This window comes from Halomarinibacterium sedimenti (assembly GCF_019312585.1).
Lineage (GTDB): Bacteria > Bacteroidota > Bacteroidia > Flavobacteriales > Flavobacteriaceae > Halomarinibacterium > Halomarinibacterium sedimenti.
In genome coordinates this window covers 288357-403699 of record NZ_JAHWDP010000003.1, presented here as the reverse complement: position 1 = coordinate 403699, position 115343 = coordinate 288357, and the positions used below count along the sequence as shown (strand labels likewise).

The following is a 115343-nucleotide window of genomic DNA, read 5'->3' as shown; positions in this document are numbered from 1 at the left end:
GGGTTCGCCAGTCATTTTCAGCTTATCTGAAGTACTTTCCGCAGCAGGCACTAATATCCAGAAAAGGATATAAACAAATATGAAGGTTCCACTAGAGAAAAGGGTTAATAAAATCCAAATAAGGCGTACCCAGACGGCATCTATTCCTAAATAATGGCTTAATCCAGAAGACACACCAGAGATAAATTTGTTGTCGATATCTCTAAACAGTTGTTTGTGCGACGACCTAGATTTTTTAGAAGCTCTTGGAGGAGCATCTTCAAAAATATCCTCGTCCACCGCATAGTCTTCGGGTTGTCCCATTACAGCAATGACTTCGTCTAGCTCTTTAAGGGTAACCACTTGAGTGCTTGTTTTCAGTTTTTCTGAAAATAGTTCGGCTATTCGCGCTTCGATATCTTTTATGATCTCGTCACTGCCTTGCGGATCGCTCAACGATTTTTTAATGGCGACCAAATAGCGTTGTAATTTTCCGTAGGCATCTTCATCGATGTGGAAAAAAGTACCTGCTAAATTTATGTTTACTGTCTTGTTCATTTCGTAGTTTTTTCGCTGGTTACTCTATTAACCGCCTCTTGCAATTCGCTCCAGGTGGTGTTTAATTCTTTTAAAAATAATTTTCCTGTCTCCGTAAGTCCGTAATACTTACGTGGTGGTCCGCTGGTAGATTCTTCCCAGCGATAGCTTAATAACCCTGCATTTTTTAAGCGGGTTAAAAGGGGATATACAGTTCCCTCAACCACCAGCAATTTGCCTTCTTTGAGAGACTCAAGGATGTCACTTGTATACGCCTCGCCATCTTTTAGGATGGAAAGGATACAAAACTCCAAGACCCCTTTTCGCATTTGTGCTTTTGTGTTTTCGATTTTCATACTTTCTTTTCATTTAATTGAGACAACAATTCGTCTCTCGTAATAAGGTAATGAGGGTTGAGTTGTTGCAAGTTTGCATCGCAAACTTTTTGCTCAAATTGGGAGGAATCTTCTGCCACTTGCGGAAGCTCTCCGGCGTGTAGTATGTTTAGTACCAACGCTGATAAAATACTAACTAACGTGCTCATTTTTTGATTGATTAACTCGCAAAGCGAGGGTTAAACTTTTCAGTTTTTGATGAATTTTGATGTTGTTTTTCATAAAACGTCTCCTGTTTTATTTTCAAGATTGGTTTCATTTTCCATTTCCGAAGTTGTTTCTGAAATAGAATCTGCTTTTTTGATGAATGATATGCTTAAAGGATATTGATATAAGAGTCCTCTGTTGGCATGAACAGTAGCTGTAATAACGGCGTACAATTCGAAAACAAAAAGGCCTAAGAGAAATATAACAGCTACAAAAAAGAGAATTAAATATCCCGAAAGATTTTTAATCTCACTAAAGGTAACCTCGTGTGCGTGATGATCAATAACGTCCACTAAGGAAACAAAGTCTGATGCAAATGCTACAAAAAAGGGCAGACAAATAAGACCAATTACAATACTATAGAGTAAAATACTTAACTGAAAGTTAATGGCTTGTCTCCCGTGTTCGTTTACAAATTCCTTTTCTTTATTGGTACTCCATAATATTAGTGGAAGTATAAAATTTCCAAATGGAAAAAAGAACTTTGCAAAGGTCGATAGGTGTATCGCTGCTGCAATATTTTTGTGATTTTCTGTAGGGTTAGTTTCCATTACTTATTATTTTCTTATGCAAATATATGTCTTATGGATGGTATTATGTTACGCATAGTACTAATATTTAACATAAAATTAACAAATTAATATATTAAAAGAAATGAATATCTTCGCAGGAAAATAGTTGAATATGCAACTCACCCCTAGAAAAATCAACCTCTTTACCTTATTTAAATTACCTTCTTGTTACTTCACTGGAGTTCGAGTAAAATCGATTTCAGAAAATACTTGTACCACCACCGTGAAGCATCGTTGGATCAATCAAAATCCTTTTAAGTCTATGTTTTGGGCAGTTCAGGGGATGGCGGCCGAGTTAAGCACTGGTGCTTTGGTGATGGGCTATATAAAGGAATCCAATAAACCCATTTCTATGTTAGTGGCTAATAACAAGGCTACATTTTCTAAAAAAGCAACCGGGAGAATTACATTTACGTGTAACGATGGCCTGGCCATTAAAGAGGCTATTGATAAAACTATAGCAACGGGTGAGGGACAAACGTGTTGGATGATGAGTGAAGGAAAAAATAAAGAGGGAGATGTAGTATCTCAGTTTCAGTTCGAATGGACTGTAAAACTGCGTGCTTAACATTTTTTTAGGAAAACTTTAATTACTAATTTTTGCTAGTCGTGAAATTTATATTTGTTTTTTCGTTATATTTATATCACAAATCTTATAAATCTTTGCTTATTGACAAACACTACGTAACCTAACTCTAATTACCTATGGCTAGAGCAATGTTCGATTACACAAAAGCTGTGCTTAAAAAAGTAAGTTTTGACGCTAATCTATTTTGCAAAGAGTTGAAAAAAGCACTACAAAGGCTTCTTCCCCACGAAATTGAAGAACTTAAAATTTGGGTTAATTCCCTTATAGTGCAGAATCCTCAATTAAATCAATGTCTAATCATTTTAAATGAATAAAAAAAGCCTTCAGAAATGGGGGCTTTTTTAGTTTTTATATAAATATTGATTTAGACAGGGCTTATTATTTTTACATCCTGAAACTTGATTGCTCCTCTCACCACTCCAGAAATTATTTGATACATCGCATCAATTATCTGTAGTTTTAATTCACTTTTTGGATAAATAATGCTCACTTCTCTTGCTGGTGGCGGCTCTTTAAAGTATCGCAAATGTTTATGTTGTTTCTCACTTAAATCAAGTGTATGTAAATAGGGAAGTAGTGTCATTCCTAAGCCCTCATGCGTTAATTTTATAAGGGTTTCAAAACTTCCACTTTCCAATTGAAAAGTTTCATTATGAGACATTTTTGAAGACCTACACAAGTTAATCACACCGTCCCTAAAGCAATGACCGTCTTCTAGCAGTAATATATCATCAATGTCAAGATCGGAAACTTCAATAATTTTTTTCTGTGATAGTCTATGACTCTCAGGAATATATCCTACAAAGGGCTCATAATACAAGGCTCGCTCCTTAATTTTTTCTTGCTGAAGTGGCGTAGCGGCAATGGCTGCGTCCAGATGCCCATCAAGCATTTTGTGAATGATTTCCTCAGTGGAGAGTTCTTCTATTTTTAAATGAACTTTTGGATATTTTGAAGTAAAATTTTTAAGAAACATTGGTAACAACGTAGGCATGACCGTAGGGATGATGCCTAATCGAAAATCACCACCAATAAACCCCTTTTCTTGATCTACCACATCTTGCATACGCTCAGACTCGTTTACAATATTTTTTGCCTGACTTACAATTTTCTTCCCAACGGTAGTAAGCTCGATAGGTTTTTTGCTTCGATCGAAGATGAGAATATCCAGTTCTTCTTCCAGCTTTTGAATTTGCATACTAAGCGTAGGCTGGGTGACAAACGTTTTCTCGGCCGCTTTGGTAAAGTTTTGATGCTCTGCCACTGCCAACACATATTTTAATTGGGTAATGGTCATACAAAGATTGTTTTCTCAAAATTACAAATTATATAGATAAAATTTATACAAATGGAATATAATTCAGTTTTTATCTATAAAAAAAGTCAGTATAGTGACACTGACTTTCAAAAATATAATTGAAAAAAATTATAATCTAATCTGCATGACAATGGGTTCGGTACCCACTTCAAATTTCGCTTCGTTCCATTGTGGAGGGCCATAGCTCATAGGGTTGTTTGATACACCATACATTTCTTTAGGCATTCCGTTAGGCTCAAAATCCATGATTTTGTTTCCGTTTTTATCATGATATAAAGAAATGGCATAGGTACCAGGTGCTACGTTGGTAAAGGTGACAGATGCATATCCCTCATTTACATCACTTTCTTGCCCTTGTAATGGTGCGGCTTTCATAAATGTTTCTTCATTATACAATCCAGCAATTAGGCTTCCTCCGTGTCCAGGTACTGGTATGGTGACTGTAATTGTAGTTCCTTTAGTATCATTCGATTTTTTTTGTGCAGTAACTAAAAAGGAAGAAAAGAGAAGGGTAAAGGCTATTAATACATTTTTCATAATGGAATGGTTTTAAAAGTGTTTCTAATTATTTTACACTTCAAAGGTGAAAATAACAAAATTCTTTACAGAAAAAGAGTTTCTCAACTGTAAATTTTAATGCCTCAATTGTTATAAAAGACCTCTGGCTTTAATTTCGAGGTATTTATTTATGGTATCTACAGTGAGTTGTTCTGGTGTAGTTAGGATAGAATGGATCCCGTATTTCTTTAGTTCATTTACAATTAATCTTTTTTCGAAGGCAAACTTTTCGGCTATCACTTTATCATACACTTGCTGAATGGTAGCCGCTTCGGTTTCTATTATTTTTTTGATTTCAGTATTCCTGAAGAAAATAACCACCAATAAATGATTTTTTGAAATTGCTTTTAAATAAGGAAGTTGGCGGTTAAGTCCGTCCATGGTTTCAAAATTGGTGTATAAAAACAACAAACTACGGTGTGTGATGTTTTGCTTGATGCTTCCATATAATTTACTGAAATCACTTTCAAAAAAATTTGTTTTCACATTGTAAAGTGCTTCTAGAATTAGCTGCATTTGAGAGCTTCTCCGTTCTGCAACTACCTTGTTTTCCACCTTTTTGGAAAACGAAAGCATGCCCGCTTTGTCGTGTTTTCGCAAAACCACACTGCTTATCACCAATGCCGAATTAATTGCATAATCGAGCAAACTCAACCCTTCAAAAGGCATTTGCATAGATCTCCCTTTGTCAATTAGGTTATACACAGGTTGTGATTTCTCATCCTGAAAAAGATTCACCATTAAGCTATTGGTTTTTGCTGTGGCTTTCCAATTAATGGTTCGTAAATCGTCTCCCAAAACGTATTCTTTAATCTGTTCAAATTCCATACTATGCCCAATACGTCGCATTTTACGTAATCCAAATTCCAACGAATTTTTATTGATATTAAGCATTTCGAATCGTTTTAACTGCTTAAAGCTTGGATAGGTTTTTACCATGGTATCACTATCGAATGTAAATCGTTTAGCAACTAACCCAAGTTTTGAAGAGGCATAAATATTCAAGTCGCCAAAGTGATATTCACCACGTTCCAGAGGTTTTAACGTGTACTCTAAAGTCACTTTCTTATTGGGAGGGATACTAGTGTTTAATTTGAAATCACGAAGCTGAAACTGAAAAGGTGTTTCGTCTATTACCTCGCAATACACTTTAAAGAAATAGTTATTTTCAATGGCAATTTGAACGGTATTTTCATCTCCATTCGAAAATTTTTCAGGAACAATTCGCTCTCCAACAATTCTTTTACTTCCGAGAAAAACAAAAAGAAAATCTAACAACAAACATACTAGAAGAATTAATAATAGTAGTTGTGCCACTCCAAATAAAAACGGGACAAAATAACTTACCCCAAACAATACAACAATCCCACTGCAAGCGTAGAAGAATGTTGGTTGTATGTAAAAAGGCCTAAAGAATTTAATCATTATTCGTCAACAGGTTTTCCGATATCATTAATTTCTATGTCGTTTCCAATTCCTTTTGGATTGGGTCCATATTTATTGGGCCCTTCATCACTTTCACCAAAAAGCATAATAAGTCCGTAAAAAGGAATAAGTTGAAACCAACCACTATTTCCTCTGTCATGACACCTTTTAGCGCCCTGGGCAATTAAAAACCAAAGCATGGGTATCCAGATAACAAAGAATATCAATATTCCAAAATCACCTAACTCTGTAACAATAAAGGAGGAAAGAAAATAAACGGCGATATAGATGAGATAGCTTAATCCGTATTCGGTTCTTCGAATTCTTCCAGTAAACTCAAAAGGATTTTTAAACATTTTTTGCATGAGTCCTGTTTTTATCTTGGTATTTCGGTCATTTCAATAATTTGCTTAATAATATCATCACTCGTAAGCCCTTCCATTTCGCGTTCGGGCGTCACAATTACTCTATGATGCAATACTGGTATTGCCGCACGTTTAATATCTTCCGGAGTTACAAAATCGCGTCCATTCATCGCTGCAAATGCCTTACTGGCTTTTAAAATGGCAATGGATGCTCTAGGCGATGCTCCTAAATACAGATATTGGTTATTTCGAGTTGCTACAATAATTTGTGCGATATAACGCAACAAGTGTGCTTCAATAAACACTTGAGAAACCAAATGTTGATACTTAGCAATTTGTTCGCTAGTTAAAAAGGAAGCTACTGTATCTGTTTTGGAAGTATCTTTTAAATCGTGTTCTCGCTTTAAGATTTCAATCTCATCATCCAGATTAGGGTAATCCACTGTAATTTTGAATAAAAATCGATCCAGCTGTGCTTCAGGCAAACGATAGGTTCCTTCTTGCTCCACGGGGTTTTGTGTAGCCAATACCATAAAGGGAGGGGCTAAATCATATTGAATACCATCCATTGTAATTTGATGCTCTTCCATCACCTCAAACAAAGCTGCTTGCGTCTTTGCTGGCGCACGGTTGATTTCATCAATAAGAATCATATTCGAGAAAATAGGTCCTTTTTTGAATTCAAATTCGGTAGTTTTTAGATTAAAAACCGATGTCCCTAGAATATCACTAGGCATTAAATCGGGTGTAAACTGAATTCGACTAAATCCAACCGACAGTGTTTTAGAAAGTAACTTAGCTGTTACGGTTTTGGCAATTCCTGGCACACCCTCAATAAGGGAATGCCCGCCCGCCAGAAGTGATGCGATGAGCATGTCAATCATATCCTTTTGCCCCACAATGACTTTACCTACTTCGGATCGAATCTTTTGTACATTTTGACTTAACTCTCCCAAATCGAGCCTGCTTTTAAAGTCAAGGGATTCCTCCTCGGTGCCTAACACTTCCTCAACGGGGTCGATATGTTTTGGAGCTTGAGCATCTTCAGGTGTAAACTTTTCGTCTTTTTGTTCTTCCATAGTTATTCTGAATAAAATTCTTCGATATATGTATTAAGCTGTATCAGGTTACTTTCAAAATATTGTCTTTTGTTGCGTAACCAATCAATGTAATTTATGAGAGTTTTTACCTTTTCTTTTTTCACTCCCGATTTTAAACTCAATCGTTCTATAAATTCCTCATCCAACTTTGAAGTGTCTAAGTTATACTGTGTGCGTATCCTTTCTAAGAAATAGGTCGATTTTTTTTCAATAATGTTTTTATGGTCTTGGGTTTCAAAGTATAAGTTTGAAATGGTTTTTACAAAAGCAACGGTAGTATTTTCTAAAGGTTTTACCACCTTAATTATGCGTTGTCTTCGCTTGGCAATAAAAATAACGAAAAGAAATATCAGTATTAATGCCAAATACCAAGCCCACCGAAAGGCACGTTGTTCTAGGAACCATCCCAAATCTGAAGATTCCTCGGCTTCATTACTATAGGCTGTTTGATATTTATAAAATGAATCGAAGTAAATATCCTCATCTGGGAAAAAGGATAAAACTTCCTCTACATAGCTGTAGTTATCGTCTTTTAAAACATTGTAATTGGTAAATATTTTAGGCTGTAGGTGTAAATAAATAGTACCATCTTCAAAAGGGACTTTTATAAAGTTGGGCTTTGTTTTTTCTTCATCTGCATAGCCTAATACTTGATGTGAAGAAGGCGGCATCACCCCAAAATAATAATCACCAATGCTGCGGTCAATTTTTGTATTCTTTTCAGAAAGATTTTTAGATTCAAATACTAATTTGGAAATACTATCTTTTTCGTTTGGGACATAGTCAATATCAATACCTAGTGTATCTACTAGTATTTGTGGAAAATAATAATCTGATATAAATAAAGTATTTCCATGTTCTGCAAAATAGAGTAACTCATCCACAGAGTCATAGGTGAGGGCATTGGAGTTTCCTATTTTTATATAAGTGCCCTTTGCTATGTGGTCACCGTAACCGTCTTCAGAATTGGCATAAAAGTAACTCGCTGGCTGGTGATACAGCGTTCGGATTTTCTTATCCTTAAAAATGAGAGCCAATTCTTTGTAAAAAACACGCAATCCGTAGGGCTTGTTGCTTTTTTCGTTAAAAGACTCCTCCCAATCAATAGTTTTGGAGTAGGAAAAATCACAACTTCGAGCCAAAATAATGACAAGAATAATAATGAGGCCTCCTATGAGATATACCTTTTTCATGAGGCGACCTTTTTAATAAGTTGAACAAAATTCTCCTTAGCGATTTGGTATTGCTTTAAGTTAATGGGAAACTCACCGTACCAGATATAATCGTATAAATAGGAGGTAAACTTAAAATCGTTGCTAAAACCCTGCTGTTTTACTTCATAAAAGTATTCTTCGTTGGTTTTGTCTTCTTCAAGTTTTATAAAATTCTTAAGGCTTAAGCGTTTTAAAACTAAAATATGATAGAAACGAATGGCGAGTCTATAATCGCCACTTTTTTCTGCGGAGGCTATTAAACCTTCAATATCGGTTTGTTCAATATTTTCAACCGAAAAATCTTCGTGAGTTGTAATTTCTGTATTCTTTTTTGAACTGAAAAGACTCGTCCCGCCTTCATTTATAAGAATGTAAGCGAGGTAGATTACCGCCAGAATGAGAGCAATGACAAAAATCCAATTAAGAAATTGGAATCTGGGAACATCGCCAGTAAATTCTTCCTCATTATTTTCCTCGTCGATTTCGGTTTTCTTATTTTCAAACTCTTCAAATTCACCACTTCCCCTTCGCGTGTAACGCACAACCTCTTTCCCTTCATAGTTAAACTTTTCATTGTTGTAACGCTCTTTAAAATCTTCATCAAATACCCGTTTCGGCTCATTTTGAGCATCCGAAACCTGAAGCCAAAAGCAACACAGGGCAAACGTTACTATGCGAGTTACTGTAAAAAAGAGTTGTGAACTATACCTCATTAAGTCTCCCCGAAGTTAAAATTGATTGTTGCATTTTTTTCTGAACCACAAACGGATACATAAGATAGTAGTACCCAATGAGGGATAGTGTTAACAGAATGATTCCTACCGAAAGAAAATTTGGCATAACATTGGAATACCGAGTAACAAACCCTTCTAAAAACCCAGCCGAAAAGGTAAACGGAAAGGTACTAATCAAAATTTTCACACCCACTTTCACCCCTCGTTTAAACGATTCCATCCTTGAATATGTACCTGGAAACAGAATACTAGCTCCTAAAATAAGACCCGCAGCTGCTTCAATAACAATAGCAAAAATCTCCATGGCTCCGTGAATCCAAATCCCTCGAACACTTTCCCAAAACACCTCTTTTTCATAAAAGAAATACTGAAAACTCCCTAGCATAATACAATTCTTAAAGAGGACCCATAGGGTTCCAAATCCGCCAAAAACTCCTAAAATAAAGGCAATAAGCCCAACTTTTAAATTATTTACTGTGATGCCAATAAAACTACCCCAATTGCTTCCACTTTTATACACAGCAACGGGATCGCCAGCTTCAATATTTTCTAGTGTCATATTTACATAGGCGTCGCCTAAAATAGAACGTACAAACTCTCCATCATTGGCTGCCGATATAACGCCAATAGCTGTAAATAGTGAAAAAACAGCAAAAGCAATGTAGATAAATTTTCGGTATTGGTAGGTGAGGAGGGGAACTTCCGTTTTCCAAAAACCCACGATCCTATTGGTGTCTTCTCTTTTAGTTTTATAAATTTTCTGAAAAGCCTTCGCCGCTAACTGATTTAAATACCCTATAATCTTACTTTTGGGATAGAAGGTTTGTGCGTACGATAAATCGTTGATAATTTGAATGTATTCCGAAGCCAATGCATCGGGGTCTTTAAGGTCATCGTTGAAGATTGCTTTTTCAAACTTCAGCCATTTTTCCTTATTTTGTTTGATAAAAGCAACTTCCCTCATAACTTTACCAAATTAAAAAAGAATATGCCAGAGTTACAAATTAACACAACCCAAAATGTAAAAATAAATTACACGGCAGCAGGGGCAGGAGAACGACTTGTGGCATACTTTATAGACTCGTGTATTAAATGGGGATACCTCATTATTTTAAGCTGGGGATTTGGTGCTTTTGAAAACATGGACGAGTGGTCACAAATAGGTATTAGCACCGTATTAAGTTTACCAGTCGTTTTTTACACATTATTGCAAGAATTATTTTTAGACGGACAAACCCTAGGAAAAAAAGCAATGAAAATTAGGGTGGTTAAAATTGATGGATATCAGGCTTCACTGGCCGATTATCTCATTCGTTGGTTCTTCAGAATCGTAGATATTTATATTTTTGGAATGGGGTTGTTTTTTATTGCCTTCAGTAAAAAATCACAGCGCATTGGAGATATGGCGGCTGGGACTTCAGTCATTTCCCTAAAAGATAAAGTATTAATGAGTCATACCATTTTAGAAAATTTAAAGGAAGGATACAAGCCAACCTATCCCACAGTAATTAGATTGTCCGATAACGATGCTCGTATTATTAAAGAAACCTATACCTCGGCCAAGGCTTCCAAAGATTTTAAAACGCTTATAAAACTTCGTACTAAGATTATGGAAGTTGCCGAAATTAAAGATCGAAAACACAAAGACGACATCGAGTTTATTGATATAATTTTAAAAGACTATAACTACTATACCCAGAACATGTGAGCTTATTTTTAATTATTGACATTTTAGGAACCATTGCCTTTGCTGTGTCTGGAGCCTTAACAGCTATGAATAAGAAACTCGATATTTTCGGGATTTTTATCATTGCTATTGTAACTGCTTTAGGTGGAGGAACCCTACGTGATGTTTTAATAGACGCCCCCGTAGCATGGATGCGTGATCTTACGTTTGTGTACGTAATAATTGGAGCTACTATTGTTGCGGTAGTATTTAAGAAGAAGCTTAACTATATTCGAAAGTCCTTATTCTTATTCGATACCATTGGGATAGCCTTGTATACCATTGTTGGGGTTGAAAAGGGAATCGCAGCCGATTTCCCACCGCTTATCTGTATTGCTTTAGGAACGATGTCTGCATGTTTTGGCGGGGTGATTCGAGATATTTTATGTAGTGAGATCCCCATTATTTTCAGAAAGGAAATTTATGCTACTGCTTGTATTATGGGCGGATTAAGCTACTTTTTATTACTAAAAACGCCATTGTCATCAGATGTAATAGTGATTCTTTCAGGCTCGGTAGTGATTACCATTCGCCTTTTTGCGGTGGTTTTTAAATGGTCGCTACCTAGTATTTATAAGGAATAATTTTATTCTACAATTTCAGCCGTGATAAACACATTCTGTAAAGGCCATTCACCATCGTCCTGAGGCAATTTAGAAATGGTATCTACAACATCCATTCCTTGGGTGACTCTTCCAAAAATAGTATAGTTGCCGTTGAGGTGTGAAGTATATTTATCGGGTCCTAGAAAAATAAAAAATTCATAAGGTGCCGTTTGTTTGTCTGGATTCTCTCGATATTCTTTTGCTCCCGATACCGTACCTCTTGTATGTTTTCTTCCGTTTTCCAATTCGGCAGGAAGCAAATAGCTAAAGCCTAATTTCTTACGTTTCATAGGTGTGGCTTTGGTATCACTATTTCCCGCCTGAATTATAAAATCTGGTACAACCCGATGGAAGAAGGTATTATCAAAATACTTTTGTTTTACGAGATAGATAAAGTTAGCGCGGTGTAAGGGGGTATCTTTGTATAATTCTATAAAGATATCACCAAAGCGAGTGCTTATTTTCACCTTAGTTTCGGGGTTTTCTTTCCCATATTCGGTTAAAAATGAAACCACATTTTCATTCGTAATTTCTGGATAGTGAGCTGTTTGTGGTTTTTCTTCCTTTACAACTTCTTCTTTTGCAACGGTATCTTTTACAGTTTCTTTAAGGACTTCGACTTTTTCTTCGGAAGTCTTTTGTTTATCTTCACAGCTTATAAAAAATAGAAAAAGGAGTAATACGCTTAAGAGAGCTTTCATTGATGCAATTTTCAGAATTCGAAAAACAGATAGTAAAGGTAAAAAATTTGGAACTTCCAGGGGAGGATTTTCATTTTAAGATGGCCCCTTTAGAACGATTAAAAGAAATGAAGGAGCGTGCTTTCCAAATGCAATCGGCAAAGAAAGCAGCAGTCCTTTGTCTTTTTTATCCCTCTATTGAAAATGAAACACGGTTTGCCTTAATCCTCAGGAAAACCTATAAAGGGGTGCATTCTGCTCAAATTGGTTTTCCAGGCGGAAAAGTGGAAGATGTAGATACCTCCCTAGAAGATACCGCTTTACGCGAAACGGAAGAAGAGGTTGGGGTGCCTCAAAATCATGTTCAGGTTTTAAAACAACTTACCGAAGTGTACATTCCCCCTAGTAACTTTTTTGTGCATCCTTTTATGGGGATTACACAACAAACCCCCAACTTTGTACCACAAATTGAGGAAGTGGAAGCCTTGGTGGAAGTGCCTTTGTTAGAATTTTTGGATGACCGTGTAAAAATTACTCAGATACTTTCTACCAGCTATGCAAAAAATATTGAAGTCCCCGCATTTAAATTGCAAGGGCAAGTGGTTTGGGGTGCTACCGCAATGATGCTGAACGAAGTACGAGAAATACTACAAAAAATAGTCTAAGCATGCTTTTTTAGTATCTTTGCATTTCAAAAATTAGGTTGAAAACTTTATGGGGCTTTTCAAGAAAAATCCTTTTGGACATATACTTTTCCTTAAAAAATGGCTCATCCGTATTTTGGGTGCGCTTACACACAGACGCTTTAAAGGGTTTAATCAATTACAAATTGAAGGAAGTGAAATTCTAAAAAAACTCCCAGATACCAACGTCCTTTTTGTGTCCAATCACCAAACCTATTTTGCCGATGTAGTGGCCATGTTCCACGTATTTAATGCCAGCTTAAGTGGTAGGGACGATAGTATTAAAAATATTGGGTATTTGTGGAACCCTAAACTCAACATCTATTTTGTGGCAGCTCGTGAAACGATGCAATCGGGTTTGTTGCCTAAAATTCTTGCCTATGCGGGATCTGTAAGTATCGATAGAACATGGCGTGCACAGGGGAAGGATGTGAATAGGCAAGTGAAGATGAGCGATGTAAGTAATATTGAAAAGGCGCTAGATGATGGTTGGGTGATTACATTTCCACAAGGGACAACTACACCTTGGAAACCTATTAGACGCGGTACTGCTTTTATCATTAAACAGAACAAACCTATAGTAGTGCCAATTGTTATCGACGGATTTAGACGCTCGTTCGATAAAAAAGGCATTCGAATTAAGAAACGTGGTATCCTTCAGTCTATGGAAATTAAAGAACCCTTAGACATAGATTACGAAAATGATTCTATGGAGGCCATCATAGAAAAACTTGAGTACGCTATTGAGCAACATCCGTCCTTTTTAAAAGTAATTCCAACCGATGAACTTCAGAAAGAAGAAGAACTCAACAAAACCCGTCAATGGAAATACAAAAAGGAAAAAGAGAAAACAGATACCTAATTCTCTAATCTTCCGAATCTATACTTCAATCTTTTTTAATTCCTTATAGTTTCGTTTGAGTCTACGTAATAGTAGTCCATAAATAATCCAATAGAAGAGGATTAGAAAACCAATAATAATAATACCTCCTATAATATTGAGACTAATAAATGTTTCGGCGGGTACTGCGGCAAATAGCTCGTCGCTTTCTAAAAGTTGATGTAGTTTTTCTTTATTGAAATAATAATACAAATTAGTAGCAAACATTAGTATGGCTGCCATCCCAATATTGTAATACACAAAGTAACGTACGGTTTTACGTGTATTCAGGATATTCTTCATTAATTTTTTAACCGAATTGGTCACCTGAATTTTCCGATGGTTTTTATAAAACAAATAGATAAACACAAAGACAACAGCATAGTTAATAATATTTAAGGCCAAGAAAATTTCATTGAGTCCCATTCCTTCCTGGAACTTTTTACTCGATTCTGGAACAAAGAAATACAAGGTGGTCCACAAGACCATTTCAGCAATGCTTATGTAAAAAATCCATTTTACCATTGAAGAGGATTTCTTCAATAGCATAGGATAAATATCCTTAGAGGTAAACTTAGGGAACTCCTGCTCTCTAGTCTGCCATTCTCTTTTTAAAATATCTAATTCGTCCATACTTTTAGGGGTTAAGAATGGTTCTCAACTTTTCTTTAATTCTATTCATTTTTACTCGGGCATTCACTTCAGAAATACCCAAAGTTTCTGCAATTTCTCTGTAATTTTTATTTTCGAGATATAGGAACACAAGGGCTTTATCTATATCGCTCAACGTTTTTACAGCACTGTACATTAATTTTAATTGTTCTTCAACCAAAGGATCGTACTCTTCGGCAGTAATTTTAAAACTTACGCCTTCAAAATCCTGCGTTTTCACGCTGCGTTTGCTCTTTCTATAAAGTGTTATTGCTGTATTTAAAGCCACTCGATACATCCAGGTACTAAACTTAGCCTCTCCGCGAAACTTAGGAAAAGCCTTCCATAATTGGATAGTTATTTCCTGGAACAAATCATTATGCGAATCTTTATCGTTGGTGTACAAACGACAGATTTTATGCACAATGTTTTGGTTCTCTTCAAGCTGAGCAACAAAACTATGTTCGAGTTCTTCGGTCAATGGTCTTTTGGTTAACTGTAGAGTTAGTAGTTTAACAAGATTAATTGTTACACCTTACAAAGATATTTATTGTTTAATGGTAACAGGGATGGGGCTTCCAGAGCTTACCCAACTGCCACCAATTTCATCGATATTTACATCCAACTCGTCACTGGTGTCGATGCTTTTAATATTGACTTTCATCTCATCGTAGGTGTCAATACTTTTTACATTCACATTCAATTCGTCATAAGTATTAATGTCAACAATTCGCACATCGATGGTTTCTATATCACTAATAGGAACCAAGCGGTATTCATTGGTGGTAAGTCCTTCCGTAGGCGTATCGGTAGCATGAGCCTTCGGAATAATCTCAAACTCCTTTACCACATTAATAGTTAAACATACCGCAATAACGGTTAATACAATTTTGGTATACATATCGGTTTTCATAATTGAAAGATTTAATGATTATTGAAAAAGTGGAATCAATTTTCATTCCGAAAAGTGACCAGCTTTACATCGTTTATTTTTCCTTTAAGGGTGTGTTCTCCCAGCAAGTGATGGGTAATCTTTTTAGGTAGGGGCTGAACAATTATCAAAAAGTCTTCTGAAGCCAAAATAGGAAGCCCCAATTCGTTACACTTTGCCTGAATACGTGCCGCGGTATTGACCACATCGCCAGAAAAAACAATTTCTCGTTTTACATAGCCCACTTCACCCACCATAGTAGGTCCATAATGAAAGCCAGTTTTAAATGTGGGAACCGTGCCGTAGGCTGCTTCAAAATAAGGGGCCTTCTTTTCAATAAGTTGTAACATACGGTAATAACATCGCAAAGGCCGTTTGTTAAACGGTATTCTCTTCACTTTCCACGTCACCACAATTTCATCTCCTACATACTGATAGATTTCTCCTTTGGTTTCGGTAATGGCAGGGGAAATGTAATTAAAAAAGTCCTTCAGAAAATGAAAATAGCGTTCTTCGCCAAGCCTTTCAGCAATGGTGGTGGCATCATTAATATCGGTAAACATAAAGACCCTATTTTCCTTTTTGGGATGAAAATAGCGCCCAATTAAATAATCGGGAAACACCCCTGGACCAAATTTTTCTCCCACCAACAGAAAAATAAGCGTCATCACCACAATGGCTAACCAGATAAGATAATTTTTTATAAAAATAGCTTCCGTAAAGAAATAAGGAAGGTCGTTAAAAACCTTTTCGTCCCACATAGGCATGGCGTGTTCCAAACTCGCCAAATACAAGCCTCCAAAGGCCCCAATAAAGACCGCTACAACCGAATAGGCAATTATGATAAAACTAAGTGCCACCCAAAATTTATACTTCCGCAACCAATATTCCATCAGGTTGACGGTAAATACACCCCCTATAAATCCCGCAATAAGGGCGACCAACAAATAGGCTATAAAAGCCCCTTGAAAGTCATAATCTACAGGTAGGGCGTGGTTGGTAAGTAGGGTGAAATAATCGTATAAAAAAATAGCAACCGCAAGGCATACCCAAACCACCAAAATGGTAAAGGCTCTACGGAAGTAGAAATAGAAGCGGGCTAAATTCATAGCGAGTTAACAATTTTTGTACTTGTCATTGAGTCCAACACCCTGCTGAATCATAGGCATAATTTTATCCAAACGCTTTGCTTTGGTAGCTTCTTGTTTGGCAGTAGCAATGTAGTCTGCATATTCACGTTGTTTCCCAGGGGTCAATTTTTTAAACGCTTCATGAAAGCCAGCATCCTTTTTAAAGGCGTCCTTTAAATAAGGAGGAATACTAACACCCACTCTTCGCTCTATTTTCACTTCTTTTCCAGCAAGGCAATTTTCAATAGCCTCCTGGATATAATCCAAGACCAATTCCTCTGGAATCTCCTCACCACGCTCAAATCGCCATTGCCGCATCGCTTTGGTTTTTCCTTCTTGGGCATTTAATAGTCTTTTTTGTAAATCCTTTAAAAACACCCCTTGATGAAACCAAATAGCATAATGATTTTTAAAGCCTACAAAGCCAGCGACTAACTTTCCGTTTAAGGTATAGGTAGGGCTTCCCCATTTAATTTCCTCCAGTAATTCTGTTTTCTGAAAAATTGAGCGAAGGGTTTCAAGCTCTCTTTTCCATTGTGCTTGCTTAGCTATAAATGCATCGACCGTTTTAGTGGAAGCCATGGTATTATTTTTTTATAAATTTTAAACTGGTAGTGCCTTCGGCTGCGCGAAGTTTGATAAAATAAATTCCTCCTTGCAAAGCGGAAACATCTATACTTTCTGAAAATGGCGTGGTAGACATCACAAGCTTTCCGTTCACATCCATAATTTGATAACTAGTAATAGTCACCCTAGGATCTTTTCTTATATGAAGCGTAGCCAAAACTGGGTTAGGAAATACCGAAACCTGATCTTGTAATTCTTCTCCTGCTACCGAAAGAAAATCATCATATAACCCTTGCAATATATCAATGGGTTCTATCCCCGAGGCCTGCTGCCCCACATTTAACCGAATATAAGGATCTGCAGGATCGTCTTCTGGCCGATACACCAATAAATAAGCAGTGGTGGAGGAGGTACCCGCAGACAAACAACGAGAATCGGCACCAGCAAAATTAGCGCCTTGCATTGCCGCCATCAATTTGTCGGCAAGGGTACCTGTGGTGTTGTTAAAATTGGCTTCCATATTGTCAATGACACTTACATCCAGTAAAATATTCCCTTGAATACTAAAGGTGGCACCTTGGCGGTCTTCCTTATAATCATCGGTGGAGGTACCAGAAAACCCTGCAGTACGGGGATCGCCATTTTCATCGAAATCGGCAATACCGTATTGGCGGTATTCAGGATTGAAATTTTGTGAGTTACACGCATCGTTGTTGTAGAGCCAATCGATTATTTCTTGCGGACTTGAGCCGCCTTCCATTTGGGTAATGGCGTTATTCAAATTCACATTAGGGATACATACATAGGCTTGCGAGTTAACACCGCCACGCCCAGGAATGATTTTGGTAATGATGTCGATAATACCACCGCTCCCAACACCGGTCACACAGGAAGCTCCTGCAGAGCCTATTTCTCCCGTGGTTGGGTCTACTGCAATAATGGAAAAGGTGTCTTGGGCTTGAAGCTGAAAACTTAAAGCAACAAGGACAATAAAGGAGTATAGTTTTTTCATTTGAATTATTGTTTCGTTAAAGATACCATTTTTTGTTTTTCACAATTCAGAATGAAAAAATAACAATTCGGTACTTTTACTTTTTCTAACGAACCTAATGATTGCACTTTTGAACCATCAAACACAATCAATCAAAAAATGAACATTCTTAGAGCATCTTTACTTTTCCTTTTTACTTTCTTTTCCTTTGTAGGTTTTGCCCAAACCCTAATTTCAGGAACCATCACCCAAAAAAACGGAACCCCCATTGTAGGAGCCAATATCTATTTGGAAGGCACGTACGATGGTGCCTCTAGCGACGACCAAGGAAGGTTTTCCTTTACCACAGATGAAACAGGCATCCAAACCCTAGTAGCCTCCTTTGTGTCCTTCGAGCCCATGTATATGGCCGCCGATGTCTCCCAAATGAAAGACCTCAAGTTGGTCCTAAAAGAAGATGTCAATTCCTTAGACACCGTAGTCATCTCGGCTGGGAGCTTTCAAGCTGGGGACAACAGTAAAGTAAGTGTGTTAAAACCCTTAGATGTGGTTACTACTGCTAGTGCCTTGGGCGATTTTGTAGGTGCCTTACAAACGCTACCTGGAACCACCACCGTAGCCGAGGACGGCCGACTCTTTGTCCGTGGAGGCGATGCAGGGGAAACACAAATCTTTATCGATGGGATTCGGGTGTTTACACCGTACACACCTACCACCAATAATATTCCCACACGAGGTCGGTACAGTCCGTTTTTGTTCGACGGAATCACCTTCTCCACGGGAGGATATTCTGCCGAGTACGGACAAGCCCTCTCTTCGGTACTCCTTTTAAATACCATCGACGAACCCGATCAAGAAAAGACAGACATCGGTATCATGACTGTAGGTGGTACGCTAGGGAACACCCAAAAATGGGAAAACAGCTCCCTTAGTTTTAATGCTTCGTATATCAATTTAGCACCCTACTTGGCGGTATTTAAAGATCGTAACGATTGGGAGAAACCTTTTGAAGCGTTTGGAGGGGAAAGTGTGTTCCGTCAAAAACTGGGCAACGGATTGCTAAAATGGTACACCGCCTTCGATGCGACTAATTTTGAACTCACCCAAGAAGACATCAACCTCCCAGACGGACTTCATTTTAAACTAAAAAACAACAACCTCTATACCAACGCCAGTTACAGCACCGATTTAGGCAACCGTTGGGACATCGGAACCGGCGGAAGCTTGACCCGTGCCAATAACCAAATAGGGATTGAAGACAACGATATTGACAATGTGGAGCTCTCGGCCCACCTAAAACTAAAACTGAGAAAAAAGTTTAGCAACCAATTTAAATTGTATATGGGTGCTGAACAGTTTTTTACCGACTTTACCGAAGACTTCCAAAACCCAGACGTACCACAAATTACCTATGGCTATACCAACAACATCACGGCAGCCTATGCCGAAGCCGATTATATCTTCTCCAAAAAACTAGCGGCAAAAGTAGGGGTGCGAGGGGAGTACAGCGGACTCTTTAACCAGTTTACGGTATCACCACGAGCCTCCATTGCTTATAAAACTTCTAAGCACGGGCAGTTTTCCTTGGCGTATGGCGACTTTTACCAAAACCCGTTAAGCGATGTCTTAAAGTTCAACACCAACTTACAAGCCCAAAAAACACAACACTACATCCTTAACTACCAATACTCCCATAAGGACCGTATTTTTAGAGCCGAAGCCTACCACAAGGCCTATACCAACCTAGTGACCTACGATACCAACTTTGCCGACTTTAGCAGCACCTACACCAACAATGGCGATGGTTATGCTCAAGGGATCGATATCTTTTGGCGCGATAACCAAAGCATTAAAAATATAGATTATTGGGTAAGCTATTCCTATCTGGATAGTGAACGCAAGTACCAAAACTATCCTACCAAAGCCACCCCGCCCTTTGCCAACGACCACAACCTCTCGGTGGTTGGGAAATACTGGATTGGCGACTGGAAAAGCCAAGTAGGCTTTAGTTACCAGTTTGCGAGTGGTCGTAGCTATACCAACCCTAACGAAGCTGGGTTTTTACAAGAACAAACCAAAGCTTATAACAGTGTAAGTCTTAACTGGGCGTATTTACTCTCCCCACAAAAGATTTTATACTTCTCGGTAAACAATGTGCTGGGCACTAAAAACATTAATGGCTACCAATACGCCGATGTCCCCAATGCCAATGGCACCTTTGACCGTAGAACCTTACGCCCCGCCGCAGACCAGTTCTTTTTTGTAGGCTTCTTTTGGACCATTAGCGAGGATGGACGTGATAACCAGTTGGATAATTTGTAATAGGCACTATGATTCTTTAAGCTTGCGTTCCTCACGGATGTCCCCAATATGATAGTAAGCGACAATTTTTTGGATGAGGTTATCCTTACTATAATACCATTCGCTTACATCTAAGCTAAAAGAATCTCCTTGTTTCGCAGTATAACGCACACACCCGTGATGCTTGCCATAGATGGCATCGTGAAGGGTAAACGTATAGCCTAAAAACTTGTCTTTATTATTTTGAACCAAATCTAAATACGCCTTTTTACCCGTGATGGTGCCAAAGGGGCTGGTATGGACAAAATCATCTGAAATGGGAAGCGATAAAAAATCACCACGTTCCCAAAGGGCAAACCATTGTTGAATAAGTTGTTGCATACAAAAGCTTTACAGGTTTAAAGTAATCATTTTTAATGAGATGGAAAACTCTAATGGGTGGGTGTAAAGACAACCAGTTGGATAATTTGTAACGCATCCTTTTTTGTGAAACCTAATTTAGTCTATTTTACATAATACTTGAATACGAACTAACACGAAGTAAATACGAAGTAAATACGGAGTAAATACGGAGTTGATACGGAGTAAACACTAATTTATATACATTTTAAATAACAGGTGATGTCAGGTTTATGTAACTCTATAGTTTTCTTACATTTTCTATTCAATTTGTTCTTTTTTCATTGCCAAAAAAGAACCAAAAAGTCTAGCCTGTCAATTCTTTTTCACCCATTACGCCTTCTATTCGGAACACGTACAACTCGACTGCTTACATCAGTCTCAAACAGTACTTAGTTCTTGTCGAATATTCAGGCTATGGGTCCCGAAGTCGAATTGGATGGCGATGTGCTTAATTTTGGAGTTTTTTTACGACCTATTCTGCTGAAAAGGATGTTTTAACTTACGTTATAAATGTTAAAATTTTGACCCTCTATTACTACGTAATAGCCTAAGTAGCTGAAATCTAATTTGTAAGAAAAAACTTGCAAGTTTAAAATTTTTGTTTTTAGTTTGGATTTCCGTTTGCTATTTCTGAACGGTTAACTCCCCACGAATTTTATTGTTTTGATATCACCATGGAAGGGTGCACACTTCCTGCCTGATATATTTAACTATTGTGTAATCGGGTGTATTGGTTACTTGCCATAGTAGCCATTGCCCTTAAATTTTAGAAAATATGGCAAAGAACAATTCATTTATTAAATTGGAAGGAACTCTGGATGGGTTGACCTTCTATGAAAAAGACGGAGAGAACTTCGTTAAGACCAAGAGTACGATTAATAAAAATCGTATCCAAAACGATCCGGCATTTGCACGGACTCGTGAGAACATGCAAGAATTTGGCGGTGCCGCCAAAGTAGGTAAGGCTTTTAGAGAAGCCTTTGGAAGTATTGTGAAGCTTATGGGTGACACCTACATAGCTTCTCGTCTTGCGGGAGCAATGAAGCGTATTAACCGAAATGGTGCAGGATTGCGTGGACAGCGTGATTTTGATATTGTGGGTAACGCGGATTTGCTCGTGGGGTTTGATTTTGATGAGAAAACTCCATTGGGTGCTCAATTTTTTGCACCCTACGATAAGCCGACGCTTAACGCCAACAGAGATGTGGCTACTTGGACTGTTCCCGATTTTAATACCGATAACTTTATCACGAAGCCTGAAGGAGCCACTCATTGCCGTTTGGTTTTGGCTAGTGGGTTGTTGAGTAATTATCAATGGGAAAGTGCCTTAGCGAGTTATGAACCTGTAAATGAGGATGAAAACTCGAAAGGCGATGTTGCCTATAGTGCGGATATACCCTTACAAGGGGAAGTAGGAGCTGTTACTACCCTTACCGTTGATTTGGGTATTGGTGCTGCTGTACCTGCTACGGTTGCTAATCTTGTGAGTATTGGTATTATCTTTTACCAAGAAATCAATGGGCAATTGTATGAACTGGCTTCTGGTAATGCTATGAAGTTGGTTGTGGTAGGGTAAGTAATAGTAGGTAATATTTCTACTACTATTTTGATAAACCCCTTCTGGTTACTGGGGAGTACTGGAAGGGGTTGTTTGTTTAAAACCTTGGGTGAGAGTACAAGAGATGCGATACATCATTTTTATAAGATTGGATTGTGTTTAAATTTTTTTTAATTTTTGCTTAAATAGTATGTCGAAAAGTAAATTTTGATTATTTATTATAATAAAGAAATGAAGAGACTAAGTATAAAAACTTGTAATGTGATGCATTTGCAAGTTTCTGGCAAACTCGAACATATTAAACAATATAAAGCTTAATTTTATAAATTTATATAAACCATTAAATTGAATTAATTTATGTCTGTATATTTTCACGCCAACTTTTATTTAGATAGAGGAAGGCTTTCAGGTATATTAAAAAGTTTAATTGAAAGTCCTGATTTAACGGATGAACAAGTAGCTAAACCATTTGGATATAAGGCACCATTTACTAAGCGCTATAAATCATGGTTAAAAAAATGTGGTTTACTTGAAAATACCAGAAAGTTTAAATTAACGGAAAAAGGAAAAGAAATTTATTCTAAAGACCCAGACCTAAACAAAACTAGCACTATTGATTATATGTATGAATTTCTAGTGTCTAGTGAAGAAAACGCCGAAGTATGGCACTTCTTTCATTATACATTTTTACCTAATCACATAGAGTTTACGAATATAGAATTGTCTGAGGCTATCTCAATGAAGTTAATGCCTCATAACCCAAGTCATTTTGCTAAAAATGCACCTATGATTAAGGTTATAACAAGAGTTTTATTGGATACTTATCTTTCTGAAAGAGCGTTTAAAACCTTAAATATTATAGGGTTAAAGAATAAAAAATATATTAACCTTAAATAGATTCAAATCAGGGTATCTGGCAAATATAATTCTGTAGATTGATTCATTAAATTAGGAAAGTAATCTAACAATGTCTGATTGCTCGTTTTCTTTTACATCATCAATACTCATAAAATCATTGGCAACGAATAATACTCTTTTAATTCTCGATTTACCAACACCTGATGCTTGAAAATAATTATCTGCAAAATTTACTCCGGAAACAGGATTTAAATAATCATCAAAATCTATATTACTATAATTAGTATTTAATTGTAAAATTTTCTTCAAAAATTCAAAAAGTGCTTGGATGCCAACAGTTTTAATTATATATGAATTACCCTGAATATTATTCCATAAATTGATCTCTACTGAACCAAAGAAACTTTTTATTATTTCATATATTTTTTCATCTTCATTATTCAAATATAAATTTCTCAAAGGCGAAGAATCTCTAAAATCCTTGATTAGATATCGTCCTCTGCCTTTAAATATAGAATGTTGTCCCATTTCTACTCTATCCCTTTTAGGTCTCGATGAAATAAGCATTAGGATACCGTCAACAATTGTTGCGGTTGAAATTATAAAATCATCAGAATTGATATCAAATAAGTCATTAGTGAATTTTGGTGCTAATTTAATTTTTCCCTTAAAAGGAGACTCTTTAAAATTAAGTTTCCGACAATAGTATACTGCAAATTTTTCAGGAGTCCAGGACTTTGAAGGTTCGTCATCAATATTAAATCCAAATTGTTCTAATGCTAGACTTTTGTCCACTTTTTTCTGGTTTCCATTTATTGTTGCAAATAAAAAAGCCTGATAGGAACTAGATAAATCAAAAAATATTGTACACACCAAATCTAATTCTTTACGCTCTTGATTTGTAACGTAATCAAATGCATTTAATCGATGTTGCCCGTCAATAATTGAGGCTAACTTTTCGTTAGTAGGAATGTCAATTTCGTAAAAATCATCATTTGATTTTGTCAATTTCCACCGTCTATCTTTATTATCAATAATTTGCCCTCTATTTTTATCATAATTCGCTGCTATAATGATTGAATTTGGAAATGACATTTCAATTGAATCTATGTAACGGCCAATACTTTTGAGCCTTTTTTCATCTTTTTTCCTTTGATTACCTTTTAATTTACCACTTTCATCTATATATTGTAATTCTTCTGAAAAAGATATTTCTAACAAATCTTTAGCTTTAATTTTAGTAATGTAAAATGATGCTAAAGGTTGATCTATTTTTATTGCTTTTAGTTTTAAGAAACTCATAACTCAATCTATTTTAAACAGAACCACCTAGTGCGTCCATAGGATTCATATCATTTCTTTTCCAATTTGAAATCCACCATAAAACCCAAGATACTGGTACTCCAATATAAACTATCCATTTTGAAATTTCATAACTTTCATAATGAATTGAAAAGCTTATGCCAACAATTGTAGCAATAGAAATTATTATAAGAAGTATTATTAGAAAAGTAAATCCTAACTTATTTTTTAATTCAGCGTTATTTTGAAAATGAATAACAAGTTCTAAACATCCAGCAACTATAATTGTGATAAAATATGTAGCACAATTTTGTAATAAACCAAATTTATCAACTTCAGATTCATTTACGTTATCTAAAATTGCTGGAAGCCAAATTCCTATGGTTCCAATTATGAGAATCGCTATTAAAAAATAAAGAAATGTATTCCAAAATTTCATAAATATTAAATTTTAACCTCAGATAATTACTTGTAAAATGTTATTTGGTATTAAAAATTTCACCAAAATCAAACTCATTAATATTAGAAATAGCTTGTCTTGGCTTAATAGATTCCATAGAGCGATTAATCTTGTTTCTTTGTTTTTCACCTGCTCCTAAGAACTTGCTTATCGCTTTCCAATTATTTCCATCTTTTATTTGCATTAAAAATGCAGATTGACACATTTCTGAAAAATCAAACGTTGGTTGGTTAAACTCTTCAATACCTTGAGAAACCAACATTACAGAGACACCTTGTGACCTTACTTCTCTCAAAAGTTTTTCCAAAATTTCTTGTGATTTTTTTTCTTTAAATACGTTATGCGCTTCATCTATTAAAAGTACATAACGCAGTCCACTATAGTTCTCTTCTATAGGAACTTTATCCATATTCATAAACGTATTGTACAAATAGTAGATAACTAAAAATGTCGCCGTGAATCGTACTTCTTTACTCAGGTCGCCAGAAAGACTCAAATAGTAATTTTGGTTTATAAAATCCCCATATTTAGAATTATCAAATAATTCAATTTCAGTCAAACCTATAAGAATCTGTGTTAATGAAGATGGTTTGTCTCCTGCTATTTCATACAAATTCTCTAATATATCATGAAGTGTTGGGTATGTTCCATCTAGTATATTATCAAAGGCAAGTTTAGTCGCGTCTTTTAGATGTTGCTTTTGAACATTTCCTAAGTTGGCATATTTAGCAATAATATCTACAAAACGACCAATACCAACAATTTTATCTCTATCATTAATATTATTGATAAAAGATAAAGGATTGACTGGAAAGGAATCCTTTGGGGTATCAATTAGTGTTGCATTTGTTGTCTTAAAAAAGGCTTTATAATCACTGTTTGTTTTATCGCTTTCAGTCATTCCTTTAAAATCTAAATACAAGAAATTTACTTGGCCTTTGGATTCAGCAATAATTCTTTCTAAGACTTTTCTTGCAAAATAAGATTTTCCTGCGCCTGACTGACCTGCAATAGCCATATGACAATTTCCATATATTGAGGTATTATTCGGAGTAAAATAAATGTCTTTTCCTTCTTGCTCACCTATTAAAATCTTAACTGGTTCAACAAAACTTTCTTTTTCTTTTATCGAAACATTTTTGTTCTTAACAAAATCAAAACTAGCTTCGTTTTCATTTATGTTATCTATGCCTACTTCAATATGGTCCAGCAAGAACTCTATCCCAGACACGTTTTTGTTCTCTTCAAAAAACATGTCAATCATTTCTAAACCCTTATCAACATGCCACTTTAAATACTTTTTAACATTGGTGTCGTCTTTATGAATTTGGTATTTCTGACAGATTAAAGAGATATAATAATCTTTATAATTACCAAAAAAAGTATTGTCTTTATACTCTTTTTGTTTTGAATCTGTAGGTATATCTGAATCATAAGTAGCACCCTTTGCCAATGAATAAGCTAAAGAAATACGAGCAATATGATTTTCCTCACCTAACTGAATTTTATTTGTTAGTTTTTTAACAAGTTCTGATGATGTTTTTAAATTAAACTGCATCTTGATATTCTTTTTCAAATGTGACAAATAACTCTTTCTTGTTTTCTACCTCTTCAAATTTGGATTGATCATTATCTACATTTTTAATAAGATAAGTCTTACTAATGTTTGGAAGTAAAATATCAAATTCTTCTTGACTCATTTCTTTTTTAAGTAGTGGGAAAATTATTACCTGATCAGAAACATTAGGGTAAAAATGTTTGACAATACTATTTGAATGATCAACGTCAAATTTTTGCATTGGTGAATCTATAAATACAGGAAAATTGATATTTGATTCATCCACCAATCCTTTTAACAAAGCTGTAGCATACATCTGCTGTTCACCCTTAGATAAAGAGTCTTTACTTATTTCGTGACCTCTAGAATCCATCAAATGAATATCTATATCTTCACCAATAATTTCTACCTCTACATCCCTAATAAATGATTTCTTATGCAAGAGAATGTCTAATCCATTTTTGATTCTTTCAGAAAGTGATTTCGATTTTTCATTTTTAAAATCTATTATAAACCTTTTTAAATTTTGAATGGTGTTTTCAACCTCTTCGCCAATCTCTAAATTAGCTTCTCCTAATTTTAGGCGCTCAGTAATTCTATTAATTTCCTTCTTATGTTTAATAATAATATTCTCACTATCAATAATATCTTGTTTTAAAGCACCTATTTTTTCTAAAGTTTCTTCATGTTGCTTTTCTAGTTCTGCTTTTTTCTTTCTGTCTTCTTTAACTAATGCGTCTTCAGACTTTTCTTCTGCGAGCTTAATTTTTTTATTGATGTTATTTAGTTCATTTTTAGAACGAATAAAATCTGTATTAATTCGACTAAATTTTTCTTTAAATGACAACTTTATATTACTAATAAATTGCTCTAATTCAGCTTTTTCTGGCTCAGAATAATTATGTAAAACATCAACCTTATCTATTGAATCAGATGATATTCCACCCATATGTTTGTCAAGAAGTGCTTTAAAACTATTTATGTAGAATTCTTGAACGTTGTGATTAATAACTATGTCTTTTGGCTTTGGCAAGTTGATTAATTCATCAATTATTTTTGTAGATACATCCTCAACCTTATTAATATCAAAGTTCCTGTTAATAAATCTTCTTTCTTCAAGGATTTGCTCAAAAACTTGGACTAACAATTTTCCTGATATAGCAAAAGGTATGATTTCAAAATGAGATTTAAGTTCCGTCTGTAAAACATCAACATGTTTGTCCAAGTCTTCTTTTCTTGAACGAAGTTCATTTAATTCATCTACAGTTATAACACTGCCATTTTTAATAAGTCTTTCTTGAAGTTTATCGATATCATACTTTAAAGCAGATGCATCATCTCTCAACGTAGTTATTTCTTTATTAGTCTCATTAACTTCTTCTTGCTTGGCAATTGATTCAGCTTCGAGGTTTTTTAAATTAAGTCTTTCTTTCGAACTTGCGGATTCTGATTTTAATTTACTTAAATAACTCTCTAAATCATCCTTTAAATCTTGATATTGTTTAATACCAAGTACTTCAACATATGCTTTGCTTAGCTTTTTTCTTTGTTCAGCAGTATGAATTTCAGCTAGAGAAACGATTTTTTCAGCATCAAAAAAGAAAAACTTTGCTATTTCTTTTGGCATCACAAAATCTCTAATAAAAATCTCTTTACCAACTTCTTCGGCTAATTCGCTAGAAAGTCCATCAATTAGAATTTCTAATTCTTCATCCTTGTTTCCTTCTGTATGATAGGTTCTTGTGATTTTTAATTCATTACAAGTAACTTCTGGTATCGTGGTGACATTCAAAAAGGTAATCGAAACGGAAAAGGTTGTATTACCTTCGTGTTCAGCCTGTCTATTTAAACTATTTTTTATATACTTTTTATAGTTCCCGTTGCTTTCAATTTCTTTACTGTAGATTTCATCTACATCACTCATTTGTCTTCCATAAAGACACCATACCAATGACATCAAAAAGGTTGTTTTACCATAACCATTCTTACCACTTATAATGACAATGTTCTCATCATCATTAGTAGATAAATTAATCTTATTAACACCTTTATAAATTCTAAAGTTATTTAACTCTAATTCTTTTATAGTCATTAATCAGTAATGTATTGTTTATATCGTTTTTCTATGTCCTCCAATAACCCTCTTCGCCTCATCATGATGGTTTTAGATTTTTCTAATTTTAAAAGGTCTTGAATTAATGAAAACTGTTTTTCATTTTGCCCGCAAGCTGAAAGTAACAATTCTTCTTCCTTTTGGATAAGTTCATTATGCTGTCTCATACTTAGATGTTTATTGAATACTTTATTGTATATATCAGAAACTTTATAATCAAAGTATAGGTCTCTGTACCAAATAACCTGAATAGCGATTAATTCTTGGTTATTTATCAATTCAATTTCAATGCCCATTTCATTAATTTTTCTTTGGGCATCAAAAACCTTTTCTAATATTTCAGTTCTGTGCTTCAATTTTACAACTCCCATACCATTGATAGCAGGTTGTCCATTGCGCCTGTAATTTTCCCTGTTTTCCGGTTTATTTCTTTCTTCTAAAATCCAATCTCTAACCTCTTGTAATGGTACCAACCATTCTTGTCCATTTTCAATTTGTGCGGAAATTGATTTATCTTTTTTAACCACGGTACAAGTCCAACATCCAAATCTACTTTGACCACAAGATTTATGTTCATCATTTGAAACCATTGTTGGACATTCGTAATCATCGGCACTAGCGTTTGCATATATATTAAATAATTGATCTTTCTCTGCTCCCCAAGGTGATTTATAACTGTTAATTATATACCATATTTCTTCTAAATAAAGCTCAGTGATTGGCGAATAAACCATCACATTTTTTTGAAGCGGATGCTTGGTGAGTCTTTTACCTCTTATCTCACGTTTCGTTATAGATTTATTTCTTGATGCACTTTCACTTTTCCTAGTACCAATTAAAACCAGCACTTCCTTATGTTCATTATCTTCGCTATTAATTAAATCATCTACAAATCTTGATGTTGGTTTTATCTTTAATCTTTCTGTACACCACCGAAATGAATTATTAGGTGCAGGGTATCCTTTCCCTATTAAATTAACCCAAAATGAATCTTCTAATCTTGGAGTTGTTTTTTTTACTTTTATAGGTAAATTATGCTTAACAGCGCTATTACTTATTTTCTCTAAAACACCATTTAAATAATTAGTTATTACAGGGTTTTCGACTAAAGTATCATTACTAACAACCCAAATCTCTCGTTTTAGATATTTTTTATCAAGCTGATTTTTTACTCGAAGCAAACTTTGCCAAACTAATGTGAGAAGGACAGTCGAATCCTTTCCTCCACTAAAGCCTATTATCCAAGGCCTATTATTATCTTTAATTGTGTATTGATCTATAATTTCATCAATAATGTAATCGATTCTTTTACTCATAAACCAAAAATGCAAAGAATAAAATCATTTACAATGATATTAAACAGAAATCTACAAAAAAAAAGAATTAATTCTAAACCCATCATCTATAGTTTAAATCACACCTCCAATAATCCCCCATAATTTATCTACAAGGGCATTATAGAGTTTTTCTAAAGTCACCGAGAGAAAATCCATTTTGGTCAAACAATATATTATACTAGTAATTAACTTTTTGTGGGGAGATACTCAAATTTAGTAAAAAGCATTATAAGTTTTACTCCTTTTTTTCTGGGTTATTAACAATTTTTGTGCTTACGGCTTATACACCGCCACTGCAATTTTAGAATCTGCGGTGCCGTAATACAATAACCACTGGTTGTTAAAGTAGACTAGTCCTTCAACAAAGCATACTTCATTTACTTCGCCCACCTTTTCATAAGGCTTATCGGGGTAAATAAAATAGGAGTCGGTTCTGTCTAGCAGTTTGTAAGGCTGTTGTGCATCGAACAAGGCTTGCCCTGCCGCATAGGTAAACTTGGGTAGGGCAGGGTCGTTAAAGTTGGCAGCATTACTGGCATTGTAGATAAGCACAATCCCATCTTGACGCCACAAGGCATAGGGTCCAGGTTCTACCAAACGGCTATCAAAATAACCCATACGAGGGTGTAATACGCTTATGCGTTGTTTGGATTCGTCATTGATGGCAATCTCCCAATCTTGTAAGTTGGTGGAGGTGGCGAGAAACAAACTGGTATCTCCAAAATACATCCAGTACTTGCCGTCAATCTTTTTAGCGACCATACGGTGTCCTTGTTGCTCGGCGACAATAGCCCCAGCCTTAGACCACGTATCCCGATAGATAGAGTCGCGTAATACGAGTCCGTGTTTGGTCCAGTGGGTTAAATCTTTGGAGGAGGCACTACTTAAACGGGCGGTTTTTCCGTCGTAGGAGGTATAGGTCATAATGTAGGTGCCGTCTTCACTTTCCACGATGCGGGGATCTTCGGCACCATCAAAATAGTCGCCTTCGGGATGTGGTAGGGGGAGTGCTTTTTTATAGTTCCATTCGTAATCCTTCATGGCGTCTTCATCGGGAAAGAACACAGGGGTAGGGGCTTTCTCAAAATGCAGTCCGTCGGTACTCGTAGCCATTCCAATTCGGGAGGTTCCTAAACTATCTTGCGCACGGTAAAAGAGGTATACTTTTCCATCCTTTACAATGGCTGTAGGGTTGAGCACGTTGCGTGCCTCCCATCTTACTTCGGATTGTGTAATGGGATCGGTAAACACCAAATCGGGAGAAGGCTTCAAAATAGGGTTGAGGCTATCTACTTTTTCAAAATACGGAAATGCCCAGGATGGGGTTTCTGGAATGGGGTCTATAGGGGTTTGTTTTTCGTTGCAAGCAAGGATAGCTAGCACAGTGATAAGAACAAAAAGAGAGCGCATGGCATGTACAGTTTAAAATCGTTGCTGAAAGATACTCAATTTAAACAGCAATCCAGTAAGAATACAAACTTAGACCACACTCCCTACAATGCTCCAAAGTTTATCCACAAGGGCATTATAGAGTTTTTCTAAGGTCACCGAGAGGATGCCTTTTAGGGTATTCACAAAATTTTCTGTCATAGCTTTAAGCCCATCAAAAAAGAACTTTTTGAGTTCTTCGTCGATATCGCCACTGGCAACACCTTCGGTAATAATCACTGTTTGCTTGGCAATGGCTTCTACTTGGCGTTCACTAAATCCTTTTACAATGGTAATATCCTTTTTTAGAATGGTGGTGGAGATATCTTTAATATCTTTTATTATGCTGGCTACATCACTCATAAGTTATCGTTTTAAAAAGCTTTCGTAGGTAATGGCTTGATCGAGAAAAATTAGGACTTGCCCTTTAAAGGCAAGCAGTGCAAAGGGTTTTATCCCGCCCGTTTGGTCTACTTCCCGCATTTTTTTGAGGGTTTCGGAGATTTTGGTAAATGCAAAAGCACTAGGATAGTCACTGGACAAAGGGTCACTGCCTTTGGATTGTAAGAGTTCGTTTATTTTTTTGGTGGCCACATTATCGGGTACGGGCCGGGCTTTGGCCTGTAAGCTAAGCGCATCATAGGCACCAATAAGTTGGTTGTAGGAAAGGGCACGATCTGTGTACGTTTCGGCAGTAGTGCCTTCCTCCATGGTGGCAAAAAAGTACATGGTTTTTTGGGTGGCATCGGTAAGACCAGCAACAATGGCTTTGTCGTATTCGGGTGCCAATTGGGTTTTACAACTGCTTAGTGAAAGCACTGCAGCGCATAGGACCCAAGGGAGGAATCTTTTTTTGAGAGTTAGTTTCATTAGTATGTGTATTTACAACATCCTGCTATACGGTATCGCATAGCTACTTCTTATGTAACATCGTACTAATTTTTTGTGGGGAGATAGGTAAAGATAGTAAAAAAAAGGTGAGCCTAAAACACCCAGTACCTAATACCCTACACCCTTCACCCCATTTTGGTGGCTGAGTGTTTGCGCAGCAAATGTATCGAAGCCACAATTCACTCCCCAATTTCAACAATTCGGTAAAACCCTTTTTAATAAGTAAGGCAGAGCATAGATATTTGTCCTATCAATTAAAAACAAACAGTTATGCAAACCGTATTACACTTTCTAACCTTACTTCTAACAGGAATGTTGCTTCAGGCACAAAATACCGTAGAAGTTACCATGACCCATTTTGGTACTAACGATGGTAAAGCCCGCGTTGGACTTTACAATCAAGCCGAAGACTTTTTAAACAAAGAATTTAAAACCCTCGAAACGGTTATTGTTAACCAAAAAGCTACCGTAGCCTTTACTGATGTCCCTGATGGTATGTATGCCATATCTTGTTACCACGATGAAGACAACAACGGGCAGTTAAACATGCGCTTTGGGATGATTCCTATTGAAGATTATGGCTGTTCTAATGGTGCCAAAGGATTCTTTGGCCCTCCTAAATGGGAAGATGCCCAATTTGAAGTAAAAGGGGGCGAAGTAAAGTCCATTGCTATTAAACTGTAACAACGTTAGGAATTCGATTTCAACTTTTATAATTTCACAAAATAGATAACCATTATGAAAAAACTACTCTTTATTGCCATTGCTTTTGTAGCCTTTACAGGCTTTTCACAAAGCAAATACGAACAAGGAATGGAAAAGGCCTTCGACCTTTGGAAAAACAACCAACCTTGGGAAGCTGCCAATCTATTCGAACGTATTGCACAAGCCGAACCAGACAACTGGCTGCCTCCTTTTTATGTGGCACAGATTAATGTAATTTATAGCTTTACTGAAAAAGATGAGGATAAACTAACCGCGCAATTAAAGAAAGCGCAAGACTTCTTAAATGATGCCAAAGCTATTTCCAAGGACAACGCCGAAATATTAGTTGTCCAAGCGCAACTATATACGGCTTGGGTGGTGTTCGATGGTGCCAAATACGGAATGACCATGTCTCCTAAGATTAACCAACTTTACCAAGAGGCCTATAAATTGGAACCAGAAAATCCAAGAGCTGCCTTTGGGAAAGTAGAATGGGAATTAGGAACTGCTCGTTGGTTTGGTCAAGACACAAAACCTTTTTGCGAAGACTTAAAGAAAGCCGTTGCATTATTTGATACCTACGAACCTAAAGGGCAATATTACCCTCAAGGGGGTGGCGAATATGCACAGCAAAGCTTGGCACAAAACTGTAAAGAAGAATAATGAAGATACGTAAGGAAATAGGCAAAGCATTTTTTGTAGGGGTACTCATCTTTATCGTGGTGGGTGTTATCGAATACCTTAACGGCTGGGAGATTTCTTCAGGGAAAGAACTTGTCATTCGTTTTGTCATTAATCAGGTGTATTCGATATCTCTCTATATGGCCAATGCCTTTTTCTTTTACTTTATTATTACACGTTACAAAAATGAATGGTTTAAAATCCAGCACCTTGCAAAGGGAATTTTGGGTTCTATCGCTATTTCATTAGTAACCATTTTCTTATTACGGATTGGGGGTGCGATCCTTTTTGAAGGAATTTCTATTTCAGAATTTATTGACAACGAACGCCCTGTTTTTTACTATGTCACATTGCTTATTTCAGTAGTCGTTACAGGTATTTTTTACGCCGTCTATTACTACCGCTATACCCAGGAACGAAAGGTAAAAGAGCAGAAAATAATTGCGGGGACGGCTTCGGCACAATTTGATGCCTTAAAGAATCAATTAGATCCGCATTTTCTATTTAATAGTTTAAATGTGCTTACCAGTCTTATTGAGGAAAACCCAGATGCCGCTACCCGATTTACCACGTCGCTTTCCAAAGTGTACCGCTATGTGTTGGAACAAAAAAACAAGGAACTAGTTACGGTGGAAGAGGAATTAAAGTTTGCGCAATTGTATATGTCCTTACTTAAAATGCGGTTTGAGGACAGTATTATTTTCGATATCCCTGAAACCCTTTCCAACCCCGAAGCTAAGGTAGTACCGTTATCGCTTCAGTTGTTGTTAGAGAATGCGGTAAAGCACAACCAAGTGACGCCAGCCAATAAATTACATATTACCATTTATGAGGAAGACGGAAACCTGATAATTAAAAATAACATTCAGCTAAAAAAAGTAATGAAAGAAAGTACAGGAGTAGGACTTCGGAATATCCACCAACGATATCATCTGTTGACCAACCGTCCTGTTTCAGTAAAACAAAACGAAAAAGAATTTTGGGTAACCATACCATTACTCACACAAAAAACAAATACCATGACAACACAAAACGAATATATTTCAGCAAAACGATATGAGCGTGCTAAGAAGCACGTAGAAGAATTAAAAGGATTTTACATCCACTTTACCATTTACCTTATTATGGTGCCTGTATTTATCTTTTTAAACATAAAATCCACAGGGTTTCCGTGGGCCATTTTCCCGATTGTTGGATGGGGAATGGGGGTTACAGGACATGCTATGGAGGTATTTAATTGGAATCCTTTTTTAGGAAAAAACTGGGAGGAGCGCAAGATTCGAGAGTTAATGAAGGACGATGAGTAGAAGGTCACTTCGATACAATTTTCTAACGAAAATCACTCAGTGACCCAAAATCGGTGGCTGAGTATTCCGAAGGAATGTATCGAAGCCACATTCAAAGTAGTAAAATGAGTAAAGGATATCTGTATATATTAATTTGTAATGATGACACCTATTACACTGGTAGTACTAAGGATTTAGATAAAAGAGTTTTAGAACACAAGAGTGGAGCAGGAGCAAATTATACCGCTAAACGATTACCAGTTAGATTGATTTATTTTGAAGAGTATGATAGGATTGATGAAGCTTTTTATAGAGAAAAACAGGTGCAAGGGTGGAGTAGGAAAAAGAAACAAGCCTTGATTGAAAGTAGGATTAGTGAATTACCTAGTTTATCAAAAAAAGAGTTTGATAAAAAATAATAGTTAGTCACTTGTATACAATTTGCTTGATTTCGATACAATTTGCAAAAGCAAATCACTCAATCACCAGCAAATTGCTTAGTGACCCCAAATCGGTGGCTGAGTATTCCGAAGGAATGTACCTGTGCTGAGCAAAGTCGAAGTATCGAAGCCACAATTCAGAACACAAAAATGACAGTTCAGGAAAAGGGATTTTATACAAAGGATAGCAAATAGTAGTTTTACATTGAATTTAAATACGAACACCATGCAATTCGATACCAAAGAAAATAGAGAAAATCGATACCTCCGCGCAAAAGAACGCGTAGCAGAGATGAAGAAGTTTTATACCAGCTTGGTTTTCTACATTGTATTTATCACTTTTTTAGGATGGCTTAACTATTACACAAACGAGTGGCGTTACGCCTGGTTTTTATGGGCCGCCTTTGGGTGGGGAATAGGACTCGTTTTTCAAGCACTTAAAGCCTTTAACTGGGCGCCTTTTATGAATAAAAGCTGGGAGGAAAGAAAGATAAAAGAACTCATGGATAAAGAAGATCAATTCCCTAACGAACGTTGGAAATAATCCCAAAACTATGGAACCAAAAAGTTATAAAAAATACGAAGAGGCCCAAAAGCGTATAAAGCAAATAAAAGGAGTTTATGGACACATTATTATATTTCTAGTTGTTGTCCCTCTTGTTTTTATAGTAAGATTTTTTGTACTTCCTGCTTATGGGATTGTAAGTGAGGAGAAAGGATTTAACAATTGGCTTAATTGGAATACTTATATTTTTCCAGTAATGTGGTTAATGGCCATAGGAATTCACGCACTTACTGTATTTAAACCAAAATCTATTAAAAACTGGGAAGACAAAAAGATTGAAGAGCTAATTCAAAAGGAAGAAGAGGAAATTCAAACATGGAAATAATTCAAAATAAAATGAAACCATTTAACGAAGACAAATACGAACGAGCACAAAAGAAGGTAAAAGAAATAAAGGGATTTTATACGCATCTCACTGTATACATTTTAATTAATACCTTTTTAATTTTAGCCCATATGGGAGCCTTTAGCGGTAACTTTATGACTGGGCTTCCTGCTTGGGGCTATTTTACCACACCCTTCTTTTGGGGCATAGGCTTGGCATTTCACGCATTATATGTGTTTAAAGATAAGTTTGGAATGCTGAAAGATTGGGAAGAACGAAAGATTAAGGAATTTATGGAAAAGGAAGAAAAGGAATTTAAAAATAACTTCGATAAAGATTTTTAGTAGCTATGAATGTGATCATCATTGAAGACGAAAAACCCTCAGCCAGACGCCTAGAGCGAATGCTAGAAAGACAACAAGTAACTGTTAATACGATGCTTCACAGTGTTGCTGAAGCAGTAGAGTGGTTTCAAAATAATCCGCACCCCGATTTAATATTTTTAGACATTCAATTAAGCGACGGATTGTCCTTCGAGATTTTTGATGCTGTGGAAGTAAAAAGTGCCATTATTTTTACCACTGCCTTTGATGAGTATGCATTGCAAGCCTTCAAATTAAATAGTATTGATTATTTATTAAAACCTATTGATGAAGATGAACTCACTACCGCCGTTGCAAAATACAGTGAGCGAGTTCCTAAAGCACAAAACGTTCAACTTAATTTTGATGACATTAAAAAGTTACTTACCAACCCAGTGGAACGGGAGTATAAAAAGCGTTTTACCACCAAAATTGGGCAGCATATAAAAATGATTGCTGTAGACGAAATTGAATGTTTTTACAGTGAAAATAAAGGTACCTATGCCCACACCTATGAAGGTCGTGGTTATTTACTGGACACCACCTTAGAGCAGCTGGAAGATGAACTCTCACCCGAAGTATTCTTTAGAATCAATCGGAAGTTTTACGTAAACATCAACGGTATAAAAGATATTATTAGCTATACCAATAGTAGACTCCAACTAAAGCTGCAAAGCTATAAGGAAGATGAGGTAATTGTAGCAAGAGAACGCGTTCGAGATTTTAAATTGTGGTTGGAATAAATATTATCCTCGAGGTTCCATTTTCATATTAATTTTTATTTCCTCGTCAACAATCATTCTTACGTAGTAAGCCTTGTTTTGATACACAGAGACATCAAACTTAAAATCTAACTCATGGTATCCAGCCTTGACATTAGGATTATTATATAATTCTCTCACCACCATATTATTTTCATCAAACATAGCAATGGATACAGCGCTGTCTTCACTAAATGTAAATTTGAATTTACTTTCAGCAGCACGTTTTATAAGATTATCATTATGATAATTGGTTGTATAGTCATTAGGATCATGTAAGGGAACAGGTACCCCCAGAAGATTAGCAACAAATGTTTTTAGGTGTAAAGCTTCAGATTCATCAAAACCACTTATAGACGTTAAATCCTCATCATCTGTTAAGGTCCAAACTGCATATTGCCCTAGGGTATTAAAGTCTTTTCTTTTTTCAATTTCTTGGGTAAGTTTAAGTAGCTTTTCTTCAGCTTTACCATCCAAATAAAACTTGGTTTCCAAATTATTTCCAGAATTACTTAATTCAATACACATTCCATAAAGAGGAAGTTCTTTAGTTTCACCTACTTTTAATGCAATGAGTTCTTCTTTTACCATTACAATATCTTGTACTGTGCTATCTTCTGCTCGAAAGATTTGTCCATTGGGTATAGAAAAACGAAGCGGTTTTTTTAAAGTATTAGTAAACTTCGCCTGTAATGGTTTGGTGTAATGAGTGCTATTTTCATAACCCATAACCTCAAGGTGTAGCCAATTATTCTCAACGGCGTAACCAAGATCAAAAACAATGGTTGTGTCAGGATTTTGAGAGTATCCAAGAGTAAATACAAAAAGAAAAAGAAGGGTGATTTTCATAAAATGACTTTATGAAAAAACGGTAGTTATAACCAATTAGTATTTAAGCTTTAAAATATTGATTACTCAAACAAATTCAAAAATTTGAGGCCAAAAATAAAAGCTCCTTTGGTTTCACCTTGAAAATAAGACTGCACATAATCTAGGCGAAGTAATCGGTATTTACCCCAACCCAATTGGTCAATACCTATAGAGAGTTCCCCATAAGGTTTGTTGTCATGTGTGCTTAGATAATGACCTCCCACAACCATATTAAACCCTAACTGATTAATGCCGGGAACTTTATTCAGCACCCAACCTTTAAAGTTATGCTCGGCATGGGCTTCAAAATAATGGTTGTTAGTACTTAATGTATAATAGGGCAGTAGGTTAAAAACGTTGGTATAGCGCCCACTAGTACCAACTCGGGTTTGGTTGCCCTGAAAATGTTGGTAATCCACAAAAGAGATGTTGTCCGCATTAAAAAAAGTACCGCCTTTTAGATTGTAGCTAAATTCCCCTATAGTACCAAGCTTCACTTCTTGATTAATTCTGGCACGTAGTTGTGTAAAATTATAATCAGCATCACTAGCTCCTATCGCATTTTCTACTTCCAAAGTAAGCACAGGATATTTTGAATCTCCATAGTTAAATTTTCCATCAGGATAGGTCATATATTTTTGAGCAAAAGAGATTCGGGTAGAAAAGTTCGTTTTTATAACATCGTGTTCATCAAAAGCGGCAGTAGTATCATCATTAGGATGTAACGGATTATTACTGGTATACTGAATGTCATCCTGTGGGAAAATCACCTGATTACTTTTATTAAATAACGGTTTTCGGTTTTGATAACTCACCGATAGTGAAGAACGTACCCCATTAAACAGTTCTTGATACCAAGAAACACCTCCATACGTAAGCTCATACACCTTCATATAATTTCTTTCAAAGAACAAAGTAGCGATACTATTAATAAATGGCGAAATAGGATTACTGCTATTAAACTGTCGTACCTCACTACCCCCAAAAGCAGAAAGCTGTAATCTGTTAAAGCGATTAAATCGCTTTGTAAGGGTTCCTTGCCAACGCAAACGATCTTCGGCTACACTGTAGTTGGCATTTGCTTGGACATATAGCCATTGGGCACGATTTTCGTCATACCATGTAAAAAAGGTAAGACCCGCGTTTCCATTCCAACCTTGCACGGTATTAAAGTTTATTCCTGGAAGGGGTGCTTTATAGCCCAATTCCCACTTTTCAAAGGTGTTATTATAGGTATAGCCTGTTAATGGACTTAACAATGTAAATCTGTTATTTTTAGCATCCACCGAGTCTAAATACGTTTTAGACTTCCTCAATTCCTGAATACTATCTTTTTTAATATAGTCGTTAGTTTCTTCTTCTGTAAGCTGAACAGGACGCTTTCCTTCCCAAAAGAGATTATCTTTTTTATTGGCTTCCGGTTCAAAATACAACACTTCATTACTGAAGGTTTTCCCTTCAAAAACGGGGGTAAAATCATAATTGCTATAAACAGCAATAAATCGGCCATCCCCATTAAAACCTAAAAATCCGAAGCTAAAATCAATGGTTTGGGAGATTTTTACCCAAGTATTTTCGGTAATATCAAACTTAAAATTCTGCTTAAAAATTAAATCCTTTACAAACGGAACTTGAATCGCCACACCTGTTGTTTTTAAATCCAAACCATACAATTGCCAATCGTCTTCCACAATGTAAATAGTGCCTTCCCAAATACGGTCGTTGGGTCGTTTAGGGGTCACTTTAATTTTGTTGATGAGTTTGCTACCTTCATAAAAAACACCATCCAATTTATAACGATAATAACTTAACGCATTACTTGCAATAGGCGAAACAATTTGTGCGTTGAGGTCCACAGTGTTTTCATAAAAACTGAAGTTGGCATCCTGCGCACTATTAAAACTGAAGCCATTATCATTACCACTTACTTTACTAGCAATAATGGTTTCCTTAAAGCTATTGGGTTTTTTATAAGCAATATGGCTTATGGTTTCAGATAGGTAAATAATCCCTGTTCGGGTAGAATCTAGAGCACCATCAAAATCACCAACCTCTTGCCCTAATATTTTCTTCGGAACACTATCTACCCGCCAAATCCCACGGGAGTAGAAGTCGGCTTTATAAGCTGATATTTTATCTAGATTTTCTTTTCGTTTAGCAATGGTTTCGCGAATAATTCGGTAGGCGGGATCTTCGGCGGTAGAAATAACCACTTCGTCCAAGCTTATGGTAGATTCGGTTAAAACAACATCCAATTTATACGGAAAAGATGACACTGCAACTTCCTTTTTAATCGTACTATATCCCAAAAATTGAAACACGATCGTATAATTCCCCCTTTCTGAAATCTCTAAGGAATAATTACCCTCATCATTACTGGTAGTTCCTGTGTAAGAGTCCTCTAAATAGATATTTACGTAGGGTAATGGCTGGTTGTGGGTGTCTTTGACTTTTCCTTCAATTTGAGCACATAGGGATAAGCTGCTAATAAAGAGAAGTGTGGCTAGCGTAAACTTCATAAAATGGATTCTATTCAAAAGACGTTTAAAATAAGTAAAAGGTTGTCTCGAGCGTGAAATTAGAAAAAAAGGAATAAGAAATTCTTAAGGAAATGTTAGTTGTTAAACGCTTTTTTAATCCTACTTAAATCCCGTTTGGTGTCGCGTTCTTTAATCACTTCCCGCTTATCGTATAGCTTCTTTCCTTTACATAAAGCAATTTCTAACTTTGCCAAGCCTTTTTCGTTGGTAAAAAGTAACAACGGAATAATGGTTAACCCAGAGTTTTTTACTTCCTTTTCTAGTTTTTTTAGCTCACGCCTGTTAAGGAGTAACTTTCTTTCAGATTTTGGCGCATGATTAAAATGCGTGGCGTGTGAGTATTCTTGAATGGTCATGTTAATCACAAACAATTCACCGTTGGCAAATTCGCAAAAACTTTCGGCAATAGAGGCTTTACCCTCACGAATGGCTTTAATCTCGGTCCCCCGAAGCACAATTCCTGCGGTAAATTTTTCAAGGATTTCGTATTCAAAACGAGCCTTGCGGTTCTTTATTTGGACATTTTTCTGAAGTGCCATAAGGGGCAAAAATAAGAAGATTTGAAGAGTAATTGGTTATAGTTCTACCTTTCTTATTTCGCATTTTTTGTTGTCACCCTCAATCGTTACCACATACAGTCGTGAATTGTCATCATCTGGAATATCTTCATACGTATTTGTTCCTAATATTTTATTGACAAGCATTGGAGTGGTGTTACTATGTCCAACTATTAAAATATGATTGCCTTTTGTGGCTTCTTTAAAGTCATCAGCTATTAGGCTTTTTGGTTCATAAGGCTCAATAGGGAGGCTCTTTTTTTCAGAAACATCTTTTGCCGTTTGCTGCGTTCTTACATAGTTAGTAGAATAGATTCTATTCAGTGGAATACTATCAAAATAGCTAGCCCATAGTTTTGCACGCTCCAAACCTTTTGCTGTTAATGCTGGATTGGTATTGGTAGAATCACTTCGGTCTTTTTCAGCATGGCGAATTAGATAATAGGTGGTTACAATTTCAACATCCTCAATCACCTCATTCTTCTTTTCATCTTTACAGGAGAGGGTAGAAATAAAAACAAAACAAATTAGTAATAGGGTACGCATAATATGGGTTTTATAGAAAAATATACTTCAATAAAACCAAAGATAACTTTATTACGTAAATGTAATTGAGGTTTTAGAGTTAAAGTTGTTTGTTTGATTGTTGTGAAAAGGAGGAAAACCCTTCAAGGCATTTGCTGAGAAGGGTTTTCTGTTTTACATACACGCTACTATGGTAAGTGTTGAATAAACCGCCATAAATACAGTAATTCCAGTAATATATAGCGCTAGGGCTTCATTTTTTCTATGCTTCTTTCTCGAAGGTAATGCATTGGTTTTCATAAGGTTCATTTAATTGATTGATGTACTTTATAGACGAACCAAAGAATAAATTGTTACATTTTCACCTTTTTAAAAACCGAAACGCGCTCTTCAAATGTGTTTTCTACTACTGGTGAAATAACCGAAGCAAATAATTCCATAAAATCTCCTGAATGGGTTTCACGACGTTGTTTTAGCAAGTTAAAATGTACGTAGTTACTCCACATAATGGCCTTTAATTCTGTTTTAGAATCATTAAACATGCGTAACTCTACATGTAAACTGGTCTCGTTATACGATAGTAATTGCGATTGTATGGTTACTTCTTCCATTAACCAAGCAGGGCGGAGGTAGGCAATTTGATTACTTCCCACGACCCAACTCTTTCCTTGCTCACGACCCATTTTATAGATATCTATACCGTAATGTTTTATCAATTGATCTTCTCGGGCATTCACCATATAATTGAGATACTCCGAATTATTTAAATGATTAAAGGGATCGCAATGCTGAAAACGAATAAGGGTTTTGCTTTCTAAAATTTTTGGAGATTTTTCCATGTTCAATATATTTTATACCTATCGGTATGTTTAAATTTTTAGTTCTTTGGTTATTGTTTGCTCAAGATTGTTGGCGGCTTCTAGTAAATAGCTATGGTCATTCATAGTATGACTCATAAAAACAGCCCCTTGAATATGGGTATAGGTTTGCTTAGCAAATTGAATGGCATCTACCTTAGGGTTAATCTCACCAGCCTCAATACCCCAGTTTACCAGTTTTACAATATTATTTTGAGTTTTATTTATAATATACTGCACCCGCTCAATCAATTTTGAATTTTGCTGAACACTATTCACTCCAATATTTAAAATAGGGCACCCCCCAGTATGCTTACTATAATCGTAATAGGTTTTATAAAAATCGGCAATGAGATATAATTTTTGAAGCGGTGACGGACTTTGTTCTTGGTGTTTTCCTATACGCTTTAAAAGGTCATTCACACTTTTATCAAAGGCGGCAATGGCAATGGCTTCTTTGTTTTCAAAGTTCCCGTAAATAGCGCCTTTTGTTAGTCCCGTTACTCGGGTAATATCCGACATCGACGTAGCAGCATATCCCTTTTGATTGAAAAGAGGTGCTACTTTTTCAATGATAAATTGAGTGGTTTGTTCGGCTTTTGTTAACATCTTATACAAATATAGTAAATAATATACCGATTGGTATATTTTGTTAAAAAATTAACCCTCAAGTTAAGAACTCAAGGGTTAATTCTACTAACTAACCAAATTATGAAACGGTTTTTTAGGAGGGAAACCTAACCCTAAGACTTATGTTGAGATAAGGTCTTCCTGATTTCTGAAAACCAAATTATCATCAAAACTATCTAGTAAAATGATACTATCGGTACGTATCTTTCCTGAAAGTATTTCTTTAGAAAGATTGTTCAACACTTCTTTCTGAATCACTCTCTTTACAGGACGTGCTCCATATTGTGGATCGAATCCTCTTTTTGAAAGATATTCAATAGCTTCCTCAGTAGCATCTAACGTAATGTGCTGTTTTGCCAACATTTTTGTTACACCTTTTAACTGGAGACCAACAATTTTCTTGATGTCTTTTTGCGTTAATGGCGTAAACATAATAATGTCGTCTATTCGGTTTAAAAACTCAGGTCGCACCGATTGTTTTAACAATCCAAGAACTTCCACTTTGGCGGCTTCCATAGCGGTGTCGATATCTTTTACACTATCAAATTTCTCCTGAATAATATGACTTCCCATATTACTTGTCATAATAATAATCGTGTTTTTGAAATCGGCTATGCGACCTTTATTATCTGTCAATCGTCCTTCATCCAACACTTGTAACAAAATATTAAAAGTATCTGGGTGTGCCTTTTCAATTTCATCCAACAGCACCACCGAATAGGGTTTTCTTCGCACCGCTTCGGTTAACTGCCCACCTTCGTCATAGCCCACATATCCTGGAGGCGCTCCCACCAATCGGCTTACACTGTGTCGCTCTTGGTATTCACTCATATCAATACGTGTCATCGCATTTTCATCATCAAAGAGATATTCCGCTAACGCTTTTGCTAATTCGGTCTTTCCTACCCCGGTGGTACCTAGAAATAAGAAGGAACCAATAGGTTTTTTAGCATCTTGTAATCCGGCTCTGCTACGTCTAATGGCATCACTCACCGCCACAATTGCCTCTTCTTGACCAACGACACGTTTGTGTAATTCGTCTTCCAATTTCAATAGCTTATCCCGCTCACTTTGAATCATTTTTGTAACTGGAATCCCAGTCCATTTGGCAACTACCTCGGCAATATCCTCATTGGTAACTTCCTCTTTTATTAAGGAACTTTCACTTTGATTGGCCAATTCTGATTCCAATTTATTCAGCCTTTCTTGGGCTTCTTTTATTTTTCCGTAACGGATTTCGGCTACTTTTCCAAAATCGCCTTCACGCTCAGCGCGTTCGGCTTCCAGTTTGTATTCTTCAATTTCTGTTTTGGTATTCTGAACGTTTTCTACCACTTCTTTTTCAGCTTTCCACTTCGCATTTAGCTCGTTGCGTTCTTCCTTTAGGTTTGCTAAATCAGACCGAAGCGTTTTTAGCTTTGCTTCATCTTTTTCGCGTTTAATAGCTTCAATTTCAATTTCCAATTGCATCACCTTTCTATCCAAAACATCTAATTCTTCTGGTTTGGAGTTGATTTCCATTCGTAGTTTTGACGCCGCTTCATCCATTAAGTCAATGGCTTTGTCGGGTAAAAAACGATTGGTGATATAACGTTGCGACAGTTCTACCGCAGCAATAATTGCTTCATCTTTAATTCGCACTTTATGGTGTGTTTCATACTTTTCCTTAATTCCGCGTAGGATCGAAATTGCACTTTCGGTATCGGGCTCGTCCACCATCACCTTCTGAAAACGACGCTCCAAGGCCTTGTCTTGTTCAAAATATTTTTGGTATTCATCTAGTGTGGTGGCACCTATCGCACGAAGTTCTCCACGTGCTAAAGCAGGTTTTAAAATATTGGCGGCATCCATTGCTCCTTGTCCGCCACCGGCACCTACCAAGGTGTGAATCTCATCGATAAATAATACGATGTCACCATCGCTGGAAGTAACTTCCTTTATGACGGCTTTTAATCGCTCCTCAAACTCTCCTTTAAATTTTGCACCTGCAATTAAAGCGCCCATATCGAGGGAATAAATCTCTTTACTTTTTAAGTTTTCGGGTACATCGCCATCTACAATACGGTGTGCTAGACCTTCGGCAATAGCCGTTTTACCCGTACCAGGTTCCCCTACTAACATGGGGTTGTTTTTGGTACGACGGGTAAGAATTTGAAGAATTCTTCGTATTTCTTCATCACGTCCAATCACGGGATCTAACTTTCCGTCTCGCGCTAACTGATTTAAATTACGCGCATATTTATTTAAAGAATTATAGGTGTCTTCGGCACTTTGCGAAGTCACTCGGTCGCCTTTACGCAATTCTTCAATAGCTGCTTTTAAGGCTTTTTCGGTAACGCCTTGATCTTTGAGACTTTGAGCAATGCTACTTTTTGATGCAAATATTGCCAATAGTATATGCTCCACACTTACATATTCATCGTTCATTTTTTTGGCAATAATACTGGCTTCGTTTACGGTCTTTCCAGCTTCACGTGATAGCATAATATCGCCTCCAGACACCTTTGGAAAAGATTCCAGTTGTTTGTCAAGCATTTGCTGAAGAAGTGTAATATTTACGTTTAGTTTTTTGAGGATAAATGGCAATACATTTTCATCTACCTCAAAAAGGGCTTTGAGCAAATGTTCATTTTCAATTTGCTGATGTCCTAAGCTTTGGGCAAGTTGTTGTGCTTGCTGAATCGCTTCTTGGCTTTTTATGGTATAATTATTAAAGTTCATAGTCTTGATTTTTGATTAGACTATGTCAAAAGATATGCCCCAGTTAATTTACGACAAAATGGCGTGTAAACGTACTGAGTGAGAGGACAATTTGGCGGTTACAACCATCGTTTCCTTCTAAAATAGTACAGCATCCCCAAAAAGACAAGGACCATCACCGCCCATAAAATATAGTAGCTGTATTTGTAATGGAGCTCTGGCATGTGCTCAAAATTCATTCCGTAGATACCTGCAATAAAAGTTAATGGAATAAAGATGGTGGCAATAATGGTTAACACCTTCATGATGTTGTTCATCTTGTTACTTACCGTGGTCATATACATATCCATAAGACCCCATACCATATCGCGGTAGATTTCAATGTTTTCGTTTATTTGAATTACGTGGTCGTAGGTATCCCGATAATAATCTCGGTTCCGTTCTTCAATAATAGGGTTTTCAGATTTTTCTATTCTCGAAATAACTTCCCGTAACGGAAACACGCTTCGGCGAATTTTAAGGACTTCTCGTTTTAAAAACTGAATGCTTTTTGGGGTTTCATCGTCTGGGTTTTCATTAAAAACTTGGTCCTCCAAGGCTTCTATTTTTTCTCCAAAATCCTCAATCACGGCAAAATAATTATCGACTATGGTATCAATTAAAGCAAAGGCAAGATAGTCAGCACCAAACATTCTAATTCGAGATTCAGGATTGGCAATACGAGATCGTACTGAATCGAAAATATCTTCTTCCGATTCCTGAAACGTTAATACGTAGTTTTTACCTAATACTAATGAAATATGTTCTACCGTAAATTGTTCATCTTTATTGAAGTAGAGCATTTTTAGAACCACAAAAAAGTAATCTTCATACTCATCTACTTTGGGACGATGGTCTGTATTTAAGATATCTTCCATCACCAAAGGATGCAAACCATAGTAATGGCCTAATTTCGAAATTTCTTCGGTATGATTAAGCCCATTTACGTTAATCCACGTGATTTGGTCGGTAGTTTTAAACTTAAAAGCGTCCTCAACATTATTGGTTTTAATTACATGGACACCTTCTTTTGAATAATCTTGAATTTCAATATCGGTAGTTTCACGAAATTTTTGACCCACGTAACCATCGGCTCCAGGAGCCTTACCAATGGTTTTGGCAATACGTTTTTTTTTCGATTTGTGTGGTTTTCTCATATCTCGAAATAAATATACCCATTTTACCGAAAATGTTTTTGTAAAGTCTGTTATTTTTGTGCGACTACCGCAAAAAATTTGAAATGGGATTATTTAATGTATTCGGAAAGAAAGAAGAAAGGGATAGACCAATGGAAGAAAAGCAGATTCCGTGGTTACGATTAACACGTGTGGAGCAATTGGATGAAATAGCCGAAAAATCTAAAACAACTCCAGTAACCATTTTTAAACACTCTACTACTTGTGGGATAAGCCGAATGGTCATTCGAAATTTTGAAGATGATTACGCTATTCCGGAGGATAAAATGAAACTATATTATCTTGATTTGTTGGCGTTTCGTGACGTTTCTAACGAGGTGGGGTATACTTTTCAAGTGATACATCAAAGTCCGCAGGTATTGGTTATTAAAAATGGGGAAGCGGTGTATCATGCATCGCATCATAGCATTCACGCAACAGATTTAGAAAGATTTATGCAATAAAAAAGCTCCCTTGGGAGCTTTTTGTTTATCTAAATTTATTGGTTTGAAGAATTTCCTTGAGTCGTACTTTTATTTCTTGCCCAGCATCCAAGACCATTTGCTGGTTAGAAGGGAAAGGAAAGAAATCATACTTAATAAATTGTAAATCTTCTTCCGTTAAGGCTCTTTCATCACCGCGATAGCGAGCAAAGATGTTTTCGAAAATAAATTCGGTGCCCAAAGGATGTCTATTTATAATTCGGTTTCTATCCAATTCAAGATATACTACATCACCACCCACTTGAACGGCTTTGGTTTGCTCGGTATAAGTTACTGCCGCTGTTACGGTAATAAATTTATCTACTTTAATATCATTTCCTAAACTATCTTTCATCACATTTCCATAGCGGTCTAACATATATTCCCAACCATCTTTTATGGTTTTCTTTCTAAGAAATTCTCTTTCAGATATGCGTTCTGGCGAAATATTAATTTCTTTAAAATTTAAATCTATTCCATAATTATATTGTATTCCGTTTTCACTCCTTGTATGATATTCTGTCCAGAAATCGTCTAGTCCGTAGGTGTTGAAATCTAGTAATTCTTGCTCCAATCTAAATGGAATAATTTGCCCAGAATGGTTGTTCAATTCAACAAAAACAAAGTCGGTGCCTTTAAAATGAGCATCATCCAATTTTTGATCCAGTCCTAAGTAATCGGGTTGTAGGCTCTTTAAGTCACTAAAATACGCATACGCTTCTCGAGCGTCAAGAATGGTATTTCGATTTAAATATTGGGTTCCTTCAGCAAAAAGATAATCGGCAAAATTCTTTTTAGAAGCAATAATTTGCTTGCTGTAATCTTCAAATTGCAGGCTTAAGTTAACCATTGAAGTTAAAGGGCGAATCAGTTCTTGTCGTTTGCCTAAATCGCAATATAAATAGTAAATTTCGCGAGTATTTGAAGGACGATTTTCTTGTTTCAGAAAATTGAGACGTCTTTTGTCTTCTTCCACAACTCGAGCAAAGGCTTTTTCTAAAAAAGACGCATGAGCACCACTATTTTTTCCGTGAGGATCTTTCTGAAGTTTTCGTACCGCCAATTCAATAACTTGGTCGTAATCTCCTTGCGCTAAAAATTTCTGGTTTCGTTTTACACTATTGCAACTCCCAAGCAGTAGTGCCATAAATAAAAGGGTAATTGTTGCTCTCATAACAGAAATAGTTTGGTTATTACTTTGTAGAATTACAAGGGGCGTGCCAAACTAAATTTGCCTTGCAGGGAGTACCTTTCCTTTGCACTCTCCAAAACCAATACGAACTTGATCATTTTTACAGTAACCACGCAGGATAACCGTATCTCCATCATTAATAAATTTTCGCTCCGTTCCGTCGTTTAATTTAATTGGTTTTTCACCTTTCCAAGTGAGTTCTAGCATGGAACCGTAGCTATCTGGTGTGGGTCCCGAAATGGTTCCGCTACCCATCATATCTCCACTACGTACGTTACAACCATTTACCGTATGATGCGTTAATTGTTGCACCATGGACCAATACATATATTTAAAATTGGATTGGGCGATTACATTTTCAGTACCGCCAGAAGGCTTGATACTTGCTTCTAAATGTATATCGTAATTTTTATTTCCAGTTTGTTGCAGATAGGGAAGCGGTTTAGGATCCTGCTCTGGACCTTTGACTCTAAAAGCATCTAGTGCATCCAAGGTTACAATCCAAGGTGAAATAGTAGAAGCAAAGTTTTTCCCTAAAAATGGTCCTAATGGGACATATTCCCACGCCTGAATATCGCGTGCACTCCAATCATTAAATAATACTAGTCCAAAAATGTTTTCTTCGGCTTCATGAATGGGAATGGGCTTTCCTAAATCATTAGAAGCTGTAGTAATAAATGCCATTTCCAATTCAAAATCTAATAGTTTTGTAGGGCCAAATCCAGGGACACCATCGTCTCCAGGTTTTGTTTGACCAACAGGTCTTCTAATGGGCATCCCCGAAGGAACAATTGAAGAACTTCTTCCGTGGTAACCAATTGGGACATGTAGCCAATTGGGTAACAATGCATTTTTTGGATCTCTAAATAACGACCCCACATTAGTCGCATGTTCTTTACTTGCGTAAAAATCGGTGTAATCCCCTACATCCACGGGTAGTTGCATTTCAATTTCGTCTAGATCAAACAACACTTTTTGTCTGTGTTCTGGATTATCTCGAAGCTTTGGGTTATCGTGTAAAAATATTCTTGAAATTCTATTTCGTACCAAACGCCACGTTTTTCTTCCGTCGGCAATAAAATCGTTTAACGTATCCTGTAGAAAAATATCATCGGTGAGTTCAATTCCTTCAAAATACCCTAATTGATGCAGCGCTCCTAAATCAATGGCAGTGTTTCCTATACGTGTTCCTATGGTAATAATATCGTCACGAGTTAAAAAAACACCGAAGGGTATATTCTGAATGGGAAAATCACTATTTTCTGGAACATCCAGCCAGGTTTTTCTAGATGGGTCGTTGGCAGTGAGAGGCATAATTTGGTTTTTTTATTGTTGGTAAAATGTTAATCAAATATATAATTTCTTAGCTAGTAACCATAAGCTTTTAGTATTTTTGATTTTTATTAACTTTTCTTCAACAATGATAGCTAGAGACGAACAAATCTTCGAATTAATTGAAGCCGAAAAAGAACGCCAATTACACGGATTGGAACTTATTGCTTCCGAAAACTTTGTAAGCCCCCAAGTAATGGAAGCTGCAGGGAGTGTTTTAACCAATAAATATGCCGAAGGATACCCTGGAAAGCGTTATTATGGCGGTTGCGAAGTCGTTGACGAGGTGGAGCAAATTGCTATCGACCGCGCCAAAGTACTTTTTGGTGCAGAATATGCCAATGTGCAACCTCATAGTGGATCGCAAGCCAATACAGCTGTTTTTGCAGCGTGTTTAAATCCAGGTGACACCTTTTTAGGATTCGATTTGTCTCACGGCGGACATTTAACTCACGGGAGTCCCGTGAATTTTTCAGGAAGGTTATACAATCCAGTATTTTATGGAGTGGATGAAGCAACTGGGCGAATAGATTATGATAAAGTGGAAGCTATTGCTATAAAAGAAAAACCTAAAATGATTATCGCTGGGGCTTCGGCCTATTCGCGTGAAATTGATTATAAACGTTTTAGAGAAATAGCCGATAAAGCAGGAGCCATCCTTTTTGCGGACATTGCACACCCAGCAGGATTAATTGCCAAAGGAATTATTAGCGACCCTATTCCCCATTGTCACGTAGTTACTACCACAACCCATAAAACCTTGCGTGGACCTAGGGGAGGAATGATCTTAATGGGTAAAGATTTCGATAATCCTTTTGGTATTACCCTTAAAAATGGAAGTCTTCGTAAAATGTCTTCTTTATTAGATAGTGGTATTTTCCCTGGAAACCAAGGAGGGCCACTAGAGCATATCATTGCAGCAAAAGCTATTGCTTTTGGGGAGGCCTTAACCGATGATTTTCTTCATTATATGATTCAGGTAAAGAAAAATGCCGAAGTCATGGCAAAAGCATTTGTGGATAAGGGATATCATATTATTTCTGGGGGTACGGATAACCATATGATGCTAATTGACCTTAGAAATAAAAATATTTCTGGGAAAGAAGCCGAAGAAGCATTAGGGAAAGCCGAAATTACTGTGAATAAAAATATGGTCCCTTTTGATGATAAATCTCCTTTTGTGACTAGCGGAATTCGAATTGGAACAGCTGCAGTCACAACGCGCGGACTGGTTGAAAGTGATATGCTTCAAATAGTGGCATTGATTGATGAAGTAATTATGAATCATGCTGATGAAGCAAAATTAGAAGCGATTGGAGAAAAAGTAAATGAAATGATGGCAGGACGGCCGTTGTTTAAAAATTAACTTTTTGTGTTTCAAACGGAAAGACTTCACCTTCGCAAAATTAATCCTGAGGATGCTCCTTTTGTGTTTGAACTACTCAATAGTCCTGGGTGGTTACAATATATTGGTGATAGAGGGGTAAGTGATCTAAAAAAAGCGGAAGCTTATATCGAAGAACGTTATTTGCCAAGCTACAAGAATGGTTTGGGTAATTTTATTGTGGTTCATAAAGACTCTGGAAAGCCTATAGGTTCCTGTGGTCTTTATAAAAGGGATAATCTCGAATATCCGGATATTGGTTTTGCCTTTCTTCCAGAGTTTTTAGGAAAAGGCTACGGTTATGAAGCAGCTGCAACATTGTTGGAATATGCTTTAACCGATTTAAAGCTTGAAAAGGTTTTAGGTTTTACGGTTGATTATAATGTGGCTTCTATCAAACTTTTAGAGAAATTAGGATTAAAAAATGTGGGGACTTTTCAGTTAGAAGATGATGATGAAGAATTGTTGCTTTTTCAAATAACTAAAGAAAAAACCTGATTTACTGAAAATTAGCTTTACCTTTGCAACTTAATTAATTTAATATTTTAAAATGAGTAAAGGAACAGTAAAGTTCTTTAATGATTCCAAAGGTTATGGTTTCATTACAGAAGAAGGCGTAAACAAAGATCACTTTGTACACATTAGTGGATTAATCGACGAAGTTCGAGAAGGTGATGAAGTAGAATTCGAACTACGCGAAGGTAACAAAGGATTAAACGCAGTGAACGTAAAAGTAATCTAAGTAGATATTCTTTAAGACAAAAAGCCCCGCCATTGGCGGGGCTTTTTATTTATATTAGGTTTATTTAATCTTCTACTGGAAAAATTGTCGCCTCGTAGGCACCAGCATCTGGAGAATTGCCATCTCTAGCCGTTCCGTTTAAGTCGAAAGGAGGCATTATACCACCCAAGCCAATACCTTGTGCACCCGAAGTTCCTTCTTCGATATTCAAATTATTCACTGTTACATCTTGAAAAATAGGGTCTAGGTTAAAAATACAATCTGTAAATAAAGCTGGATTTTCAAAATCATAGTTTGGGATTCCGTCAAAATCGCCTTGAGAGTCCTCAAAACGAATTAGGCAATTCGTGAAATTAAAGTTGAATGCTGCGCTGGGATCTTCAACAAAGGCAACTTCTTTTTGTTCACTTCCGTAGATAATACAATTGTTGAAATTAGCTTCGATTAAGTCTGCTACTAATATTTCGGTATCACTAATGGGTAACGAGTTATCTAAGGTAACCGTTGGAAAGGTTCTAAAGCTATTGGTCCAATAATTTCCAAAGGTACAGTGATTAAAAGTGTATTTACCTCCTAATTGAATGGCCAGAGAAGACTGACCACTATTGGCAATTACCATATTTTCACCATATACATCACCTGTTCTCACCAATAACCCCACATTTGAACTGTTATAAATTTGAACATTATTTAAGGTAAGCGTTCTATCACCATCGTTACTTTCCATTAACAATCCTACCACATTGTTTTTTATGGTGGTATAACTAAATTCATTATTCGTACTTCCTGCCGTAAGCCAGATGGTTCCCCATTGACCAGGAATATCGGCATAATCAGGCTCTAGTCTATCACCTTCAAAAATTATTTCATTTTCTAAAAGGACTGGATCGTTACTAGGAGCACCATTGGATTTAATGGAGCCTGTATTGGCAACTAATATTCCGCTAGTGGAATGAAAATGTACACGCGCTCCCGGTTGAACATTTAATGTTTTTCCAGGGGGAACAGCGGCATAACCATAAATGACATAAGGTTTTTCGTTTGTAAAGGTGAGTTCATTATCATCTAAGAAAAAGCCTTCAATTAAAATATCATTTCCTTCATCGTCCATACCAAGATTTAAAGTTTCATAGATACCATTACCTAAATCGGCTGGGAAAAGAAAAACTGCATCTTGAATGAGCGTGACGAGTTCTACTTTTTGTTCGTTACTGCCACTATCGAACACAATTTGATCTGTATATAAAAATTGGGTATTGTTCCCTTGATTGGCAATATCTACTGTAGTTTCAATAAAAATGAAAATACTATCGTTGGCTAAAACCTGTACATCTTGAAAGGTTTTCCCAGGAACCCCATCTACATTTAATCGGTAATTGGAAGTTTCCCCTTGTGCTAAACGAACGGTGGGAATATTGATATCCTTATCGCTTTTGTTGTATACTTTAAGGTTGTACGTACTCGAACCTATATTGGAAAATACTGTGTCGAGGTATACGGTGTCTTTAGAGAATTCTAAGTTTCCTGTGTTGGGGCTTGTTTCAAAATCGTTTCTACAAGAGCTCCACAATAAAACGGAGGCAATCAATGCCAATCCATATAAATACTTCATTCAGGTAATTTTTTGTAAAAATATAACTTTTTATGAAGCATCTTATTGTGAAGGTGAAGAATTAAGTAAGGGAGGCAGTGAAAATTTCCCTCAAAACTTTGTATTCACTGCCTCTAATTCCTACTTGTCTTTCTTTTGAGACCTTTTTAGAAGTCGAGCCGCTTTTTTTCTATCGGCTTTTACTTTTTTAAAAGCGTTTTCTTTTTCGGCATAAGCACGACGCTTTTCTCGATTCTCCCTTTGTTCTTCGTCGTAGTAGCTATTGGATTGGTAGGGATCAACTACTACTTGTTCTGAAACCTCACTTACTATTACGTAACCAACAAGACCACCTAAATAGTAAGCATCCATTTTCACATCGATTGTATTAGAAATATTTGAAACTGTAATTTCCTTAGTATCATACCCTAAATAAGAAAACGAAATTGTTTGATTTGCTTCAAGCTCAATTTCATAATTCCCATCAAAATCGGTTTGTGTACCATTGGCAGTTCCTTTTACAATAACATTTGCACCAGGTAAAGGCATATTCATTTCATCGGTCACGGTTCCTTTTATGACAACTTTAGAGGAATTTTGTTTTTCCTCTAAAATTTCTTCTTCTACCTCTTCAATCTCACTAATCACAATTTCTTCAATTTCTCCTTGTGTTATTTCAACACTTGCAATTTTTCCTACCGTTACTATGGTAGTTTTTACTTCAGGAATGAGAGAAAAATCCACTCTTTCATTTTTGGTGCCTAAGGTATAATCTTGGGAACGCAAGTCTCCTTTTTTAACAAATAGGGTAGATCCGCTTACGCATTTTAATGAGTAAAATCCTTGTGCATCGGTACGCACCCAATCACCCTTTTCTAGCATAACTACTTCGGCATTTCTAACTGGATTTCCATCTGCGTCTGTTACATAACCTGAAACATAAATAATAGATTTTATAGGGTGGCTACCAATCCCTAATGAAATAAATGGTTTTTCTATCTCGGAATTGTTTTTTACTTCGGAAGCCATCATCGAAAGTGGCATGAGTAATGAAGCAGCGTAGGGCAGAATACTATTACTAGATTTACGCTCAAGCTTTACTTCTCTATCTAGTTGTGATTTTTTGAATCGGCCGCAGAGGTTCTTTCCTTGTGTCACTCGCTTGACCAATTCTTCGTCGCTGGTTTCTGTAAAATCGAATACTTCTTTGGTACATACATTACAGAATTTCCCTTTTTCGGTAGGAGTCATTTTTGCCCAATCTTCGTGGCAAGGCTCTGGAATGGATATTTTAATGGCTTTTTTCATAATGAAGAGGTTTTTACGTTGATACCTCAAAGCACTAAAAAATGATGCATAAAAAAAACATCCATTGAGGGAATGGACGTTTTGAGTGCGGGAAATGTATTTCTGAAATTATTTTTCTATAATTTCAATTTTAAAGAGTTTGTCCCAGTTTTTTCCAGTTACATATAAGATATTAGGTTCTCCTTTGTAGGCAATTCCGTTTAATACGTCGAGTGTTGTGTGTTGGGTTACTTCGCCCTGAAGCCCTTTTAAGTTAATAACGCCTTCCACAGCACCACTTTTTGGATTTACAATAGCGATGGCATCTTTTTGATACACATTGGCATAGATTTTACCTTCTACCCATTCCAATTCGTTTACGTTGTCAATAACACTTTTATGAGTGTAGATTTCTATGTAATCTTCTTCTGCTAGGGTATTGGAGTTTAAAGTCCATATTTTTTCGGTGCCATCACTTTTAAAGATTGTGGTTCCGTTATTACATAAACCCCAGCCTTCTTTACTTCTATCATAAACAAAAGTACCCGTTTTTTCTAGGGTATTGAGATTATAGATAAAACCTGTGTTTTCTTGCCACGTAAGTTGATAAATTTTATTATTCAGAATCGTGATTCCCTCCCCAAAATATTGATTTTCTAACTCTATTTTCTGAAGGACATTTCCCGTTTTATAATCTGTTTTTCGCAAAGACGATCGTCCTCGTTGCCCTGTGCTTTCATACAGGGTATCATTTTCAAATTCAAGTCCCTGCGTATAGGCCTTCATATCGTGTGGGTAGGATTCAAGAATTTTATAAGTATAAAGCTTGGGTGTTTCTGAAGCAACCAATTTTATCGTCTTACTTATTTCATAGTTCTTGCCATCCGCTGTAATATATGCCTTTAAAGTTCTTAGGCCCATTTTAGCATTGGATAACGATAAGGTGTTTTCAGAAGATTTTTCAGCATTGTCAAGTGAATATTCCACTTTTTCAACCGTTTTTCCTTTTTTACTTGAAATACTTAACGAAAGCACATCTTTTTGGGTAAATGTTGTTTTTTCATCTTTAATTTCGATAGAAAAAAGGTCATTAGCATTTTCGGTTGAATTATCACATGCCATGAATAAAACAACCAAAAAGGTAAAAGTCAGAAACTTAAGTGTAGGCTTCATTGGCTCCAAATTTTTTCGCAATATAACTAATAATAATTGATGCTTAAAATGTTTGCGGAAGCCTAAAAAGCACCGTATATTTGCACCGGCAAGTCCTACACAACCAGCTCCTGTTGAATCCCCCAGGGCGGGAACGCAGCAAGGGTAGATGGTCGTAGCGGTGTGATGTAGGTAGCTTGCCATTTTTTATTTGGAATACTTCGTCCTTCTCCTCATCTTTGCTATCTATTTTTTTGTTATGTCAAAAGTTGTACTCATTACAGGAGGTTCGTCCGGAATTGGAAAAGCCATTGGCGAATACCTCAATCATTTTAGCTACAAAGTGTATGGTACTAGTAGAACACCCTCAAAATATTCAGATACCGTTAAAATGCCATTGTTGGCATTGGATGTAACAAAACCCGAAACTATTACTCAAGCCATTGCTGAAATCATAGAGAAAGAAGGAAAGATTGATGTCTTGATTAACAATGCCGGGGTAGGTATTACAGGACCTATTGAAGAAACACCGAGTGATGAAATTAAAAAAGCTTTCGATACCAATTTTTTTGGTCCTCTTGAAGTTATAAAAGCTGTGGTACCTCAAATGCGAAAGCAAAAAAGCGGACTCATTATCAATATTACTTCCATTGCGGGTTATATGGGACTTCCGTACCGCGGAATTTATTCAGCGACAAAATCTGCTCTCGAAATTACTGCAGAAGCCTATAGAATGGAATTGAAACCTTTCGGAATAAAAATGACCAATGTAGCCCCTGGTGATTTTGCTACCAATATTGCTTCGGGTCGTTATCATGCTCCCATTTTAGAAAACTCTCCCTATAAAAAGGAGTATTCCGATACCTTAGTGATGATGGATGAACATGTGGATAAAGGGGAAGATCCATTAGAAATGGCAAAAGCCATTCAAAAAATAATTGAAGTAAAGAACCCTAAAGTACATTATAGAGTAGGCTCGGGGCTTCAAAAGCTTTCCATCTTTTTAAAGAAAGTGCTTTCAGACAAGCGTTATGAAAAAATGCTGATGAAACATTATAGGTTGAATGGTAAAGGGCGATAGGTTTTTGTAAGTGAATTGCTTTTACCCATTACCCCAGAATGTTAAAAACCTCTAGAAACTTTTTTCAGAAAGATTTTAAAGCTTCCGTATTTTTGTACCCTAAAACATTAACTTAAAATTCTTTTCATGAAATTTTTCATCGATACTGCAAATCTTAATCAAATTCGTGAGGCTCAAAACTTGGGTGTTCTTGATGGTGTAACCACCAATCCATCGCTTATGGCGAAGGAAGGAATCACAGGGCGCGATAATATTTTAAAGCACTATGTAAACATTTGTAATATTGTAGAAGGCGATGTTTCTGCCGAAGTCATTGCCACCGATTTTGAAGGAATGATTAAAGAAGGGGAGCAGTTAGCCGAATTACACCCGCAAATTGTGGTAAAAGTTCCTATGATAAAAGAAGGGGTAAAGGCAATTAAATATTTTTCGGACCACGGAATAAGAACCAATTGCACCTTGGTTTTTTCAGCAGGACAGGCGTTATTAGCTGCTAAAGCAGGAGCAACCTATGTGTCTCCATTTATTGGAAGACTTGATGATATTTCTACCGACGGTTTAAACCTTATTGCCGAAATTCGACTTATTTATGATAACTACGGATTTGAAACTCAAATCTTAGCAGCTTCAGTACGTCATACCATGCACGTGCTTGAATGTGCTAAAATTGGAGCCGATGTTATGACTGGACCTCTTTCTTCTATTGAAGGACTGTTAAAACATCCATTAACCGATATTGGTTTGGCACAATTTCTAGCAGATTATAAAAAAGGAAATTAAAAAAGAAAAGCTCCAAAAGGAGCTTTTTTTATTTGTTGAGGTACCCCAAAAGTTGTTCTTCGATGGAGGTGCTAAAAATGTTAGAATTTCCATCTAAAATTTTATGGTCTTTATCTACAATAATCGACTTATTCACGTAGTTAACCAGTAGTCTCATTTCGGCATCGGCAAAGCTTTCAAATTGAAATTCAAATTGGTCGTTATACCCAGCATTGCCTACAATTCTACGCCACTTTTTAAAATGCTTGTCTATGTTTATTCCCACAAATTGATATTCGGGATATTTTTCCCGTAATTCTGCAGCACGCGTATGGATATTTCTGTAGTGTTTTATGGATTCTCCAGACCAGAAAAAGAGAACTGTTGGCTTTTTAATGATGGTGTGAAGATCTTTCATGGTATTATCTGTTGTCACCAAAGCCACATTGGGGATTATGTTACCAGGAGCGAGTTTAATGGTAGCACTCGCAAGTTTTTCAACTTCGGCAATATCACTAGAGTCGGTATTTAATTTTTTAAACGCCTCAAGCATTTGCATTTCTTCTTCCACATTTTTTCCATTAAGCAAATATCTTACAACAGAATTTCGAGACAGTGTATTTCTTAAGGATGTATTAGTGATAAGGCTATCTATAATTCTAATTTTGTGTTTGTTGTGGATAAATGAAAATCGATCAAAGGGAGCTTCTTTTTTGTATTGATCGTAGGCTAGATTATCTAAGTGATTTCCTAAAAATCTAAAATAGGGGTAATAATTTCGAAGCGCTTCATTTCCAAAATCGATACTATCTCTAAAGGAGTAAAAGCTTTCTGGGATTTCGATACTTTCGTCATATACTTTCTTTTTCGAATTTGCCGAAATGTATAATTCCTTTTTTGAATAAATTCCATACATAATGGATGCTTTGGCAATTTCTTTAAACGCTTTTGATGCTTTTGTTTTATTGCTGAAATCATCAAAAAGGCGATGCCGCGCACTACTCACCGAATCCATTTTTGCTTGAAACTCTTCTGGACCGTCATTGTAATATGCAAGCATATTATCATCTACATCTTCATTTAAAAGATATAGCTCCATTAAAAAGTTATTTTTTTCGGCACCACGTCCAGAAAAAGAAAGCGACTCGTCAAATTCAATAGTGTTTACATAAATCATGACACTATCTCCTGGCTCAAGGAAAAGGGCTTGATATTCGTAATGACTAAAGAAATAAATACCAGGATCGGTATTTTCTATTTTGTAGATAAAACTATCGGTAGAATCCAGCGCCACCGTATCAATTACATTGCGGTTATGAGAAATAACGACGTAGTCTAGTTTTGGATTGACAATCTTTCCTCCAATCCAAGAAACCCCACATTCACTTTTTTTAGAAGCATCATTGCAGGATATGAAGATAGTAACCGTAAGGAAGAGGAATAGTATTTTTTTTATCAATCGCACTTTGTTTTGTCTCGAGTAACAAAAGTAACGGACATTTGCCCCCAATTTTGTTAATTAGTCGTTAAAAGATTTTAAAAAGCGCTTCTCCTTTAATTATCGCACTTATTTGGTTATTTTTGCACCCAATTTGAAATTTTAATTTTTCACTTATGTTATCAGTTTCCAATTTATCGGTTCAATTTGGCAAACGTATTCTGTTTGATGAGGTTAACACGCAATTTGTGCAAGGCAATTGCTACGGAATTATAGGCGCTAATGGTGCTGGAAAATCTACTTTTCTGAAAATAATTGCAGGAAAACAAGATCCAACCTCTGGACATGTTCACCTAGAACCAGGAAAACGGATGTCGGTTTTAGAACAAGATCACAATGCTTTTGATGATTTTCAAGTGTTGGACACCGTCGTACGTGGAAACAAAGAACTGTACAACATAAAATCTCAAATCGATAAACTATACGAGGACTACAGCGACGAAAATGCAGATAAAATAGGCGAGCTTCAAGTAGCTTTTGAAGAAATGAACGGTTGGAACGCAGACAGCGATGCAGCTGCCATGCTTTCGAATCTTGGGATCAAAGAAGAGTTGCATTACACCTTAATGAAGGACCTTGACGGTAAGCAAAAAGTACGTGTCCTGTTGGCACAAGCGCTTTTTGGAAATCCAGATGTGTTAATTATGGATGAGCCTACCAACGATTTGGATTACGAAACCATTTCGTGGTTAGAAAACTTTTTGGCAAACTACGATAACTGTGTGATTGTGGTATCGCACGACCGTCACTTTTTAGACGCCGTATGTACGCATATTAGCGATATCGACTTCGGAAAAATAAATCATTATAGCGGAAACTACACCTTTTGGTATGAGAGTAGCCAGTTAGCAGCCCGTCAACGTGCGCAGCAAAACAAAAAAGCCGAGGAAAAGAAGAAAGAATTGGAAGAGTTTATTAGAAGATTCTCTGCCAACGTTGCCAAATCGAAGCAAGCCACTAGTAGAAAGAAGATGATTGATAAGCTGAATGTTTCCGACATTAAACCTTCCAGCCGACGTTATCCTGCCATTATTTTTGAAAGAGAGCGCGAAGCAGGAGACCAGATTTTTAATGTGGAAAATCTTTCAGCAAGTATTGATGGGGAAGTGGTATTTCAGAATATTGATGTTAACTTGGCAAAAGGGGATAAGGTGGTCATCTATTCGAAAGATTCGCGTGCTACCACGGCTTTTTATGAAATCATCAACGGAAATCAAAAACCGGATTCTGGAAGTTTTCAATGGGGGGTTACTACCAACCAAAGCTATTTACCGTTAGACAACAGTGATTTCTTTACCAGCGAAATGAACCTCGTGGATTGGTTACGCCAATGGGCAAAAACCGAAGAAGAAAAAGAGGAAGTATACATCCGCGGATTTCTAGGTAAAATGCTCTTTAGTGGGGAAGAAGCCTTAAAAAAATGTAGTGTGCTTTCTGGAGGTGAAAAAGTACGTTGTATGCTAAGCCGTATGATGATGATGCGTGCTAACGTTGTGATGCTCGATGAGCCCACCAACCACTTAGATCTAGAGTCGATTACCGCATTTAACAACTCCCTTAAAAACTTTAAGGGTACGGTATTGCTAACGACCCATGACCACGAGTTTGCGCAAACTGTTGGAACTCGTGTGATTGAATTAACACCTAACGGAGTAATCGATCGCTATATGACCTTTGACGATTATATGAGCGATAAAAAGATTAAAGAATTACGCGAGAAAATGTACTCGGTAGGGGTGTAGTGTTTTTTCTTAGCCTTTTAAAAAGCCAGAATATTTACCCACTTTAATAGGTACATGGTGATTACGGTACCTCCAACGCTATATAAGATGGCCGCTTGCCAATAGTATAATCTAGTAGTCCACTGATTCCACATTTTGGAACCATATTCCTTTTTGGCATCACTTGCTGTGATCTTCCAAAAAAGAAAAAGGAAAACTAAAAAGAGTAGTATTGCTATACCGAGGACCCAACTATTTTCCATGTGTTGTTTTTAGATTACTGAGTCAATATAATGAAATTCTGCTACAATGACTTATAGGGTTGTTGTAAACCGTTTTTCTTTAGCAACTCTTTTTCAATACTGGTTCTAAATCCAATATAAGTTATTTCGTTAATTTTTATTTTCTCATTTTCAACCCATTCCGCATCTTCACTCATTAATTTTAGTTCCACTTCGTTTTCCGTTAGATTTTTAATTTGTCCGACAAAATATGAATCATCATCAGTTTCTGTAAATATTGCGATTAATTCTTCGTTTTCCAGTCCTGATAAACATTCAAACATATTGTTCATTTTTTCGAGTGGAAGTTTTCCGATAAATTCGGAGTAATTGTTATTTTTTATTTCACTTAATTCTTCGTTATCCCATTCTCGATATTTATCAATTTCAAAATTTCTAATAACTGCAAAACCATCATATTCTTTCGTCTCGTCATTAAAGCATATAAACACAAAGATATTTTCATTCGATTTTAAGCAAATTCCAGAATAAACTTCGTTCCGATTTGGTGCTAAATCAACGTGAATTGGAATTCGGTTTTTGATTATTTCCTGCATTTTCTCGATTTGGTCAATTGTTTGCCAACAGTCTCCTATAACCGTTAGTTACGGGTTAAATTTGCGATTATTTTTGGTTTGGGATTTTGTGAGTCCTGGATTATAACCAGTGTTACCACTAGTTTTTTTCTTTTTTATTTCCGTTTTATCATTCAATAATCTGTCAATTTCTCCTTCTTCCCAAGTCCATAAATGACTGCTCTTTTCGTCTGCCCAAAATCCTTCAAACTTGGTTTCGATTGATTCTTTTGAAAACACTCTTTCATTTATTGCAATAAAAAAGAAGAAATAGTCCCAACTGATAGCAAAGAGTATTGATTGGTTATTGTCATAAATGTAATAATCCTTAAAGTCAATTTTCTCGCAGAAATCATTTTGAGTTAATTCATTCAGGTTAATTGTTTTTTTGTTTTCATAAAATTCGTCCTCTACATCTACTTTAGAAATTCCATTTGACTTTAAAATTTCAAAAATTGACGATTTAGTGAAAAAGTCAAATGCACCTTCTGAAGGATGCCAAATATTGTTCTTGTCCGAATATTGATTTAAAATGTCCAATAAGTCTTCTCGTTGTAATTTCTTTTTAAAAGCCCCAATTGAAGTCATTAAAGCTTTATTCATATCTTTATTGTCATTCAGCTTTGTGTTTTGAATTATTTCTTTCCAAGTTACTTTTTTTCCGTTTTGTGATATTTCTTCATCGGTTGGATAGCATTCATTGGAAGAATATATTGTTACATTTAAGTGATTTCCAATTTTTTCAATAATCTCGTCCTTTTCTCTAGCTTCTTCAATTGAGATTACTTTTTTAGAACTATTAGTATCACAATGTTCTTTGTCAAGTTTGAAAAACGGCAGAAGTCCAACATAAACACTATCAAATTCAGAGTAGTGTTTCAAAACAGGCGTTTCCTCGTATGGATATAGATTTTTATTTTCTATTTTGCTCATTTTTCAAATTGGTGACGAACTTGTTATTTAATCCCATTTATTATCAATATCCCGCAACCGCTATTTCAAATATACAAATTACCCTGTTTTATTTGCTATTAGGTAAGAGCCGTCAAGTACATCTTCCCAAAAGTTAGTTTTTAGCTAACCCGAGTTAGTTTTTAGTTAACACAAGTTAGTTTTTGGCTAACAGAGGTTAGTTTTTAGTTAACACAGGTTAGTTTTTAGCTAACTTTTATAAAAATAGGGTTGTTTTTGGCTTGAGAAGATTAGCTGTTATTTTCATTAAAAGCAGTAATTATGGCAGATGCTTGTTCGTATTCATCTTCACGAATAAAAAGCTGCGTTTGGTCGGGTACGGCACCCGCAAATCCAGCTATAGAGGCGCTGTTTAAATCATTTCGCTCTACCGGTTGGATACCAATTTCATTCAATTCGGCAATCAATCTTTTGGCCACTAGGGAAGGTCCTGTATATATTCTTTTCATAGGATATGTTTATCGTAAAGTCGCGCCAAATTCTTTTTCAAATGTTTGCTGAAGCTTTGCCATGATTTTGTCAATCTGCTTGTCGGTAAGTGTTTTGTTCTCATCCTGAATGGTAAAACTAAGCGCGTAGCTCTTTTTACCCTTCGGAAGATTTTTACCCGTGTACACATCAAACAAAGAGACTTCTTTTAGTAAGTGCTTTTCGGTTTGCAAGGCAGCCAATTTTAAGTTTTCGAAACGCACTTCATCATCCAGCAATAAGGCAAAATCTCGTTTCACTTTTGGGAATTTTGGAATATTGGTTACCTGCACATTATTCCCTGTAAGCTCTTGTAGTACTTGGTCCCAATGGAAATCTGCGTACAGCAATTCGGTTTCAATACTAAAATGCTTGGCAATCTTTTTTGAAACAATTCCGAATTCCACCAATAGCTTCTTATTTTTTTGAAGCAAAATTCCTTCCGAAAAAATATCATTTTTTACATCACTTTCAACATAACCTGAAATCCCAAGCCCCTGCAAAATGGATTGTACAACGCCTTTTAAATAAAAGAAACTAGTCTTTTGCGAAGGGAACGCCCAAGTATCAGTCGTTTTATTTCCCGAAACAATAAGCGAAAGGTGTTTGTGTTCCTCTCGATTGTTTGGAAATTGATGATAGGTTTTCCCAAACTCGAAAAGTTTGATGTTTTCAATTCTTCGGTTGGCATTAAATGCCAAAGATTCCAATCCGCCAAACAACATCGACTGGCGTAAAATCTCCAAATCTTTACTCAGCGGATTCAGCATTTTAACCGAATGCTCTGGGCGTAAGGTTTGGGTGTGTTTGTAATAGGCTTCGTTGGTGAGCGAATTATTGAGCATTTCGTGAAACCCTAATGCCGTTAATTGACCACCCACCTTATCCTGAACTTTGTAGTCTTCAATTCGTTTCACCGAAGCCATGGAAGCATTCAGTTTTGTGGAGGTTTTAATTCGGTTATAACCATACACACGCAACACTTCTTCTATTACATCTGCTTCGCGGGTAACATCGTTTCTGTAGGCTGGAATGGTGATTCCTATACCTGTTTCGGTAACGTTGTTAATCTTTATTTCAAGCGATGTAAGTATTTGCTTAATAGTTTCTTTCGGGATTTCCTCACCAATTAAACGTGCTGTATTTTCATAGCTCAAGAAAACCTGATGGTCTTCAATTTTTTTGGGATAAATATCCACTACATCGCTACTAATTTCTCCCCCTGCAATTTCTTCCATCATTATAGCAGCAACCATGAGTGCGTATTCTGTAATATTGGGGTCTATTCCTCTTTCAAATCGGAAGGAAGCATCGGTATTTAATCCGTGACGTTTCGCTGTCTTTCTAACGCTTATGGGGTTAAAATACGCACTTTCTAAAAAGATACTCGTGGTCGTTTCCGTCACACCACTATCGATACCTCCAAAAACTCCTGCAATGCACATGGGTTTTTCGGTGTCGCAAATCATAAGGTCTTCTTTGTCAAGTTTGCGCTCTACCCCGTCTAGGGTTGTAAATAAAGTTCCTTCTGGGAGGGTTTTTACAATCACTTTTCCTCCATTTATTTTACTGGCATCGAAGGCATGAAGCGGTTGTCCTAATTCGTGAAGAATGTAATTGGTAATATCTACAACGTTATTGATAGGCGATAAACCAATAGATTTTAATCTGTTTTGAAGCCAAGTAGGGGAGGCTGCCACTTTTAAATTTTTTATAGTAACCCCACAATAGCGAGGAGCTAATTCATTGTTTTCAACCGAAACATCTATCTTTAAAGAACGATTATTTACGTGAAAACTACTTGTGGATGGGGTGATTAATTCTAGTGAAACACCATTTTGAAGCAAACCAGCTCGTAAATCTCTTGCTACCCCCCAATGGCTCATGGCATCGGCGCGGTTGGGCGTAAGTCCAATTTCAAAAATATGGTCGTTTTCAATGCCAATCACTTCCGAAAATAGGGTGCCAGGTTTAAGTTGCGCATCCAAAACCATAATCCCATCGTGACTGGTACCTATATGTAATTCGTCTTCGGCACAAATCATTCCTTGACTTTCTTCCCCTCGTATTTTTCCTTTTTTTATGGTCCAAGGATTCTTGTCGGCATCGTATAAGGTAGTCCCTATAGTTGCCACAGGTACTTTTTGGCCCACGGCAACATTGGGTGCGCCACACACAATTTGTAAAGGCGTTCCATTACCCACATCTACTTTGGTAAGTTTTAGCCTATCTGCATCGGGATGTTGAATACATTCTAAGACATGACCTACAACAATACCTTCCAATCCGCCAGGGACAGAGGTAAATGCTTCAATTCCTTCAATTTCAAGACCTAAATCGGTAAGTAATTCGCCTGTCTCCTCAGGGCTTTGATTAACTTTTATGAACTTTTTGAGCCAGTTGTAAGAAATCTTCATTTTCTATTTTACCTTTTAAAAGTGCAAAGATACGCTTTCGTATTTTTTACCATCCTTCAAAAACAAAAAATTGTAGAATTTAGGTAGGGAAAATGGTTTTTAAACTGTTATAGAAGTAATCAGGCAAAATAGTTTGATTATTTGTTTGGTTGTTTAGTTAGCTGTTGAGCATACCTCTCGTTTTTTCTAAATGAAAATAGAGGGGTATGTTTTTTATTATAAATCCTTTTAATGTTGTAGATTTGAACCATATACCGTAACTAAAAAACTATGAAACTTGCAACAAAAATCTTATTGGCATTATTTTTTGTAGCCTTTATCTCTTGTAGAGACACTGCAAAAGAAGAAGCCGAATTAAACGCAGCCATTGAAGAGGTTGAAAACATTGAAACTGAACTAGAGACTATTTCTGAAGAGGTAGAAACTAATGCAGATGAATTAGAAGAAACCCTTAAAGAATTAGACAGCATATAATTTAAATCAAAAAATCTAAAATTTTAAATATGAAAAGTAATACAATAAAGATAGTATTTGTGTTTTTCCTAACATTAGGATTAACCACCTTACATGCTCAAGATAAAGCAAAAGAAGTTAAAAAAGAGACTAAAAGTAGCATCAAATCTGCAGATAAAGTTAAAGATCAGAAAAGTGATTTTGATGAAAAAGTAGATGCAAACAAAGCTGCTTTAAAAGAATCAGGAACCACCGTTAAAGGGAAGCCGGATCAAATTGAGAAGGATGGTGCTAATAAAGGGAGTAATGTAGAAGAAGAAATGAAAAATTTGGAATCTAGTTATTCTAAAAAAATTAGAGCGACAAAAGACCCTAAAGAGCAAACGAGGTTAAAGGAGGAGATGAAGGAAAAAATGAAAGAGCTAAAAAAGGCTAACCAGAATGCTGTAAAAGAAGAAGTTGCTAAAGACAGTAAATCTAACATTGCTGAAATTAACACTAATGAAAAGCCAAAGGCAGATACCCAAGTAAATAAAGGAAAGCCAACAGTTGCTATTAAAAATGAAAAAGTTTCTGCAACAAAAGCGAGTATTAGCAATAGAAGAAAGAGCCTTGATAACAGAAAAGCAATGGTAGAAAATGCCAATGCTAAAGTGGCTGCTGCTAGAGCAAAATTAGATGCTGCGAAAGAAGAGGGTACTTTAACTAAAGAAGAAATTGCCGCTAAAGAAGCTAAAATTGTGAAGGCCGAAGCTCAAATTAAAAAGTTGGAAGCCTCTATAGATAAGGCTGAAAAGAAATTTGATGAAAATGATTCAAAACTATCGGATTTTGAAAAAAATATAGAGAAATAAAAATTAGTTTCAATTATAAAAAAAGCACCCGTTGGGTGCTTTTTTTATATACTATAAATTTCCGTTACTTACACGCGGCAAAATCCTCCCAAGTAATAGTAAATACATTTTGTTTTCTATCATAGGTATAAGGCACACCTTCTCCTTCTTTGCAGTGAAGTTGTAAAATAGTAGATTCTAGTTGATGATTGCTTTCGTAGCCCATAAGGGTACTCCCTTGATATAAAGGGCGACATTCTTTTCGCTCTTTACGTTTTAGGTGTTTGTATTCTTCTTCAGTAAGTTGTTTGTATTTGGGAAGAATAACTTTTCCCAAATCTAGTTTTGCCGTAGCCTCCAATGGGCAATTAACAATATGAAGGTTAATACCGTTATAGCTTAACACTAGGGTATTGGGGATGGAATCCTGCGGAATTTTTAACGAAAAATTTCCATCAAAATCACTACTCACTTTGGGCTTTACATCATCAAAATAAATTTTCACCAAGGGGTAGGGATAGCCATCTTGATAGAGTTGTCCACTAATTTGTGCCCCAACCGAAACGGCTACTAGAAATAATGCTAGTGTAATAATACCTTTTTGAAAAGGATCCTTTTTATAATTCATTAATATAGTTTTTCAAGTTTTGATTTATAAAATATTCCCATCCTCCTTGACAACTTTCTCGAGTAAATTCTGGAACGTTGTTTGGCCAGGTTTCAATTCCCTGATTGGTAACTTTAAGAAGGGTTTTGTTTTCTTTTTCAGAAATTGAAAAAGTAACGACACCTAGAATGCTAGGATATTCCTTAAATCGCCATTCGTAAGTTATATTTTTGAGCGGCTCCACTTCAGTTATTTTCCATTGATGAGTAAATTTTCTTCCCTCATTTTCAATTAAAAAGGAAGTTTCAAAACCTACTTCAGGTTTAAAATCTGGAATGTTTTCAAAATACCATTGGCGCATTTTATCAATGGCTGTAATAGCTTCCCAGACTTCTTTTGCTGAAGCATTTAGTTCTTGTTTGACGATGATAGGGACTTCCATTGGGCAATTTTACTATAAATTATTTTAATCGGTAAATTTCCATAACATTTTCAAGGACTTTCGGAAAATCTATTTTTAAATCGATGAGCCTTCCTGTATGAACATCAAACACCCATCCGTGTACCGTAATACCTCTGTTACGGTATGCGCGTTGTACTTCGGCGGTTTTTATCACATTAATACATTGCTCTTGTACATTTAGTTCTACGAGGCGCTTGTAGCGTTGTTCTTCATCGGTTATGGCATTTAGTTCCACACGATGGGTACGATACACATCGCGTATATTCCGTAGCCAAGGATTTAATATTCCCAAATCCTTGCTTTGCATCGCGGCCTTTACCCCACCACAGTAATAATGTCCACAAACCACTACGTGATTTACCTTTAAATGCAATACGGCATAATCTATAACAGACATCGAACTTAAATCGGTATTAGGCACCATATTGGCAATGTTTCTATGTACAAAAGCATCTCCAGGCGCAATACCCATCAATTCTTCTGCCGAAACACGACTATCGCTACAGCCTATATATAGTATATCTGGATTTTGCCCTTTGGATAAATTTTTGAAGTAGTTTTTATCTACGTTCAGCTTTTCCGCTACCCATTGTTGGTTGTTCTTAAAAATTTGCTCTATGTTTTTCATGGGATGGGGTTTGTTGTAAGGGATTCAATATCCCTAATGAATTTCAAAGATACGGAATGCTTATAGAGTAAGAATCATTTTAATATTACTTCGTTTATAGGGGCTATTGGCTTCTACAGGTATTTCCAAAAAGCCATATTTTCTATAAATATAAATAGCATTTTCCAGTTTAGTATTGGAATACAACATTAAATTGAGTTTATTTTCCTTAGCAAAATCGATACAATACTGCATTAATTGCTGGCCAATTTTTTTTCCGCGAGCTTCGGGCAAAACTGCCATTTTGGTAAGCTCAAAAAAGTCTTCATTGTGAGGCATCAATGCAACAGTTCCCAAAACAGTTTCGTTTTCAATAGCAAAAAAGATATGTCCTCCACGGTTTAAAATATACTGTTGGGGTTTACTCAATACTTCTAGGTCGAAATCTTCAACATAAAAATGTTTTTCTAGCCATTCCAAATTTAAATCGAAAAAGGCTTGTGCATATTTTTGCTGAAAAGAAACAATTTCTACGGCCATACTACATTTTGCTATCAATTAATGCAATGGTTTCTTGTTCAATTTTTAAGGTACTTTCATAAATGGTTCTTGCTTTTGAAAGAATTTCGTCGGCAAATACTCGGTCTTTTATGTCCTTAGCATTAATGCGGACATTAAAATAAGCACCCACGACTGCAGCTCTTGCACAAAGGATTCCAACACCAGCATCAGATAAGGAGCTTTGCAACCCATCCTGAAGCATGGCCTTTGCTACTTCCATCGATTGATACGAAGTTTCCATCACTTGAAACGGAATTTCGGTGGCATATTTGGTAGCTTCTTCAATGGCTTTTTTACGTGCTTCAATTTCTTTTTCACTGCCTTTTGGCATTCTAAAACCGTCAATAATTTTATTAAAAGCGTTCGTGTCTTCATCTACCAAAAACAGTAATTTTTGCTTGTAGGCTTGTCCTTTTTCTGCCCATTGCGAAAAGAATTCCCATCTATCGTCCCATCCAGCTTTGTGTGCCGATAAATTCGCAACCATGGTTCCAAGCGAAACTCCAAGTGCGCCTACATATGCACTAATAGATCCTCCTCCTGGCGCCATGGATTCGCCAGCCGTTTCATCGGCAAAGTCGTCCAGTTTAAAATCAATAAGTTTTTTGGCATCATCTTTTAGCAAATATTCTATAATGCGCTCATCTGGGTTAAAGGGTTTTAAATCGTCCAGTCCCAAAGATTTAATGGCAATCTTTATTTTTTCTTTTTCTGAAATTCCCAAGGAGCGTTCCTGCTTCACCAAAAAGTAATCGGCGGCATCTAGCATAGCTTTTAATGGTACCAACCCTACCAATTCGGAACCTGTTACACGCAAACCTCGGTCGATGGCCGCTTTGCAAGTTTCATCAAAAACTTCGTGCATAGAAGTGATGGAAATATTGGTAAGATTATAAGAAATTTGTGCTATTCCATACTCTTCAATATACCAGCCAATTCCTTTTACAGCTTTTAATTTTCCTGGAATCCGAACTGGCTCGCCATTTTCATCTAAAACAGGTTTTCCCGTAATAGGATTGCCTTCTCTTTTAGTTCGTCCCGCTTCTCTAATATCAAATGCAATGGCATTGGCTCTTCGGGTAGAGGTGGAATTTAAATTTACATTATAAGCAATTAAAAAATCTCTTGCCGAAATGGCGGTAGCTCCGGTTTTAGCCACTTTATCACTAAATTCTGCGGGACCAAAATCGGGTTTCCATTGTGGGTCAACCAATTTTTTTGCCAATCCTTCATATTCGCCAGAGCGGCAATTGGCAAGGTTTTTTCGTTTTTCTTCGGTGGCGGCTTTTTCGTAAAAATATCCAGGGATGCCCAGTTCTTTTCCAACGCGTTCCCCTAATGTATGGGCGTATTTTGCCGTTTCTTCCAAAGTGATATTGGATATGGGTACTAACGGACATACATCAGTCGCGCCAAAACGAGGATGTGCTCCGCTATGTTTGCTCATATCAATTAACTCGGATGCTTTTTTAATGAGTCGGAAAGCAGCTTCAATCACAGGTTCGGGTGGTCCCACAAAAGTAATAACCGTTCTATTTGTAGCTTTTCCAGGGTCGACATCCAACAATGTTACACCTTCAACGGTTTTTACAATCTCTGAAATAGCTTTAATTTTTGCCGCATCGCGTCCTTCGCTAATATTTGGGACACATTCTATTAATTGTTTCTGCATAATCTTAAGGGTGTTTTTTAAGCAATCACATCTGAAATTAAAAAGGAAATGGTTTTTCCTACCTGCGCAGGAAAACTTCCTAGGCCGGGTGCACCTTCACAAATATGAAGATACACACAGTGTTCTTTTTTTGAAAAATGGGTGATAAATTTTCGGGCATCGTTTATAGAATATCCTCCAGGTGTCATAGCGCTACTGCCCATATCTTCAATCGCATCTAAATCCAATTCCAGTCCAAAGGGCGCTTTTGTCACAAAATTTTCAGCAGTTTTTACAGCTTCAGAATAGGGGATAGTGTTATTAATTTCAATGTCCTCGAATAAGTTAAATTGAATTCTTTCTGAATGTAATTTTAACCTGTCAAAAACAAATTGGGATGTATAATTGCGATGCAAGCCAAAGGTGTAATAGCGATCTAAATATCCTTCTTCAAAAGCATAGGAAAATCCGTTACCACTATGGCGATGCTCCAAAGCTCGAAAATCGGTATGAGCATCAAAATTTAAACAATTTATGGCCTTTCCGAAGGCTTTATACGCTCCTTTTAAATTTCCGTAGCTATTGTTATGACCTCCACCAATAATGATTGGGAATTTTCCAGTATTCAGTATTTTTTCAACCACCGTTGCCACTTTTTCGTCAATGGCTTCCACCAACTCACCTAATTTTTGCACATAATTTTCTTCTTTTGAAGAAAGTCGGGAAGCGCTTTTCATCTCAGGCTCACAATCTACTTCCCCTAACACGGCTAAATGTTGCACTTTGGTAAACTCATTCTTCTGAATATTGCAAAGTACCGTTAAGGCAGCTTCCCAAGCTTGCGCCGTTCCGGGGTTTCCATAATTCGCACGCACCCCAATGTCTTCGGGAATGCCTACCAGCACATATTTTGCAGAAAGTTCATGTAAATTTTCCCAATGGGAAACGGTAGTCAACCCTTCGCCAAATTTGCTTTCCCCTTCACGCTTTCGGACTAACTTTAAAATATCTTCTTTCGAGTAAAACTTGACCAAACTCATAACAATCTTCCGTTAAGAATTACTTGATTGATGTAATCTGTCCCAAACGAATACGGTAAAAAACTATACGACGGAATTTCTTCCGTAATGATCACACTGGCGGCTTTTCCTTTGGTAATACTTCCGTGAGTTTCACTTAACCCCATGGCGTAGGCACCATTAATAGTTGCTCCGTTAATAGCTTCTTCGGGAGTGAGCTTCATTTTAATACAAGCGGCAGCCACGACAAAATTCATATTGCCCGAAGGGGAGGAGCCCGGGTTAAAATCGGTTGCTAAGGCTAAGGGAAGTCCAGCGTCAATAATGTGTCTACCCGGCGTATACGGAATGCTTAAAAAGAAGGAACAACCTGGTAAAGCTACGGGAATGGTTTCCGAATTTTGAAGAGCTTTGATGTCTTCATCGGTAAGTAATTCGAGATGATCCACACTCAAAGCCTTGTGTTTTACTCCCGCTGCCACACCACCAATCGCATTAAACTGATTGACATGAATTTTTGGGATAAGCCCATATTTTGATCCTTCGGAAAGGATGCGTTCCGTATCGGCTACCGAAAAATAGCCTTCTTCACAAAAGATGTCGATATAATCGGCTAGCTTTTCTTCTGCAATCTTCGGAAGCATCTCGTTGCAAATTAACTCAAGATACCCATCTTTATTATTTTTAAATTCGGTGGGTAATGCATGCGCTCCTAAAAAAGTAGTTTTTATATCGATGGGATATTTTTTTGCCAGTTTTTTCGCCACGCGAAGCATTTTTAATTCGGATTTGGTTGTAAGTCCATAACCACTTTTAATTTCGATGGCTCCTGTACCCATATAAATTACTTCTTCCAAGCGCTCTGCTGATTGACGAAATAGTTCTTTTTCAGATGTTTGTTGTAGTTTTTTGGCACTGTTCACAATACCACCGCCTTTTTCGGCTATTTCTTGGTAGGTGAGTCCGTTGATTCTATCCACAAATTCCTGCTCTCGATTTCCCGCATAAACAATATGCGTATGACTGTCACACCAAGTGGGAAGAACTATGCGCCCCGTGCAATCTAAAATTTGAGTAAATTTTCCCTTAGGAGGAACATCCATACTACCAAAATCTTCAATCTTTTTGTCTTTTATAAGCAACCACGCATTTTTAAGAGTAGGGAGGTGGTTCATCTCCTTACCACTAACTTTAGAAGGAGGATTTTCACGAACTTGAAGCAGTTCTTTTATGTTTATTAACAAAAGTTTCATCGTTCAAAGATAGCAAACCTGAATAGGATTTTATACTTTTAACTCACTAAAAGTCGCACTCATGAAATCAAAAAAAATAGGGGTCAATACTATTTGTACGCACGTCGGCGAAATTAAAGACGAACAATTTAAAGGAGCCATTTCTCCATTATACATGTCTAGCTCTTACGCCTATGAAAATGTGGATATTAAGCGCTATCCACGATATTTTAACACCCCTAATCAAGAGGCGTTAGGGAAGAAAATAGCCGCTTTGGAGCATTGTGAAGCAGGAATGATTTTTGGAAGTGGAATGGCCGCTGTGAGTACAGCTTTATTAGCCTTTTTGCAAAGTGGAGACCATGTGGTGGTTCAAAAAACGATTTACGGGGGTGCGTATAATTTCATGGTGGAAGAATTTCCGAAATATAATATTGAATTCGATTTTACCGATGGTTTTTCGGAAGCCGATTTTGCTTCAAAAATAAAGCCGAATACCAAAGTGATCTATGTAGAAACACCAAGTAATCCTTTGATGCTGATTACCGATTTGGAAATGATTTCCAAACTTGCGAAAAAGCATCAATTAGTTTCTATGATTGATAATACATTTGCTTCGCCAATTAATCAGAATCCAGCCGATTTTGGTATTGACATCATTATTCATAGTGCTACAAAATATATGGGTGGGCATAGTGATATTTGCGCAGGCACAGTGGCAGCATCGAAAGAACATATGGACAAAATCTGGAATTTGGGTAAAAACTTAGGTGGAAGTTTAAGCGATTATACTGTGTGGTTGTTGGAGCGAAGTATTAAAACGATGGGGATACGTGTAAAAGCACAAAACCGAAACGCAAAAAAGATGGCAAAGTGGTTAGATGAACACCCTCTAGTTTCAAAAGTTTATTATCCAGGATTAAAATCACATCCAGATTATAAAATTGCAAGGCGACAAATGTATGGTTTTACAGGAATGCTTTCTTTTGAATTAGTACCTTCCATAAATCCACAGGCTTTTATGGAAAAACTGCTGATGATTAAACAATCTATGAGTTTGGCAGGCGTTGAGTCCACCATACTTTCTCCTTCGAAAACGTCGCATGCATTGTTATCTGCTGAAGAAAGGAAGCGCCAAGGGATTGCAGAGGGTTTGTTGCGTTTTTCAGTGGGGATTGAAGATAAACATGATTTAATAGCCGATTTAGAACAAGCTTTTGAAGCGGTTGCAAAAAAACAAATACAAAAAGTATGAAGTTAGATATTTTAGCTATAGGTGCACATCCCGATGATGTTGAAATGAGTTGTGGTGCTACCCTTGCCAAAGAAATTTCGTTTGGTAAAAAAGTTGGGATTTTGGATTTAACAAGGGGAGAACTTGGGACAAGAGGCAGTGCCGAAATTCGAGATAAGGAAGCTCAAGATGCAGCGAAGATTTTAGGAGTCTCCATGAGGCATAATTTGGAATTTGCAGATGGTTTTTTTGAAAATAACCTCGTTACACAATTGGAGGTTGTAAAAATAATAAGAAAGTATCGTCCAGAAATTGTATTGTGTAATGCCATAGACGACAGGCACATTGATCACGGAAAAGGGAGTAAATTGGTAAGTGACGCTTGCTTCTTGAGTGGGCTACGAAAAATTGAAACCTACCATGAAGGAAATAATCAAGGGGCGTGGCGACCAAAACATGTGTATCATTATATTCAATGGAATGAATTAACACCCGATTTTGTGGTTGACGTAACTGGATTTATGGAGAAGAAATTAGAAGCTGTATTTGCTTATAAAAGTCAGTTTTACGATGAAGAGAGTAACGAACCCGAAACACCTATTTCTTCAAAAAACACTATGGATAGCTTGAGTTACCGGAATCAGAATTTAGGACGTCTTATTGGTACCGAGTATGCTGAAGGATTTACCGTTGAAAGACCTGTCGCAGTAAATACTCTAGAAGATTTAATTTAATTTTTTAAAACTATTGTAGATAGTTGCAAATTGAATTATATTTGCACCCTCTTATTTAGCGAAATTTAATATGGTGGTTGTAGCTCAGTTGGTTAGAGCGCTTGATTGTGGTTCAAGAGGTCGCCGGTTCGAACCCGGTCTTCCACCCAAAAATACAAAGCTTCTTAGAAATGAGAAGCTTTTTTTGTTTAGGGTGTTTTGTAGGAATGGTTTCAATAAAAAAAACGCCTTGCTAATAAGACGTTCTTTTAATAATGTCGTTATTCTTTTATTATAACTTATCCGCTGTAATTCTGCCTTCTCTATTAGCTACTTCCCAAGCCGTTTGAAATATTAACTGCGCGCGTTTTGCCATGAGTTCATATTCAATTTTGTCTGGCGTATCGGTTGGTTTGTGGTAGTCTTCATGCACTCCATTAAAATAGAAAATGATGGGAATGTTATTTTTAGCAAAGTTATAGTGATCACTTCGATAGTAAAAACGATTAGGGTCGTTTTCATCATTAAAAGTGTAATCCAGTTCAAGATTAATATATTCTTTATTAATCATTTCAGACACATCGTGCAGTTCTTGACTAAGTTTGTCGCTTCCAATAAGATAAATGTAGTTAGGATTGTCTTTTTTATCGGGATCAATTCTTCCAATCATATCCGTATTTAAATTACAAACGGTATTTTCTAAAGGAAAAATAGGATTTTCGGTATAGTATTTTGAACCATACAGCCCTATTTCTTCCCCAGTCACGTGTAAGAATAGAATGGAGCGTTTAGGACCATTTCCATCCTTCACTGCCTTTTGAAAAGCTTGTGCAATTTCCAACATAGAAACTGTACCACTTCCATCATCATCTGCACCATTGTAAATTTCACCATCGTGCATTCCAACATGGTCGTAATGTGCAGAGAGGACGATAATTTCGTTTGGTTTTTCTGAGCCCTTTATAAAGGCCACCACATTTTCAGAAGGTTTTGCATCTTTTTTTCTGCTAAAGTACGCTGCAGGTATGTCTTGATAGTAATTGTCGTTTTCATAGGGTGAGGCAATTCCTTCAGAAACATAAAAGTTTTTTAGGTATTCTGCTGCCATTTTTTGACCAGGTTCTCCTGTCATCCTTCCTTGCATTTTATCATCGGCAAATTTGTAAAGATGTGTTTTTAGGTCTTCGGCGGTAATTGTATTTGCGTAATCCACTCGGGACATGTTCTTGGTAACAGTGTAATTTGATTGTGCCGAATTACAAGAAATTAAACCAAGTGTAAAAAGTAAAAAATAGATGTTTTTCATTTTTTCAAAAGATTAAGGTATAAATATACATATACTTGATTCTGGCTTTCCTAAAAAAAATATAAAATCTATATCGTTTAATATGTTTATCTACTAACAATAACTAAATCAATGTATTAAAATCTTTAAATCGTTAAATATTTATTAATTAATTATGGTTAAATACAAGTTTAAAAATATTTTGTTTAAGTTTGAATCGAAAACATTAAACAAAAAAATTATGAAAAAATTACTCTTTACTTTTTTGGCCTTTGCCACAGTGCAAATTGCTATTTCTCAAGCACGTGTAAATGTAATACACAATTCTGCAGATGCTGCCGCAGCAGTAGTTGACGTTTATTTAGATGACGCTCTTGCTGTAGACGATTTTGCATTCAGAACCGAGACTGGATACATAGATTTTCCAGCAGATGTCGAAGTTATTATTGGAATTGCTCCTTCAAATAGTACAGGATCAGGTGATGCCATTGCTACGTTCCCTGTAACGTTAGCAGATGGTGAAACTTATGTAGTTATTGCTACGGGTATTGTTAGTGCAACAGGCTATGACCCAGCTCCAGCATTTGGATTAGCTGTATACGATATGGGTCGTGAAGTTGCAACAGATGGTGCTAATACAGATGTGTTAGTGTATCATGGTTCTACTGATGCACCTGCCGTTGATGTTTTAGAAACTGGTGTGGGAGCAGGATATTTGGTTGAAAACATTTCATATTCTGAATATGCAGGTTATTTAGAGTTACCAACTGCAGACTATGTGTTACAAGTTAATGCTGCAGGAGGATCTGGAGTAGCCGCTTATGGTGCGCCTTTAGCAACATTAGGATTAAATGGAGCTGCATTAGTGGTGGTAGCATCAGGGTTCTTAGATCCATCTAATAATAGTAATGGTCCAGCATTTGGTCTTTGGGTTTCTACAGGTGCTGCTGGTGGACTTGTTGAATTGCCATCTGCACCTCTTGGAATAAATGACTTCAATACCAATACTATTGCATTGTACCCTAATCCAGCTACAGATATTATCAATATCGCTAGTGAAGACGGCGAGGCATATACCATTAAAGTAATTGATATGCAAGGAAGAGCCTTAATGGTAGATGGTGCTGCTTTTGAAAGAGGATACCTTAACATTAGTTCTTTAGCAACTGGGATTTACAACATTGTGGTTATGGATAATAATAAGATTCTTGGAAGTAAGAAATTTATAAAAAACTAAACCTCAATTACTAGGTTTTAAAGGTCCGATTTTATCGGGCCTTTTTTATTTCAAAAACTTTAATTCATTTACCTTTATAGAAGTATTTAAGATTCCTATTTAAGTTAAGTCCATGAAAAGTACACTTCCTAAAATTGTCATAATTGGTGCAGGGTTTGGCGGTATCGCGATGGCAAAATATTTCAAAAATAAACCTGTTGAAGTTTTATTAATAGATCAAAATAACTTTCACAATTTTCAACCCCTAATGTATCAAATTGCTACGGGAGGTTTGGAGCCTTATAGCATTGCTTATCCTGTTCGGCGGATTTTTAGAAACTACAAGAATGTAAGGTTTAGAATGGCAAAAGTGAATTCTGTTGTTACTTCTGAAAAAAAGATAATTACTTCAATAGGAGAGATTACCTATGATTATTTAATTATGGCTACGGGTGCTCAAAATAATTTTTTCAATTTTGAACCCATCAAGGATAAATTACTCACGTTAAAGTCCATTCCCGATGCTTTAGACATTCGAAGTTTTTTGTTTCAGAATCTTGAAAAAGCACTTTCAAACGACACTCAAGATTTGCCTGAAGTTCTGAATATTGCCATTGTGGGAGGAGGGCCTGCAGGTATTGAATTGGCAGGTGCCTTGGCCGAAATGAAACGTTATGTTATTCCGAAGGATTTTCCAGAGTTAGACACTTCAAAAATGAATATCAATCTTTATGAAGCAGGAGAGAAACTGTTAGGTGCTATGTCTGAAGATTCTTCCAAAAAAAGTTATGAGTATTTAAAGGATTTGGGGGTGAATGTTTTTTTAAACACGCGCGTAAATGGATATGACGGAAGTGAGTTATTACTTCCAAACAATACTACCTTTTCTACAGATACTGTAATTTGGACAGCTGGGGTAAAAGGAGCTCCTATTGATGGATTACCTAGTGCTTCCATAATAGGGGGAAATAGAATTTCTGTAAATGAGTTTAATCAAGTTTTAGATGCAAAGGATGTTTATGCTATTGGCGATGTAGCAGCTTTTGTAACTACTGAAAATCCCATGGGATTACCTATGTTAGCTCCTGTGGCACAGCAGCAAGGAAAACATTTGGCTAAAAATATTTTGGCTGGAATAAAAGGAAAAACTTTTAAACCTTTTACGTATAAAGACAAAGGAACGATGGCCACAATAGGTAGAAGGAAGGCCGTTGTAGATTTACCTAATTGGAAATTTCAAGGCACTTTTGCCTGGTTGGTGTGGATGTTTATTCATATTATGTCTTTGGTAGGATTTAGAAACAAGGTAGTGGCATTTTTAGGCTGGATGTTGAGCTATTTTACGTATGATAAGCCTTTGGGGTTGATTATTAGAAGATTTAAACGGTAAACGAAAAGTTATGTTCTTATTCTATTACAATTTTAAGAGTTTGCTTTCTATTTATCGAGGAATTTAAAATAAGCAAATAGATGCCAGAAGGATAATTTGAAACATTTAATTGGATTGAATGTTGACTATTATTTTCAAAAGTGTTTAAATGAACACCTTTTAAATCATAAAGTTCAATAGTCGAAAAGCGTTCGATATTTATTATTTGGAATATATTTTTTTCAGAAGTTTTTATTGCTTTAATGGAATTCTTTTGGGTGATATAATTAGGAGTATCGAGAATGAAAAAAGGCTCACATTCATCAATAATATCTAAATCTGAATAATAGGATTCACCATTTTTAAATACGCAAGCGACTCGACCTACCCCGTCAATGTCTGGATCCCCACTTGGAGCCGTAATAATAGATAGCGATCCAACGCCTTCAACCCAAATAGCATTATTGGTACTTACGTTGTTAGATGCTGCAGGAGAAAAGTAAAAATGGTCATAGGTGTTTCCATCGACTAATGGACGTGGTATAATAGAATCTACTTTAAAATAGCCTGCATCTTCTGGAAAAGGGGTAATGGGGTTTTTCATATCGATAGAGTCTCCTACTTCTAGAGAGAAATCGTATAGTAAATAGTCATATACTCCGTTGGGTAAAATAGCCTTTAAATACACTTTTTTAGAATTTATGTCTTCCCGTAATAGGAATCCTCTAGATATATAATGGTATCCATCAAGAACTTTAAAGCTCATACCATCAACAATAGTATCTCCATTGGTGTAATATAAATCAGTATCACATAAACCTTCGTAACAAAACCGTACATTCCATTCGTTATAAGTATCCAAAAGGGGTTTATAATCTTGTGAAAAGATATTTATGGAAAAGAGTAATAAAAAATTAATAAGTAGAATTTTCCTCATATTGATTTTATTAAGGTCAAATATAAAATATTAAAATCTAGTAGATGTAAAAACTATAAAATTCTAATTTCCATATCCTTAGTACAATTATATGCCGCACCAATGTTTTTTTTTTAAATTTTAAAACAAATTAACCTGAATTTACTATCAAAAATTGGTGTGATTAAAAATAATTGTGTATTTCGTCGAAGTTATGTGTAATTTGGCGATAAAAAATTTCAAAATCACTTTTTGTTGTAATAATATTCCTATAGGTTTGTTGTAGAAATTAGCACTATAATGAAATATTTTCTACATATAATCGTAATTATTCCCATATGTATTTTACACGCGCAAGGGGTTGGAATAAACACTACAAATCCCTTAGCGACCTTACATGTTAATGGTAATTTTATGTTTGAGCCTAATCTAACGGTTACTTCAACAAGATTAGTTGGAATATTAGAGAATGGCGGTGCAAGAGACTTTGAATTAGGAGATGCCTTCGTCATTACTGAAGGCACATTAGAAGTAACAGAAACGGTTGATCCTAATATATTTCTAATTGGTGATGTTGACCAGTCATTAACTAGTGGAATTAGTCAATATAATAATTATGATATTGGCCTCGGAAATATTAATAGTGATAGAGCTGTAATTAGATTTACTGGAGAAACAGCAGGTTATTCTGTAACAGGCTTTAGTGGGGGATATGATGGTCGAATTGTATATTATTTTAACTCACAAAACCAAAGCGTAACATTTTATAATTTAGATTCTGACAGTGATTTAGAAAATCAAATTATTACAGGAAGTGGTGCGAATGTGAGTATAAATAATATTGGTATGGCAGAGTTCATTTATGATGCATCCATTCAAAAATGGATCTTAGTAAATCTGCGAGGATAAATAAGGTGTTCACTTTAAATTTTTGCAAAATGAAATTAGCAATTATAGTATTATTTTATTTTGTGCTACAAGTAAGTCATGCACAAGTTGGGATTGGCACTACAGATCCTCAGGAAGATTTGCATATAATAGGAGACTTAATAGTGGAGGGTTATAGTTTAATAGACAATTCTACATCTTTAGTTGGGGCAGATGACTTGGGGAATCTTACCATATTAAACTTAGATAATAATTTAACTCTAGAAAATAATAAATTAGAGTTAAGTAGAAGTATCTATTATGGTATAGGAGATATAGATTTGTCTGGAATAATCACCGTTGGTGGAAATCTAGCGCATAATGTGAATTTACAATTAGGGACTGGAGAAATTAATGAAGGTAAGATAGTTTTGAATGTTACAGGGCTCCCATCCAATATTAAGATTACTGGAATCGAAGATGGAGTGGATGGACAACATATATTTTTTTATAATTCGGTAACAAATAATATTGTATTTCTAGATGAGTCAGATCCTAAAAGCCTAGGATCATTACCTCAAAACAGAATTAAAGTATTAGCAAGCTCTGAAACACTAGCTGGAAGGGGTAGTGTAGAGTTAATATACGATGGTAATAGTCAACGATGGATATTAATTTCAATACACGATTAGTTATGAAAAAATCACAAATTATATTCGCGATGGTTTTTTGTTCAACAATACACTCTATTTCTCAAGTGGGGATTGGCACAAACAACCCACAGGCTACATTAGAGGTGGCTGGTACAGTGCGAATTACTAATTTATCGGTAGGGGATACAAATGAAATTACCTTAGCTGGGCAAACTACTACAAGAACATTAAACAAGACAGCACTGGGAGCTAATTTGATAATTACCGATAATAGTTTAAACACGGCTCCAGTATCTGGAACAGTGGGTGACTTTAATCTTGGCCCATTACAGGGAGGCACTATTCAAAATCTAGACTTAGGATTGGCTCCTGGAGCATATAATTCTAGAGCTACATTTATTAGAGTATATGGTTATATGTTAGGAACCAACATTTCGGGCATAACAGATGGAGTAGATGGGAGGCATGTTGCTTTATATTTTTCTGAAACTTCTGGAATTTCCATATTGGAAGATAGTCTATTGGCACAACCAAAGAATAGAATTAAAACAGCTGCGACCTCACAATTGTCTATAAGCGGTGAAGGATTTATAGATCTTGTATATGATGCAGATGCCGGACCTGATGGACTTGGAAGATGGATTGTAATTAAATTTCGTGGTTAATCCAATTTATTAACTAGTAAATTGACCTAATTTAGTATATCCTAGTATTCTTATTATTTAATTTGTGACAATCCAAAAAAAAAGCTCAATTTCTATTTAGAAATTGAGCTTTTAGATACTTTGCGGAGAAAGAGGGATTCGAACCCCCGGAGGTGTGACCCTCAACAGTTTTCAAGACTGCCGCATTCGACCACTCTGCCATTTCTCCTTGAGTGCCTCATCAAGCTATTTGCTTGAATGCGGGTGCAAATATAATACCTTTTTTAACTCTTTGAAATCTTTTGATTAATAATTTCTTTTATAGATTTTGCATCGATATTACATTATTTAAAGAAACTTTCCATTGTAATTATTCTACTAGGGATCTCTAAGGTATTGAAAGTTAAATATATACTTTCACTTTTTATTTTTATTTCGATGTATTGAAACCATTTTGGAAATAAAAGTATCAGGATTAATAGGTTTCTCAATATAACCATCTGCTCCAGCTTCTAAAGATTTTTCTCTATCACCTCCCATTGCATAGGAAGTAACCGTTATAATGGTGGTATTTTTTGGGATACCATTATGTCTTAATTTAACACATATTTCATACCCATCCATATCGGGTAATTGAATGTCTATTAAAATAATTTCTGGCTTATGATCGTGAGCCATTTGAAATCCTTCAACCCCACTATATGCCTTTAAAACATGATATCCGTTTTTTTCAAGAAGATATGAAAGCATATACATGTTATGCTCGTTATCCTCAATAATTAAAATATTCGTTTTCATTGGTTTTGGGATTTATAGGATTGATTTTTTATAACTCTAATGGCAAGCAAAAGGTAAAAGTACTTCCTTTTCCTAATTCACTTTCTACTTTGATTGTTCCTCCTAATTTTTCAATTAAATTCTTACTAATAGCTAGTCCTAATCCTGTACCTTCATGGCTTCGGGCAAGACCCCCATTGAGTTGAATGAATGGTACAAATAGTTTAACTAAATTTTCTTTACTTATCCCAATCCCTTCATCAATCACTTGCGTGCAAAGCATAGAATCAACTAAATTTACTTTAATAAAAATAGTTCCCTTTTCAGAAAATTTAATGGCGTTGGAAATAAGGTTTAATAAGACTTGTTCTACTCTTCTTTTATCACTTTTAAGAATAACTTTTTCATTATGTAGGTCTGTTTTTATTACAAGCTTTTTACTTATAGCCTGAGGGGAAAGAAAATCAATGATATCGGTAAGAGATTCTACAAAATCGAATTCTTGAAATGAAACCGTTAATTCTCCTGCTTCAATTTTCGAGATATCTAAAATGTCGTTTATTAAGCCCAGTAAATGTTGGCCACTATTTTTTACCATAGCCAACTGTTTCGCTTGTTCTTGGTTTAGAGGACCTGCATATTCTTTCAATAGTAGACTTGTAAATCCTATAATTGAATTCATAGGGGTTCTCAACTCATGCGACATGGTTGCCAAGAAAGCGGATTTCATTAAATCTGCCGATTGCGCTTTAACCTTTTCCTTTTCAAGTTCAATGGATTGTAAATTCATATCTTCTAATAGGTTTAATAAAGCCTCTTTACTTTCACTTAGTTCATCGGTTCTTAAACTTACTAATTTCTCTAAATCTCTTTTAAAATGTAATAATTCTTTTTCATTTTTAACTCTTTCAGAGACGTCAATCGCTATTCCAATATGTCCAAGAAGGTTATTATTACTATCCACAAGTTTGGTTGCTTTAGCTGAAAGCCACGTTATTTTTCCATTTTTATTGAGGAATCGAAATTCAGATTGAAATTCACTGTTATTTGAAACAGCCTCTTGCCATTCGTCCATAACTCTATCTTTATCATCTGGATATATGGCATTAGTCCAACCATACCTTAGCGCTTCATTAAATTCCATTCCCGAATATTTCATCCACTCTTCATTTACATAGGTACATTCACCTTCTTCATTTGTATTAAAAATAGCTACTGGTGCATATGAGGTAAGGGTTCTATATAGAAGTTCACTTTTTTCTATTTGTTTTCTAGTGGTTTCATGGATTGTATTTAATTCATATTCTTGTTCTTCTAATTTGGTATTTATTAAATTATTTATTCGTTCAGATTGCCCAGTAAAATACCAAGCAGACCAACTGAGCATAATAGCCATTAAAAAACCAATTATTGCAAACCAAATCGCGGTATTTATGTTTTTTTGTAGTGGAATTACGTATAATTTCCATTCTCCAAAAGTGAGTTCTATGGGTACTGCATAGGATTTATAAGAAGACATATCATTTTCTAAGAAAAATTCTTCTTCACCCGTTTCAAAATTGACTCTTGAAAGTTGATACAAGAAATCATTTTCCTCAGAGGTGTTAATATTTAAATCATTTAAAAAAGTTGAAAGTTTCGTAATAACAGCTGAAAAACCCTCGAATTTGCCATTGATATAAATAGGATATCTACTAATTATTCCTACACCCCCTTGTTTAAGTCGAACAGGACCTGCAATAAAAAAGTCTTTTCTTTCAATTGTTTCAAGAGCACCACTACTGGCTGTAGTACTTGTAAAAATATTATAACCAATAACTTCATTTCCTTTTAATGGATACACATGTGTAATAAAGCCCTCTCCATCTACTAATTGTACTGCATCAAAGTAACTATGTCCTTTTAATAATTCCCTTGCAATGGTATCAAAATCATCAGGTATTCCATTTCTTTCTATTATGTAACCAAGAGTTCTGGTAGAAGAATAACTATACATTACTATTGCTTGTAATTTCTCCTTAATTATATTTACTTGATTGTTTATTTCTTTTTTTTGCTCGTTTTCATTAATTAGGAACTTCTGATAAGCAATATATTGTGAAGTGAAAAGCAGTATTATAAACGTTGAAAACCCAACAATTAAAGGATTCTTAAATAAAAGGTGCGATAGACTATGTTTCATGCTTCATTGAAATTGAATGGTATGTTCATTTATGAATTTGGTCGATTACCTTTGTTTTGCTCCATTTCTTTTATTATAGATTTAAGCTCCTTCATTCTTAATTCTCTTCCTACAAATAAATTATTCATCCGTTGTAGTTCTTCATTTTTTAAACTTACCTCTTCGGTTCTTAGCTTTACTAATTCTTCAAGGTTATTTTTATGTTTTTCCAACTCATCTTCAACTTTTTTTCGATCTGTAATATCTCTAATAATTCCAATTAAAAATGTCGTGTTAGTTTCATCAATAAACCGAGTTTTTTTGGTAGAAATGATACGTCTATCACTACCCTCTATAGTTAGGGTCTCTTCATTAACATTTTCAATACCAGTTTCTAGAACTTGTTTGTCGATTCTTAAAAAGGTTTCTCTTTCATCCTCTGATACATTTTCGGCTAGTGTCTTTCCTATGATATCTTTCCTTGATAGGTTAAAAATTTTACAAAAAGCATCGTTTACGAGTAGCAATTTACTTTGGTCATCTTTCACAAATATGGGATCTCCAATATTATTGATGATATTGTTTAAATAATTTTCACTCTTTAATAAAGCAGCTTCTGTTTGTTTCTGTTCTGTGATATCCGAAAAATAAATAATTAAACCATCTGTGGTAGGATAAATTCTATTTTCAAACCATTTTTTAAATGGTTCATAATACTCCTCAATAACAATTGTTTGCCTTGTTTTAAAAGCTTCCTGGTACGCTTTATAAAAAGGGAGTCCAACTACTTCAGGAAATTCAGTCCAAACATGTTTACCAATCAAATCTTCGGGTTTTCGTCCCAATAATTCCCCTGCTTTATTATTTAAAAATGAAAAACACCAATTTGTATCTAGTGAGACAAATCCATCAGAAATATTATTTAAAGTAGTCTCAAGTTGTGAGGTGAGTTTTTCTTCAACTTGTTTTTTTTCAATTTGCAGATCTTGTAGCTTCTTTTTATAAGTAAGAATAGATAAAACATCCCTATTTTGATTGGCAATAAAGGCTGAAATTTCTTTATCAACATCAATATATCTTAAGTATATATAGAGGATAGCAGAAAATATAAATGCCGAAACAGTTTTCCCTATTGTGTGACCAACTATAGAATTTAGTAGCTCTGAGGAGTTATACCTAAGGATTATGTTAAAGGCTAATGAATCGAATAATAAAACTGTAAATAAAGATATAAAGAGAACGATAAAGAAATTTAATTTCTTGATTTTCGAAATTAAAAATTGATAAATAATTCCTAGGAGAATAAAATCTACAAGAAGTATAAGAGTTCCAGTTAAAAAATATTTATAATTTATTAGGAATGCAGAAACAGCATTTTGATCTTGGTTGTTTCCAATGATAAGTTCTTGTTGGTATGTCATTCCAAATATAGCAGAGAGAATAAAATTAGAAATTATAATTCCCAAAATAAGCATGCGAGCACTAATAACACCCTCCTTAATATAAATTAATAAAACAGCAAATAAAACTGCAGAGAATAGGATGACAGAACCTGGGTAAATTGTAAATCTATCAAAGACCTCAACTTGTATCATAGTCTTTGAAAGGGCTTGTACATATTGAACAGTTCCTAAAAGAATGTACAATGGAGCTAAGCCAATTTTCTTTCTTAACCTAAATAAGATGAGGATACTCGTTGAGATTAGTAAGAATTCTAGAAATATGTTGGTATAAATGTTCATTGGAAACTCCCTTTTTTGGCATTACAAGTTATACAAATAGAATGATCCTTTTAAACTAGATTCATTGTAAGTCTCACATCTTAGAAAGCCTTGCTATTATTCATCGTAAAAAAATAGGATGATCAACTGTTTACTTTTTCGCATCCTAAAATATATTGCAGTTGTCCTATCTTTTACGAGGCTTTTTTATGCCAAGTTTGGTCATTTTATCTGTTAATGTACTAGGTTTTAAATCTAAAACTTCTGCGGCTCCTTTAGGGCCACTTATTTTCCAGTCACATTGCACTAGAACTTGTAAAATATGATTTCGCTGCACCATATCTAAGGTCAAATTATCTTTTATATTAGCGATAAGTTGTTTTGAAGATTGGATAGTTGATTCAAAGCCGGGAATTTCTAAAGTTTCATTATTTGATAAAATTGAAGCTCTTTCAATTAAATTTTCAAGTTCTCTAATATTCCCTGGCCATTTATAGGCTTTTAGTTTATTCATGGTTTCATCTGGGATAAACTTGATTTTTTTTGAATAGGCCTTATTGAATTTATCAACAAAATGCTCAACTAAAATTGGAATATCCTCAGTTCGATCTCTTAAAGGAGGGATATCAATTGGAAATACATTAAGCCTAAAATACAAGTCTTCTCTAAATCGTTTTTTTGAAATATCTTTTTTTAACTTTCGGTTTGTGGCGGCGATTACTCTCACATCTAATTTCTTAAGGGTTGTGCCTCCCACAACCTCAATTTCTCCTTCTTGTAAAAATCGTAATATTTTTGGCTGCATATCTATAGGTAATTCACCTATTTCATCTAAAAATAAAGTTCCTTCATTTGCTAGTTCAAACTTCCCAATTTTATCATGTATTGCCCCCGTAAATGATCCCTTTTTATGCCCAAAAAATTCACTTTCAATAAGTTCTCTAGGTATGGCAGCGCAATTAACCTTTATTAATGGTTTATTGTTTCTAGAGCTTGCGTTATGCAATGCCCTGGCAATTAACTCTTTGCCCGTACCAGACTCCCCTTGAACCAAAACGGTAGCATCTGTTGGTGCCACTTTTTCAACTTGAGTAAGTACATTGCTAAATGCGGCACTTCCATATACCATCTCCTCATAATTGAATACTAAATCGAGCTCATTTCTTAAATAAACATTTTCTTGTTCCAATTGTTTTCGCAAATGATTTAGTTCTAAATTTGCCTTAGATAGTTTTTCATTGGTGTCAATTAATAAATCTTCGGCTTTTTTGCGCTCTATAATTTCGTTTTCAAGTTCAATATTTTTAAGCTCTAATTTGTTAACTAATCGTTCACTATAAAGCTTTAAAACTTCTTTATCATTAAATTTAATATTTTTTAAAGTGTCCATTTCAAAGTTATCTCCTGCAAAAATTGTTTGTATCTCATGTATCAACTTTTCGTGATCCATAGGTCTTCTTAAAAATTTGGCGCCGCCCAATTTTAATGCAAAATCTTCATCAAGCTTATCAGTGTAAGTGGAGGAGAAAAAGACGAAAGGAATATCTTTAAATTCTTTATTTTTTTTACAAGCTTGGCAAAACATATAACCATCCATAACAGGCATAAGTATATCTGAAATAATCAAGTCTATTTTATGCTCATGAAGCACTTTCAATCCTTGTTCACCATTTTCGGCTTCTAAAACATTAAAGCCTTTTTTCTCAAGTATTACCCTAAGTAGATATAGGTTTTCAAAAACATCATCTACTATTAAAATACTTTTCATATCATGAATGATTTTAGAAAACTAAAATGTAATATTTTTTTATTATTATCCAGCCAATTTGCAATGACATTAATTTAAGAATTTTTTTTGAATGTTTTATAGTATATTCATTTCTATACTAACAATTACTATTTTTCATGAATTTTTATTCATTCATTAGAAAGATAGGTTTACTTACTGCAAAAAAGCTCAACCAAAATTATAAAGAGTTTCAATTTCTAATATTAGTTTTAATTCTATTAGTATAAGAAGATGCTATAAGTAGAAGATACCTAAGTATTTTCTATTACTTAATTTTGCAATAAATTACAAACTTAAATGACTTCAAATAGTATTAAGAAATTACAATGGCGTTATGCTTGCAAAAAATTTGATTCTTCAAAAAAACTTTCGAGGGAGAAACTAGAGATTTTGAAAGAATCCTTCAATTTAACGGCAACTTCCTACGGATTGCAACCTCTTAAAATGGTAGTGATTGAAGATAATAGTCTAAAGAAAAAGTTGGTTCCATTTAGTATGAATCAAAAGCAAGTGGAAGAGGCATCGCATGTTTTGGTACTATGTATTGAAGCAAATATGAAAGCTGAATATATTAAAAACCATTTTAATAGAGTGGAGGCAATTCGGAATACTCCGAGAGCTATTTTAGACCCTTTTGAATCTGACTTAATTACTACTTTTTCAAATAAAACGGAAGATGAAATTGCTGGGTGGATGACAAATCAGGCTTACTTGGCCTTAGGAAATTTACTTACTGTGTGTGCCTTAGAGGAAATTGATGCGTGCCCAATGGAAGGTTTTGATCCAATAAAATATGATAAATTGTTAGGTTTAAAGTCAATGGGTCTTGAATCTGTATTGGTGTTGCCTGTTGGATATCGCGCAGAAGATGACTTTTTCTCAACGTTAAAGAAAGTACGAAGAGGAGTAAACAACGTTATTATTGAAATGTAATTATAAAAAAAGCACCCTTAATGGGTGCTTTTTTACTTTATAATTGCTTATTTAATTATTCCACCACAGCTCACTCTACCACCTGCATTGCCCGTGGGCTGTGTAGTAAAGTCATCGGCACCTTGATGTACGATAATTGCTTTTCCAATGATGTCTTTATTTTCATCCCCGCATCCTAAACACCATTCGTTTGTGGTTAGGGTAATAGTTCCTTGTCCGTTTTCATCGGCTTCAAAATTACCTATATCTCCTTTGTGATATCCTTCTGTAGCTCCCCACTTGCCATGAGATGTAAATGTTGGGTTCCAATGACCACCACTAGAAGTACCATCTGCTGCTGAGCAATCGGCTTTTTCATGAATGTGAATGGCATGTGTTCCAGGAGTTAGACCATAGAAACTTGCTGCTAAGGTTACTTCACCATTTTCTTCAGTAATTAATACTTTTCCTTCTGCAGTAGATCCACTTCTTGGTTCTAGAACAATTCCAAGCTCTTTCATTTCTACTTTTTCTTCAACAACTTCTTTTACTATCTCATCTGTTGTTTCTTGATCTTTCTTTGCTTCATTTTTACAGCTTAAAAAAATAATAGCTATTAAACTAAACAGTGTTATTACTATGGTTTTCATGTTTCTTTGTTTTAAAAGTTATTAATCTTCAGTTTTTGTTAAATCAATATTCCAAATGGCAGCTAATACCATTCGGTTAAAATTTGCATTTTCTGTATGGATGTGGAAGTAACCGGTTCTTACTTCCCAATTATTATTAATAGAAAAGCTTATACCTCCACCAAGCCAATTTTGTGCAAAGTTAGGTTTTTGTAAATTTAAGAATACTTCATCATATACATCAATAGTCCACTTAGAATTTATGGGAATACCTATTTCTAGCATATAACGTATCCAATGATTTACATCATCATCATCATCATTATTAAAAAAACGATGTTCTACCATAAATCGATGCGTTAGATTCATTGGGGATACTATATTTTTAAAAGTTAATACCTCATAAATTCTATGTTCATCGAAATTTGCAGGAAAATCATTTAAATATGAAGGATCGTTTCTAAAATAAGCATATCCTAAACTTCCCGAAAACCCTTTGGCTATTTGATAAGTGCCACCAACTCTAATTTTAAATTGCTGCATTTCACCTGCCAATTCATAAGCGCGTAACTGGATTTGAGCTTGCATACTAAATTTCTCTGCAACCTTGGCGTTAGTTGCAAAAATATACCATGTACCAACAGATTTTGATGCGTTTTCTTGTGCAAAAATGGATAAACAAAAAAACAAAAAGATGGATACAAAGCTATTCTTTAATGTCAAAATAATTTAAATATTAATTTTCAGCACCCTTTTTTCTGAAATCTGTATCAATCCAAAAACCTATTTGAAATCTGTCGTAATTAACCCCAGTAAAATGGTTCTTTAAATAACCTACTTGGGTGCTAACATTTTTAGAAAAATTATAGCCAATGGCTCCATATAATCTATTTTGTCCAAAAATGGGCTCTTGTAAATTTATAAATACTTCATCGTAGGCGGTTAAAAACCATTGTTCGTTAATTGGGTAGGTAACTCTCAATAAATAACGCATTCTGTGTTGGGTATCGTTTCCAGTTAGTGGATTTTTTATAAAACGTTGCTCAACGCGATATCGATGCCCAAATTTGAATTTTCCAACGGAATTATTAAGACTAAACTCTTCATAAATCCTATTTTCTACACTATTTTCTTCCCCTTCCAACTCTACAAAGGTGCCGTCTGTAGCAATATACCCATATCCAATGGTTGCCGTTGCATTTGTAGCGAAATGATAATTTAGCCCAGCACGTAGTAATAATTGGTTAAAATTACTTCCAAATTCGTAAGTACGATATTGTATTTCTGAATGAATACTAAACTTTTCTGAAACTTTATGTTTTGCAAAAAGCATAAACCAAGAACCAAAATTATTTTCTCCTGTTTCTTGACTTTTTACAGTCCAAATAAACATAATTGTAATAAGTGTAAATAGTGTTTTTTTAATCATAATTCATTTTTAATCTATAGTAAATGTTTCGGTTTCTTTGAAGGGTAAAATCTTAATTTGCTCCATTTTTGAAGTAAACCTAATCCAGTCATTATTATAAAAGGCATTGGTAGTTTGCAATGCTTTTTCAAGTTCGTCCTTTGCTTGTTGTATTAATCGTTCCTCTGTGGTCGTGAGCCCGTTAGGACGACTACCACTATACCAATTCGCTACACCAATTCGTTGCATAACACTTATCTCTAGATTACGTGTAATGCCTTGACGCTTGTCTTCTTTACCAATATATAAAGCAACTATGGAATCGAGCTTTTTAATAACTTCGCCGCTTTCCTTAATCTCGTCTTTATATTTTTCTTTATCTTCTTTTTTCAGTTTTTTACTAAAATCTTCTACTTGTATTTTACTTTCATTCAATTGCTTTACTGCATCTGCAGCAATTTGAGTCATTTTCTCGATAGTTTTACTAGCCGAATAACTTTCATTAATTGCCTTTTGGGAAATTGATAACCGAGGGTCACTTTCTACCCTAATCGAGACAGATGAAATTTTATCCATAAACTGAAGCTCAGCTCTATAATTTCCTGGTTTTACTTGTGTTCCGCCAGGTTCATTTTTTCTATCCCGCAAGTTTCTTGAAGGTCTGTCGACCCCAGCCTCATCCATAAACCATCGCCATGAGTAAATACCGGAGCTATCGGGTAGTTTTCTTTTTAGCGTTCTTATTAATCGATCACCATCATAAAGTTTCAGATATAATGAATCTTTACTAGGACCTTCTAGCTTTTCTATATCTTCTTCTTTTTCTTCATTTTCATCTTCCATTATCTCTTTCTCCTTTGGTGCTTCTTTTTTCTGAAAATAATATTTGAAAATGGAGCCATACTCCCTGTTTTCTCCATTATAAATGGCATCCGCTCCAAAACGACTTCCTGTGGGCTGTTGATAGGCAGCTTGATACGCTGTGGGTGGATTGAAAAGTTTAATAGCTTCATTTAAAACGGAAGTGTTTTTTGCAATTTCTCGCAATGGACGAATATCATCCAGAACCCATGCGGCTCTTCCGAAGGTACCAATAACTAAGTCGTGTTCTCTTGGGTGAATTACTAAATCTTTAACCGGTACTGTTGGAAAGCCCTTAGTCCATTTGGTCCAATTCTTTCCAGCATTAATAGAAACATATAACCCGTCATCCGTACCTAAAAACATCAAGTTTTTTTCCACAGGATCTTCAATAATGCTTAATGCATAGCTTTCAGCGTCATTTTCATTTACGATACGTTCCCAAGTTTTTCCATAGTCTTTGGTTCTAAAAGCATAGGGCGCGTAATTAAACCTTCGGTAGTCATTAGCCACTATTAGAGCTTCCCCTTTCATTTTATTGGAAGCTTTAATTTGAACTATCCAACTTCCTTGTGGTAACCCTTTTATATTTTTTGAAACGTCCGTCCAGCTTTGTCCTCCATTGGTAGTGTATTGCACTTTACCATCATCGGTTCCGGCCCAAAGCATATTTCTTTCAAGAGGGGAGGGCTCAATAACGATAATAGTGGTATAATTTTCCGCTCCCGTAGCATCCATCGTTAAACCCCCACTTTCGTGCTGCTTTTGCTTTTCAGGGTCATTAGTAGTTAAATCTGGAGAGATAATTTCCCAAGTCAATCCTTTATCGGTGCTTTTATGTACAAACTGACTTCCAAAATAGAGGGTGCTGTTGTTAAAAGGATCGATATTTATGGCACTATTCCAATTAAAACGAAGCTCTACTTCTGGATCTGGATGGGTTGGGCGGACGGTATAATTATTCCCTGTTTTCCAGTCGTAACGGCTAACATATCCCTGCTGACTCATACTCCATCCGTATTGGCTATCGTCCTTATCGGGGACTACATCAAAGCCATCTCCAAAAGAAATTTCTTGCCAATAATCATTTCTAATCCCTTGAGACTTCCATACATAGGCTGGGCCTCTCCAGCTTCCATTATCTTGCATCCCTCCATAAACATTATAGGGAAATTCATTATCCACAGCGATGTGATAAAACTGAGCTACAGGGAGATTTCCAATAAATCGCCAAGTTTTCCCACCATCCTTGGTTATGTTTAAACCACCATCGTTTCCGTCAATCATGAAGTTTCCATTTGACGGGTGAATCCACCAGGCATGGTGATCAGGATGCACTCCATTATCTACACCATAAGCAGGCATTAACTGTTCAAAGTTTTTTCCTCCATCTTCTGAAACATTTACATAGGTAAATACTGAATAAACCCTATTTTCATTTTGAGAATCAACATATATTTCAGAATAGTAAAATGGGCGATTTCCAATATCGTCTTTGTCGTTTATTTTTTTCCAAGTAAAACCACCATCTTCACTTTTATACAATGCATTTTTCTTGGCTTCAATTAGTGCATATACAATGTTGGGCTTGTTCTTAGCAATGGCAATTCCGATTCTTCCTAATTCCCCTTTGGGTAATCCATCTGCATCGGTTCGTTGCTCCCAAGTTTCACCACCATTGTGTGTAATATAAAGTCCGCTACCTTCACCACCACTTTTAAAGAACCAGGGGTCACGTTTGTGTTCCCACATGGCAACAATCAATTTGTTAGGGTTTGTGGGGTCCATCACCATATCTGCTACACCCGATTTATCATTTGTGTGTAGAATTTTATTCCAAGTTTTTCCGCCATCAGTAGTTTTAAAAACACCTCTTTCGGGATGAATTCCCCAAGGCGATCCAATAGCACCCGCATACACTATATTAGGATTTGTAGGATCAATAATGATTCGGTGAATATGACGAGTTTTTTCCAACCCCATTGATTGCCAAGTGCGACCACCGTCCAAAGATTTATACACTCCGTAGCCACCGTTTAAGCTATTTCGCGGATTCCCTTCACCAGTTCCTACCCATAGTACGGAAGGATTACTTTGCTGAACAGCTACTGCCCCAATAGAAGCTGTGGGTTGGTCATCAAAAATGGGTTCCCATTTAATTCCTCCACCAGTAGTTTTCCAAAGACCACCAGAGGCCGTACCTACGTATATAATATCTGGATTAGAAGTGACCACATCTATGGCTGTAACACGACCAGACATTCCCCCAGGGCCAATATTTCTGGGTTGCATATCTTTTAATAAATCCATGTCTAACTGTTGAGCGGAAAGGGAAGATGCGATACAAAAAAGCATCAAAAGAAAGATTTTTTTCATTTTGAAGGTCCCGAAAGGGAGATTTTTGGTGGTTACTATTTTTTTGGTTTTTAAAGTTACTAAAATATTGATTGCATATTCCTAAAAGCTTGTTAAGGCTGCTATTTTTTACTTTATAAAATAGTATTTTTTAAAGTATGAAAAAGAAAAATAGGCTTTCGGGGTTTGTTTTTACAAAACACATTCCCAAGGAGCAATCTCCTTTTGAGCGTTTATTTGAAGTCTTTCAAGAACTTATTACCTATACGTCGGGTGATTTTGATGAAGCGATTGAGTGGCTTCGACAGTTGGATGAAGAATATAAACTTACCACAAAAGATTACTCCATCGACGATTTTATTGAAGATTTAAAAACCAAAGGTTACATCCGCGAAGAGATTAGACCCAATGGACAGGGGAGTGGTGATAGCGATAGTAATTTAAAAATGTCTGAAAAACTAGAACGTTCCCTCCGGAAAAGAGCTCTAGAACAAATTTTCGGGAAGTTAAAACGGAGCACAGGGGGTAATCATAAAACAAAATATACGGGACAGGGCGATGAGCATGCTGGGGAGTTCCGAAGCTATCAATTTGGGGATGCCTTGGAGCAAATTTCAATGACTGAGAGTTTAAAGAACGCTCAAATTAATCACGGTTTTGATGATTTCCTATTAACCGAAAATGATTTGGTAGTAGAGGAAACCATGTATAAAGCCCAGATGAGTACGGTATTAATGATAGATATTAGCCATAGTATGATTCTTTATGGTGAAGACCGTATCACACCAGCCAAAAAGGTAGCGATGGCACTTTCCGAATTAATTACCACTCGCTATCCTAAAGACACTTTGGATATTTTGGTATTTGGAAACGATGCTTGGCCTATAGATATTAAAGATTTACCTTATTTAAATGTAGGGCCTTACCATACCAATACAGTGGCAGGTTTGCAGTTAGCCATGGATATGCTGCGTCGAAAGCGAAATACTAACAAACAAATTTTTATGATTACCGACGGGAAACCTAGTTGCATTCAATTACCCGATGGTCGCTATTATAAAAATAGTGTGGGATTGGATGAGCATATAGTAAATAAATGCTATATGATGGCGCGTCAAGCACGAAAACTACATATTCCCATTACTACATTTATGATTGCAGAGGATCCTTATTTGATGCAATTTGTGGATCATTTTACTGCGGCAAATATGGGAAAAGCCTTTTATACAGGATTGAAGGGATTGGGCGAAATGATTTTTACAGATTACGAACAAAATAGAAGAAAAAGAATACGATAACTATGAATATTGAAAACATAAAAACCTTCGGGGAATTAAAAAAAACTGGCTATCAATCCAAAGGGATTAAAGAAGAACTTCGCCAAAATTTGCTGCAAAAGATTATAAAAAAAGAAACCACCTTTGAAGGCATTCATGGCTATGAGTTTTCAGTGATTCCAGAATTAGAACGTGCCATTCTTTCTAAGCATAACATTAATTTATTAGGATTACGAGGACAAGCTAAAACACGTTTAGCCCGGCAAATGATTTCCTTTTTGGATGAATACATTCCTGTAGTGTCTGGTAGTGAAATAAATGACGATCCATTTCATCCAATCTCTCGATTTGCCAAGACGTTGTTGCACGAATTAGGTGATGAAACTCCCGTTTCTTGGTTACATAGAGAGGACCGATTTGCAGAAAAATTAGCCACTCCAGATGTTACTGTAGCCGATTTAATTGGGGATGTCGACCCCATAAAAGCTGCAAATTTAAAGTTGACATATGCAGACGATAGAGTGATTCATTTTGGGATGATCCCTAGAGCAAACCGATGTATTTTTGTGATTAACGAACTTCCCGATTTGCAAGCACGTATTCAAGTGGCACTTTTTAATATTTTGCAAGAAGGGGATGTGCAAATAAGAGGATTTAAATTACGATTGCCATTGGATATTCAGTTTGTATTTACAGCCAATCCAGAAGATTACACCAATCGTGGAAGTATCGTAACTCCACTAAAAGACAGGATAGGTTCTCAAATATTAACGCATTACCCTGAGGATATTCAAACAGCCAGAACCATCACAGAACAAGAAACAGCAAAGGCCATTGCAGAAAAAGAGAATGTGTATGTTCCCAATTTGGCAAAAGATATTTTAGAACAGATCAGTTTTGAAGCACGTGAAAGTGAATTTATCGATGCTAAAAGTGGTGTGAGTGCACGACTAAGCATCACCGCTTTCGAAAATTTATTAAGTACTGCAGAGCGTAGAGTCTTGCAAAATGGGGATATTGAAACCACGGTTCGACTAGGAGATTTTATGGGAATTATCCCTGCCATTACGGGTAAAGTAGAATTGGTGTATGAAGGAGAGCAGGAGGGCGCTTCGCAGGTGGCACAATTGCTCATCGCAAGTGCTATTAAAAAACAGTTTTTGGGATATTTCCCGAAAATTGAAAAGTTAAAAAAAGATACTGATATAGACCCTTACGACGAACTGGTGAGTTGGTTTTTTGAACAAAGTGGATTTGAGTTACTAGATGCCATGACAGATAGCGAATACAAAGAAAAATTGGATAGTATAAGTCCCTTAGAAAGCTTACTTCAAAATCATGTTCCAGATATAGCTGAAGAGGATCGCTATTTCTTTAAAGAATTTGTATTGTGGGCACTTTCAGAATATAAAAAATTGAGTCGTCATCATCTGGGTGACGGACTTCATTTTCGAGATGTCTACGGGGGTTATATTAGTGGCCTATAATGACAGAACTGAAAATTTTTCAGTGACATTTTTTCATTTTTAGCTCTAAAATGCAAAGAAAATATTAAAGAAATTTTAAAACTTCAAGTAGCTGTCTCAAACTTCTACTTTGGAATATATTTTGTTTATTTATTGTTGAAATTATAAACTAATTGTTGAACTAAAATTTTTAAATTATGAGTAATCTAATTAAAAGTGAAAGAAATGGAAGTTTGGCAAACACTGGATTAACAGGTACATTTCCTACTTGGTCCTCTTGGATCGATGAAATGTTTAGCAATGATTTGCCAAGCGTATTTAAATCGAATTTTAATACAGGCTTAAGTCTTCCAAAAGTGAATATTTTAGAAACTGCGGAAGATTTTACAGTAGAATTAGCTGCACCTGGAATGAAAAAAGAAGATTTCAATATTGAAATTGACAATCAAGTACTATCTATTTCTTCTGAAATGGAGCTTAAAAATGAAACCGAAAAGGAACATTATACACGACGAGAATTTGAATATTCTTCATTTAAACGCAGTTTCACACTACCAGAGTCTGTAGATAGTGAAAAAGTAAAAGCGAAGTATCAAGACGGTATTTTAAGCTTAGTGCTTCCAAAGAAAGAAGAAGCAAAGAAAAAACCAGCTAAGATTATAAAAATTAGCTAAGTTTCTAAATGTGTAATTTTTTATGGGTCGCTTCCTTACAATTTTAAGGAAGCGATTTTTTTTATACCATCTCTGCAACAGCTTTTATAAGGATTACAAATCCACTAAGTACCATAATGGCAATCACCCATCTTCTAAAGGAAAGTTTGCTCATCTTTTTTAGAATTCTCTTTCCGAAGTAATTACCTAAGGAGGCTCCTAATCCTAAGACAATTCCATAAATCCAAAGTTCTTTGCTCAATAATCCAAAAAAAGTATAACCACTTACTTGAGAAAGGCCTAAAAAGAAAGATTGGGCTGCTTTTGTGGCAACCAATTCTTCTTTATCAATGCCTACATTCATTAAAAAGGGATTAAGAATGGGGCCCATGCCTCCTGTAAAGGTTCCTATAATTGAAATAATAAACCCTAACGGAATAAAATACCAAAGATGAACCGTAAAAGAACGTTCCTTCTTTCCGAAGCGATACTGTAAAAAGGTACTAATTAAGAATAACCCAACAACTATTTGGATCCAATAAATTTTTGCTTCAGAAAAAAACCAAGCTGCTATGAGTGCTCCAATCATAGCAGAGGGTACAAAATACCAAAATACCTTCCAGTTAATGTATTTCCAGAAAAGGGCAATCCGTGCGGGTCTGCTAATAAAAGCACCTAAATTGATAACGGGTGCTGTTTGTGAAGTACCTATAAGAAAGTTAAGAATAGGAATTTGCATCATAGCACCACCACCACCGCTTATGGTAGATAGTGTAAATGTGGCTGCTCCAAGAACGAACAAGCCAATAAGTAACCAAATTGATATTTCGGTAAAAAATTCCATAAAAAAATCCCGCTCGCGGCGGGATTAAAATTACAAGATAATTTCTTATAAATGAGGAATAACTAACTCTTGCCCTGGATGGATTACATCAGGGTTTGAAAGTAAGTTTCGGTTTGCATCAAAAATAGCATTGTATTTCATGGCATTTCCGTAGTAGTGCTTAGCAATTTTACTTAAAGACTCTCCGCTAGCAACCGTATGTCTAGCATACACAGACTCATCTGCTACTTTAATATCGGCCATAATATCATTTGGGTTTTCACCTCCAACTTTTTTAATCTCATCCCAAAGTAAGTTTTTGTGGTATGGAGTTGCTGCAGTTCCCCACACTTTTAATTTTCCTCCTTCTTCTTTAACGTCGCCATCTTGGATGTTTAATTTCTCACCTAAATCGAGAACGCTTTGGTATTTTGCTTTAATCATTGTTTTGTAAATTTAAATTTCGACTTAAAGTTACAATTTTTCGTTTAGGAACCCAATACTAGTGAGTAACTTTACTTAAAATTAATATGGTTTTCGATAAACTGAAATATTAATCGGCTATTTCTCTTTTGGAAAAGCTCCTGTATCTACATCTTTTATAAATGAAACAAGCCCAGGAAAGAAATGCTCTTTGTCATCGTATTGCGACAAATGACTACCGTTTGGGCAATGTAAATACCTTCCATTTTGAACTTCATTGGCAAGCCATTCCATTTGTTTAGGGTCCATCGTATCGTATTGTGCACCAATAGAAAGAGTAGGTACAGTGATCGTATTCAACTTATCTTTTACATCCCAGTTTTTTAAAGTAGCATCGCCTTTTACTCCAAATTCACTTGGACCTTGCATGGTAACGTATACATCGGGATTTAGATGTGAAAATCCTCTGTTAAGAGAATTAGGCCATTTTTCTGGAGGTAATCTTATCACGTGTTTTGGATAATAATGCTGTACAATTAAATCTAAATATTCTTGATTCCCGTAATCTTCGGCTGCCTCGTATTGCATAATTTTATCGAGTACCTCTTTGGGTAATTGTGGCGCTAGTACTTCTTCATTGTATTTCATATAATCTGGAATGGAAGGCACCATGTTAGAAATGATTAAGCCTTTCAGGTTGTCTTGATATTTTAAAGCGTATTCCAGGGCAAGAATGCCACCCCAAGATTGCCCAAATAGGTAAAAATTATCATTAGTTAAATCAAGGGCTTTTCTCACTTGTTCAACTTCTTCCACAAATCGTGCGGTATCCCATAAACTCAAATCTTCAGGTTGATCGCTATAATAACTCCCTAATTGGTCGTAGTAATAATATTCAATTCCTTCCTGCGGAAAAAAGCCGTCAAAACTTTCGTAAATCTCATGGGTCATCCCTGGACCTCCATGTAATAATAATACTTTAATGGCGGGGTTGTTTCCAATCCGTTTTGTCCAAACATTGAAGGTTCCTTTTGGGGTTTCAATGGGAATCATTTTAATTCCGCCAGTGGCTTGATCATCTCGTCCTTCAAAGGACCAATAGGTGTTTTCTGGACATTTTTTTTCTGAAGATTTTTCAGCATGATTTTCACATGAAATACCTATAAATACTGTAAACAAAATTGCAAATACCTTTTTCATAAGGAATTGGTTTTTATAATTGAATAAGTGAATTTACAAAAAATGAGGTAGCTAACCTCTCATTTTAAAACTTGCTTTTAAATGTGAAAGCATATTCACTTTCACCGTATTTTTGAAGGTATTCTAGACGTTCTTTGCCTTCAGCAAGCATAGGGATATGTCCTTCTTCAATATACCAAAGGACCATATGCATACCTTTTAATTTTGAAAACCATTCTTTTTTTCGCTTAAAGATTTCAACATGATCGGTACTATATACATAGTTAAAAAGGCTTTCTCGATCTTTCCAAACACTCATATTGGTTAACATTGCTGGGTCGTCAAAGACTTGAATAGAGTAGGCATTCTCCCCTTGATCATCGGTAAGTCTCCAAATAAATCCAGGACTTTTTTCGGCAAGGGCATTGATTCGGTTTGTATTATTTACAAAGTCTGCCATAATAGGACTATCCATGGGAGCAATGGCGTGTGCTATGTTTAGTTGTGCTAGATACATTTTCAAAAATAAAACGGCACCCTTTTTAAGCTTATTAACCAGCTGACAAAAACATTAAAGTTTTGGTCTGGGGAGACGGCTGGTCACTTAAATACAGGTGCCTTTTTTTAATGGTTATCAAATATAGTACAAACTATGTAATTTGTAAATGATAATTGCTCAAAAATTAATTATGCCCATTATGGCAACTGCAACCTCCATCCATAAACCCTTGGGTGTCTTCATGCCAAGGAAATGCTTGATTGTATTTTTCGTTTTCCCAATAAAATGGAGCTCTCTTTTTTGGATGATTTCCAATTTCATCCATAGTATTCGCATCGTACAATCGTCCATTTGCCATGACCATTTCAATAGTTTGCGTATTCTCAATATCTTCTAGAGGATTTTCTGAAAGAATTACCAAATCGGCAATTTTCCCCTTTTTAAGTGAGCCTATGTCGTTCCCAGCCCCAATATAATTTGCGGCATTAATGGTAGCTGCTTGTAATGCTTCTAAAGGTGTTAATCCTCCTTGAGCAAGCATCCACGTTTCCCAATGAGCACCCAAACCTTGTAGTTGTCCGTGGGCTCCCATATTCACTTTTACCCCAGCATCACTCAATGCTTTCGTGGTATTAGATACTAAAATATGGCCATTATCATATTCTTCATTAGGTACCATGGTTCTATGGCGGGAACGGCTATCTATAATTGCTCTTGGAGTAAATTTTAGAAGTTTTTCATTTTCCCAAACGTTATCTCTTTGATAAAAATAATACTCCCCATTTAATCCACCATAATTAACAATAAGGGTAGGGGTATACCCTGTTCCACTTTTTCCCCAAATTTCCAAAACATCTTTATAGACGGGTGCCACCGGAATATTATGCTCCACACCTGTATGACCATCTATTACCATGGTAATGTTGTGATAAAATGTAGAGCCACCTTCAGGAACCACATTTATGCCTAATTCTCTTGCAGCTTTTAGAACTTGTTGTCGTTGTTCGCGACGTGGTTGATTATAGCTCTTTACACTCTTGGCACCAAAGGCTTTGGTACGGCGAATACTACTTCGAGCATCTTCCAGATTGTTTACCAAGGCCTTAATATCTGCATCGGCTCCATAAAGTATGAATCCCGTAGAGTATAGGCGAGGTCCAACTAATTGACCATTTTTTTGTAATTCTGAAAGCGTAAACACAGTTTCGGTATTGGCTGAAGGATCATGTGCGGTAGTAACGCCAAAAGCCAAATTAGCCATAAACTGCCAATTTTGCTGAACGGTTAACCCACCTCTAAAAGCACCAATGTGCGCGTGTGCATCCACCAATCCTGGAATAATGGTTTTTCCTTTTAAATCATATACTTTGGCATCTGTAGGAATGGTAATCTTTGAAGTTTCTCCCACACTTTCAATTCGATTTTGATTTACTACCAGGGTTCCGTTTTCGATAACCGTAGCGCCTTCCAGCGTAATAATCCTTGCATTGGTAAACGCAATTTTTCCTGAAGGTTTATCGACGGGAGCCGTCAATCCTATTTTAATTCCTTGGGATTGCATTTCGGGAACTTCCTTGGGAGAGTTGGGTAAAAATGTAAATCGATCTTTTATATCATTGCTAAAATATTCATCTCCCAACGTCCAATTCACTTTTTTACTATCTGCAGACCAATGCAAGCTGGTACCGGCATCTTTCGTTAATTGGGAAATGGGAGCAAAACTGGATTTATTATCTATGTCTATCGATTGACCATTCATAATTAATGGGGCGATGTACACTTTGTGTAGATGTATAAACGCAATCCAATTATTATCTGGGCTTGGTACTAAACGGTTTGCGTATTTTGAAGAAATGTGTTCTTTTTCATCATTTCCGTTGAGGTTTACACTAATTAATTTTTTGGTCAATGCCCCAAAATAGCTACCTCCCGTTTGTAAAAATATTCGCTTTCCATCCTTACTGAATAAAGGAAATTCCCCATTTTCTGTTATCTTTTTTTCATTCCCACCATTGGTATTCATGGTATATATTCCGGCTTCTTTGGTAAACGACCGACCTTGGTCAAGGTTTCCATTTTCTTTCTGAAAAACAATTGTAGAACCATTTGGCGCATAAGAAGGGGTTCTATAAATACCTTTATTAGAAGATAGTTTCACTGGAGTTCCCCCTTGTAATGAAATTTTCATGATAGCACCCTTTTCTAAATCGTTCCAAGTAACATATACAATGTCATTTCCATTAGGTGAAAAAGAAGGCTCAAACTCAAAATCTGAAGAGGCCGTTAATCGCTGCGGTGTTCCATTGGGTAATTCCTTTTTCCAAAGATGTCCTAACGCTTGGAAAACTAGTGTCTTTCCATTGGGAGAAGTGACCGCTTGACGAATCATTTTAGGAGTAAACAAACTGTCTTCAATAGGAGTGTTAAAATGCACCGTTTCTGCTAAATCTATCGTTACATCGGCTTCAAATTGGATGTTGGTAATAGCCAATGTATTGATGTTTATCTTCAGAATTTTTCCACCACTCCAAAAGACTAATTCGGTATTATTAGGCATCCAATCGAAGTTAGGATAGACGCCAAATATGGCCCAAGCTTCTTGCTGATCTTTGTTTAAACTGTCATAAATAGGCCATTCTTCACCCGTTTCGAGGTTGTGAATGTATAAAACACTTTTGGTACGAACACGTTTTACAAAGGCGAGCATTTTTCCGTCGGGTGAGACAGCAGGTCGCGCTGCTCCACCAGGTCCCCCGGTAATAGTTTCGGTTTTACCGTCTTCAAAACTGTAACGTTGAATGGCATAAATTTGCTTATTTGGGTCTTTGTTATACTGAAAGTAACCTCCCGGATAAACATCCTCACTGTAATACAGATATTTGCCATCTGCCGAAACAAAGGGTTCGTTCACATCTTGCTGGTCATTTTTGCGTTTGGTCAATTGAAGTCCGCTTCCGCCTGTAATATGGTATTGCCACATTTCGCCAGCGCCCAAGCTCCTACCAGAGGTAAAGTGTTTTCTAGCAATTAGGAAGTTTCCATCGGGAGTCCAGACTGCATTATTGAGGAGTCTAAAATCTTCTTTGGTAACTTGTTTTGCATCGCTTCCGTCCACATTCATTACCCAAATATTATCACCACCGCCTGCATCACTCGTAAACGAAATTTTAGTGCCATCAGGGCTAAAACGTGGTTGAATTTCAAAAGGTATTCCTGTTCTAATAGCCTTTGCTTTTCCGCCCGTTATTGGCATTGTATAGATATCTCCTAATAAATCGAAAGCAATGGTTTGCCCATTGGGACTTACATCTAAGTTCATCCAAGTTCCCTCGTTGGTAGTAAAACTATGTGGCTTGTAGTTAAAGTCGTCACCAGGGTTGGCAACATCCCATTTTTGTGGTTCTTCTTTTTTGTCTTTCTTTTTTTGTGCCTGAATTGTGAGTGTAAAAGACAATGCCAGAAGTGATAATAATATTCTCATTAGGTTGGTTTTTGGATCGTTTTTAAAGATAGTTATTTTAACTAAAATGATTGTCGTGATTTAATACCTGATTGACAAAGCTGGATTATTTCATGAATTCTTTTTAATCGCGTTTCCGCTCTCTTGGCTTGAAACAACCAACTTAAATACCCTTTTTGATAGCTAGGTGCAAAATCTTGATAGTTTTTAAAAGCTTGTGGGTGTAATGCAAAGGCATTTTGAAGATCTTCAGGAATCACTAAATTTTCAACATCGTCCATGGCAGACCAAGTGCCAGTTTTTTTGGCGTGGTGAATCATTTCCCAACCACTATCGTGTATTAAGCCTTCTGCTTCTAATTCTTCGATGTATTTTTTGTTTAAGGCGCTCCAGAAACTTTTCGGGTTTCTAGGGCAAAAATATTGCTGCCTTTTTCCATTGCCCAAACTTTTTACAGTACTATCAATCCAACCATAACATAGGGCGACTTTTACAGCTTCCTCCCACCGCATCGAAGGGATTTCCATGTCTACTTTATAAAAAATTAAATGGACTCCTTGTGCGTATTCTTTATGGTAGTCGTGTAGCCATTCTCGCCATTCTACATCTCTTGGGAAATACAATTCGGGTTTTTCCATTAGTTTTTCAATACTTCGGATTCAACATAAAAGTCGGGCTTAATAGTCGCAGATTCAATAGTGGATTTAAATTCTTTGCTTTTCCATTCTGAAGTAGGGAAAATCCATTCTTCCTTTCCATTGATCACCATAATAACAGGCATATCAAATTTTTCAATAATGTTGGTATACCTAAACGAAAGTGTATTCTCTATAATTTTGTATTCCACTTTTGGAATCATAGTCGTTCTAAGATATTGCTGCCAAAATTCGGTTAAATCAATTCCAGATTGCTTACTAATATACTCTTCCACCTGCTGGCTCGTAACGGTTTGATGGTAAAAGACTGTATTTAATCCTCGAAGAATACTGCGCCATTTCTCATCGTCTTCCAGCAATTGTCGTAGCGTATGTAAAATGTTTGCTCCTTTGTAATACATATCACTACTACCACTGTGGCTTACATTATAGGTGCCAATGACAGGACGGTCATTACGAATTATTTTACGAGTCCCTACCACATATTCGCTGGAGGCTTCTTTTCCGAAGTGATAATCCAAATACAAATTTTCAGAATAGGCGGTAAATCCTTCGTGAATCCACATATCGGCGACATCTTTATTCGTAATATTATTGGCAAACCACTCGTGTCCTGCTTCATGAATAATAATAAAATCGAATTTTAATCCCCAACCAGAGCCACTTAAATCGTTTCCTAAATACCCATTTGCGTAGCCATTCCCATAGGTTACACTGCTTTGGTGCTCCATTCCCAAATAAGGTACTTCTACAAGCTTAAAACTGTCTTCATAAAAAGGGTAGGGGCCAAACCAATGTTCAAAGGCTTCCATCATCATAGGGGCTTGTTTAAATTGGGCTTTTGCTTTTGCTTCATTTTCAAGAAGCACCCAATAATCCATATCGAGTTCCCCTTTTTCTCCTTTGTATTTTTCTGAAAAGTGTACGTAATCTCCAATATTCACATTGATAGCGTAGTTATTGATGGGGTTTACCACTCTCCAAGTCCACGTTTTTTTGTCTCCTTTATCTTGTGTATTTATAAGCCTTCCATTCCCTACAGCTACTAGATTGGAAGGGACTGTAATTTCAAGATGTACCCCTTTGTCGGGTTCGTCAGCAGGGTGATCCTTATTAGGCCACCAAATACTGGAACCAATTCCTTGATTAGAATTGGCAATAAAATGATTTCCTTGGCTGTCTTTTCGCCAAGTAAACCCGCCATCCCAAGGCGGATTCCGAGCGACCTTTGGCGTTCCTGAAAATTGTATGGTTAGTGTGTTAGTCGCTCCTTTTTTCTGTTTTTCTTTTAGGTTTATAAAATGAGCGCTTCCTTCTGAAGTGAATGAAAGTTCCTTGCCTTTTTGAGTCACTTTTTCAATTTTCATAGGGTTTTGAAGGTCAATTTGCATTACCTCTTTCGATTCTAGTACTGTATAAGTAATGGTATTGACCCCTTGTATGGATCGTGCTTCTGGGAATACTTCTACCTTAAGGTCATATTGTTGTAAATCCCACCATGCTCTTTCCGGAGTGATGCTACCGCGCAAGGTATCTTGTTTTGTAAATTGTGCTTGTACTGAAAGTGCGAAACTTAAAAACAGTATTGAACCAATACATTTTTTCATATTATCTCATGATTGAATTTGGAAATACAACAACGCTTTCGTGACCGTCTTTACTCACCGAAGCCACTCCAAAAAAGAAATTATCAATAACAATTCCTTCTAAAGTAAATTCTGAAACATCACCTACATATCTGCTATAATCCCAAGTAGGGGAAGTAGTGTCTCGCCAATAAATAATATAGCCTTTGGCTCCGTCCACTTTATCCCATTTTAATTTGGCAGAAGGCTCTACAATACCACCTATGGACACATTTTTTGGCGCAGGAGGTGCCCACGCCAAACGTGCCAAATTAATAGCATTTACGGCAGTGAGCTTTTTGGCATATTCAAAATTGACGAATTTTAATTTATCACCGTATTCAATACCATTTTCCATACGAATGTCTTGATGTTGTTGGGTGTAATTTTCGTGCGCTTCCATAATTCTAATGCCTGCAAAACCGGCATCGTTAAACGGACGGTGATGACCCCCACGACCAAAACGGTCCAAACGATAAATCATCATAGGGTTCATTTCGGGCATATAGGTTTTGGTTGTTGTATAGACGTATCGTGCCAGTTGTCTCGAAATGCCATCCACTTCGCCGCCATAAAATCGACGGGCATTGCGTTCTCTATCGGTTTCGGTGGGAGGGACGGGTTCGCTAAAAATTCTAAAATATCGATTACTTTCAACGCCATCTACACCAGTAGTGTTTCCTATCATATCGTTGTTAAAAATGCCTATGATTTCCATGCCGTTTTGTTTGGCGTATTCGGCAAAACCTTTTCCGCCAAAGAGTCCTTGTTCTTCGCCGCTTAAGCCAAGGTAGATGATGCTATTTTCAAAAGTGTAGTTACTTAAGACTCTTGCAGCTTCCAAGGTGCCAGCCATTCCACTGGCATTGTCGTTGGCTCCTGGAGCATCGTCGGTATAGTTATTAGGGTCGCTTATTCTGGAATCGATATCGCCACTCATAATAATAAATCGATTGGGGTATTTGGTACCCTTTTGTATTGCCACTACGTTTACCACCCAAACATCTTTGGTGATGCGGTTATTTTCTCCTGCTTTTACCAAATCTTTCTGAAAAAACACTTCCAAACAGTCGTTACAATCTTTTGAAATGGTTTCAAATTCTTTTTTAATCCATCGTCGGGCAGCACCAATACCTCGAGTGTTTGAGATCGTATCGCTTAAGGTATGTCGTGTTCCAAAATTGGCAAGCGTGGTGATGTCTTTTTCAATTCGTTGGGAAGAAACTTCAGCAATAATATCGTACAATCGGGTATCGGTTTGGGAATATCCCAAGCTTAGTCCGAAAAAAGTGAGAACCAATAAAAACATTCCCCTTGTTTCCCCTTCAAAAGGGGATATAAATACCTTCATAAATTTATTTTTTTGTTTCAGCTACGAAAGCTAATTTAGTACCATTAGGGCTTATGGACAAACGCGTAATATTCGTAATTCCTTTTTCAGAAAAATCGGCGATTTTATTCCAATCTCCATTTCCGAATAGGTCATATAAAAAAAGTTGTGCACCACTTCCAATGATGATTTTATAATCGGTTATCCAGACATAATCCTCAATGCCAATGGGTAACTGGCACACGAAAAAACTTTCTAAGGTTTCCATGTCTAGCTGATACACATCAAAGTTGCCTTCCTCGTTTTTAGCGGTATAACTCGTAGCTTTTGTATCGGGAATGGAGTGGATAGAACGCCCACTTCCTTTCAGTAATTTGTAGCTTTTCCCTTCTGTAAGGTCATAGACCACCAAGTGCAAATCGTCTCCTTCAATGATGGAGCTTACCACGGTATGTTCATTGTAAAGTGTGTAATAGGCAACGACCAAATCTGGAATAAATTCTTCCGATGTACCCGCTTCAGTATAGCGATACAAGCGCTGTTTCCCATCAGGGTCAAGGCGAACTGCTGTAATATCGTTACTATTAGGGACAGGCTGTGGCGAGTATTCGCCGCCTTCGGTTTTGGTGTTGAAGTACTTTTCGGTATGTTCAGAAAGATTTAAAACACTAATATCGGTTTGTCCTCCATGCGTTCGTGCATAGAGTAGGGTGGTGTCGTCTTTAAAATACGGCTGATTGTCATACCCCTCATTGTTTGAAATATTTCTGAAGTTCTCAAACGAGAACCCTTGGTCTGTTTCCTGAATGTCAACGAGGTAGACATCGGTTTCTCCTTGAGCAAAAAAAAGTGTGGTGGTTAAAGAGAAAAGGAAAAAGAGAAATAATTGTGGGAACCTAAATAACTTATGCATTAATTAATTTTATAGTTTTATATTAGAACTTCAGAACCCTAAAGATACCATAAAAATTAATTCAGAAAGTATAGAAATACAACTTACTGGGCCTTCAGGAATCCAGATGAAAGTAACCAATTATGGTGCCACACTCATGCGATTGCAAGTCCCAAATGCGAAAGGAAAATTAATTGATGTGGTGGTAGGACTTCCTAAAGCCGAAGCCTATACGTCTTTCCATTACCAACAATATAATTACTGTCTAGGTGCTACCATTGGGCGCTATGCAGGGCGAATTAGCAAGGGAGGTTTTACCTTGAACAACACTTTGTATCCTCTTAAAGATGAAATTACACTTCACGGTGGCAACAAGGGTTTTGATACGCAACTCTGGAAGGTCGAGGAAGTAGTGGAAACGGATCAACCCTATGTGCTGTTCTCTTTGGAAAGCGAAGCTGGAGCTAATGGCTTTCCGGGAACTGTAAAGGTTTTTGCCAAGTATCAATTAGTTGAAAATAGATTACAAATTACCTATACCGCTACTACCGATGCTCCTACGGTGCTTAACCTTACCAATCATTCTTATTTTAATTTGGATGGAAAAGGAAGTGTGCATGGCAACAAGCTATTTATACACAGCGACGAGCTACTTGAAACCAACGAGCGACTTGTCCCAACGGGACGATTGCTAAACGTAAAAGACACTCCCTTTGATTATACCAAGCCTACAACGCTTCACTTTAATGGGCATTACGGACTCGACACCCCTTTTGTGTTAAATAAGGGCGATATAAAAGCTACTTTGTTTTCTGAAACTTCGGGGATTGAAATGCAGGTAACGACCAATCAGCCTAGTTTGGTGTTGTTTACGCCGCAAGATTTCCCGCAGATGGGATTACGAGACCATGATACCTTTACAACATTTCCTGCCATTTGTTTTGAGTGCCAAAACTTCCCAGATGCCCCCAACCAAACCCATTTTCCTTCTTCTGTAGTACTCCCTGCCGAAACCTATGTTAATGAAATAGGCTATGCCTTTAAAACGAGCTAATTACGTATAAATACGTATGGTATTTTGTACTATTTATTCGCAATTTGTGATACACAATCTCATTTTATGCCAGCCATAAAGCGTTGTAAAATAGCTTGGAGGTGGGGGAGACTATCCAAGCGCGCTTTGTGGTTTTTGGTATGCTACACCTTAGTGTTACCAAGCAAAGTAGCTTGATGGGTGAGTGATACAGGCGGTGAGTTATTTGTATAAAAAGGAGTTAGTTTGTTGAAAACTAAGAATAAATAGGGGTGAAACCCGGTTGGTTTTAAAGTGAAAATAGACGAACTTCGTTTAACAGTGTTAAACGAAGCTTTATAATATGAATTGGATAATTGAACCACCTGTCGGATTTTATTTTTCACTAAATGTTGATGGTGAGGAAATTGCTTTTAAGGAAGTTTCCGGATTGAGTCATGAAATGGGCATAGAAGAGGTAGAAAATGGTGGGGAAAATAGATTTATACATCGCATACCAAAAACGGCCGAGTATCAAAATTTAGTGCTTCAGCGAGCCATTGTTAACTCAAACTCACAATTCCTTAATTGGTGCAAAACTGCCTTTAGCAGTGCCTTTGACCAAGGAATCACGCCAAAAGATATAAATGTTACTTTGCATGATAGTGAAGGGCAAATACTTATGAGATGGAATTTCTTTAACGCATACCCTGTAAAATTTGAAATTTCAGAACTAAGATCACAACAAAACGAAGTTCCTTTAGAAACAGTAGAATTAGCATATAGCTATTACGATAAGCAATAATGTAAAATACTACTATAAAAAAATTCATAATCCCCACCCCTCGGTGGGTTTTTTTATTCCAAATGTTAAAAAACTTGCTCTAAAAGTCATATAAGTTGTTTTGGTAGTCAGTGTAGTAGCTTTAAAAGTAAGTGGAGTAGTTTTAAGACTCGGTTTTTGTGAGTTCTAAAACAACTCAACTTATTTATAGGACTAATTGTCTTGTTTAAAAAGTTATGGAAGTAGTTTTAAAAGTCATAAGATGTAATTATTTTAGCTAATGTGTTAACCTTTAAGACATTAAAAATGAAAAGACAACCCACCATCGAGATTCCGCCTATGCCGCATATTGGTAAGTTGTTTAGAGACTATGTAGAGGAAAACCGTATTTACCAGTCGGTATTGGCAAAGATACTAGGCAAAACGCAATCGGTGTTATTGCGGTATCGTTTTAGAAAAAGTTTACAGTGTTATTTGCTTTGGGAGCTATCGGTAGGCCTAAAGCATAACTTCTTTATGGACTTGGCGGCGCAATTGCCAGACACGTATTCTACCAGCGCACCCGATGTGACCATACCCTATAAAGAGCGTATTGCTGCTTTAGAGAAAGAGCTGGAAACCGTAACCCGTGAGCGGGATTTGTTAAAGGAAGTGATTGTACAGAAGGGGTAGGGGGAACAACCCCTCCGCCCCGACACGTTGGTCGGAATAACATTCCAATTTGTAAGACCATTGTCATTTAGAGTGTCACACTGAGCTTGCCTGTGCTGAGCTTGTCGAAGCATCAAAGTGCGTAGCTTCAGCATGAGATTCCCTGTCTGCCGACAGGCAGGCTCACGTTGTTCGGAATGACATTGTTATTCTTATTTATTGATAAAAAAGGCTCATAATCAATTATTTACGTATATACACGTATAGGGTTATTGATTTAAGTTGAGTTTATTTGAGTATTATAATTAGTTACTTATTAAGGATTAATTATAACATTAAACTAACCTTTTTATTAATTAAAAACTATATCAAATGGCTTTAAGTAAAGAACATCGTGAAGCAGCCGCAAGTGAGGCTAAGAAATTTTTCAATGGAAAGATTTCAGACAATGAATTAAATGAATGTTTAACTACCGTTAAAAGTGGAAGTAACTCAGTCCCTGCGCAAGGGTCTTTTATTTGTGCTGTTTTTTATTGGCGCATCCATTTAGTTCAAGGAAGTAAATCTTTTACAGGGAATGCTGGAGGAATAGGCTTTGTAGGTGGAGGCTCTACAAATGGTGATATTTACCTAGCTAGTGGTGTATCTATTAATGAGCTATTAAATAATACAACTTCTTTTCAGTTCAATTCGGCTGCAGTTTATCTCAATGTAAATTTCTTTGATACTAATAGTAAGTTTCTTGGAAGTTATCAAGGAGGAGGAATAGGCACATGTCCAGGTACTGGAGGAGGTACAGGCGTATGGTCTTAATTGTTTCGAAATAATTAAAAGTATATTTACTTTAATAAACAAAATCGCCCTTCTTATAAAAGTTGGGCGATTTTCAACTAACCAACCTCCTTTTCACAAACCTAAGTGACACACTTTGGGTTTGCTTCCGGGAAGATTCTTAAAAGCAATATTTATTTTCTGCCGTTACTTTTTCGGCAATAAGGTTACGCAAATCTACAATGTCTGGATAATTGGTATATTTTACAAATCGCTTTAAGCCCATCAACAACATACGTTGCTCGTCGCCTTCCGCAAAGGAAATGATACTTTCTTTTCCGTTTTTCTCCACAATAGATACGGCGTTGTACAAATACAATTTTGCCATCGCAATTTGTACTTCTTGTTCTTTTTCACCAAAACGCTTGGCATTCTTTTCGGTACGTAATAAGGTACTTTCTGCCATATAGATTTCAATGAGGATATCACTAGCGGCAATCAACAATTGCTGGTGATCTTCCAAATCGGGACCGTATTTTTGAACAGCAGCACCCGCCACCATTAAAAATACTTTCTTCATATTGGCAATCATCTTTTTCTCTTCGGCAAACAGCTCGCTAAAATCGGGTGTTTCAAAAGAAGGGATACCTGTTAACTCATCGGCTACCGCTTTGGCTGGGCCTAACAAATCCACGTGGCCTTTCATCGCTTTTTTCACCAACATCCCTACCGAAAGCATTCGGTTAATCTCGTTGGTTCCCTCGTAAATTCGCGCAATACGCGCATCACGCCAAGCCGCTTCCATAGGGGTGTCTTCACTAAAGCCCATTCCTCCAAAGATTTGGATTCCTTCATCCGAGCAATTTTGCACGTCTTCTGAAACCGCTACTTTTAAAATAGAACACTCAATAGCATATTCTTCCACGCCTTTTAATTCGGCTTCTTGGTGGCTGTTTCCAGCCTCTATACGAAGCGCAATGCGGTCTTCAATATCTTTAGCGGCTCTATAACTAGCACTTTCCCCGGCATAGGCTGAGGTCGCCATTTGAGCAATCTTGGTTTTAATAGCACCAAACTGCGCAATAGGGGTGTTGAATTGCTTACGCTCATTAGCATACTGAACGGCTGTGGTAGTGATTCGGCGTTGCGAATCAAGACACGCAGCAGCCAATTTAATTCTACCTACGTTAAGGGCGTTCATCGCAATTTTGAAACCGTTCCCTCTTTCCGAAAGCATATTCTCCACGGGTACTTTGGTATCACTAAAGAATACCTGACGAGTAGAGGAGGCTCGAATTCCGAGTTTGTGTTCCTCTTCTCCCATGGTAATTCCGTTGCTTGGGTCGTTTTCAACAATAAACCCAGTTATGTTTTTATCGTCTTCAATACGTGCAAATACAATAAACAACTTACAGAATCCCGCATTGGAAATCCACATTTTTTGTCCGCTAATTTTGTAATGCGTACCGTCTTCGCTTAGAACCGCTTTGGTTTTTCCGCTATTGGCATCACTTCCAGCACCAGGTTCGGTTAGACAATACGCACCAAACCACTCCCCAGTGGCTAATTTTGGCACGTATTTTTGTTTTTGTGCTTCAGTTCCATACAGGGTAATAGGCATGGTGCCAATTCCTGTATGGGCTCCAAAGGCCGTACTAAACGAACCTGTTCCGCTGGAAATATAATCACACGTAAGCATGGTAGAAACAAAACCCATTCCTAGTCCGCCGTATTCTTCAGGCACGGCAACGCCTAAAAATCCAAGGTCCCCCGCTTTTTTTAAGACAGATTCGGTTAAGGCATAATCTTTTGCTTCGAAGCGTGGTTTATGCGGAATAATCTCACGGTCGTTAAATTCCATCACCGCTTCTTTCATCATTTTTTGCTCTTCCGTGAAGTCTTCGGGCGTAAATACGTCTTCACAAGCTGTTTCTTTTACTAAGAATTGTCCACCGCGGAGGAGGTTTTTTGTTTTTTCTGTGCTCATAGGTTTCTTTTTTTTTGACTTAAGATTTCACGACTTAGGACTTACGATAACATCATAGCATCCTACGTCTTATGTCTTTAAATCTTACGTCTATTTCTTATTTAATTCAAAAATTCGTAGATGGCAGCCGCTCCTTGTCCTGTTCCTACACACATCGTCACCATTCCGTATTTGTTTTTCATATTTCGTTTACGCATTTCGTCAAATAATTGCACCGAAAGTTTAGATCCTGTACACCCTAGAGGATGTCCTAAAGCAATCGCACCACCATTTACATTTATAATATCTGGATTTAGGTCTAGCTCCCGAATCACTGCAATAGATTGCGAAGCAAAGGCTTCATTTAACTCGATTAATTCGATGTCTTTTTGTTGCAATCCTGCTTGCTTTAATGCCTTCGGAATCGCCTTTACAGGTCCAATTCCCATAATTCTGGGCTCTACTCCAGCCGCCGCAAAATTGACCAAACGAGCTATGGGCTCCAGATTTAATTCTTTTACCATGTCTTCGCTCATAATCATCACAAAGGCCGCTCCGTCACTCATTTGTGAAGAGTTTCCTGCTGTAACGCTTCCATTGGCAGCAAACACAGGACGCAGTTTTGCGAGAACTTCTAAAGACGTATCGGCACGTGGTCCTTCGTCCTTCGTTACCGTATATTTTTTGGTTTCCTTTTTCCCAGCAGCATTGATAAAGGTTTGCTCCACTTCCAAAGGAACTATTTGGTCTTGAAAACGATTTTCGGCTTGTGCTTTTAATGCTTTTTGGTGCGATTCGTACGCAAATTTATCTTGGTCTTCGCGAGACACTTTAAATTGGTTGGCAACGGCTTCCGCAGTGTTTCCCATTCCCCAATAATAATCTTCGTGTCCTGCTTTTACAATGTCGTAGTTGAGTTCTGGTTTAAATCCAGACATCGGTA

The 115343-nt window shown here is 36.3% G+C and carries 117 protein-coding genes, 2 tRNA genes and 1 other RNA gene (2 of these 120 cut by a window edge); 43 read left to right on the top strand and 77 right to left on the bottom strand.

Annotation, left to right across the window (positions count from 1 at the left end):
- From KXJ69_RS09125 to KXJ69_RS09110, 4 genes are all read right to left on the bottom strand, one after another.
- On the bottom strand, nucleotides 1-537 hold the 5' portion of the coding sequence (locus tag KXJ69_RS09125; protein WP_219052781.1) for a PspC domain-containing protein. It extends 1185 nt beyond the left edge of the window; 537 of the gene's 1722 nt are visible here — the first part of the coding sequence; it begins with the start codon at nucleotides 535-537; its stop codon lies off the left edge, out of view.
- On the bottom strand, nucleotides 534-872 hold the full coding sequence (locus KXJ69_RS09120) for a PadR family transcriptional regulator (RefSeq protein ID WP_219052779.1): 339 nt from the start codon (nucleotides 870-872) through the stop codon (nucleotides 534-536). Before KXJ69_RS09120 ends, KXJ69_RS09125 begins: the two co-directional genes overlap by 4 nt.
- Complete coding sequence (locus tag KXJ69_RS09115; protein WP_219052778.1) at nucleotides 869-1060, bottom strand: hypothetical protein; 192 nt, start codon at nucleotides 1058-1060, stop codon at nucleotides 869-871. The genes KXJ69_RS09120 and KXJ69_RS09115 overlap by 4 nt, the downstream gene beginning before the upstream one ends.
- A 69-nt stretch (nucleotides 1061-1129) precedes the next feature.
- A complete protein-coding gene (locus KXJ69_RS09110) occupies nucleotides 1130-1669 on the bottom strand; it encodes a DUF4870 domain-containing protein (protein WP_219052777.1) in 540 nt (179 codons plus the stop codon).
- 133 nt (nucleotides 1670-1802) lie between these two features.
- Between KXJ69_RS09110 and KXJ69_RS09105 the strand changes: the two genes are divergently transcribed.
- Both KXJ69_RS09105 and KXJ69_RS13725 read left to right on the top strand, forming a co-directional pair.
- On the top strand, nucleotides 1803-2258 hold the full coding sequence (locus KXJ69_RS09105) for a DUF4442 domain-containing protein (RefSeq protein ID WP_219052776.1): 456 nt from the start codon (nucleotides 1803-1805) through the stop codon (nucleotides 2256-2258).
- 137 nt (nucleotides 2259-2395) lie between these two features.
- The gene (locus KXJ69_RS13725) at nucleotides 2396-2593 is read left to right on the top strand and encodes a hypothetical protein (protein WP_255571299.1); all 198 of its coding nucleotides are present in this window, start codon (nucleotides 2396-2398) and stop codon (nucleotides 2591-2593) included.
- Nucleotides 2594-2643: 50 nt separating this feature from the next.
- Here KXJ69_RS13725 and KXJ69_RS09100 read toward each other — a convergent pair whose 3' ends face one another.
- The 8 genes from KXJ69_RS09100 to KXJ69_RS09065 form a co-directional block, all read right to left on the bottom strand.
- Nucleotides 2644-3576, bottom strand: a complete 933-nt coding sequence (locus KXJ69_RS09100; RefSeq protein WP_219052775.1) for a LysR family transcriptional regulator — start codon at nucleotides 3574-3576, stop codon at nucleotides 2644-2646.
- 129 nt (nucleotides 3577-3705) lie between these two features.
- On the bottom strand, nucleotides 3706-4134 hold the full coding sequence (locus KXJ69_RS09095; RefSeq protein ID WP_219052774.1) for a DUF2141 domain-containing protein: 429 nt from the start codon (nucleotides 4132-4134) through the stop codon (nucleotides 3706-3708).
- A 111-nt stretch (nucleotides 4135-4245) separates the two neighbouring features.
- The gene (locus tag KXJ69_RS09090) at nucleotides 4246-5580 is read right to left on the bottom strand and encodes a DUF58 domain-containing protein (protein ID WP_219052773.1); all 1335 of its coding nucleotides are present in this window, start codon (nucleotides 5578-5580) and stop codon (nucleotides 4246-4248) included.
- A complete protein-coding gene (locus tag KXJ69_RS09085; RefSeq protein ID WP_255571298.1) occupies nucleotides 5580-5945 on the bottom strand; it encodes a DUF805 domain-containing protein in 366 nt (121 codons plus the stop codon). Before KXJ69_RS09085 ends, KXJ69_RS09090 begins: the two co-directional genes overlap by 1 nt.
- A gap of 11 nt (nucleotides 5946-5956) precedes the next feature.
- Nucleotides 5957-7024: an AAA family ATPase gene (locus KXJ69_RS09080; RefSeq protein ID WP_219052772.1), complete on the bottom strand. Its 1068-nt coding sequence runs from the start codon at nucleotides 7022-7024 to the stop codon at nucleotides 5957-5959.
- Nucleotides 7025-7026: 2 nt separating this feature from the next.
- On the bottom strand, nucleotides 7027-8238 hold the full coding sequence (locus tag KXJ69_RS09075) for a DUF4350 domain-containing protein (protein ID WP_219052771.1): 1212 nt from the start codon (nucleotides 8236-8238) through the stop codon (nucleotides 7027-7029).
- Entirely contained in the window at nucleotides 8235-8972 is a 738-nt protein-coding gene (locus KXJ69_RS09070; protein WP_219052770.1) for a hypothetical protein, read from the bottom strand. Before KXJ69_RS09070 ends, KXJ69_RS09075 begins: the two co-directional genes overlap by 4 nt.
- Nucleotides 8962-9957: a stage II sporulation protein M gene (locus KXJ69_RS09065; RefSeq protein WP_219052769.1), complete on the bottom strand. Its 996-nt coding sequence runs from the start codon at nucleotides 9955-9957 to the stop codon at nucleotides 8962-8964. Before KXJ69_RS09065 ends, KXJ69_RS09070 begins: the two co-directional genes overlap by 11 nt.
- Before the next feature lie 24 nt (nucleotides 9958-9981).
- Here KXJ69_RS09065 and KXJ69_RS09060 point away from each other — a divergent pair, with 24 nt between their 5' ends.
- Nucleotides 9982-10701: an RDD family protein gene (locus KXJ69_RS09060; RefSeq protein ID WP_219052768.1), complete on the top strand. Its 720-nt coding sequence runs from the start codon at nucleotides 9982-9984 to the stop codon at nucleotides 10699-10701.
- On the top strand, nucleotides 10698-11303 hold the full coding sequence (locus KXJ69_RS09055) for a trimeric intracellular cation channel family protein (RefSeq protein WP_219052767.1): 606 nt from the start codon (nucleotides 10698-10700) through the stop codon (nucleotides 11301-11303). The genes KXJ69_RS09060 and KXJ69_RS09055 overlap by 4 nt, the downstream gene beginning before the upstream one ends.
- Nucleotides 11304-11305: 2 nt before the next feature.
- On the opposite strand, the gene KXJ69_RS09050 is transcribed toward KXJ69_RS09055, so the two are convergent.
- Nucleotides 11306-12025, bottom strand: a complete 720-nt coding sequence (locus KXJ69_RS09050; RefSeq protein WP_219052766.1) for a peptidylprolyl isomerase — start codon at nucleotides 12023-12025, stop codon at nucleotides 11306-11308.
- A 2-nt stretch (nucleotides 12026-12027) separates the two neighbouring features.
- Between KXJ69_RS09050 and KXJ69_RS09045 the strand changes: the two genes are divergently transcribed.
- Together KXJ69_RS09045 and KXJ69_RS09040 are read left to right on the top strand one after the other, a co-directional pair.
- A complete protein-coding gene (locus KXJ69_RS09045; protein ID WP_219052765.1) occupies nucleotides 12028-12669 on the top strand; it encodes an NUDIX hydrolase in 642 nt (213 codons plus the stop codon).
- A gap of 49 nt (nucleotides 12670-12718) precedes the next feature.
- Complete coding sequence (locus tag KXJ69_RS09040; RefSeq protein ID WP_219052764.1) at nucleotides 12719-13549, top strand: lysophospholipid acyltransferase family protein; 831 nt, start codon at nucleotides 12719-12721, stop codon at nucleotides 13547-13549.
- An 18-nt stretch (nucleotides 13550-13567) separates the two neighbouring features.
- Here the strand turns inward: KXJ69_RS09040 and KXJ69_RS09035 are convergent, their stop codons facing one another.
- The 6 genes from KXJ69_RS09035 to KXJ69_RS09010 all read right to left on the bottom strand — a co-directional run bounded on the left by KXJ69_RS09035 (nucleotide 13568) and on the right by KXJ69_RS09010 (nucleotide 17858).
- Nucleotides 13568-14200, bottom strand: a complete 633-nt coding sequence (locus KXJ69_RS09035) for a DUF8845 family protein (RefSeq protein WP_219052763.1) — start codon at nucleotides 14198-14200, stop codon at nucleotides 13568-13570.
- A gap of 4 nt (nucleotides 14201-14204) precedes the next feature.
- Nucleotides 14205-14699 (bottom strand): RNA polymerase sigma factor, encoded by a 495-nt coding sequence (locus KXJ69_RS09030; protein WP_219052762.1) that lies wholly within the window; start codon nucleotides 14697-14699, stop codon nucleotides 14205-14207.
- A 66-nt stretch (nucleotides 14700-14765) separates the two neighbouring features.
- A complete protein-coding gene (locus KXJ69_RS09025; RefSeq protein ID WP_219052761.1) occupies nucleotides 14766-15131 on the bottom strand; it encodes a family 49 glycosyl hydrolase in 366 nt (121 codons plus the stop codon).
- Nucleotides 15132-15166: 35 nt separating this feature from the next.
- Nucleotides 15167-16258, bottom strand: a complete 1092-nt coding sequence (locus tag KXJ69_RS09020) for an adenylate/guanylate cyclase domain-containing protein (protein ID WP_219052760.1) — start codon at nucleotides 16256-16258, stop codon at nucleotides 15167-15169.
- Between the two features lie 6 nt (nucleotides 16259-16264).
- A complete protein-coding gene (locus tag KXJ69_RS09015; RefSeq protein ID WP_219052759.1) occupies nucleotides 16265-16861 on the bottom strand; it encodes a YdeI/OmpD-associated family protein in 597 nt (198 codons plus the stop codon).
- 4 nt (nucleotides 16862-16865) lie between these two features.
- Nucleotides 16866-17858, bottom strand: a complete 993-nt coding sequence (locus tag KXJ69_RS09010) for a DUF1028 domain-containing protein (RefSeq protein WP_219052758.1) — start codon at nucleotides 17856-17858, stop codon at nucleotides 16866-16868.
- Between the two features lie 138 nt (nucleotides 17859-17996).
- Here KXJ69_RS09010 and KXJ69_RS09005 point away from each other — a divergent pair, with 138 nt between their 5' ends.
- Complete coding sequence (locus KXJ69_RS09005) at nucleotides 17997-20159, top strand: TonB-dependent receptor (RefSeq protein WP_219052757.1); 2163 nt, start codon at nucleotides 17997-17999, stop codon at nucleotides 20157-20159.
- A gap of 6 nt (nucleotides 20160-20165) precedes the next feature.
- Here the strand turns inward: KXJ69_RS09005 and KXJ69_RS09000 are convergent, their stop codons facing one another.
- The gene (locus KXJ69_RS09000) at nucleotides 20166-20519 is read right to left on the bottom strand and encodes a nuclear transport factor 2 family protein (protein ID WP_219052756.1); all 354 of its coding nucleotides are present in this window, start codon (nucleotides 20517-20519) and stop codon (nucleotides 20166-20168) included.
- A gap of 796 nt (nucleotides 20520-21315) precedes the next feature.
- On the opposite strand from KXJ69_RS09000, the gene KXJ69_RS08995 reads away from it, so the two are divergent.
- On the top strand, nucleotides 21316-22116 hold the full coding sequence (locus KXJ69_RS08995; protein ID WP_219052755.1) for a hypothetical protein: 801 nt from the start codon (nucleotides 21316-21318) through the stop codon (nucleotides 22114-22116).
- Nucleotides 22117-22455: 339 nt separating this feature from the next.
- Complete coding sequence (locus tag KXJ69_RS08990) at nucleotides 22456-22995, top strand: DUF4007 family protein (protein WP_219052754.1); 540 nt, start codon at nucleotides 22456-22458, stop codon at nucleotides 22993-22995.
- 51 nt (nucleotides 22996-23046) lie between these two features.
- Here KXJ69_RS08990 and KXJ69_RS08985 read toward each other — a convergent pair whose 3' ends face one another.
- The 8 genes from KXJ69_RS08985 to KXJ69_RS08950 all read right to left on the bottom strand — a co-directional run bounded on the left by KXJ69_RS08985 (nucleotide 23047) and on the right by KXJ69_RS08950 (nucleotide 32024).
- Nucleotides 23047-24258: a DNA phosphorothioation-associated DGQHR protein 1 gene (locus KXJ69_RS08985; protein WP_219052753.1), complete on the bottom strand. Its 1212-nt coding sequence runs from the start codon at nucleotides 24256-24258 to the stop codon at nucleotides 23047-23049.
- 13 nt (nucleotides 24259-24271) lie between these two features.
- Nucleotides 24272-24697, bottom strand: a complete 426-nt coding sequence (locus KXJ69_RS08980) for a hypothetical protein (protein ID WP_219052752.1) — start codon at nucleotides 24695-24697, stop codon at nucleotides 24272-24274.
- A gap of 40 nt (nucleotides 24698-24737) precedes the next feature.
- The gene (locus KXJ69_RS08975; protein WP_219052751.1) at nucleotides 24738-26276 is read right to left on the bottom strand and encodes a DndE family protein; all 1539 of its coding nucleotides are present in this window, start codon (nucleotides 26274-26276) and stop codon (nucleotides 24738-24740) included.
- Nucleotides 26266-28368 (bottom strand): DNA sulfur modification protein DndD, encoded by a 2103-nt coding sequence (gene dndD / locus KXJ69_RS08970; protein ID WP_219052750.1) that lies wholly within the window; start codon nucleotides 28366-28368, stop codon nucleotides 26266-26268. The genes KXJ69_RS08975 and dndD overlap by 11 nt, the downstream gene beginning before the upstream one ends.
- Nucleotides 28368-29705, bottom strand: coding sequence for a DNA phosphorothioation system sulfurtransferase DndC (dndC, locus tag KXJ69_RS08965; RefSeq protein ID WP_219052749.1), 1338 nt, complete (start codon nucleotides 29703-29705; stop codon nucleotides 28368-28370). Before dndC ends, dndD begins: the two co-directional genes overlap by 1 nt.
- Nucleotides 29706-29999: 294 nt before the next feature.
- Nucleotides 30000-31136 carry a glycoside hydrolase family 130 protein gene (locus KXJ69_RS08960; RefSeq protein WP_219052748.1) on the bottom strand — a complete coding sequence of 379 codons (1137 nt, stop codon included), beginning with the start codon at nucleotides 31134-31136 and terminating at the stop codon, nucleotides 30000-30002.
- A gap of 69 nt (nucleotides 31137-31205) precedes the next feature.
- Complete coding sequence (locus KXJ69_RS08955; protein ID WP_219052747.1) at nucleotides 31206-31517, bottom strand: hypothetical protein; 312 nt, start codon at nucleotides 31515-31517, stop codon at nucleotides 31206-31208.
- Nucleotides 31518-31520: 3 nt separating this feature from the next.
- A complete protein-coding gene (locus KXJ69_RS08950) occupies nucleotides 31521-32024 on the bottom strand; it encodes a hypothetical protein (protein WP_219052746.1) in 504 nt (167 codons plus the stop codon).
- 291 nt (nucleotides 32025-32315) lie between these two features.
- Between KXJ69_RS08950 and KXJ69_RS08945 the strand changes: the two genes are divergently transcribed.
- The 8 genes from KXJ69_RS08945 (at nucleotide 32316) to KXJ69_RS08910 (ending at nucleotide 37152) form a co-directional block, all read left to right on the top strand.
- Nucleotides 32316-32729: a DUF2141 domain-containing protein gene (locus KXJ69_RS08945; protein WP_219052745.1), complete on the top strand. Its 414-nt coding sequence runs from the start codon at nucleotides 32316-32318 to the stop codon at nucleotides 32727-32729.
- 54 nt (nucleotides 32730-32783) lie between these two features.
- Nucleotides 32784-33413, top strand: coding sequence for a hypothetical protein (locus KXJ69_RS08940; protein ID WP_219052744.1), 630 nt, complete (start codon nucleotides 32784-32786; stop codon nucleotides 33411-33413).
- Nucleotides 33413-34738 carry a 2TM domain-containing protein gene (locus KXJ69_RS08935; protein ID WP_219052743.1) on the top strand — a complete coding sequence of 442 codons (1326 nt, stop codon included), beginning with the start codon at nucleotides 33413-33415 and terminating at the stop codon, nucleotides 34736-34738. Before KXJ69_RS08940 ends, KXJ69_RS08935 begins: the two co-directional genes overlap by 1 nt.
- Before the next feature lie 104 nt (nucleotides 34739-34842).
- Nucleotides 34843-35136 (top strand): GIY-YIG nuclease family protein, encoded by a 294-nt coding sequence (locus KXJ69_RS08930; protein ID WP_219052742.1) that lies wholly within the window; start codon nucleotides 34843-34845, stop codon nucleotides 35134-35136.
- A 247-nt stretch (nucleotides 35137-35383) separates the two neighbouring features.
- Complete coding sequence (locus tag KXJ69_RS08925; protein WP_219052741.1) at nucleotides 35384-35701, top strand: 2TM domain-containing protein; 318 nt, start codon at nucleotides 35384-35386, stop codon at nucleotides 35699-35701.
- Between the two features lie 10 nt (nucleotides 35702-35711).
- Nucleotides 35712-36047 carry a 2TM domain-containing protein gene (locus tag KXJ69_RS08920; RefSeq protein ID WP_219052740.1) on the top strand — a complete coding sequence of 112 codons (336 nt, stop codon included), beginning with the start codon at nucleotides 35712-35714 and terminating at the stop codon, nucleotides 36045-36047.
- On the top strand, nucleotides 36038-36391 hold the full coding sequence (locus KXJ69_RS08915; protein WP_255571297.1) for a 2TM domain-containing protein: 354 nt from the start codon (nucleotides 36038-36040) through the stop codon (nucleotides 36389-36391). The genes KXJ69_RS08920 and KXJ69_RS08915 overlap by 10 nt, the downstream gene beginning before the upstream one ends.
- A gap of 5 nt (nucleotides 36392-36396) precedes the next feature.
- The gene (locus KXJ69_RS08910) at nucleotides 36397-37152 is read left to right on the top strand and encodes a LytR/AlgR family response regulator transcription factor (RefSeq protein ID WP_219052739.1); all 756 of its coding nucleotides are present in this window, start codon (nucleotides 36397-36399) and stop codon (nucleotides 37150-37152) included.
- Between the two features lie 3 nt (nucleotides 37153-37155).
- On the opposite strand, the gene KXJ69_RS08905 is transcribed toward KXJ69_RS08910, so the two are convergent.
- From KXJ69_RS08905 to corA, 9 genes are all read right to left on the bottom strand, one after another.
- Complete coding sequence (locus KXJ69_RS08905; RefSeq protein ID WP_219052738.1) at nucleotides 37156-38019, bottom strand: hypothetical protein; 864 nt, start codon at nucleotides 38017-38019, stop codon at nucleotides 37156-37158.
- Nucleotides 38020-38081: 62 nt separating this feature from the next.
- On the bottom strand, nucleotides 38082-40559 hold the full coding sequence (locus tag KXJ69_RS08900; protein WP_219052737.1) for a DUF5686 and carboxypeptidase regulatory-like domain-containing protein: 2478 nt from the start codon (nucleotides 40557-40559) through the stop codon (nucleotides 38082-38084).
- 95 nt (nucleotides 40560-40654) lie between these two features.
- The gene (gene smpB, locus KXJ69_RS08895) at nucleotides 40655-41119 is read right to left on the bottom strand and encodes an SsrA-binding protein SmpB (protein WP_219052736.1); all 465 of its coding nucleotides are present in this window, start codon (nucleotides 41117-41119) and stop codon (nucleotides 40655-40657) included.
- 36 nt (nucleotides 41120-41155) lie between these two features.
- Entirely contained in the window at nucleotides 41156-41683 is a 528-nt protein-coding gene (locus KXJ69_RS08890; protein WP_219052735.1) for a SixA phosphatase family protein, read from the bottom strand.
- A gap of 153 nt (nucleotides 41684-41836) precedes the next feature.
- On the bottom strand, nucleotides 41837-41962 hold the full coding sequence (locus tag KXJ69_RS13720) for a hypothetical protein (RefSeq protein WP_255571296.1): 126 nt from the start codon (nucleotides 41960-41962) through the stop codon (nucleotides 41837-41839).
- A 53-nt stretch (nucleotides 41963-42015) separates the two neighbouring features.
- A complete protein-coding gene (locus tag KXJ69_RS08885; RefSeq protein WP_219052734.1) occupies nucleotides 42016-42501 on the bottom strand; it encodes an acyl-CoA thioesterase in 486 nt (161 codons plus the stop codon).
- 30 nt (nucleotides 42502-42531) lie between these two features.
- Complete coding sequence (locus KXJ69_RS08880) at nucleotides 42532-43128, bottom strand: TetR/AcrR family transcriptional regulator (RefSeq protein WP_219052733.1); 597 nt, start codon at nucleotides 43126-43128, stop codon at nucleotides 42532-42534.
- A gap of 141 nt (nucleotides 43129-43269) precedes the next feature.
- Nucleotides 43270-45870: an ATP-dependent chaperone ClpB gene (clpB, locus tag KXJ69_RS08875; protein WP_219052732.1), complete on the bottom strand. Its 2601-nt coding sequence runs from the start codon at nucleotides 45868-45870 to the stop codon at nucleotides 43270-43272.
- Nucleotides 45871-45968: 98 nt separating this feature from the next.
- On the bottom strand, nucleotides 45969-47045 hold the full coding sequence (gene corA, locus KXJ69_RS08870) for a magnesium/cobalt transporter CorA (RefSeq protein ID WP_219052731.1): 1077 nt from the start codon (nucleotides 47043-47045) through the stop codon (nucleotides 45969-45971).
- 83 nt (nucleotides 47046-47128) lie between these two features.
- On the opposite strand from corA, the gene ytxJ reads away from it, so the two are divergent.
- Nucleotides 47129-47527, top strand: a complete 399-nt coding sequence (gene ytxJ, locus KXJ69_RS08865) for a bacillithiol system redox-active protein YtxJ (protein ID WP_219052730.1) — start codon at nucleotides 47129-47131, stop codon at nucleotides 47525-47527.
- Nucleotides 47528-47552: 25 nt separating this feature from the next.
- Here the strand turns inward: ytxJ and KXJ69_RS08860 are convergent, their stop codons facing one another.
- A complete protein-coding gene (locus KXJ69_RS08860) occupies nucleotides 47553-48719 on the bottom strand; it encodes a hypothetical protein (RefSeq protein ID WP_219052729.1) in 1167 nt (388 codons plus the stop codon).
- 51 nt (nucleotides 48720-48770) lie between these two features.
- Nucleotides 48771-50051: a fumarylacetoacetase gene (gene fahA, locus KXJ69_RS08855; protein ID WP_219052728.1), complete on the bottom strand. Its 1281-nt coding sequence runs from the start codon at nucleotides 50049-50051 to the stop codon at nucleotides 48771-48773.
- A gap of 109 nt (nucleotides 50052-50160) precedes the next feature.
- Here fahA and glyA point away from each other — a divergent pair, with 109 nt between their 5' ends.
- The 3 genes from glyA to KXJ69_RS08840 are packed head-to-tail and all read left to right on the top strand — an operon-like array spanning nucleotide 50161 to nucleotide 52195.
- Nucleotides 50161-51435, top strand: a complete 1275-nt coding sequence (gene glyA / locus KXJ69_RS08850; RefSeq protein WP_308701040.1) for a serine hydroxymethyltransferase — start codon at nucleotides 50161-50163, stop codon at nucleotides 51433-51435.
- A 6-nt stretch (nucleotides 51436-51441) separates the two neighbouring features.
- Nucleotides 51442-51951 (top strand): GNAT family N-acetyltransferase, encoded by a 510-nt coding sequence (locus tag KXJ69_RS08845; protein ID WP_219052726.1) that lies wholly within the window; start codon nucleotides 51442-51444, stop codon nucleotides 51949-51951.
- Nucleotides 51952-52003: 52 nt separating this feature from the next.
- Entirely contained in the window at nucleotides 52004-52195 is a 192-nt protein-coding gene (locus KXJ69_RS08840; RefSeq protein ID WP_219052725.1) for a cold-shock protein, read from the top strand.
- A 64-nt stretch (nucleotides 52196-52259) separates the two neighbouring features.
- Here the strand turns inward: KXJ69_RS08840 and KXJ69_RS08835 are convergent, their stop codons facing one another.
- The 3 genes from KXJ69_RS08835 to KXJ69_RS08825 form a co-directional block, all read right to left on the bottom strand.
- Nucleotides 52260-53807, bottom strand: coding sequence for a hypothetical protein (locus KXJ69_RS08835; protein WP_219052724.1), 1548 nt, complete (start codon nucleotides 53805-53807; stop codon nucleotides 52260-52262).
- Between the two features lie 120 nt (nucleotides 53808-53927).
- Nucleotides 53928-55094: a carboxypeptidase-like regulatory domain-containing protein gene (locus KXJ69_RS13715; RefSeq protein ID WP_255571295.1), complete on the bottom strand. Its 1167-nt coding sequence runs from the start codon at nucleotides 55092-55094 to the stop codon at nucleotides 53928-53930.
- A gap of 108 nt (nucleotides 55095-55202) precedes the next feature.
- Nucleotides 55203-56246: a glutaminyl-peptide cyclotransferase gene (locus tag KXJ69_RS08825; protein WP_219052723.1), complete on the bottom strand. Its 1044-nt coding sequence runs from the start codon at nucleotides 56244-56246 to the stop codon at nucleotides 55203-55205.
- An 86-nt stretch (nucleotides 56247-56332) separates the two neighbouring features.
- On the opposite strand from KXJ69_RS08825, the gene ffs reads away from it, so the two are divergent.
- From ffs to fsa, 3 genes are all read left to right on the top strand, one after another.
- Nucleotides 56333-56431, top strand: an RNA gene (ffs, locus tag KXJ69_RS08820) — signal recognition particle sRNA small type.
- Between the two features lie 53 nt (nucleotides 56432-56484).
- Entirely contained in the window at nucleotides 56485-57306 is an 822-nt protein-coding gene (locus tag KXJ69_RS08815; protein WP_219052722.1) for an SDR family oxidoreductase, read from the top strand.
- A gap of 126 nt (nucleotides 57307-57432) precedes the next feature.
- Nucleotides 57433-58086 (top strand): fructose-6-phosphate aldolase, encoded by a 654-nt coding sequence (gene fsa / locus KXJ69_RS08810; RefSeq protein WP_219052721.1) that lies wholly within the window; start codon nucleotides 57433-57435, stop codon nucleotides 58084-58086.
- A 28-nt stretch (nucleotides 58087-58114) separates the two neighbouring features.
- Here the strand turns inward: fsa and KXJ69_RS08805 are convergent, their stop codons facing one another.
- Nucleotides 58115-59524, bottom strand: coding sequence for a TlpA family protein disulfide reductase (locus tag KXJ69_RS08805; protein WP_219052720.1), 1410 nt, complete (start codon nucleotides 59522-59524; stop codon nucleotides 58115-58117).
- Between the two features lie 155 nt (nucleotides 59525-59679).
- Here KXJ69_RS08805 and KXJ69_RS08800 point away from each other — a divergent pair, with 155 nt between their 5' ends.
- Nucleotides 59680-61305 carry an ABC-F family ATP-binding cassette domain-containing protein gene (locus KXJ69_RS08800; protein ID WP_219052719.1) on the top strand — a complete coding sequence of 542 codons (1626 nt, stop codon included), beginning with the start codon at nucleotides 59680-59682 and terminating at the stop codon, nucleotides 61303-61305.
- Nucleotides 61306-61322: 17 nt separating this feature from the next.
- Here the strand turns inward: KXJ69_RS08800 and KXJ69_RS08795 are convergent, their stop codons facing one another.
- The 5 genes from KXJ69_RS08795 to pheT form a co-directional block, all read right to left on the bottom strand.
- Nucleotides 61323-61547 carry a hypothetical protein gene (locus KXJ69_RS08795; protein WP_219052966.1) on the bottom strand — a complete coding sequence of 75 codons (225 nt, stop codon included), beginning with the start codon at nucleotides 61545-61547 and terminating at the stop codon, nucleotides 61323-61325.
- Between the two features lie 41 nt (nucleotides 61548-61588).
- Entirely contained in the window at nucleotides 61589-62122 is a 534-nt protein-coding gene (locus KXJ69_RS08790) for a hypothetical protein (RefSeq protein ID WP_219052718.1), read from the bottom strand.
- A 48-nt stretch (nucleotides 62123-62170) separates the two neighbouring features.
- Nucleotides 62171-63073, bottom strand: a complete 903-nt coding sequence (locus KXJ69_RS08785) for a DUF2711 family protein (RefSeq protein ID WP_219052717.1) — start codon at nucleotides 63071-63073, stop codon at nucleotides 62171-62173.
- Nucleotides 63074-63342: 269 nt separating this feature from the next.
- Nucleotides 63343-63561, bottom strand: a complete 219-nt coding sequence (locus KXJ69_RS08780) for a putative signal transducing protein (RefSeq protein ID WP_219052716.1) — start codon at nucleotides 63559-63561, stop codon at nucleotides 63343-63345.
- 9 nt (nucleotides 63562-63570) lie between these two features.
- Nucleotides 63571-65997: a phenylalanine--tRNA ligase subunit beta gene (gene pheT, locus KXJ69_RS08775; protein ID WP_219052715.1), complete on the bottom strand. Its 2427-nt coding sequence runs from the start codon at nucleotides 65995-65997 to the stop codon at nucleotides 63571-63573.
- A 270-nt stretch (nucleotides 65998-66267) separates the two neighbouring features.
- Here pheT and KXJ69_RS08770 point away from each other — a divergent pair, with 270 nt between their 5' ends.
- The gene (locus KXJ69_RS08770) at nucleotides 66268-66471 is read left to right on the top strand and encodes a hypothetical protein (protein ID WP_219052714.1); all 204 of its coding nucleotides are present in this window, start codon (nucleotides 66268-66270) and stop codon (nucleotides 66469-66471) included.
- A 29-nt stretch (nucleotides 66472-66500) separates the two neighbouring features.
- Nucleotides 66501-67304: a hypothetical protein gene (locus KXJ69_RS08765; RefSeq protein WP_219052713.1), complete on the top strand. Its 804-nt coding sequence runs from the start codon at nucleotides 66501-66503 to the stop codon at nucleotides 67302-67304.
- Nucleotides 67305-67368: 64 nt separating this feature from the next.
- On the opposite strand, the gene KXJ69_RS08760 is transcribed toward KXJ69_RS08765, so the two are convergent.
- Genes KXJ69_RS08760 through hutI form a run of 7 tightly spaced genes read right to left on the bottom strand, consistent with a single transcriptional unit; the run spans nucleotide 67369 to nucleotide 73444 of the window.
- Complete coding sequence (locus tag KXJ69_RS08760; protein ID WP_219052711.1) at nucleotides 67369-67911, bottom strand: hypothetical protein; 543 nt, start codon at nucleotides 67909-67911, stop codon at nucleotides 67369-67371.
- Entirely contained in the window at nucleotides 67901-68332 is a 432-nt protein-coding gene (locus KXJ69_RS08755) for an SRPBCC family protein (RefSeq protein WP_219052709.1), read from the bottom strand. The genes KXJ69_RS08760 and KXJ69_RS08755 overlap by 11 nt, the downstream gene beginning before the upstream one ends.
- 19 nt (nucleotides 68333-68351) lie before the next feature.
- Nucleotides 68352-68981, bottom strand: coding sequence for a carbonic anhydrase (locus tag KXJ69_RS08750; RefSeq protein WP_219052707.1), 630 nt, complete (start codon nucleotides 68979-68981; stop codon nucleotides 68352-68354).
- A 60-nt stretch (nucleotides 68982-69041) separates the two neighbouring features.
- Nucleotides 69042-69500: a GNAT family N-acetyltransferase gene (locus KXJ69_RS08745; RefSeq protein ID WP_219052705.1), complete on the bottom strand. Its 459-nt coding sequence runs from the start codon at nucleotides 69498-69500 to the stop codon at nucleotides 69042-69044.
- Nucleotide 69501: 1 nt separating this feature from the next.
- On the bottom strand, nucleotides 69502-71193 hold the full coding sequence (gene ftcD / locus KXJ69_RS08740; protein ID WP_219052703.1) for a glutamate formimidoyltransferase: 1692 nt from the start codon (nucleotides 71191-71193) through the stop codon (nucleotides 69502-69504).
- A 17-nt stretch (nucleotides 71194-71210) separates the two neighbouring features.
- On the bottom strand, nucleotides 71211-72212 hold the full coding sequence (locus KXJ69_RS08735) for a formimidoylglutamase (protein ID WP_219052701.1): 1002 nt from the start codon (nucleotides 72210-72212) through the stop codon (nucleotides 71211-71213).
- A complete protein-coding gene (gene hutI / locus KXJ69_RS08730) occupies nucleotides 72209-73444 on the bottom strand; it encodes an imidazolonepropionase (RefSeq protein ID WP_219052699.1) in 1236 nt (411 codons plus the stop codon). The genes KXJ69_RS08735 and hutI overlap by 4 nt, the downstream gene beginning before the upstream one ends.
- Nucleotides 73445-73505: 61 nt before the next feature.
- Here hutI and KXJ69_RS08725 point away from each other — a divergent pair, with 61 nt between their 5' ends.
- From KXJ69_RS08725 to KXJ69_RS08715, 3 genes are all read left to right on the top strand, one after another.
- On the top strand, nucleotides 73506-74678 hold the full coding sequence (locus tag KXJ69_RS08725; protein WP_219052697.1) for a trans-sulfuration enzyme family protein: 1173 nt from the start codon (nucleotides 73506-73508) through the stop codon (nucleotides 74676-74678).
- Entirely contained in the window at nucleotides 74675-75391 is a 717-nt protein-coding gene (gene bshB1 / locus KXJ69_RS08720) for a bacillithiol biosynthesis deacetylase BshB1 (RefSeq protein WP_219052695.1), read from the top strand. The genes KXJ69_RS08725 and bshB1 overlap by 4 nt, the downstream gene beginning before the upstream one ends.
- Nucleotides 75392-75463: 72 nt before the next feature.
- A tRNA-His gene (locus KXJ69_RS08715) sits at nucleotides 75464-75539 on the top strand.
- A gap of 123 nt (nucleotides 75540-75662) precedes the next feature.
- Here KXJ69_RS08715 and KXJ69_RS08710 read toward each other — a convergent pair.
- A complete protein-coding gene (locus KXJ69_RS08710; protein WP_219052693.1) occupies nucleotides 75663-76676 on the bottom strand; it encodes a M28 family metallopeptidase in 1014 nt (337 codons plus the stop codon).
- A gap of 220 nt (nucleotides 76677-76896) precedes the next feature.
- Here KXJ69_RS08710 and KXJ69_RS08705 point away from each other — a divergent pair, with 220 nt between their 5' ends.
- Entirely contained in the window at nucleotides 76897-77892 is a 996-nt protein-coding gene (locus KXJ69_RS08705; protein WP_219052691.1) for a T9SS type A sorting domain-containing protein, read from the top strand.
- A gap of 112 nt (nucleotides 77893-78004) precedes the next feature.
- Complete coding sequence (locus tag KXJ69_RS08700; RefSeq protein ID WP_219052689.1) at nucleotides 78005-79261, top strand: NAD(P)/FAD-dependent oxidoreductase; 1257 nt, start codon at nucleotides 78005-78007, stop codon at nucleotides 79259-79261.
- 16 nt (nucleotides 79262-79277) lie between these two features.
- On the opposite strand, the gene KXJ69_RS08695 is transcribed toward KXJ69_RS08700, so the two are convergent.
- Nucleotides 79278-80177, bottom strand: coding sequence for a T9SS type A sorting domain-containing protein (locus tag KXJ69_RS08695; protein ID WP_219052687.1), 900 nt, complete (start codon nucleotides 80175-80177; stop codon nucleotides 79278-79280).
- Between the two features lie 279 nt (nucleotides 80178-80456).
- On the opposite strand from KXJ69_RS08695, the gene KXJ69_RS08690 reads away from it, so the two are divergent.
- From KXJ69_RS08690 to KXJ69_RS08680, 3 genes are read left to right on the top strand one after another with little or no spacing between them, the layout of a single operon-like run.
- Nucleotides 80457-81065, top strand: a complete 609-nt coding sequence (locus tag KXJ69_RS08690) for a hypothetical protein (RefSeq protein WP_219052684.1) — start codon at nucleotides 80457-80459, stop codon at nucleotides 81063-81065.
- Between the two features lie 29 nt (nucleotides 81066-81094).
- Nucleotides 81095-81715, top strand: a complete 621-nt coding sequence (locus tag KXJ69_RS08685) for a hypothetical protein (protein ID WP_219052682.1) — start codon at nucleotides 81095-81097, stop codon at nucleotides 81713-81715.
- A 2-nt stretch (nucleotides 81716-81717) separates the two neighbouring features.
- Complete coding sequence (locus tag KXJ69_RS08680; RefSeq protein ID WP_219052680.1) at nucleotides 81718-82341, top strand: hypothetical protein; 624 nt, start codon at nucleotides 81718-81720, stop codon at nucleotides 82339-82341.
- A gap of 123 nt (nucleotides 82342-82464) precedes the next feature.
- Here the strand turns inward: KXJ69_RS08680 and KXJ69_RS08675 are convergent.
- The 5 genes from KXJ69_RS08675 to KXJ69_RS08655 all read right to left on the bottom strand — a co-directional run bounded on the left by KXJ69_RS08675 (nucleotide 82465) and on the right by KXJ69_RS08655 (nucleotide 88747).
- Nucleotides 82465-82549, bottom strand: a tRNA-Ser gene (locus tag KXJ69_RS08675).
- A 188-nt stretch (nucleotides 82550-82737) separates the two neighbouring features.
- On the bottom strand, nucleotides 82738-83118 hold the full coding sequence (locus KXJ69_RS08670; RefSeq protein WP_219052679.1) for a response regulator: 381 nt from the start codon (nucleotides 83116-83118) through the stop codon (nucleotides 82738-82740).
- Between the two features lie 28 nt (nucleotides 83119-83146).
- Nucleotides 83147-85279, bottom strand: coding sequence for a sensor histidine kinase (locus KXJ69_RS08665; protein WP_219052677.1), 2133 nt, complete (start codon nucleotides 85277-85279; stop codon nucleotides 83147-83149).
- 29 nt (nucleotides 85280-85308) lie between these two features.
- Entirely contained in the window at nucleotides 85309-87000 is a 1692-nt protein-coding gene (locus tag KXJ69_RS13710) for a PAS domain-containing protein (protein WP_255571294.1), read from the bottom strand.
- Between the two features lie 166 nt (nucleotides 87001-87166).
- Nucleotides 87167-88747 (bottom strand): sigma-54-dependent transcriptional regulator, encoded by a 1581-nt coding sequence (locus KXJ69_RS08655; protein ID WP_219052675.1) that lies wholly within the window; start codon nucleotides 88745-88747, stop codon nucleotides 87167-87169.
- Nucleotides 88748-89065: 318 nt separating this feature from the next.
- On the opposite strand from KXJ69_RS08655, the gene KXJ69_RS08650 reads away from it, so the two are divergent.
- Nucleotides 89066-89701: an NAD(P)H-dependent oxidoreductase gene (locus KXJ69_RS08650; RefSeq protein WP_219052673.1), complete on the top strand. Its 636-nt coding sequence runs from the start codon at nucleotides 89066-89068 to the stop codon at nucleotides 89699-89701.
- A 47-nt stretch (nucleotides 89702-89748) separates the two neighbouring features.
- Here the strand turns inward: KXJ69_RS08650 and KXJ69_RS08645 are convergent, their stop codons facing one another.
- From KXJ69_RS08645 to KXJ69_RS08630, 4 genes are read right to left on the bottom strand one after another with little or no spacing between them, the layout of a single operon-like run.
- Entirely contained in the window at nucleotides 89749-90330 is a 582-nt protein-coding gene (locus KXJ69_RS08645) for a superoxide dismutase family protein (protein ID WP_219052671.1), read from the bottom strand.
- A 21-nt stretch (nucleotides 90331-90351) separates the two neighbouring features.
- Complete coding sequence (locus tag KXJ69_RS08640) at nucleotides 90352-90999, bottom strand: DUF2490 domain-containing protein (RefSeq protein WP_255571312.1); 648 nt, start codon at nucleotides 90997-90999, stop codon at nucleotides 90352-90354.
- 46 nt (nucleotides 91000-91045) lie between these two features.
- Nucleotides 91046-91738 (bottom strand): DUF2490 domain-containing protein, encoded by a 693-nt coding sequence (locus KXJ69_RS08635; RefSeq protein WP_219052667.1) that lies wholly within the window; start codon nucleotides 91736-91738, stop codon nucleotides 91046-91048.
- 9 nt (nucleotides 91739-91747) lie between these two features.
- Nucleotides 91748-94954 carry a WD40/YVTN/BNR-like repeat-containing protein gene (locus KXJ69_RS08630; RefSeq protein ID WP_219052665.1) on the bottom strand — a complete coding sequence of 1069 codons (3207 nt, stop codon included), beginning with the start codon at nucleotides 94952-94954 and terminating at the stop codon, nucleotides 91748-91750.
- A 137-nt stretch (nucleotides 94955-95091) separates the two neighbouring features.
- Here KXJ69_RS08630 and KXJ69_RS08625 point away from each other — a divergent pair, with 137 nt between their 5' ends.
- From KXJ69_RS08625 to KXJ69_RS08615, 3 genes are all read left to right on the top strand, one after another.
- Nucleotides 95092-96231 (top strand): vWA domain-containing protein, encoded by a 1140-nt coding sequence (locus KXJ69_RS08625; protein ID WP_219052663.1) that lies wholly within the window; start codon nucleotides 95092-95094, stop codon nucleotides 96229-96231.
- A gap of 2 nt (nucleotides 96232-96233) precedes the next feature.
- Complete coding sequence (locus KXJ69_RS08620) at nucleotides 96234-97697, top strand: magnesium chelatase (protein ID WP_219052661.1); 1464 nt, start codon at nucleotides 96234-96236, stop codon at nucleotides 97695-97697.
- 176 nt (nucleotides 97698-97873) lie between these two features.
- Complete coding sequence (locus KXJ69_RS08615; protein WP_219052659.1) at nucleotides 97874-98350, top strand: Hsp20/alpha crystallin family protein; 477 nt, start codon at nucleotides 97874-97876, stop codon at nucleotides 98348-98350.
- Between the two features lie 61 nt (nucleotides 98351-98411).
- On the opposite strand, the gene KXJ69_RS08610 is transcribed toward KXJ69_RS08615, so the two are convergent.
- The 9 genes from KXJ69_RS08610 to KXJ69_RS08570 form a co-directional block, all read right to left on the bottom strand.
- Nucleotides 98412-99173, bottom strand: coding sequence for a sulfite exporter TauE/SafE family protein (locus KXJ69_RS08610; protein ID WP_219052657.1), 762 nt, complete (start codon nucleotides 99171-99173; stop codon nucleotides 98412-98414).
- Between the two features lie 45 nt (nucleotides 99174-99218).
- Nucleotides 99219-99596 carry a LysM peptidoglycan-binding domain-containing protein gene (locus tag KXJ69_RS08605; protein WP_219052655.1) on the bottom strand — a complete coding sequence of 126 codons (378 nt, stop codon included), beginning with the start codon at nucleotides 99594-99596 and terminating at the stop codon, nucleotides 99219-99221.
- Between the two features lie 117 nt (nucleotides 99597-99713).
- A complete protein-coding gene (locus tag KXJ69_RS08600; RefSeq protein ID WP_219052653.1) occupies nucleotides 99714-100775 on the bottom strand; it encodes a proline iminopeptidase-family hydrolase in 1062 nt (353 codons plus the stop codon).
- A gap of 64 nt (nucleotides 100776-100839) precedes the next feature.
- The gene (locus tag KXJ69_RS08595; protein WP_219052651.1) at nucleotides 100840-101271 is read right to left on the bottom strand and encodes a DUF3291 domain-containing protein; all 432 of its coding nucleotides are present in this window, start codon (nucleotides 101269-101271) and stop codon (nucleotides 100840-100842) included.
- A 166-nt stretch (nucleotides 101272-101437) separates the two neighbouring features.
- A complete protein-coding gene (locus KXJ69_RS08590) occupies nucleotides 101438-104734 on the bottom strand; it encodes an amidohydrolase family protein (RefSeq protein ID WP_219052649.1) in 3297 nt (1098 codons plus the stop codon).
- 41 nt (nucleotides 104735-104775) lie between these two features.
- The gene (locus KXJ69_RS08585; protein ID WP_219052648.1) at nucleotides 104776-105351 is read right to left on the bottom strand and encodes a YdeI/OmpD-associated family protein; all 576 of its coding nucleotides are present in this window, start codon (nucleotides 105349-105351) and stop codon (nucleotides 104776-104778) included.
- Nucleotides 105351-106976, bottom strand: coding sequence for a M1 family metallopeptidase (locus KXJ69_RS08580; protein ID WP_219052646.1), 1626 nt, complete (start codon nucleotides 106974-106976; stop codon nucleotides 105351-105353). The genes KXJ69_RS08585 and KXJ69_RS08580 overlap by 1 nt, the downstream gene beginning before the upstream one ends.
- Before the next feature lies 1 nt (nucleotide 106977).
- A complete protein-coding gene (locus KXJ69_RS08575) occupies nucleotides 106978-108303 on the bottom strand; it encodes a M28 family metallopeptidase (protein WP_219052954.1) in 1326 nt (441 codons plus the stop codon).
- 46 nt (nucleotides 108304-108349) lie between these two features.
- Nucleotides 108350-109237 carry a TolB-like translocation protein gene (locus KXJ69_RS08570; RefSeq protein ID WP_219052644.1) on the bottom strand — a complete coding sequence of 296 codons (888 nt, stop codon included), beginning with the start codon at nucleotides 109235-109237 and terminating at the stop codon, nucleotides 108350-108352.
- A gap of 19 nt (nucleotides 109238-109256) precedes the next feature.
- Here KXJ69_RS08570 and KXJ69_RS08565 point away from each other — a divergent pair, with 19 nt between their 5' ends.
- The 4 genes from KXJ69_RS08565 (at nucleotide 109257) to KXJ69_RS08550 (ending at nucleotide 112476) form a co-directional block, all read left to right on the top strand.
- Nucleotides 109257-110270 carry an aldose epimerase family protein gene (locus KXJ69_RS08565; RefSeq protein WP_308701039.1) on the top strand — a complete coding sequence of 338 codons (1014 nt, stop codon included), beginning with the start codon at nucleotides 109257-109259 and terminating at the stop codon, nucleotides 110268-110270.
- A 322-nt stretch (nucleotides 110271-110592) separates the two neighbouring features.
- Nucleotides 110593-111033, top strand: coding sequence for a phage tail protein (locus KXJ69_RS08560; protein ID WP_219052640.1), 441 nt, complete (start codon nucleotides 110593-110595; stop codon nucleotides 111031-111033).
- 285 nt (nucleotides 111034-111318) lie between these two features.
- Complete coding sequence (locus tag KXJ69_RS08555; RefSeq protein ID WP_219052639.1) at nucleotides 111319-111684, top strand: hypothetical protein; 366 nt, start codon at nucleotides 111319-111321, stop codon at nucleotides 111682-111684.
- A gap of 351 nt (nucleotides 111685-112035) precedes the next feature.
- Nucleotides 112036-112476 carry a VapA/VapB family virulence-associated protein gene (locus KXJ69_RS08550; protein ID WP_219052637.1) on the top strand — a complete coding sequence of 147 codons (441 nt, stop codon included), beginning with the start codon at nucleotides 112036-112038 and terminating at the stop codon, nucleotides 112474-112476.
- A 139-nt stretch (nucleotides 112477-112615) separates the two neighbouring features.
- On the opposite strand, the gene KXJ69_RS08545 is transcribed toward KXJ69_RS08550, so the two are convergent.
- The gene (locus KXJ69_RS08545) at nucleotides 112616-114421 is read right to left on the bottom strand and encodes an acyl-CoA dehydrogenase FadE (protein WP_219052635.1); all 1806 of its coding nucleotides are present in this window, start codon (nucleotides 114419-114421) and stop codon (nucleotides 112616-112618) included.
- A 101-nt stretch (nucleotides 114422-114522) separates the two neighbouring features.
- Nucleotides 114523-115343, bottom strand: the 3' portion of a protein-coding gene (locus KXJ69_RS08540; protein ID WP_219052633.1) for an acetyl-CoA C-acyltransferase. It continues 370 nt past the right edge of the window; 821 of the gene's 1191 nt are visible here — the last part of the coding sequence; its start codon lies off the right edge, out of view — the gene reads right to left on this strand; it ends in the stop codon at nucleotides 114523-114525.

Excerpts from the sequence above, each read along its gene's own strand:
- KXJ69_RS08600 (WP_219052653.1), bottom strand. The coding sequence starts at position 100,775 with ATGAAAAAGGTATTTGCAATTTTGTTTACAGTATTTATAGGTATTTCA.
- KXJ69_RS09050 (WP_219052766.1), bottom strand. The coding sequence starts at position 12,025 with ATGAAAGCTCTCTTAAGCGTATTACTCCTTTTTCTATTTTTTATAAGC.
- KXJ69_RS09035 (WP_219052763.1), bottom strand. The coding sequence starts at position 14,200 with ATGGACGAATTAGATATTTTAAAAAGAGAATGGCAGACTAGAGAGCAG.
- KXJ69_RS09045 (WP_219052765.1), top strand. The coding sequence starts at position 12,028 with ATGCAATTTTCAGAATTCGAAAAACAGATAGTAAAGGTAAAAAATTTG.
- KXJ69_RS08840 (WP_219052725.1), top strand. The coding sequence starts at position 52,004 with ATGAGTAAAGGAACAGTAAAGTTCTTTAATGATTCCAAAGGTTATGGT.
- KXJ69_RS08935 (WP_219052743.1), top strand. The coding sequence starts at position 33,413 with ATGAAGATACGTAAGGAAATAGGCAAAGCATTTTTTGTAGGGGTACTC.
- KXJ69_RS13720 (WP_255571296.1), bottom strand. The coding sequence starts at position 41,962 with ATGAAAACCAATGCATTACCTTCGAGAAAGAAGCATAGAAAAAATGAA.
- dndD (WP_219052750.1), bottom strand. The coding sequence starts at position 28,368 with ATGACTATAAAAGAATTAGAGTTAAATAACTTTAGAATTTATAAAGGT.
- KXJ69_RS08765 (WP_219052713.1), top strand. The coding sequence starts at position 66,501 with ATGAAAAGTAATACAATAAAGATAGTATTTGTGTTTTTCCTAACATTA.
- KXJ69_RS09015 (WP_219052759.1), bottom strand. The coding sequence starts at position 16,861 with ATGGCTTCCACTAAAACGGTCGATGCATTTATAGCTAAGCAAGCACAA.
- KXJ69_RS08835 (WP_219052724.1), bottom strand. The coding sequence starts at position 53,807 with ATGAAGTATTTATATGGATTGGCATTGATTGCCTCCGTTTTATTGTGG.
- KXJ69_RS08885 (WP_219052734.1), bottom strand. The coding sequence starts at position 42,501 with ATGGAAAAATCTCCAAAAATTTTAGAAAGCAAAACCCTTATTCGTTTT.
- KXJ69_RS13725 (WP_255571299.1), top strand. The coding sequence starts at position 2,396 with ATGGCTAGAGCAATGTTCGATTACACAAAAGCTGTGCTTAAAAAAGTA.
- KXJ69_RS08590 (WP_219052649.1), bottom strand. The coding sequence starts at position 104,734 with ATGAGAATATTATTATCACTTCTGGCATTGTCTTTTACACTCACAATT.
- KXJ69_RS09115 (WP_219052778.1), bottom strand. The coding sequence starts at position 1,060 with ATGAGCACGTTAGTTAGTATTTTATCAGCGTTGGTACTAAACATACTA.
- KXJ69_RS08795 (WP_219052966.1), bottom strand. The coding sequence starts at position 61,547 with ATGGAAAATAGTTGGGTCCTCGGTATAGCAATACTACTCTTTTTAGTT.
- KXJ69_RS09120 (WP_219052779.1), bottom strand. The coding sequence starts at position 872 with ATGAAAATCGAAAACACAAAAGCACAAATGCGAAAAGGGGTCTTGGAG.
- corA (WP_219052731.1), bottom strand. The coding sequence starts at position 47,045 with ATGAGAAAACCACACAAATCGAAAAAAAAACGTATTGCCAAAACCATT.
- KXJ69_RS08770 (WP_219052714.1), top strand. The coding sequence starts at position 66,268 with ATGAAACTTGCAACAAAAATCTTATTGGCATTATTTTTTGTAGCCTTT.
- KXJ69_RS08990 (WP_219052754.1), top strand. The coding sequence starts at position 22,456 with ATGTCTGTATATTTTCACGCCAACTTTTATTTAGATAGAGGAAGGCTT.
- KXJ69_RS09075 (WP_219052771.1), bottom strand. The coding sequence starts at position 8,238 with ATGAAAAAGGTATATCTCATAGGAGGCCTCATTATTATTCTTGTCATT.
- fahA (WP_219052728.1), bottom strand. The coding sequence starts at position 50,051 with ATGCCTCTCACTGCCAACGACCCATCTAGAAAAACCTGGCTGGATGTT.
- KXJ69_RS08670 (WP_219052679.1), bottom strand. The coding sequence starts at position 83,118 with ATGAAAACGAATATTTTAATTATTGAGGATAACGAGCATAACATGTAT.
- KXJ69_RS09005 (WP_219052757.1), top strand. The coding sequence starts at position 17,997 with ATGAACATTCTTAGAGCATCTTTACTTTTCCTTTTTACTTTCTTTTCC.
- KXJ69_RS08750 (WP_219052707.1), bottom strand. The coding sequence starts at position 68,981 with ATGAAAAACATAGAGCAAATTTTTAAGAACAACCAACAATGGGTAGCG.
- KXJ69_RS08555 (WP_219052639.1), top strand. The coding sequence starts at position 111,319 with ATGAAAAGACAACCCACCATCGAGATTCCGCCTATGCCGCATATTGGT.
- pheT (WP_219052715.1), bottom strand. The coding sequence starts at position 65,997 with ATGAAGATTTCTTACAACTGGCTCAAAAAGTTCATAAAAGTTAATCAA.
- KXJ69_RS08985 (WP_219052753.1), bottom strand. The coding sequence starts at position 24,258 with ATGAGTTTCTTAAAACTAAAAGCAATAAAAATAGATCAACCTTTAGCA.
- KXJ69_RS08930 (WP_219052742.1), top strand. The coding sequence starts at position 34,843 with ATGAGTAAAGGATATCTGTATATATTAATTTGTAATGATGACACCTAT.
- KXJ69_RS08940 (WP_219052744.1), top strand. The coding sequence starts at position 32,784 with ATGAAAAAACTACTCTTTATTGCCATTGCTTTTGTAGCCTTTACAGGC.
- dndC (WP_219052749.1), bottom strand. The coding sequence starts at position 29,705 with ATGAGTAAAAGAATCGATTACATTATTGATGAAATTATAGATCAATAC.
- KXJ69_RS08570 (WP_219052644.1), bottom strand. The coding sequence starts at position 109,237 with ATGCATAAGTTATTTAGGTTCCCACAATTATTTCTCTTTTTCCTTTTC.
- fsa (WP_219052721.1), top strand. The coding sequence starts at position 57,433 with ATGAAATTTTTCATCGATACTGCAAATCTTAATCAAATTCGTGAGGCT.
- KXJ69_RS08725 (WP_219052697.1), top strand. The coding sequence starts at position 73,506 with ATGAAATCAAAAAAAATAGGGGTCAATACTATTTGTACGCACGTCGGC.
- KXJ69_RS08655 (WP_219052675.1), bottom strand. The coding sequence starts at position 88,747 with ATGAAAAGTATTTTAATAGTAGATGATGTTTTTGAAAACCTATATCTA.
- KXJ69_RS13710 (WP_255571294.1), bottom strand. The coding sequence starts at position 87,000 with ATGAACATTTATACCAACATATTTCTAGAATTCTTACTAATCTCAACG.
- KXJ69_RS08800 (WP_219052719.1), top strand. The coding sequence starts at position 59,680 with ATGTTATCAGTTTCCAATTTATCGGTTCAATTTGGCAAACGTATTCTG.
- KXJ69_RS08545 (WP_219052635.1), bottom strand. The coding sequence starts at position 114,421 with ATGAGCACAGAAAAAACAAAAAACCTCCTCCGCGGTGGACAATTCTTA.
- KXJ69_RS08745 (WP_219052705.1), bottom strand. The coding sequence starts at position 69,500 with ATGGCCGTAGAAATTGTTTCTTTTCAGCAAAAATATGCACAAGCCTTT.
- KXJ69_RS08910 (WP_219052739.1), top strand. The coding sequence starts at position 36,397 with ATGAATGTGATCATCATTGAAGACGAAAAACCCTCAGCCAGACGCCTA.
- ftcD (WP_219052703.1), bottom strand. The coding sequence starts at position 71,193 with ATGCAGAAACAATTAATAGAATGTGTCCCAAATATTAGCGAAGGACGC.
- KXJ69_RS08735 (WP_219052701.1), bottom strand. The coding sequence starts at position 72,212 with ATGAGTTTGGTCAAGTTTTACTCGAAAGAAGATATTTTAAAGTTAGTC.
- KXJ69_RS09010 (WP_219052758.1), bottom strand. The coding sequence starts at position 17,858 with ATGAAAAAACTATACTCCTTTATTGTCCTTGTTGCTTTAAGTTTTCAG.
- KXJ69_RS09060 (WP_219052768.1), top strand. The coding sequence starts at position 9,982 with ATGCCAGAGTTACAAATTAACACAACCCAAAATGTAAAAATAAATTAC.
- KXJ69_RS08620 (WP_219052661.1), top strand. The coding sequence starts at position 96,234 with ATGAATATTGAAAACATAAAAACCTTCGGGGAATTAAAAAAAACTGGC.
- KXJ69_RS09080 (WP_219052772.1), bottom strand. The coding sequence starts at position 7,024 with ATGGAAGAACAAAAAGACGAAAAGTTTACACCTGAAGATGCTCAAGCT.
- KXJ69_RS08860 (WP_219052729.1), bottom strand. The coding sequence starts at position 48,719 with ATGAGAGCAACAATTACCCTTTTATTTATGGCACTACTGCTTGGGAGT.
- KXJ69_RS08880 (WP_219052733.1), bottom strand. The coding sequence starts at position 43,128 with ATGTTAACAAAAGCCGAACAAACCACTCAATTTATCATTGAAAAAGTA.
- KXJ69_RS08550 (WP_219052637.1), top strand. The coding sequence starts at position 112,036 with ATGGCTTTAAGTAAAGAACATCGTGAAGCAGCCGCAAGTGAGGCTAAG.
- KXJ69_RS08685 (WP_219052682.1), top strand. The coding sequence starts at position 81,095 with ATGAAATTAGCAATTATAGTATTATTTTATTTTGTGCTACAAGTAAGT.
- KXJ69_RS09020 (WP_219052760.1), bottom strand. The coding sequence starts at position 16,258 with ATGAATTTAGCCCGCTTCTATTTCTACTTCCGTAGAGCCTTTACCATT.
- smpB (WP_219052736.1), bottom strand. The coding sequence starts at position 41,119 with ATGGCACTTCAGAAAAATGTCCAAATAAAGAACCGCAAGGCTCGTTTT.
- KXJ69_RS09110 (WP_219052777.1), bottom strand. The coding sequence starts at position 1,669 with ATGGAAACTAACCCTACAGAAAATCACAAAAATATTGCAGCAGCGATA.
- KXJ69_RS09105 (WP_219052776.1), top strand. The coding sequence starts at position 1,803 with ATGCAACTCACCCCTAGAAAAATCAACCTCTTTACCTTATTTAAATTA.
- KXJ69_RS08595 (WP_219052651.1), bottom strand. The coding sequence starts at position 101,271 with ATGTATCTAGCACAACTAAACATAGCACACGCCATTGCTCCCATGGAT.
- KXJ69_RS08605 (WP_219052655.1), bottom strand. The coding sequence starts at position 99,596 with ATGATTAAAGCAAAATACCAAAGCGTTCTCGATTTAGGTGAGAAATTA.
- KXJ69_RS09040 (WP_219052764.1), top strand. The coding sequence starts at position 12,719 with ATGGGGCTTTTCAAGAAAAATCCTTTTGGACATATACTTTTCCTTAAA.
- KXJ69_RS08665 (WP_219052677.1), bottom strand. The coding sequence starts at position 85,279 with ATGAAACATAGTCTATCGCACCTTTTATTTAAGAATCCTTTAATTGTT.
- KXJ69_RS09025 (WP_219052761.1), bottom strand. The coding sequence starts at position 15,131 with ATGAAAACCGATATGTATACCAAAATTGTATTAACCGTTATTGCGGTA.
- ytxJ (WP_219052730.1), top strand. The coding sequence starts at position 47,129 with ATGGGATTATTTAATGTATTCGGAAAGAAAGAAGAAAGGGATAGACCA.
- KXJ69_RS08980 (WP_219052752.1), bottom strand. The coding sequence starts at position 24,697 with ATGAAATTTTGGAATACATTTCTTTATTTTTTAATAGCGATTCTCATA.
- KXJ69_RS08755 (WP_219052709.1), bottom strand. The coding sequence starts at position 68,332 with ATGGAAGTCCCTATCATCGTCAAACAAGAACTAAATGCTTCAGCAAAA.
- KXJ69_RS08945 (WP_219052745.1), top strand. The coding sequence starts at position 32,316 with ATGCAAACCGTATTACACTTTCTAACCTTACTTCTAACAGGAATGTTG.
- KXJ69_RS08975 (WP_219052751.1), bottom strand. The coding sequence starts at position 26,276 with ATGCAGTTTAATTTAAAAACATCATCAGAACTTGTTAAAAAACTAACA.
- KXJ69_RS08785 (WP_219052717.1), bottom strand. The coding sequence starts at position 63,073 with ATGAGCAAAATAGAAAATAAAAATCTATATCCATACGAGGAAACGCCT.
- KXJ69_RS09100 (WP_219052775.1), bottom strand. The coding sequence starts at position 3,576 with ATGACCATTACCCAATTAAAATATGTGTTGGCAGTGGCAGAGCATCAA.
- KXJ69_RS08920 (WP_219052740.1), top strand. The coding sequence starts at position 35,712 with ATGGAACCAAAAAGTTATAAAAAATACGAAGAGGCCCAAAAGCGTATA.
- KXJ69_RS08960 (WP_219052748.1), bottom strand. The coding sequence starts at position 31,136 with ATGCGCTCTCTTTTTGTTCTTATCACTGTGCTAGCTATCCTTGCTTGC.
- KXJ69_RS08610 (WP_219052657.1), bottom strand. The coding sequence starts at position 99,173 with ATGGAATTTTTTACCGAAATATCAATTTGGTTACTTATTGGCTTGTTC.
- KXJ69_RS08560 (WP_219052640.1), top strand. The coding sequence starts at position 110,593 with ATGAATTGGATAATTGAACCACCTGTCGGATTTTATTTTTCACTAAAT.
- KXJ69_RS08890 (WP_219052735.1), bottom strand. The coding sequence starts at position 41,683 with ATGCGTACCCTATTACTAATTTGTTTTGTTTTTATTTCTACCCTCTCC.
- KXJ69_RS08905 (WP_219052738.1), bottom strand. The coding sequence starts at position 38,019 with ATGAAAATCACCCTTCTTTTTCTTTTTGTATTTACTCTTGGATACTCT.
- hutI (WP_219052699.1), bottom strand. The coding sequence starts at position 73,444 with ATGAAACTTTTGTTAATAAACATAAAAGAACTGCTTCAAGTTCGTGAA.
- bshB1 (WP_219052695.1), top strand. The coding sequence starts at position 74,675 with ATGAAGTTAGATATTTTAGCTATAGGTGCACATCCCGATGATGTTGAA.
- KXJ69_RS08650 (WP_219052673.1), top strand. The coding sequence starts at position 89,066 with ATGACTTCAAATAGTATTAAGAAATTACAATGGCGTTATGCTTGCAAA.
- KXJ69_RS08915 (WP_255571297.1), top strand. The coding sequence starts at position 36,038 with ATGGAAATAATTCAAAATAAAATGAAACCATTTAACGAAGACAAATAC.
- KXJ69_RS08580 (WP_219052646.1), bottom strand. The coding sequence starts at position 106,976 with ATGAAAAAATGTATTGGTTCAATACTGTTTTTAAGTTTCGCACTTTCA.
- KXJ69_RS09085 (WP_255571298.1), bottom strand. The coding sequence starts at position 5,945 with ATGCAAAAAATGTTTAAAAATCCTTTTGAGTTTACTGGAAGAATTCGA.
- KXJ69_RS08585 (WP_219052648.1), bottom strand. The coding sequence starts at position 105,351 with ATGGAAAAACCCGAATTGTATTTCCCAAGAGATGTAGAATGGCGAGAA.
- KXJ69_RS09095 (WP_219052774.1), bottom strand. The coding sequence starts at position 4,134 with ATGAAAAATGTATTAATAGCCTTTACCCTTCTCTTTTCTTCCTTTTTA.
- KXJ69_RS13715 (WP_255571295.1), bottom strand. The coding sequence starts at position 55,094 with ATGAAAAAAGCCATTAAAATATCCATTCCAGAGCCTTGCCACGAAGAT.
- KXJ69_RS08680 (WP_219052680.1), top strand. The coding sequence starts at position 81,718 with ATGAAAAAATCACAAATTATATTCGCGATGGTTTTTTGTTCAACAATA.
- KXJ69_RS08950 (WP_219052746.1), bottom strand. The coding sequence starts at position 32,024 with ATGAAACTAACTCTCAAAAAAAGATTCCTCCCTTGGGTCCTATGCGCT.
- KXJ69_RS08695 (WP_219052687.1), bottom strand. The coding sequence starts at position 80,177 with ATGAGGAAAATTCTACTTATTAATTTTTTATTACTCTTTTCCATAAAT.
- KXJ69_RS08955 (WP_219052747.1), bottom strand. The coding sequence starts at position 31,517 with ATGAGTGATGTAGCCAGCATAATAAAAGATATTAAAGATATCTCCACC.
- KXJ69_RS08630 (WP_219052665.1), bottom strand. The coding sequence starts at position 94,954 with ATGAAAAAAATCTTTCTTTTGATGCTTTTTTGTATCGCATCTTCCCTT.
- KXJ69_RS09070 (WP_219052770.1), bottom strand. The coding sequence starts at position 8,972 with ATGAGGTATAGTTCACAACTCTTTTTTACAGTAACTCGCATAGTAACG.
- KXJ69_RS08700 (WP_219052689.1), top strand. The coding sequence starts at position 78,005 with ATGAAAAGTACACTTCCTAAAATTGTCATAATTGGTGCAGGGTTTGGC.
- KXJ69_RS08900 (WP_219052737.1), bottom strand. The coding sequence starts at position 40,559 with ATGAAGTTTACGCTAGCCACACTTCTCTTTATTAGCAGCTTATCCCTA.
- KXJ69_RS08760 (WP_219052711.1), bottom strand. The coding sequence starts at position 67,911 with ATGAATTATAAAAAGGATCCTTTTCAAAAAGGTATTATTACACTAGCA.
- KXJ69_RS08925 (WP_219052741.1), top strand. The coding sequence starts at position 35,384 with ATGCAATTCGATACCAAAGAAAATAGAGAAAATCGATACCTCCGCGCA.
- KXJ69_RS08825 (WP_219052723.1), bottom strand. The coding sequence starts at position 56,246 with ATGAAGCCTACACTTAAGTTTCTGACTTTTACCTTTTTGGTTGTTTTA.
- KXJ69_RS09000 (WP_219052756.1), bottom strand. The coding sequence starts at position 20,519 with ATGCAACAACTTATTCAACAATGGTTTGCCCTTTGGGAACGTGGTGAT.
- KXJ69_RS08710 (WP_219052693.1), bottom strand. The coding sequence starts at position 76,676 with ATGAAAAACATCTATTTTTTACTTTTTACACTTGGTTTAATTTCTTGT.
- KXJ69_RS08705 (WP_219052691.1), top strand. The coding sequence starts at position 76,897 with ATGAAAAAATTACTCTTTACTTTTTTGGCCTTTGCCACAGTGCAAATT.
- KXJ69_RS08690 (WP_219052684.1), top strand. The coding sequence starts at position 80,457 with ATGAAATATTTTCTACATATAATCGTAATTATTCCCATATGTATTTTA.
- KXJ69_RS08995 (WP_219052755.1), top strand. The coding sequence starts at position 21,316 with ATGGCAAAGAACAATTCATTTATTAAATTGGAAGGAACTCTGGATGGG.
- clpB (WP_219052732.1), bottom strand. The coding sequence starts at position 45,870 with ATGAACTTTAATAATTATACCATAAAAAGCCAAGAAGCGATTCAGCAA.
- KXJ69_RS08815 (WP_219052722.1), top strand. The coding sequence starts at position 56,485 with ATGTCAAAAGTTGTACTCATTACAGGAGGTTCGTCCGGAATTGGAAAA.
- KXJ69_RS08780 (WP_219052716.1), bottom strand. The coding sequence starts at position 63,561 with ATGAAAAGAATATATACAGGACCTTCCCTAGTGGCCAAAAGATTGATT.
- KXJ69_RS08575 (WP_219052954.1), bottom strand. The coding sequence starts at position 108,303 with ATGTTTTTATTGGTTCTCACTTTTTTCGGACTAAGCTTGGGATATTCC.
- KXJ69_RS08790 (WP_219052718.1), bottom strand. The coding sequence starts at position 62,122 with ATGCAGGAAATAATCAAAAACCGAATTCCAATTCACGTTGATTTAGCA.
- KXJ69_RS08615 (WP_219052659.1), top strand. The coding sequence starts at position 97,874 with ATGAGTAATCTAATTAAAAGTGAAAGAAATGGAAGTTTGGCAAACACT.
- KXJ69_RS09065 (WP_219052769.1), bottom strand. The coding sequence starts at position 9,957 with ATGAGGGAAGTTGCTTTTATCAAACAAAATAAGGAAAAATGGCTGAAG.
- KXJ69_RS08625 (WP_219052663.1), top strand. The coding sequence starts at position 95,092 with ATGAAAAAGAAAAATAGGCTTTCGGGGTTTGTTTTTACAAAACACATT.
- KXJ69_RS09090 (WP_219052773.1), bottom strand. The coding sequence starts at position 5,580 with ATGATTAAATTCTTTAGGCCTTTTTACATACAACCAACATTCTTCTAC.
- KXJ69_RS08645 (WP_219052671.1), bottom strand. The coding sequence starts at position 90,330 with ATGAAAACCATAGTAATAACACTGTTTAGTTTAATAGCTATTATTTTT.
- KXJ69_RS08635 (WP_219052667.1), bottom strand. The coding sequence starts at position 91,738 with ATGATTAAAAAAACACTATTTACACTTATTACAATTATGTTTATTTGG.